This is a genomic window from Paenibacillus sp. FSL R5-0713, from assembly GCF_037973325.1.
GTDB lineage: Bacteria > Bacillota > Bacilli > Paenibacillales > Paenibacillaceae > Paenibacillus.
On record NZ_CP150229.1, the window covers coordinates 6,515,218 to 6,630,560 of the forward strand.

The 115,343-nt window shown below is 47.2% G+C and carries 93 protein-coding genes (2 of these 93 only partly in view); 26 read left to right on the forward strand and 67 right to left on the reverse strand.

The window, feature by feature from the left end:
* Nucleotides 1–227 carry the 3' portion of a GNAT family N-acetyltransferase gene (locus tag MKZ12_RS28980; protein ID WP_339257929.1) on the forward strand. Its footprint begins 214 nt before the window's first position, so only the last 227 of its 441 coding nucleotides appear in the window; its start codon lies off the left edge, out of view; it ends in the stop codon at nucleotides 225–227.
* A 163-nt stretch (nucleotides 228–390) separates the two neighbouring features.
* Here MKZ12_RS28980 and rlmN read toward each other — a convergent pair whose 3' ends face one another.
* The 3 genes from rlmN to greA form a co-directional block, all read right to left on the reverse strand.
* On the reverse strand, nucleotides 391–1,485 hold the full coding sequence (rlmN, locus tag MKZ12_RS28985) for a 23S rRNA (adenine(2503)-C(2))-methyltransferase RlmN (RefSeq protein ID WP_339257930.1): 1,095 nt from the start codon (nucleotides 1,483–1,485) through the stop codon (nucleotides 391–393).
* A gap of 179 nt (nucleotides 1,486–1,664) precedes the next feature.
* The gene (locus tag MKZ12_RS28990) at nucleotides 1,665–3,020 is read right to left on the reverse strand and encodes a sodium-dependent transporter (protein WP_339238705.1); all 1,356 of its coding nucleotides are present in this window, start codon (nucleotides 3,018–3,020) and stop codon (nucleotides 1,665–1,667) included.
* A 284-nt stretch (nucleotides 3,021–3,304) separates the two neighbouring features.
* A complete protein-coding gene (greA, locus tag MKZ12_RS28995) occupies nucleotides 3,305–3,781 on the reverse strand; it encodes a transcription elongation factor GreA (protein ID WP_339238706.1) in 477 nt (158 codons plus the stop codon).
* Between the two features lie 287 nt (nucleotides 3,782–4,068).
* Between greA and MKZ12_RS29000 the strand changes: the two genes are divergently transcribed.
* Nucleotides 4,069–4,941 carry an arylamine N-acetyltransferase gene (locus MKZ12_RS29000; protein ID WP_339257931.1) on the forward strand — a complete coding sequence of 291 codons (873 nt, stop codon included), beginning with the start codon at nucleotides 4,069–4,071 and terminating at the stop codon, nucleotides 4,939–4,941.
* Between the two features lie 161 nt (nucleotides 4,942–5,102).
* Entirely contained in the window at nucleotides 5,103–5,789 is a 687-nt protein-coding gene (locus MKZ12_RS29005) for a 4'-phosphopantetheinyl transferase superfamily protein (protein ID WP_339257932.1), read from the forward strand.
* Nucleotides 5,790–6,288: 499 nt separating this feature from the next.
* Here the strand turns inward: MKZ12_RS29005 and MKZ12_RS29010 are convergent, their stop codons facing one another.
* The 12 genes from MKZ12_RS29010 to MKZ12_RS29065 all read right to left on the reverse strand — a co-directional run bounded on the left by MKZ12_RS29010 (nucleotide 6,289) and on the right by MKZ12_RS29065 (nucleotide 25,452).
* Nucleotides 6,289–7,770, reverse strand: coding sequence for an MDR family MFS transporter (locus MKZ12_RS29010; protein ID WP_339257933.1), 1,482 nt, complete (start codon nucleotides 7,768–7,770; stop codon nucleotides 6,289–6,291).
* On the reverse strand, nucleotides 7,767–8,003 hold the full coding sequence (locus tag MKZ12_RS29015; RefSeq protein ID WP_124116798.1) for an MbtH family protein: 237 nt from the start codon (nucleotides 8,001–8,003) through the stop codon (nucleotides 7,767–7,769). The genes MKZ12_RS29010 and MKZ12_RS29015 overlap by 4 nt, the downstream gene beginning before the upstream one ends.
* 12 nt (nucleotides 8,004–8,015) lie before the next feature.
* A complete protein-coding gene (locus tag MKZ12_RS29020) occupies nucleotides 8,016–15,242 on the reverse strand; it encodes an amino acid adenylation domain-containing protein (protein WP_339257934.1) in 7,227 nt (2,408 codons plus the stop codon).
* Nucleotides 15,243–15,256: 14 nt separating this feature from the next.
* Nucleotides 15,257–16,255, reverse strand: a complete 999-nt coding sequence (locus MKZ12_RS29025) for an isochorismatase family protein (RefSeq protein ID WP_339257935.1) — start codon at nucleotides 16,253–16,255, stop codon at nucleotides 15,257–15,259.
* Between the two features lie 295 nt (nucleotides 16,256–16,550).
* Entirely contained in the window at nucleotides 16,551–18,167 is a 1,617-nt protein-coding gene (locus MKZ12_RS29030) for a (2,3-dihydroxybenzoyl)adenylate synthase (RefSeq protein ID WP_339257936.1), read from the reverse strand.
* Between the two features lie 3 nt (nucleotides 18,168–18,170).
* Entirely contained in the window at nucleotides 18,171–19,514 is a 1,344-nt protein-coding gene (dhbC, locus tag MKZ12_RS29035) for an isochorismate synthase DhbC (protein WP_339238714.1), read from the reverse strand.
* A 26-nt stretch (nucleotides 19,515–19,540) separates the two neighbouring features.
* Complete coding sequence (locus MKZ12_RS29040) at nucleotides 19,541–20,326, reverse strand: 2,3-dihydro-2,3-dihydroxybenzoate dehydrogenase (protein ID WP_339257937.1); 786 nt, start codon at nucleotides 20,324–20,326, stop codon at nucleotides 19,541–19,543.
* A gap of 64 nt (nucleotides 20,327–20,390) precedes the next feature.
* A complete protein-coding gene (locus MKZ12_RS29045; protein WP_339257938.1) occupies nucleotides 20,391–21,251 on the reverse strand; it encodes an alpha/beta hydrolase-fold protein in 861 nt (286 codons plus the stop codon).
* Between the two features lie 270 nt (nucleotides 21,252–21,521).
* Entirely contained in the window at nucleotides 21,522–22,571 is a 1,050-nt protein-coding gene (locus MKZ12_RS29050; protein WP_339257939.1) for an ABC transporter substrate-binding protein, read from the reverse strand.
* 51 nt (nucleotides 22,572–22,622) lie between these two features.
* Nucleotides 22,623–23,837, reverse strand: coding sequence for an AraC family transcriptional regulator (locus tag MKZ12_RS29055; RefSeq protein WP_339257940.1), 1,215 nt, complete (start codon nucleotides 23,835–23,837; stop codon nucleotides 22,623–22,625).
* A 304-nt stretch (nucleotides 23,838–24,141) separates the two neighbouring features.
* The gene (locus tag MKZ12_RS29060; RefSeq protein WP_339257941.1) at nucleotides 24,142–24,888 is read right to left on the reverse strand and encodes a Bax inhibitor-1/YccA family protein; all 747 of its coding nucleotides are present in this window, start codon (nucleotides 24,886–24,888) and stop codon (nucleotides 24,142–24,144) included.
* Between the two features lie 207 nt (nucleotides 24,889–25,095).
* Nucleotides 25,096–25,452 (reverse strand): nucleotide excision repair endonuclease, encoded by a 357-nt coding sequence (locus MKZ12_RS29065; protein WP_278297627.1) that lies wholly within the window; start codon nucleotides 25,450–25,452, stop codon nucleotides 25,096–25,098.
* A 670-nt stretch (nucleotides 25,453–26,122) separates the two neighbouring features.
* Between MKZ12_RS29065 and MKZ12_RS29070 the strand changes: the two genes are divergently transcribed.
* Genes MKZ12_RS29070 through MKZ12_RS29080 form a run of 3 tightly spaced genes read left to right on the forward strand, consistent with a single transcriptional unit; the run spans nucleotide 26,123 to nucleotide 28,962 of the window.
* Complete coding sequence (locus MKZ12_RS29070; protein WP_339257942.1) at nucleotides 26,123–27,574, forward strand: PLP-dependent aminotransferase family protein; 1,452 nt, start codon at nucleotides 26,123–26,125, stop codon at nucleotides 27,572–27,574.
* Nucleotides 27,575–27,586: 12 nt separating this feature from the next.
* On the forward strand, nucleotides 27,587–28,507 hold the full coding sequence (locus tag MKZ12_RS29075; RefSeq protein ID WP_339257943.1) for a D-alanine--D-alanine ligase: 921 nt from the start codon (nucleotides 27,587–27,589) through the stop codon (nucleotides 28,505–28,507).
* The gene (locus MKZ12_RS29080) at nucleotides 28,504–28,962 is read left to right on the forward strand and encodes a GNAT family N-acetyltransferase (RefSeq protein WP_339238723.1); all 459 of its coding nucleotides are present in this window, start codon (nucleotides 28,504–28,506) and stop codon (nucleotides 28,960–28,962) included. The genes MKZ12_RS29075 and MKZ12_RS29080 overlap by 4 nt, the downstream gene beginning before the upstream one ends.
* A 177-nt stretch (nucleotides 28,963–29,139) precedes the next feature.
* Here the strand turns inward: MKZ12_RS29080 and MKZ12_RS29085 are convergent, their stop codons facing one another.
* From MKZ12_RS29085 to MKZ12_RS29105, 5 genes are all read right to left on the reverse strand, one after another.
* Complete coding sequence (locus MKZ12_RS29085) at nucleotides 29,140–29,928, reverse strand: glucose 1-dehydrogenase (RefSeq protein WP_339257944.1); 789 nt, start codon at nucleotides 29,926–29,928, stop codon at nucleotides 29,140–29,142.
* Between the two features lie 135 nt (nucleotides 29,929–30,063).
* Nucleotides 30,064–31,002 carry a GNAT family N-acetyltransferase gene (locus tag MKZ12_RS29090; protein ID WP_339257945.1) on the reverse strand — a complete coding sequence of 313 codons (939 nt, stop codon included), beginning with the start codon at nucleotides 31,000–31,002 and terminating at the stop codon, nucleotides 30,064–30,066.
* Nucleotides 31,003–31,245: 243 nt separating this feature from the next.
* Nucleotides 31,246–32,754: a copper amine oxidase N-terminal domain-containing protein gene (locus tag MKZ12_RS29095; RefSeq protein WP_339257946.1), complete on the reverse strand. Its 1,509-nt coding sequence runs from the start codon at nucleotides 32,752–32,754 to the stop codon at nucleotides 31,246–31,248.
* Between the two features lie 207 nt (nucleotides 32,755–32,961).
* Entirely contained in the window at nucleotides 32,962–33,090 is a 129-nt protein-coding gene (locus tag MKZ12_RS29100) for a hypothetical protein (protein WP_339238727.1), read from the reverse strand.
* A gap of 133 nt (nucleotides 33,091–33,223) precedes the next feature.
* Entirely contained in the window at nucleotides 33,224–33,691 is a 468-nt protein-coding gene (locus MKZ12_RS29105) for a YfbM family protein (RefSeq protein WP_339238728.1), read from the reverse strand.
* A gap of 96 nt (nucleotides 33,692–33,787) precedes the next feature.
* Between MKZ12_RS29105 and MKZ12_RS29110 the strand changes: the two genes are divergently transcribed.
* Nucleotides 33,788–34,252, forward strand: a complete 465-nt coding sequence (locus MKZ12_RS29110; protein ID WP_047840920.1) for a DUF4385 domain-containing protein — start codon at nucleotides 33,788–33,790, stop codon at nucleotides 34,250–34,252.
* Nucleotides 34,253–34,391: 139 nt separating this feature from the next.
* A complete protein-coding gene (locus MKZ12_RS29115; RefSeq protein WP_339257947.1) occupies nucleotides 34,392–35,693 on the forward strand; it encodes a VWA domain-containing protein in 1,302 nt (433 codons plus the stop codon).
* Between the two features lie 133 nt (nucleotides 35,694–35,826).
* On the opposite strand, the gene MKZ12_RS29120 is transcribed toward MKZ12_RS29115, so the two are convergent.
* Nucleotides 35,827–36,642 carry an SDR family oxidoreductase gene (locus MKZ12_RS29120; RefSeq protein ID WP_339257948.1) on the reverse strand — a complete coding sequence of 272 codons (816 nt, stop codon included), beginning with the start codon at nucleotides 36,640–36,642 and terminating at the stop codon, nucleotides 35,827–35,829.
* 297 nt (nucleotides 36,643–36,939) lie between these two features.
* Between MKZ12_RS29120 and MKZ12_RS29125 the strand changes: the two genes are divergently transcribed.
* Nucleotides 36,940–37,599, forward strand: a complete 660-nt coding sequence (locus MKZ12_RS29125; RefSeq protein WP_339257949.1) for a TetR/AcrR family transcriptional regulator — start codon at nucleotides 36,940–36,942, stop codon at nucleotides 37,597–37,599.
* Nucleotides 37,600–37,738: 139 nt separating this feature from the next.
* Here the strand turns inward: MKZ12_RS29125 and MKZ12_RS29130 are convergent, their stop codons facing one another.
* The 5 genes from MKZ12_RS29130 to MKZ12_RS29150 all read right to left on the reverse strand — a co-directional run bounded on the left by MKZ12_RS29130 (nucleotide 37,739) and on the right by MKZ12_RS29150 (nucleotide 40,994).
* On the reverse strand, nucleotides 37,739–38,791 hold the full coding sequence (locus MKZ12_RS29130) for an LLM class flavin-dependent oxidoreductase (protein ID WP_339257950.1): 1,053 nt from the start codon (nucleotides 38,789–38,791) through the stop codon (nucleotides 37,739–37,741).
* 154 nt (nucleotides 38,792–38,945) lie between these two features.
* Nucleotides 38,946–39,332, reverse strand: coding sequence for a retropepsin-like aspartic protease (locus MKZ12_RS29135; RefSeq protein WP_339257951.1), 387 nt, complete (start codon nucleotides 39,330–39,332; stop codon nucleotides 38,946–38,948).
* Nucleotides 39,329–39,586: a hypothetical protein gene (locus MKZ12_RS29140; protein ID WP_253441981.1), complete on the reverse strand. Its 258-nt coding sequence runs from the start codon at nucleotides 39,584–39,586 to the stop codon at nucleotides 39,329–39,331. The genes MKZ12_RS29135 and MKZ12_RS29140 overlap by 4 nt, the downstream gene beginning before the upstream one ends.
* 109 nt (nucleotides 39,587–39,695) lie before the next feature.
* Nucleotides 39,696–40,508: a class I SAM-dependent methyltransferase gene (locus tag MKZ12_RS29145; protein ID WP_339257952.1), complete on the reverse strand. Its 813-nt coding sequence runs from the start codon at nucleotides 40,506–40,508 to the stop codon at nucleotides 39,696–39,698.
* Between the two features lie 144 nt (nucleotides 40,509–40,652).
* Entirely contained in the window at nucleotides 40,653–40,994 is a 342-nt protein-coding gene (locus MKZ12_RS29150) for a zinc ribbon domain-containing protein YjdM (protein ID WP_076332101.1), read from the reverse strand.
* A gap of 243 nt (nucleotides 40,995–41,237) precedes the next feature.
* Between MKZ12_RS29150 and MKZ12_RS29155 the strand changes: the two genes are divergently transcribed.
* Nucleotides 41,238–42,389, forward strand: coding sequence for a VanZ family protein (locus MKZ12_RS29155; protein ID WP_339238740.1), 1,152 nt, complete (start codon nucleotides 41,238–41,240; stop codon nucleotides 42,387–42,389).
* A 120-nt stretch (nucleotides 42,390–42,509) separates the two neighbouring features.
* Here MKZ12_RS29155 and MKZ12_RS29160 read toward each other — a convergent pair whose 3' ends face one another.
* The 7 genes from MKZ12_RS29160 to MKZ12_RS29190 all read right to left on the reverse strand — a co-directional run bounded on the left by MKZ12_RS29160 (nucleotide 42,510) and on the right by MKZ12_RS29190 (nucleotide 49,942).
* The gene (locus tag MKZ12_RS29160; RefSeq protein WP_339257953.1) at nucleotides 42,510–43,967 is read right to left on the reverse strand and encodes a carboxylesterase/lipase family protein; all 1,458 of its coding nucleotides are present in this window, start codon (nucleotides 43,965–43,967) and stop codon (nucleotides 42,510–42,512) included.
* 182 nt (nucleotides 43,968–44,149) lie between these two features.
* Complete coding sequence (locus MKZ12_RS29165; protein WP_339257954.1) at nucleotides 44,150–45,244, reverse strand: metallophosphoesterase family protein; 1,095 nt, start codon at nucleotides 45,242–45,244, stop codon at nucleotides 44,150–44,152.
* Nucleotides 45,244–45,582 (reverse strand): multidrug efflux SMR transporter, encoded by a 339-nt coding sequence (locus MKZ12_RS29170; RefSeq protein WP_339257955.1) that lies wholly within the window; start codon nucleotides 45,580–45,582, stop codon nucleotides 45,244–45,246. Before MKZ12_RS29170 ends, MKZ12_RS29165 begins: the two co-directional genes overlap by 1 nt.
* Complete coding sequence (locus tag MKZ12_RS29175) at nucleotides 45,579–46,355, reverse strand: HAD family hydrolase (protein ID WP_339257956.1); 777 nt, start codon at nucleotides 46,353–46,355, stop codon at nucleotides 45,579–45,581. Before MKZ12_RS29175 ends, MKZ12_RS29170 begins: the two co-directional genes overlap by 4 nt.
* Before the next feature lie 152 nt (nucleotides 46,356–46,507).
* On the reverse strand, nucleotides 46,508–47,881 hold the full coding sequence (locus MKZ12_RS29180; protein ID WP_339257957.1) for an ABC transporter substrate-binding protein: 1,374 nt from the start codon (nucleotides 47,879–47,881) through the stop codon (nucleotides 46,508–46,510).
* 280 nt (nucleotides 47,882–48,161) lie between these two features.
* On the reverse strand, nucleotides 48,162–48,977 hold the full coding sequence (locus MKZ12_RS29185; RefSeq protein ID WP_339261561.1) for a carbohydrate ABC transporter permease: 816 nt from the start codon (nucleotides 48,975–48,977) through the stop codon (nucleotides 48,162–48,164).
* An 89-nt stretch (nucleotides 48,978–49,066) separates the two neighbouring features.
* Nucleotides 49,067–49,942: a sugar ABC transporter permease gene (locus MKZ12_RS29190; RefSeq protein WP_339238747.1), complete on the reverse strand. Its 876-nt coding sequence runs from the start codon at nucleotides 49,940–49,942 to the stop codon at nucleotides 49,067–49,069.
* Nucleotides 49,943–50,140: 198 nt separating this feature from the next.
* Here MKZ12_RS29190 and MKZ12_RS29195 point away from each other — a divergent pair, with 198 nt between their 5' ends.
* Together MKZ12_RS29195 and MKZ12_RS29200 are read left to right on the forward strand one after the other, a co-directional pair.
* Complete coding sequence (locus tag MKZ12_RS29195) at nucleotides 50,141–50,683, forward strand: transcriptional regulator (protein ID WP_339257958.1); 543 nt, start codon at nucleotides 50,141–50,143, stop codon at nucleotides 50,681–50,683.
* Nucleotides 50,684–50,940: 257 nt separating this feature from the next.
* The gene (locus tag MKZ12_RS29200) at nucleotides 50,941–51,660 is read left to right on the forward strand and encodes a hypothetical protein (protein WP_339238749.1); all 720 of its coding nucleotides are present in this window, start codon (nucleotides 50,941–50,943) and stop codon (nucleotides 51,658–51,660) included.
* Between the two features lie 140 nt (nucleotides 51,661–51,800).
* Here the strand turns inward: MKZ12_RS29200 and MKZ12_RS29205 are convergent, their stop codons facing one another.
* Nucleotides 51,801–55,832 carry an S-layer homology domain-containing protein gene (locus tag MKZ12_RS29205; RefSeq protein ID WP_339257959.1) on the reverse strand — a complete coding sequence of 1,344 codons (4,032 nt, stop codon included), beginning with the start codon at nucleotides 55,830–55,832 and terminating at the stop codon, nucleotides 51,801–51,803.
* A gap of 455 nt (nucleotides 55,833–56,287) precedes the next feature.
* Here MKZ12_RS29205 and MKZ12_RS29210 point away from each other — a divergent pair, with 455 nt between their 5' ends.
* Nucleotides 56,288–57,334, forward strand: coding sequence for a sugar diacid recognition domain-containing protein (locus tag MKZ12_RS29210; RefSeq protein ID WP_339257960.1), 1,047 nt, complete (start codon nucleotides 56,288–56,290; stop codon nucleotides 57,332–57,334).
* 133 nt (nucleotides 57,335–57,467) lie between these two features.
* Here MKZ12_RS29210 and MKZ12_RS29215 read toward each other — a convergent pair whose 3' ends face one another.
* From MKZ12_RS29215 to MKZ12_RS29225, 3 genes are all read right to left on the reverse strand, one after another.
* A complete protein-coding gene (locus MKZ12_RS29215) occupies nucleotides 57,468–58,634 on the reverse strand; it encodes a glycerate kinase (RefSeq protein WP_339257961.1) in 1,167 nt (388 codons plus the stop codon).
* Nucleotides 58,635–58,664: 30 nt separating this feature from the next.
* Nucleotides 58,665–59,960, reverse strand: a complete 1,296-nt coding sequence (locus MKZ12_RS29220) for an SLC13 family permease (protein WP_339257962.1) — start codon at nucleotides 59,958–59,960, stop codon at nucleotides 58,665–58,667.
* Between the two features lie 521 nt (nucleotides 59,961–60,481).
* Nucleotides 60,482–61,036: a hypothetical protein gene (locus MKZ12_RS29225; protein WP_339238756.1), complete on the reverse strand. Its 555-nt coding sequence runs from the start codon at nucleotides 61,034–61,036 to the stop codon at nucleotides 60,482–60,484.
* Between the two features lie 96 nt (nucleotides 61,037–61,132).
* Here MKZ12_RS29225 and MKZ12_RS29230 point away from each other — a divergent pair, with 96 nt between their 5' ends.
* The gene (locus MKZ12_RS29230) at nucleotides 61,133–62,050 is read left to right on the forward strand and encodes a phosphatidate cytidylyltransferase (protein ID WP_124116831.1); all 918 of its coding nucleotides are present in this window, start codon (nucleotides 61,133–61,135) and stop codon (nucleotides 62,048–62,050) included.
* Nucleotides 62,051–62,402: 352 nt separating this feature from the next.
* Here the strand turns inward: MKZ12_RS29230 and MKZ12_RS29235 are convergent, their stop codons facing one another.
* Together MKZ12_RS29235 and MKZ12_RS29240 are read right to left on the reverse strand one after the other, a co-directional pair.
* The gene (locus tag MKZ12_RS29235) at nucleotides 62,403–62,972 is read right to left on the reverse strand and encodes a hypothetical protein (protein ID WP_339257963.1); all 570 of its coding nucleotides are present in this window, start codon (nucleotides 62,970–62,972) and stop codon (nucleotides 62,403–62,405) included.
* A gap of 453 nt (nucleotides 62,973–63,425) precedes the next feature.
* The gene (locus MKZ12_RS29240) at nucleotides 63,426–63,803 is read right to left on the reverse strand and encodes a LysM peptidoglycan-binding domain-containing protein (RefSeq protein WP_339257964.1); all 378 of its coding nucleotides are present in this window, start codon (nucleotides 63,801–63,803) and stop codon (nucleotides 63,426–63,428) included.
* Nucleotides 63,804–64,109: 306 nt separating this feature from the next.
* Between MKZ12_RS29240 and MKZ12_RS29245 the strand changes: the two genes are divergently transcribed.
* The 3 genes from MKZ12_RS29245 to MKZ12_RS29255 all read left to right on the forward strand — a co-directional run bounded on the left by MKZ12_RS29245 (nucleotide 64,110) and on the right by MKZ12_RS29255 (nucleotide 66,599).
* A complete protein-coding gene (locus tag MKZ12_RS29245; protein WP_339257965.1) occupies nucleotides 64,110–65,180 on the forward strand; it encodes a trifunctional transcriptional activator/DNA repair protein Ada/methylated-DNA--[protein]-cysteine S-methyltransferase in 1,071 nt (356 codons plus the stop codon).
* Between the two features lie 65 nt (nucleotides 65,181–65,245).
* Entirely contained in the window at nucleotides 65,246–66,031 is a 786-nt protein-coding gene (locus MKZ12_RS29250; protein WP_339257966.1) for an isocitrate lyase/phosphoenolpyruvate mutase family protein, read from the forward strand.
* A gap of 52 nt (nucleotides 66,032–66,083) precedes the next feature.
* Nucleotides 66,084–66,599 carry a hypothetical protein gene (locus MKZ12_RS29255; protein ID WP_339257967.1) on the forward strand — a complete coding sequence of 172 codons (516 nt, stop codon included), beginning with the start codon at nucleotides 66,084–66,086 and terminating at the stop codon, nucleotides 66,597–66,599.
* A 169-nt stretch (nucleotides 66,600–66,768) separates the two neighbouring features.
* Here the strand turns inward: MKZ12_RS29255 and MKZ12_RS29260 are convergent, their stop codons facing one another.
* The 7 genes from MKZ12_RS29260 to MKZ12_RS29290 all read right to left on the reverse strand — a co-directional run bounded on the left by MKZ12_RS29260 (nucleotide 66,769) and on the right by MKZ12_RS29290 (nucleotide 72,843).
* Complete coding sequence (locus MKZ12_RS29260; RefSeq protein ID WP_339257968.1) at nucleotides 66,769–67,467, reverse strand: hypothetical protein; 699 nt, start codon at nucleotides 67,465–67,467, stop codon at nucleotides 66,769–66,771.
* A complete protein-coding gene (locus MKZ12_RS29265) occupies nucleotides 67,464–68,339 on the reverse strand; it encodes an ABC transporter ATP-binding protein (protein ID WP_339257969.1) in 876 nt (291 codons plus the stop codon). Before MKZ12_RS29265 ends, MKZ12_RS29260 begins: the two co-directional genes overlap by 4 nt.
* A complete protein-coding gene (locus MKZ12_RS29270) occupies nucleotides 68,336–68,716 on the reverse strand; it encodes a GntR family transcriptional regulator (RefSeq protein ID WP_339238765.1) in 381 nt (126 codons plus the stop codon). Before MKZ12_RS29270 ends, MKZ12_RS29265 begins: the two co-directional genes overlap by 4 nt.
* Before the next feature lie 99 nt (nucleotides 68,717–68,815).
* Nucleotides 68,816–68,986 carry an aspartyl-phosphate phosphatase Spo0E family protein gene (locus tag MKZ12_RS29275; protein ID WP_339257971.1) on the reverse strand — a complete coding sequence of 57 codons (171 nt, stop codon included), beginning with the start codon at nucleotides 68,984–68,986 and terminating at the stop codon, nucleotides 68,816–68,818.
* 245 nt (nucleotides 68,987–69,231) lie between these two features.
* Entirely contained in the window at nucleotides 69,232–70,614 is a 1,383-nt protein-coding gene (locus MKZ12_RS29280) for a transcriptional regulator (RefSeq protein ID WP_339238767.1), read from the reverse strand.
* Between the two features lie 273 nt (nucleotides 70,615–70,887).
* Entirely contained in the window at nucleotides 70,888–71,805 is a 918-nt protein-coding gene (locus tag MKZ12_RS29285) for an aldo/keto reductase family oxidoreductase (RefSeq protein WP_253442051.1), read from the reverse strand.
* Between the two features lie 147 nt (nucleotides 71,806–71,952).
* Entirely contained in the window at nucleotides 71,953–72,843 is an 891-nt protein-coding gene (locus MKZ12_RS29290) for a diacylglycerol kinase family protein (protein ID WP_339261563.1), read from the reverse strand.
* A 372-nt stretch (nucleotides 72,844–73,215) separates the two neighbouring features.
* On the opposite strand from MKZ12_RS29290, the gene MKZ12_RS29295 reads away from it, so the two are divergent.
* Together MKZ12_RS29295 and MKZ12_RS29300 are read left to right on the forward strand one after the other, a co-directional pair.
* Nucleotides 73,216–74,733, forward strand: a complete 1,518-nt coding sequence (locus MKZ12_RS29295) for a leucine-rich repeat domain-containing protein (protein WP_339257973.1) — start codon at nucleotides 73,216–73,218, stop codon at nucleotides 74,731–74,733.
* 311 nt (nucleotides 74,734–75,044) lie between these two features.
* Complete coding sequence (locus MKZ12_RS29300; protein WP_339257975.1) at nucleotides 75,045–76,382, forward strand: glycoside hydrolase family 30 protein; 1,338 nt, start codon at nucleotides 75,045–75,047, stop codon at nucleotides 76,380–76,382.
* 135 nt (nucleotides 76,383–76,517) lie between these two features.
* Here MKZ12_RS29300 and MKZ12_RS29305 read toward each other — a convergent pair whose 3' ends face one another.
* Nucleotides 76,518–77,480, reverse strand: a complete 963-nt coding sequence (locus MKZ12_RS29305; protein ID WP_339238770.1) for an endo-1,4-beta-xylanase — start codon at nucleotides 77,478–77,480, stop codon at nucleotides 76,518–76,520.
* A 252-nt stretch (nucleotides 77,481–77,732) separates the two neighbouring features.
* Between MKZ12_RS29305 and MKZ12_RS29310 the strand changes: the two genes are divergently transcribed.
* Nucleotides 77,733–80,030 (forward strand): 5'-nucleotidase C-terminal domain-containing protein, encoded by a 2,298-nt coding sequence (locus tag MKZ12_RS29310; RefSeq protein ID WP_339257977.1) that lies wholly within the window; start codon nucleotides 77,733–77,735, stop codon nucleotides 80,028–80,030.
* Between the two features lie 438 nt (nucleotides 80,031–80,468).
* Here the strand turns inward: MKZ12_RS29310 and MKZ12_RS29315 are convergent, their stop codons facing one another.
* Both MKZ12_RS29315 and MKZ12_RS29320 read right to left on the reverse strand, forming a co-directional pair.
* Nucleotides 80,469–80,861: a hypothetical protein gene (locus MKZ12_RS29315; RefSeq protein WP_339257979.1), complete on the reverse strand. Its 393-nt coding sequence runs from the start codon at nucleotides 80,859–80,861 to the stop codon at nucleotides 80,469–80,471.
* Nucleotides 80,862–80,904: 43 nt separating this feature from the next.
* Nucleotides 80,905–81,843 carry a macrolide 2'-phosphotransferase gene (locus MKZ12_RS29320; RefSeq protein WP_339257981.1) on the reverse strand — a complete coding sequence of 313 codons (939 nt, stop codon included), beginning with the start codon at nucleotides 81,841–81,843 and terminating at the stop codon, nucleotides 80,905–80,907.
* Nucleotides 81,844–82,273: 430 nt separating this feature from the next.
* Between MKZ12_RS29320 and MKZ12_RS29325 the strand changes: the two genes are divergently transcribed.
* Entirely contained in the window at nucleotides 82,274–82,630 is a 357-nt protein-coding gene (locus MKZ12_RS29325) for a hypothetical protein (RefSeq protein ID WP_339257982.1), read from the forward strand.
* 221 nt (nucleotides 82,631–82,851) lie between these two features.
* On the forward strand, nucleotides 82,852–84,297 hold the full coding sequence (locus tag MKZ12_RS29330) for a DEAD/DEAH box helicase (RefSeq protein ID WP_339257983.1): 1,446 nt from the start codon (nucleotides 82,852–82,854) through the stop codon (nucleotides 84,295–84,297).
* Nucleotides 84,298–84,566: 269 nt separating this feature from the next.
* Here the strand turns inward: MKZ12_RS29330 and MKZ12_RS29335 are convergent, their stop codons facing one another.
* On the reverse strand, nucleotides 84,567–85,343 hold the full coding sequence (locus MKZ12_RS29335; RefSeq protein WP_339257984.1) for a glucose 1-dehydrogenase: 777 nt from the start codon (nucleotides 85,341–85,343) through the stop codon (nucleotides 84,567–84,569).
* 361 nt (nucleotides 85,344–85,704) lie between these two features.
* Between MKZ12_RS29335 and MKZ12_RS29340 the strand changes: the two genes are divergently transcribed.
* Nucleotides 85,705–87,573 carry an AbfB domain-containing protein gene (locus MKZ12_RS29340; RefSeq protein ID WP_339257985.1) on the forward strand — a complete coding sequence of 623 codons (1,869 nt, stop codon included), beginning with the start codon at nucleotides 85,705–85,707 and terminating at the stop codon, nucleotides 87,571–87,573.
* Between the two features lie 179 nt (nucleotides 87,574–87,752).
* On the opposite strand, the gene MKZ12_RS29345 is transcribed toward MKZ12_RS29340, so the two are convergent.
* The 5 genes from MKZ12_RS29345 to MKZ12_RS29365 form a co-directional block, all read right to left on the reverse strand.
* Nucleotides 87,753–94,841, reverse strand: a complete 7,089-nt coding sequence (locus MKZ12_RS29345; RefSeq protein ID WP_339257986.1) for an InlB B-repeat-containing protein — start codon at nucleotides 94,839–94,841, stop codon at nucleotides 87,753–87,755.
* A gap of 591 nt (nucleotides 94,842–95,432) precedes the next feature.
* The gene (gene minD, locus MKZ12_RS29350) at nucleotides 95,433–96,236 is read right to left on the reverse strand and encodes a septum site-determining protein MinD (protein ID WP_339257988.1); all 804 of its coding nucleotides are present in this window, start codon (nucleotides 96,234–96,236) and stop codon (nucleotides 95,433–95,435) included.
* 476 nt (nucleotides 96,237–96,712) lie between these two features.
* Complete coding sequence (locus MKZ12_RS29355; protein ID WP_339238782.1) at nucleotides 96,713–97,411, reverse strand: response regulator transcription factor; 699 nt, start codon at nucleotides 97,409–97,411, stop codon at nucleotides 96,713–96,715.
* Between the two features lie 4 nt (nucleotides 97,412–97,415).
* Nucleotides 97,416–99,566 carry an ATP-binding protein gene (locus MKZ12_RS29360; protein ID WP_339238783.1) on the reverse strand — a complete coding sequence of 717 codons (2,151 nt, stop codon included), beginning with the start codon at nucleotides 99,564–99,566 and terminating at the stop codon, nucleotides 97,416–97,418.
* Nucleotides 99,567–99,766: 200 nt separating this feature from the next.
* On the reverse strand, nucleotides 99,767–100,360 hold the full coding sequence (locus tag MKZ12_RS29365) for a hypothetical protein (protein ID WP_339238784.1): 594 nt from the start codon (nucleotides 100,358–100,360) through the stop codon (nucleotides 99,767–99,769).
* A 251-nt stretch (nucleotides 100,361–100,611) separates the two neighbouring features.
* On the opposite strand from MKZ12_RS29365, the gene MKZ12_RS29370 reads away from it, so the two are divergent.
* Nucleotides 100,612–101,472, forward strand: a complete 861-nt coding sequence (locus MKZ12_RS29370) for a GNAT family N-acetyltransferase (protein ID WP_339257990.1) — start codon at nucleotides 100,612–100,614, stop codon at nucleotides 101,470–101,472.
* Nucleotides 101,473–101,560: 88 nt separating this feature from the next.
* On the opposite strand, the gene MKZ12_RS29375 is transcribed toward MKZ12_RS29370, so the two are convergent.
* From MKZ12_RS29375 to MKZ12_RS29390, 4 genes are all read right to left on the reverse strand, one after another.
* Nucleotides 101,561–102,109, reverse strand: a complete 549-nt coding sequence (locus tag MKZ12_RS29375) for a hypothetical protein (protein ID WP_339257992.1) — start codon at nucleotides 102,107–102,109, stop codon at nucleotides 101,561–101,563.
* Nucleotides 102,110–102,297: 188 nt separating this feature from the next.
* The gene (locus MKZ12_RS29380; protein WP_339238787.1) at nucleotides 102,298–102,567 is read right to left on the reverse strand and encodes a CD3324 family protein; all 270 of its coding nucleotides are present in this window, start codon (nucleotides 102,565–102,567) and stop codon (nucleotides 102,298–102,300) included.
* Nucleotides 102,568–102,827: 260 nt separating this feature from the next.
* Complete coding sequence (locus tag MKZ12_RS29385; protein ID WP_339257994.1) at nucleotides 102,828–103,754, reverse strand: oxidoreductase; 927 nt, start codon at nucleotides 103,752–103,754, stop codon at nucleotides 102,828–102,830.
* A gap of 60 nt (nucleotides 103,755–103,814) precedes the next feature.
* Entirely contained in the window at nucleotides 103,815–104,723 is a 909-nt protein-coding gene (locus MKZ12_RS29390; RefSeq protein ID WP_339257996.1) for a YafY family protein, read from the reverse strand.
* 75 nt (nucleotides 104,724–104,798) lie between these two features.
* Between MKZ12_RS29390 and MKZ12_RS29395 the strand changes: the two genes are divergently transcribed.
* A complete protein-coding gene (locus MKZ12_RS29395) occupies nucleotides 104,799–105,359 on the forward strand; it encodes a dihydrofolate reductase family protein (RefSeq protein WP_339238790.1) in 561 nt (186 codons plus the stop codon).
* Nucleotides 105,360–105,475: 116 nt separating this feature from the next.
* Here the strand turns inward: MKZ12_RS29395 and MKZ12_RS29400 are convergent, their stop codons facing one another.
* Together MKZ12_RS29400 and MKZ12_RS29405 are read right to left on the reverse strand one after the other, a co-directional pair.
* Complete coding sequence (locus MKZ12_RS29400; RefSeq protein WP_339261565.1) at nucleotides 105,476–106,600, reverse strand: SGNH/GDSL hydrolase family protein; 1,125 nt, start codon at nucleotides 106,598–106,600, stop codon at nucleotides 105,476–105,478.
* 23 nt (nucleotides 106,601–106,623) lie between these two features.
* Nucleotides 106,624–106,710 carry a DUF4180 domain-containing protein gene (locus tag MKZ12_RS29405; RefSeq protein ID WP_339261566.1) on the reverse strand — a complete coding sequence of 29 codons (87 nt, stop codon included), beginning with the start codon at nucleotides 106,708–106,710 and terminating at the stop codon, nucleotides 106,624–106,626.
* 111 nt (nucleotides 106,711–106,821) lie between these two features.
* On the opposite strand from MKZ12_RS29405, the gene MKZ12_RS29410 reads away from it, so the two are divergent.
* Nucleotides 106,822–107,439 carry an NUDIX hydrolase gene (locus tag MKZ12_RS29410; RefSeq protein WP_339257998.1) on the forward strand — a complete coding sequence of 206 codons (618 nt, stop codon included), beginning with the start codon at nucleotides 106,822–106,824 and terminating at the stop codon, nucleotides 107,437–107,439.
* A 98-nt stretch (nucleotides 107,440–107,537) separates the two neighbouring features.
* Here MKZ12_RS29410 and MKZ12_RS29415 read toward each other — a convergent pair whose 3' ends face one another.
* From MKZ12_RS29415 to MKZ12_RS29440, 6 genes are all read right to left on the reverse strand, one after another.
* Nucleotides 107,538–108,260, reverse strand: a complete 723-nt coding sequence (locus MKZ12_RS29415; RefSeq protein ID WP_339258000.1) for an amino acid ABC transporter ATP-binding protein — start codon at nucleotides 108,258–108,260, stop codon at nucleotides 107,538–107,540.
* Nucleotides 108,257–108,913: an amino acid ABC transporter permease gene (locus tag MKZ12_RS29420; RefSeq protein ID WP_074092820.1), complete on the reverse strand. Its 657-nt coding sequence runs from the start codon at nucleotides 108,911–108,913 to the stop codon at nucleotides 108,257–108,259. Before MKZ12_RS29420 ends, MKZ12_RS29415 begins: the two co-directional genes overlap by 4 nt.
* A gap of 17 nt (nucleotides 108,914–108,930) precedes the next feature.
* Nucleotides 108,931–109,728 carry a transporter substrate-binding domain-containing protein gene (locus MKZ12_RS29425; RefSeq protein WP_339258002.1) on the reverse strand — a complete coding sequence of 266 codons (798 nt, stop codon included), beginning with the start codon at nucleotides 109,726–109,728 and terminating at the stop codon, nucleotides 108,931–108,933.
* A 307-nt stretch (nucleotides 109,729–110,035) separates the two neighbouring features.
* Nucleotides 110,036–110,929, reverse strand: a complete 894-nt coding sequence (locus MKZ12_RS29430) for a response regulator (RefSeq protein WP_339258003.1) — start codon at nucleotides 110,927–110,929, stop codon at nucleotides 110,036–110,038.
* Nucleotides 110,901–112,220, reverse strand: coding sequence for an ATP-binding protein (locus tag MKZ12_RS29435; protein WP_339258005.1), 1,320 nt, complete (start codon nucleotides 112,218–112,220; stop codon nucleotides 110,901–110,903). The genes MKZ12_RS29430 and MKZ12_RS29435 overlap by 29 nt, the downstream gene beginning before the upstream one ends.
* Nucleotides 112,221–112,388: 168 nt before the next feature.
* Nucleotides 112,389–115,343, reverse strand: the 3' portion of a protein-coding gene (locus tag MKZ12_RS29440) for an ATP-binding protein (protein ID WP_339258006.1). Its footprint extends 240 nt past the window's final position; only the last 2,955 of its 3,195 coding nucleotides appear in the window; its start codon lies beyond the right edge, outside the window — the gene reads right to left on this strand; its stop codon occupies nucleotides 112,389–112,391.

Consider the following 115,343-nt stretch of genomic DNA (forward strand, 5'->3'; position numbering starts at 1 on the left):
AATTGGAACGGATCTGTGTCATGCTCGATTACCGCAAACACGGTCTGGGCCGTGTGCTGATCGACAAGCTGGAGCAGATGGCCATTGCCGACGGACTGGAGAAAGCCAAATTGCACGCCCAGGTACAAGCCTCCGGGTTCTATGAACGTCTCGGATATGCACCTGCATCGGACGTATTTATGGAAGATGGCATTCCCCATCTGTTGATGACCAAAAAACTGAAATAATGTATTCCAAAAACGCCTCCGTTATCACTTCTCAGTGATGTACAGAGGCGTTTTGTATTCAGGCAACACATTCATTCGCAACCCAACAACGGTATATGGTAAGTACAGACTCTGAATATAACAACTAGGTATCCTAACTTACTTGCCAGCTACGCGTTGTGTCTTAGCCCAGTGCCAGACGGTCTGGCTCTGATTCGGCAGTGTTGTTCTTCATTTGTTTACTGCGCAACTGTCCGCAAGCAGCATCGATATCCGTACCATGTTCCATACGGACAGTGGAGTTAATGTTGTTCTTTTTGAGCGTATCATAGAAGCCCAGAATCGACTCCTCTGTACTCCGTTGATACTGACTGTGCTCATCCACCGGGTTGTATGGGATCAGATTCACACTGACCATACTTCTGCGACTGGACAACAGTTCAGCAAGCTCCGCGGCATGCTCACGTTGATCGTTAACATCACGCAAGAGGATATATTCAAACATAATGCGTTTGTTCGTCGTAGCCAGATAATAATCCACTGCATCCATCAATTGCTCAATCGGGAAAGCCCGATTAATCTTCATGATGTGCGTACGCAGTTCATTATTAGGCGCATGCAGGGAGATCGCCAGATTGACCTGGAGACTGCTGTCTGCAAATTCCTTGATTTTGTCCGGGAGGCCACTCGTGGACACCGTTATGCGTTTGGCGGCAAGTGCCAGTCCTTTGCGATCCTTGATGACTTCGATGAAATCACTCATGTGCTGGAAGTTGTCGAATGGTTCACCAATACCCATCACAACCACGTTGGTTACCCGTTCGTCTTGTCCCGCTGCATCCAGATGTCGCTGCACATGCATAATCTGTTCGACAATCTCTCCAGCAGTCAAGTCACGGCTCTTCTTGATCAGACCGCTCGCACAGAAGCTACAGCCAATATTACAGCCGACTTGTGTGGTCACACAGACAGTCAGTCCGTATTTTTGCCGCATCAATACCGTCTCAATCAGGTTGCCGTCCTGCATTCGAAGCAGAAATTTCACGGTACCATCTGCCGATTCCTGTTTCACATGTTCGCTCAGCGAGTTCATGGTGAAATGCTCGGAGAGAACGTCCAGACATTCCTGACGAACATCGGACATCGCCGAGAAATCATGCACACGCTCTTGGTATAACCATTCCCAGATCCGGGATGCACGGGATTTCTTCTGTCCATGCTCCGGCAGCCAGGAACGTAATTGCTCTAATGTTAATCCATATATGGATGATTTGTTCATTGTATAATCCTCTTTTCGCAAAAAAGCATATGGCTTATCGGTCCTACCCAAAAAACCTCTACTCCGTATTGTCCCAAAATTGACGAGGGAAAACAAGGGCTTTTGCATTTCTTCCAAGAGGTTTTATCCATGGTAAATCTGCACAACAGACCATATTTAACCCTATCGGGCCTTCACATTTAGAAGTGAATGATACCGGATGTGTGCAGTAGAACCAGCAGAACCAGGATCGGAGCCACGTAACGCAGCATGAACAGCCACACCCGGAACCATCCGGAACGCAGACCGGAAGCTTCAGCAGCCGTTTTCCAGAAGTATCCGGCAAAGATCGTCACAAGCAGTCCACCTACAGGCAGCAGGATGTTGGATGCGACAAAATCCATCCAGTCGAACACACTCTTCGATCCAATCGTCCATTCAGGCAGCAAACCGAGCGATAGTACCGAAGGAAGTCCCACGATAAAGACCCCTAGCGAGATAATCCATACCGCACGACTACGGCTCCATGACAGACGTTCCATGAAATACTTCACAGGGACTTCCAGCAAGGACACGGCTGACGTCAAAGCCGCAATAGCGAGCAGGATGAAGAACAATCCGCCAAACAGGAATCCAAGCGGCATAGCTGAGAAGGCTGCCGGAAGAGCCACAAAGATGAGTGACGGGCCTTGGTCCGGTGCAATACCGAACGAGAATGTCGTTGGGAAGATGATCAGACCAGCAATGAATGCATAGATGAGGTCACCCGCACCCACAGCGACGGTCGCTGCACCGAGAGATTGATTTTTATCCACATACGAACCGTAAGTCACCAGTATACCCATCCCGAGTGACAGGGAGAAGAAGGCATGTCCAAGCGCCACCAGTGCAGATTCCGTTGTCAGCTGCGAGAAATCCGGATTCAGGAAGAATGAAACCCCGGCCCCTGCACCTGGCAACGTAACAGCACGAATCATCAGGATAATAAGCAAAACCAACATTGCCGGAATCAGTACCTTGTTGAACTTCTCGATTCCGTTCGAAACGCCTTTGGCAACAATCCAGCCTGTAATCAGAACTGCAACCAGCTGCCAAACGATCGGCAAATACCCGCTTACAAAGGAGCCGAATTGTCCAGCATAATCCGGATTATTAAACAATGTTCCACTGAAGGAAGTCACTGCATATTGCAATGTCCAGCCCGCGATAATGACATAAAAGGACAGGATGATAAATGGCGTTAATACTTGCAGCAATCCGGCTGCGAGCCAACCCTTATGTCCACCTGCTTTGATAAAAGCAGTAGCAGCGCTACCTCGTCCACTGCGACCAATCGCAAGTTCAGCCAGGAGCACTGGCAGACCGATGAGCAGCAAACAGACGATGAAGAGCAGGAAAAACGCAGCTCCTCCGTTCTCACCCGTAATGTACGGGAATTTCCACATGTTGCCCAGACCAACCGAACTACCAATGGCTGCCAGGATAAATCCAGCTTGGGAGAAACGTTCTCCTTTGCCAGCGTTGTCTTGATTTCGATTAGGCTTACTAAAATTCATTGTATCTACTCCATCACTTTAAAGTTTTCCCGTAATTATATACTACTGGCCTTGTCAGGTCATTCGAAATTCGAAATTTGTCGAAATGTTATTTTTTTACATATAAAAGCACTCGATCATCTTCATTCTCATAAGTTCCCTAAACACAGTATGTGATAAATTCTGTCAGGCCAACCGTATGGAGTTATAACATAACCATATCTCCAACCTTTCAAAACCCATTAGAGCGAAAAAGAGGTGTCCCTCAGCCACTTTGATGACTGGGGAACACCTCTCTTTTAAAATTAAACTCTTATTTCAAGCAACTCATATTTGATAACACCCATCGGAGCATTAACATGAATGACGCTGCCCACTTCTTTGCCCATCAGTTCTTTGCCAAGTGGACTCTCATAGGAAATTTTATTATCTGCTACATCAGCCTCAGCAGGACCAACCAATTTATATTCAATCTTCTCAGCGAATTCGATATCATTGAGCAATACGGTGGAACCTACACCCACTTTGGTAGCATCCATATTCTCGGATGTGATGACTTTGGCGTTTTTCAGCATCTTCTCCACGATCAGAATCCGGGTCTCCATAAAGGCCTGATCATCTTTGGCTGAATGATACTCACTATTTTCCTTCAGGTCACCGTAACTGATCGCGAGTTTCAGACGCTCAGCCAGTTCCTTACGCTTCACTGTCTTCAATTCCCTCAGTTCGTCCTCCAGCTTTTCCAAGCCTTCCTGTGTCAAAATCACTTCTTCATTAGCCATTTTTCCATCTCCTAATCCTGCTATCTATCTATATTCTAACCTATATCCACTCCAAAGGGTTAGCATACCCCAGAAAAAGAAATAGCTCATCCATATATTGTATTTCACTACCATCAAAACCATGATTACCTCTTGAAATGATTTTCAGAGCTGTCCTACTAATTGTACCGTTACAATTAGCTTAATTAACGATGTTGCTTTCACCCGTTGACTCTTACAATGAACTCAAGGCAGCAGAAGTTTATAACCATTGCTTGCAGCCCAATATATATCCTGAGGTGATCTGAATGAACGTTTTATTAAATCCATCTGAAATACAGGCCTATCTGAAACGGATTGGCATGAATGATATAAAGAAACCTACGCTGGAATACTTAATTGAACTCCAACGCGCACATGTGCAATATCTTTCGTGGCAAACGGTCGATATTTTTGCAGGCCGTCCTGTAGGAATCAGTCTTCAAGAGTCAATTCAGCTCATATTACAGGGACGCAGCGGCTATTGCTTTCATCTAAACGGTGCATTTAGTGTTCTTCTCCGCTCGCTGGGTTATACGGTTGATTGGCATCGTGGCGGAGTACAGCCTCATGGGGAACAACCCCGTGTGAATTCATTCCATCTCGGTCTGTCTGTCCTTCTTCCGGATGCTGACCCAACAGTTGAACGCTGGATTGTGGATGTAGGTCTTGGTGGAATGCCCTTTGAACCTCTGCCACTTCGTTATGGAACCCATGGTTCAGCTCCATTCACATACCAACTGATGCCATCATCTGTTGCTGCTGGGGGATGGCGGCTTGAGTACGAACCGAATGGGCCAAGTGAAGGCGTCGACTATGCTCCTGAAGCAGTTCACGATCTGGGGGAGTTCATACCGAAACATGAATTCTACAGTCGGGCGGCCGAATCCCCTTGGCATAATGTATTTTTGCTTCGTCAGCGGAATGAGATTAGCAGTCATGAACTACGAGGATGTATGCTCCGAACCCATGATATCGAAGGAATTCGGAAAACGGAAATTCAGAGTTATACCGAATGGCGTAACGTATTAACTGAAATATTCCATGAACCCTTGGTGAATTACAGCGAGCTGGAATGCCAGGACATGTGGGAACGAGTGCAGGCTGCGCATACGGAATGGAAACAAGCGCAAGAAGCATAAAGAGGAAGATGCAGAACCTGAGGCCTTAACACGATAAGGAAAACAGGATAATTATCTTGATTAAGCATCCGTATAGAGGCACTTAAATAGAAATCACATAAGGGATTGTTCCATATAAAGGAAAGCTACTGATCCACGCCGAATACGTCCTTAGGTGATAAATGATGATAACGATTCGTGTACTCCAAGTTCCAGAAGTAATGCCTGAGGCATACTGGAATCATTTTCTGTCCCAAGTCTCGGCAGAGCGTCGCACCCAGGCTTCACGTTTTGTTCGTCAGGCTGATGCGTATCGCTCCGTGTTGGGAGAAATATTGACTCGTGTGAATTTGAGCAGGTTAACTGGCCTAAGGCCAGCTGAGCTTTCTTTTACCCGTAATCCCTACGGCAAACCTTCCCTCAGCCACCATTCGGATGTACAATTCAACGTCTCCCATTCTGGTGACTGGATTGCTCTGATCTCCGGCGGTACCGATGAACTGGGTGTGGACGTCGAGAAATTAGCCCCCATTGACATGCAGATTGCAGAACGTTTCTTCTCTCCAACGGAGAGCCAGTTCTTGTCCGCCACGCCTGACGATCGTCGGCTGAATACCTTCTACCGTCTATGGACGCTGAAGGAAAGTTATATCAAGGCAGTGGGTATGGGGTTGTCCATACCGCTGGACTCCTTCGCCATCCTGCCGGATGAGGGCGGAGTTTGGTATTGCGAGCAAGCCGGGGCATATCGCTTTCTCAGTCAGCGACTGGACGATGGGCATATGCTTGCGGCATGTTCGGCTGGGGGAGAGCTGCCAAGCCAGCCCAAGATTGTAACCTTGGAGGGTCTATATACGGAGTTGATGTAGTGTTCGGCTAGTTGCGGCTTATTAGGGGATCGTGAAGTATAGTTTGGATTTGGTTTTCAGGCTTGGGGTTTAGGGCCGGGTTTTGGGGGTCGGGGTTAAGATTGGGTTCATGCCCTAACGAACCTGACACGCCTTATGGGCTTCAATTACACAGGTCTGGCATTCTAAGGAACCCTACGCACCCTATATGCTCTAATATGTCCTTTTTCACGTTGATATTGCCGAATTCTGCAACAATAAGGTATCTGAGGTTGGTTAGTTTTCCCAAAACACTAAAAATCCTCTATTAAGAGGTGATAGATTCGTTAGAATCTCTCACCTCTTCCTGCAAATCCTGCAAATAAATAAGTGACTAACCAATTAACTAACCAACCCAAAAAAAAGCGAGTCAATCCGGCGACAAATGAACCAAGTCCCGTATGACTCGCTTTTTTTTATCAAAACCCTATCAGGTAGAACCGTCTACTTGTCTTTCGTTGCTTCATTCGCAAACTCAATCCTATCCTTCTTGCTGTACCACCGATTCAGAACTCACAGCCGATGAACGATTCAACTTGCCAAACAATCCTCCAGCTGGCGTCTTTCGTATCGTGGCTGCCGCGTCAGCATCCCGGATCTTCAGGGCAAACCACAGCCCGATGAGCAGAAATGCTGCTGCCCCCAGCAAAGCCAAACGGTACGCCAACATATTCGACTCCATCGCGCCTGTAGCAGTCACCGTTGTTGTACCTACACCTGCCAGAACAGCAGAGAGTAAAGCCATGCCGATGGCTGATCCCAGACGATTTTGTACCGTGAACCAAGTAGAAGCTCTCCCCATGGATGCAGGAGGAATCTGGGCGAATGCAGCGATCTGTACCGCCCCTACCGTCTGTCCCAGGAAAATTCCCACACCGAACAATAATGAACGAATGAACCACGGGTTCGTATCCACTGTGATCTGACTAAGCGTGATGAAAATGACTGCCGTACAGATCAAACCCATCGAGATCAGCTTTCGCGGGCCCAGCCGCGGATAAGTCCAAGGGACAAGCTGAGAAGCAATCATCAGTCCCAGCGCTTCTGGGAATGTGGTAAGTCCTGTTTCCAACGCAGAGGCCTGTAGTACATTTTGATACATTAATGGAAACACATACAGCATGCCCAGCAATCCGGCTGCCCCACATACGGATACCAAGCCTGTATAACGGAACAGTCGGTGCTTCAGCAAACGCAGATCAAGCAACGGCTGCTTGGCGCGCAGCTCGACCACGACGAGCAACGTCAGCAGCAGAATACCTGCAAAGCCCGCTCCCATAATAAGCGGTGACGTCCAGCCTCGCAGCGGCCCCTGACTGAGCGCATACATCATCAGTGCGAGTCCCGGTGCAGATAATAACCACCCCGGCAGATCCAAAGGACCTGCTTCCTGTTCTCGGTGCTCCTTCAGATACAGCATGCCGAAGATCACGGCTGGAATACCAACAGGCAGATTCACATAGAAAATCCAGCGCCATGACAGTTGATCCACGATCAATCCGCTCACAATCGGCCCTAAGGCTGGAGCAAGGGCAATGGGCAGCACCAACATGCGAGATACCTTGGCCCGTTCCTGCGGTGGAAAGGTCCGAAACAGCATCGCCATCCCCACAGGTGTAAGCAGACCGCCCCCTGCTCCCTGCAAAATGCGGAAAAATGTCAACGTGCCTAGTTGATCAGCTGTGGCACACAGCGCAGAGGACACCGTAAACAGTGTCAGCGCCGACAGGAAAACCCGTTTCGTGCCCCATCGGTCACCAAGCCAGCCGGCGACAGGCAAAAATACTGCCAAACTCACCAAATAACCTACATTTAAGGTACCGGCAGCAGCCGGCGGAATACCCAGTTCGTTACTGATGGTTCGCAGCGCCACGTTTAAGACCGTTGCATCCATGGCAACCATAAACATCGCCAGAACATAGACAATGCTCACAATTGCCTTTGGATTCAGACGAAACCTCATCTGCCAGCCTCATGAATCATGCCAGGCATCCCCGTTTCATCACAGAGACTCAGAGGCTTCAGGTCTGTCCACTGCTCCGCAATGTAATCCAGACATACACGTCGTTTGGCTTTCCCCAGCACCAGGGTCCAACCTGCCGGTACCGGAATGGATGCAGGCCACAGCGAATACTGTCCTTCATCATTCATTAACACCAGATAATTGCTGTCTTCATGTTCAAAAGGGTTGCTCATCAGCTTATCCTCCTATTTGTGTTGAATGTTACGATTCTTGTTCAGCATCTCCAGCCGGATGGACAGGGTACGGCAAATTTCCTCCAATGGCCCCGGCTGACAAAGATCTTTGTGACGACAGGCAATATCATGACGTTCCAATTGGCCTCCAATGAATGCATTCCACATCTCGGGTTCAATCGGATCGAACCAGTCGGGGATAATGGTAGAACGGAAGAAGATCAGGTCACCTTCGAATCGGGATGGCGTGTAAGCCCCCAAGATCCGGACGGAATTTTCATAGGTTTTCCGGAGCTTCATGATCGTCTCTTCATCCAAACTAGCAAGTGCACTGCCTTCGCTACGAAGAATACGCATCGCTGTTGCCATATCCAGCGGCCCATCCCCAATACTGTCCGGATCATATCCGCCAAGTGCAAGCAATGCCGTTAAAGCTTCTTCCTCATCTGGTTCCCCGCGAATAGGCAGATAGTGACTCGGATACGCATCCAGCATGGCCAGAAACTCTACTTCCTCTCCTTCAGACTGAAGCTGCACGGCCATAGCCTGTGCCACGTTGCCGCCCAGTGACCAGCCAAGCAAACGATAAGGGCCTTCGGGCTGCACAGACCTGATGTGACGGATGTAATCCGCTGTCATATCCTCCAGTGTTGACGGGAGCACCTCGTACTCGGCAATCCCTCTTGCCTGCAATCCGTACAGCGGATACTCCATACCCAAGTGTTTCATCAACCCGGCATAACACCAACTGAGTCCTCCCGCCGGATGCACACAGAATACAGGCGGATGCTGCCCATGAGTCCTCAGCGGTAACAACACTTGAAGCGAGCTTTTCCCGGAATCGGCACCCATCTCCAATCGCTCGGCCAGACCAGCCACCGTGGCGGTCTCGAACAGAATGCCGATGCCCGGCTCCTTGCCCATCGCTTCACGAATTCGACTCATCAGGCGCACCGCAAGCAGCGAATGACCACCCAGTTCGAAGAAGCTGTCATCAATACTCACACTCCGCAATCCCAATACTTCGGCAAACAGATCACAGAGAATCTGCTCCTGCGGATTGCGCGGTGCTCGGCCATCAACCGAACATTGCATCTCTGGTGCAGGCAACGCTTTACGATCCAGCTTGCCATTTGGCGTAAGTGGCAGGATGTCCATCCAAACAACCGCAGACGGAACCATATAATCCGGAAGGCTCGCTGCCGCATGTCGGCGTAACGCAGGCGTTTCCAGTTCCGCTTCATTGTCCGATGCAGGAACAATATAAGCGGCAAGACGCTTATCTCCCGGCTGGTCTTCACGAACGATAACAGCAGCCTGAGCCACGCTCGGATGTTTTGCCAGTACAGCCTCAATCTCGCCAAGCTCAATGCGGAACCCGCGGATTTTCACCTGTTGATCTGCTCGTCCCAGATAATCAAGCGACCCGTCATGCAGACGTTTGGCCAAGTCGCCCGTACGATACATTCGCGTGCCTGGTGGCCCATAAGGATCAGCGACGAATCGCTCTGCCGTGAGATCTGGCCGTCCCCAATATCCACGTGCCAGACCGGCTCCGGCCACATACATCTCTCCAGTTACACCTGTCGGTACAGGCTTCAGATTATCATCCAACACATAAACGCGCAGGTCTGGAATAGCGCAGCCAATCCAGCTGCTTACGCCTTCTGCAGCGCTGCCCGCGTGCAGTTCCTTGTAGCTGACATGAACCGTTGTTTCCGTAATACCATACATATTGATGAGTCTTGGAGTGTCATCCGCATGGCGTTCATACCAGTCATCCAAACGTCCCAGCTCCAGTGCCTCGCCTCCAAAGATCACATAGCGGAGCGCAAGCTGCTGTCCCCAGACCGGATTTTCCCTGTCAGCCTGCATCAGTTGGTAGAATGCAGATGGCGTCTGGTTCAGTACGGTTACCTTCTTTTCGGCGAGCAGTCGCAGGAACGCTCCAGGTGAGCGGCTAATCTCATGGGGAACAACAACCAAGCTGCCTCCATACAACAGAGGACCCCAGATTTCCCACACGGAGAAGTCAAACGCATAGGAATGGAACAACGTCCACACATCGCTCTCGTCAAAAAGGAACCAGTGCTGCGTAGCATCCAATAACCGGATGACATTCGCATGTGGAATCACGACACCTTTGGGTTTCCCTGTTGAACCTGAGGTATAGATCATGTAAGCCGGGCTCAGCGGAGTTACCCGTCCGTTCCGTTCATGGTCTGCCGGGTTTCGCTCATCCATGGATTCCAATTGCCCCTGGGTATGCAGATCGTCCATGTTGATACATTCAATATTCGCCATCTGCGGCAGCAGGGCGTATACATCTGTACTTGTAATCAACACTTTCGGCGCTGCGTCCGTCAGCATATGCGTTAAACGGTCTGCCGGATAATGCGGGTCCAAGGGCAGATAGGCAGCGCCCGTTTTGAGTACAGCAAGAATGGCTACGACCATCTCTACCGATCGAGGTAAGGCTAAAGCCACCATCTGTTCCGGCCCAGCACCTTCTGCGATCAACAGTCTGGCCAATCGATTAGCCCGTGCATTCAGCTCCCTGTAAGTCATACGGATATCCTCACAATGGAGGGCAACCGAACTGGGGTGAGCGGCTGCCTGCACTTCAAAACGCTCGGCTATGGTCAGCTGTGGACCTTCATCCGGTGAAGATATCCATTCCTTCTCAAGCTGGGCATGCTCTGAAGGTGTAACCAGGTCAAATCTGCTGATGCGTTCATCCGTCTGCTGTACGGCATCCTCAAGCACCTGCATTAACCGAACCACCAGCTCTCCAGCAGTCGATTCACGGTAGAGATCTGTACTATACTCCAGTACACCTTCAATTCCGGCTGGAAGTCCGTTCTGCTCCCGTTTCTCCGTCAGTTCAAGTGTGAGATCGAATTTGGATGAACCCAAACCGTGGATGCGAGTCTCCGCTTCAACACCTGGCAGGTCAAGACGAACATCTGGCGTGTTTTGAAGCACCAGCATCACCTGAAAGAGTGGATGTTTGGAACGAGATCGGGGCGGATTCAGCACTTCGACCAGCCGTTCAAACGGTAAATCCTGATGTTCATAAGCCGCAAGATCTGCATCCCGCACGCGGGCCAATAGCTCTCGGAAAGTAGGATCGCCCGAGGTGTCTGTACGCAGAACAAGCGTATTGATGAACATCCCCACGACATCATCCAGCGCATCGTCACTCCGTCCGGCAATCGGTGTACCTATCGCAATATCCGTCCCTGCACCCATTCGAGTAAGCAGCACAGATAACGCGGAGTGCAGAAGCATAAACAGACTGACTTTATGCTCACGGGCAACTATCGCAAGTTGCTCATGCAGACGTTGACTGATCGTAAACGGCACCGATCCGCCTCGGTAACTGGACACAACTGGACGGGCATAGTCTGCCGGGAACGTGATTTGTTCTGGCAATCCTGCTAGCCGATCAGTCCAGAACGCTAACTGCCTCGCGATCAGACTGTCCTGCCGCTTCTCATCCCCAAGCAGGCTCTCCTGCCACACCGCATAATCTGCATACTGAATGCGTAGCGGCTCCCAAGCCGGAGCGGACCCACGCAGACGAGCAGTATAGGCCTCCGACAAGTCCAGGATGAGCCTTGATAAGGACCATCCGTCCCCTGCAATGTGATGAATCAGCAACAGCAATGCATGTTCATCCGCATCCGTATGGAACAATTCCGCGCGTATACCCGGCTCGGTACTAAGCTCGAAGCTGTAACGTGACGCTTCTGCCAGCAGCTCGGGCAGTTTCTCAGACAAAGCCCGGGTGAGCTTCATATTCACCGTCACCTCTGATGCAGGGAGGATATGCTGGCTCGCCGAACCCAGATCTGGCGGATACAATGTGCGCAGCGTCTCGTGACGGGCAACAATATCTTGCAGAGCGTTTCGGAGAGCGTCCACATCCAGCTTCCCGGTCAACCGTGCAACCAACGGAATATTGTAGGTGGGATTAGCCCCCTCAAGGCAATAAAGGAACCATAACCGTCGCTGGGCAAAGGAAAGCGGAATCTCACCCGCACGCGGAACAGGTTGAATAACGGGTCTGACGGACTTCGCCTGATCCAGCTTTCGGGCAAGCCCTGCCGCTGTCGGAGATTCAAACACACTGCCGATGTTCAATTCAGCTCCGAATACATCACGCACTCGGGCTATAATTCGCCCGGCCAGCAGGGAATGTCCACCCAGTTCGAAGAAATCATCATCAATCCCTATGCGAGCTACACCCAGAATCTCTGCAAATAGGCTGCACAGGATCTCCTCCTGCGGTGTACGTGCCTCCCTTCCGTTTGCACTAGTTGTCAATGCAGGCACAGGAAGGCGTTTGCGATCGATTTTTTTGTTCGGTGTCAGCGGCATCTCTGGAAGCAGCATGAAGGCAGAAGGCACCATATAATCCGGTAACGCATCACCTACGTGTGCTCTGATATCAGCCAAATCCATGTCAGCTTGACGATCTTCAGCATCAGCCACAATATATGCCGCTAACCGCTGGTTCCCAGGTTGGTCTTCACGTGCCATGACCGTGACCTGTGCTACACCCGGATATCTGGAGATGACGGATTCAATCTCCCCCAGTTCAATGCGAAAGCCCCTGATTTTGATCTGATGATCTGCTCGTCCCAAATAATCGATGGAACCGTCCGGCAACCATTTAGCCAAGTCTCCTGTCCGGTACATTCTACTGCCCGGCTGTCCGAAGGGACTCGCGACAAAACGTTCTGCGGTCAGATCAGGTCTGCCCAAATATCCCCGTGCAAGTCCCTCTCCTGCGATATACAATTCCCCTGCTACACCCGGAGGGACAGGTTGCATACTCTGATCCAGCACATAGAGCTGTGTGTTACGAACGGGACCACCAATAGACGGTTTGCCTGAATGTCCTTTCCTAAGCGATGCAGCTGTAGAATAGATGGTTGTCTCCGTTGGCCCGTACTGATTATTGACCTGACACCCCAACGCCTCCAGCGAAAGCTTCAGTTCCTCGGATAAGGCCTCTCCTCCGGTAATCACCGTTACTCCGTCGAACCTTCCCGGGCAGCTCGCAACCAGAGACTGCCATAACGTTGGCGTAGCCTGCATAATCGTCGTCTCTTGCTCTCTCATCTTCCTGGCCAGTGCTACCGGATCAAGAATGGTTTCCTTTTGTGCGATATCCAGTCTGGCCCCAGTCGTCAGAGGCAGGAAGATTTCCAGTACCGAGATGTCAAAAGCAATCGTGGTCACCGACAGCCAGCGATCCTGCGGACCGACCTGTAGTCTCGTCTTCATATCTTCAAGCAGATTCGCTAATCCAAGATGGGTCACAGCCACACCCTTTGGTTTACCGGTAGAACCCGAGGTATAGATCAGATACGCAGGGTTGAGCAGAGAAGCCGTGCCTGACAGATCGTCATCTTCGGGATTGCTTCCCGACCGACCGCTCACTGCCTGTATACTGTCCGGTTCATCCATGACCAGAATCGGTACACTGGAAGCCTGCGGAATATGAGAGAAGTTGTTCATCACCGTCACTACACAAGCAGGCTTGGCATCCTCCAACATGTAGATGAGACGCTCTTGAGGATAATCTGGATCAAGCGGCAGATAGGCTGCTCCTGTTTTGTGAACAGCTACAATCGCGATAACCACTTCCAGTGAACGAGGCATGGCAATGCCAACTACCTGCTCAGGCCCTACTCCGTAAGTCTGTATCAGTTCATGTGCCAGTTGATTCGCACGCTCGTTCAGCTCTGCGTAGGTTAGCAATGACCCTTCGAATGTTATTGCATCTGCAAGAGGTGTACGCCGAACCTGCTGCTCGAATAACGCTGCTGAATTGCACTCAGCAACGGCATGTTGCGTCTGATTCCATCCTTCCAGCACTTGTTCGCGTTCGGCAGGGAGCAGAATGTTGATCTGTCCAACCGATATGTCTTCTGCCCCTTCTGACATCATGGATTGCAGGATTTGCACATAACGAAGCTGATGATTACGCAGTTCCGAATCCACATAGATCGAAGGGTTCGCATCAAAAGAAATACCCAGTCCATGACCATGTCCCTGGTCTACAATATGAATCGACAGGTCATCCACTGGACCGGTGGACAGATTATGGATCATGCCGCGTGCGCCTGCAAAATTCAACTCATGATGGAAGGGCATTACATTGATCATCGGTCCAAACAGACGCCGATTCTCTCCCAGAAGCTTGAGGTCCCGCCGCAGGTCCTGATGTCGGTATCGCTGGTGTTTGCGTACCGACCGAATCTCCTTCACAATCTGTCCCATCAATTCAGACAAGTTCATCTGCGAATTCAGGTACAGGCGGAGCGGAAGCACATTCATGACCATGCCCGGAACACGTAGAGATGCAGAACCCAATCGGCACATCACGGGCAAGGCCAGAACAACATCGTTGGACCCTGTCATTCGCTGCACATAGACCGCTGTTGCCGCTACACACAGATCCGGCCAAGTCGCACCGAACCTTCCCGCTGCTGCTTGCAATTGCTCCCGTTGTGACGGCGTGAAGACCGCACTCTGTCGTAAGAACTCGGTGGATGTACGCGAAACACTTTCACCCAGACTGACCACATCCGGTGCATCCGCGAATCGTTCGATCCAAAACTGCTGATCCTGCTCTCGACTGGTGGAGGTTGAGTACGCTTCATCTTCTTCCAGAACAGAAGTCAGTGATCCAAACGCTGCCGTTCCCTGTATCTGTCCCGCACCCTCTCCCTGAAAGCTTGCAGAGTACAAGCTGGCAACCCTGCGTGTGATCAGGGATACGCCGTACCCATCAATCGCAATATGGTGAATGCGCTGGTACCAGTAATACCGATCTTCGCTCACCCGGAACAGGGCTTCTGTGAAGAGTGGACCAACTGCCAGATCAACAGGCCGTGCCAGATCCTGCTTCATCCAGTTGAGCGCAGCCATATGAGGATCAGCCTGATTACGAACATCCATGACATGGAATGTCCAATCATTCCTATTGGTGCGCAGACATTGCCACGGGCCTTGCTCATTTTCCCCATATACCATATTCAGCGATTCGGCCTCCATCACGGTCTGGCGTACACTCTCCTCTAATAGTCCTATATGGATCTGACCTTCAATAACCACATACTCGGCCGTGTTGTACATCGGGTTGTCCGGATTCAACTGTTGGGCATACCAGATGCCCGACTGTGCAGAAGATAAAGGCCAAGCTGTGTTCCGACGATGCGACATCTGCACCGCCCCGCTCAAAAGTAGTCTCCGTTCGGCAGTACTTTCGGTTGGACATGATCAAGGAGTCTTGCCCAAGCGGCCAGTGTAGGCTGCTCCGCCAGATCAACAAAGGTAACCTCTGCTCCTTCCGCGCGAAAACGTTCAGCCAGACTCATCATGCGAATGGAATCCATTCCCCAGTTCTGAATCAGATCGTCATGCTCCCCAATGGAATCGGACTGCTCCTGTAACAGATCGCCAATCTGAGCTCGTAATGCTACCAACCTTGCATGATCAACGGCTTCTCGTCCTTGCTCGACAGACCCAATCTCCGCGGTGGATGCTGATTGCTGCTGCACCTCGGACGTAACTTCCTCTCCAATTCTGGTTGAGGCTGATGCATTCAGCAACGCAATCGAACGTTCGGTCGTTAGTGTTACCGCACATCGCTCTGCCGCGTACGTCAGCGCCATACGATGTTTTTCCGCTGAAAAATCAGCAACCGCATCGGCAATCAGAAACGCCTGAATGTCTCGCATGAATGCCTCACTTGACGTCATCAGACATCCGATATGCGCATATATGCCGCAAACCATCAATTGATCCCGGCCCTGCCGCTCCATCAATTCAAGCAGTTCTGTCTTCTGGAAGGCGCTGTAGCGCCATTTGGTCATAAAGATGTCCTGTGGAGCGGGTGCAAGCGATTCAACAATTTCTTTTTGCACAGGTCCGCCATCGATCCCTGCACCCCAGAAGTCCAGCTGTAGTCCGCGCTGCTCCGGTGTCTGCCCACCCGGTTGTGCCGAGTAGACCACGGGAATCCCTAGTTCATGACACGTTGAACGAAGTTGTGCAATATGATCAATCAGCTCTACCGCCGGGGATGCTCCCGCCGTAAATGCATTCATGAAATAGTTCTGCATGTCGTGGATCAAAAGTACTGCACGCTTCGCATCCGGGGTCCAGGATACCTTGTTGACCGGAAGCTCCGACGCTACAGGCATTGCATATGGTTGAATCACTGGAAGTGCCATGAATATCCCTCTTTTCAGCTTTATTGATCAGATCACGTTCAGCCATATCAGTTGAATTAAAGAATGTTTACACTTGCCACTCCGATGACAGAATAATCTTCCGATCGCTGTTACCCCCAGATTTTTTGATTCAATTTTACAAAGGTGGAAATCCGGTGATAGCGTATGCTTCCGATGTAGCTTTCTTGCAGAAAGCTTTTGGGCGAACGCTTCGCTTCTTCAGGTTATTTCTGCCCTCTACGTTCTTGTGTAAATGGTTAGTTCAACCGATACAGTGCAACGTGATTGAGAATTCTTATTTAGAAACAGGTTGCCCGATGATCAACATCTCACGTAATGCTTTTTTGCTGACCTTGCCTACTTGTGTCTTCGGAAAAGCGTCTACCCACTCAATCCGGTCCGGAATTTTATAACTGGCCAGTCCCCGATTGCGTAGAAAAGACTTGATCTCGGCCACCCCCGGAGCTTCACCGCTTGGCACAATAAATGCGCAAGAGCGTTCGCCCAGATACTCATCGGGCATGGATACCAATGCTGCATCATGCACGCCAGGATGGGCCAGCAGGTGATTTTCCACTTCCTCGGCAGCCACTTTATCCCCGCCACGGTTAATCTGATCCTTCGCCCGCCCTTCGACAACGAGATATCCGTCAGCCGTCAGGCTCGCAATATCGCCTGTGCGATAGAAACCGTCCGTAGTAAACGATCTGGCGTTATGTTCCTCGGCTTTGTAATAACCACGAATGGTATAGGGCCCGCGTGTCAGTAGGTGTCCGGCTTGTCCCTGCTCCACCTCAACGTCTTCGTCATCCACAATCCGCACCTCGTCATAGGGTGACATTGGTTTCCCTTGTGTATGGTTAATGACATGCTCGGAATCGTCGAGACGTGTGTAGTTCACCAGCCCTTCGGCCATCCCAAACACCTGTTGTAATGTACAGCCAAGAACCGGTTTGACGCGTGCCGCCACCTCTGCACTGAATTTGGCTCCCCCCACTTGAAGCACCTGGAGCGACGGAAGCTTGGTTCCTCGGGCAGCCGCTGCGTTGAGCCAGACGAGAGCCAGCGGCGGCACCAACGCCGTGATCGTTACCTGATGGCGCATAATCAACGGAAAGGCTTCATCCGGGCTTGATCCCCGTGACAGCACAATCGTGCCACCTGCGTACAACGTGCCCAGAATGCCAGGTGAGCTCATTGGATAGTTATGTGCTACAGGTAGTGCAGCCAGATAGACGCTTTCGGGACTGAGACCACACACCTCAACGCTTCTTCGTAAACTGTAAATGTAGTCATCATGAGTACGTGGGATCATCTTGGATAATCCGGTACTTCCACCCGACAACTGTAGAAAAGCAACATCCGAAGACATCGGTTCATCCGGCAGTGTGACAGGTTCTGCATAGACATCTTCCAATGCTGTAAACGGCCCGGCCTCTCCCGCCACGAAAATATGCCGAAGTCCCGGAACCTCTGCCTGTACCTCCTCTGCCAACGTGCGATAATCAAATCCGCCATCCTGATCCGGAATCAGATATGCTACGGCCTCGGAGAACCGAGCGAAATATGTGATTTCGCTCTTTCGATGCAAGGGAAGAGCGAATACAGGCAGCGCACCGATGCGGAATAAAGCAAAACATGCTTCAGCAAACGCTATAATATTGGGCAGCTGAAGAATAACCCGGTCATGCTGCCGTATGCCTTTGGCATATAAACCAGAAGCCAATCGATCCACCCGGTCATCCAGTTCTGCATAAGTGAGCTGTTGTTCACCGCTAATAACGGCTACCCGATTGCCATATAGATCAGCTCGCTGGCGAAGCATTTTCCCAAACGTAATCCCTTCCCAGCAACCCTCCTGCCGATAACGCTCTGCAACTTCCTCAGGCCAAGCCTGATATCCTGACAGCATTGCTCATTCCTCCTTCTGACTGGACACAGTCGAATCCAAACCCATCGCGAGCAGCATCGTTCTGAACTTGGCAGCAGTCTCTGCCAGCTCAGCTTCTGCCGTAGAACCTGCTACAATGCCCGCTCCAGCGAACAATTTCACAGCTGTGCCTTCCACTTCAGCACATCGGATTGTTACGGCCCACTCGCCGTCGCCCTCACTGTCGCACCAGCCCACCATTCCCGTAAATAATCCCCGGTCGAACGGCTCCTGTTGCTTAATAGCTGTCCGTGCAGCCTGTACAGGTGTTCCACAGATGGCGGGTGTGGGATGAAGAGCCAAAGCGAGCTCCAGTGACGTTGTGGCCGCGTCTGCCAGCTCCCCGTGTATTTCGGTAGATAAATGCCACATCGTGCGCGTCTGAATCAGCGAAGGTTCTGCTGGAACGGATAGTTGTCGGCATAATGGACGTAGCGCCTCCGCAACTGCTTCAATGACTACGGCATGCTCATGACGATCTTTGGCTGAGGCCAGCAGTGCCTCTGCACGGCGGCGATCTTCCGCTGGATCTTCACTCCGGGGTGCAGAGCCTGCCAGTGGATTGGCGCGTACATTTATTCCTTTGCGGGTAACCAACAGTTCCGGGCTTGCCCCGATGAAGGTGCGACTTGTTTTATTTTCAATTTTTCCATCTAGTTTAAATCGTTGTTTATTCGTTGTTATAGTACTTACAGACTGAGTTTGGCCCCTCATGGGTACTGCAAATGTATATCCATGTGTGTTGTCCCTGAACAGATTACGCAGCAATTGATAGGTGTCCACGAGGGTCTGCGAAGTCACCTCAAGTGTACGGGATAACACGACCTTGTGGAGATCACGCTGGTTCAGGTCAACCAATACGTTGTCTACACTTTGCTCATACACCTCCCCCACAGGAACCTCAACAACTTCACAGCCTACGGCTGCTGGCAGCTTTTGAATTAATGCACGTGATTCCGGGGGTAACGATTCAGCCCACTGCACCGTCTCAGGTACATATAACTCAGCAGCAGCATCCAGCGGATCAAATGGAATGGCGCCCACCACCATCGGGTTCGATTGACCAGCTTGTTTGGCCTTGTCCATAAGCTGTTGAATACCGTCTATGAAAAGATGTATCTCTTCCTTATATTTATGTTCCATAACTACAGCAGAATTGCTGAGATCTGATTGAATTGCGTGCTCCGTATGCAGCGGAGACCAACGAACCCGTTCTCCTTGCGCGAGCAAGGTATGTTGCGGTGAAGACCAGAAAAAGGACGTCCCTTCTCGATATTGCTCCAGAAGGTGTATGGCGGAAGTTACAGTGACCGTACCCGCTTTTGACATGATTCATCATCTCCTTATCTCTTGATTCAGGCACCAAGTGTGGCGCCTCCATCCACACACAGATCATGCATCGTTATATGTCTGGCTTGATCCGATACCAGATAGACCACCGCATCCGCGATATCCTCGGGCAATGCCATCCTGTTCAGCGGTATGCCCAGACGGAAGGTTTGCGGTGAGCCTGCAATAACCGCCTCAGCGCCATGTTCATCTTGCCACATGGCTCGCTGCATTGGCGTATCCGTTGAACCTGGAGAGACAATATTGCAGCGAATATGCTGATCCGCGTATTCCAGAGCCAGACATTTGGTGAAGATGGTCGAAGCGGCTTTGGAAGCAGCGTAGGCAGACATATACATTCGCGGAACACCAGCAGCATTCGAACCCACGGTAACCACCGCACCCGTCCTGCGTTCAGCCATATTTCTTACTACTGCACGCGACATGTAAAATACACCGTGTGTATTTACGTCAAACGTCCTCGTCCATTCCTCATCTGTCAACTCACTAACTGCCCCTGTGTGCAGCACACCCGCAGCATTCACCAGAATGCCAATGGGGCCAACCGTCTCTTCGATCTGTTGAACAGTATCCTCAACGGCTTGACGATCCGATATATCAGCAACATGGGCTGTTGTCTGATGGCCATGACTGCGCAGATCGGTGACAAGCTGATTAAGCGAATTATCCTGTCGATCCACCAGTGCAACGATCGCGCCATTCTGTGCAAGCAACCTCGCCACTGCTTCACCAATCCCTTGCGCAGCACCAGTGATCACGGCCACTATTCCATCGATTCCTGTGTAGCTCACTCGTATACCTCCCATACTGCCTATAGCTGTGTTCTCCCCTAGAAAACTTCCTCATCCCAACCTTCTATATCTCCGGACTACAGGCCAAACGCATCGTACGACTAATCAGAAAAGGCAGTACCGAGACATGGTTCTCTTCTTCGAACTCGGTGTAGGCGATATCCAGCCCCGGCTGCTTTAATGCCGATAAACGTTCCGTTAGTGTCGATGCCTTGTCATTGTTACGAGCCGGGTGGGTCTTCTCCTGTTCTCCCATACCAATCCACACCCTGACGTTCACCGGATGCTGTTCCAGCCTTGCGACAAATTCCTGTTCCTCAGCCTGCATAACCTTCTGATTCCAGTGCAGCGAGGGACTGCCTGCAATGTAATATCGAAAAGCCTCTGGCTTCGTGAACAACGTATGGATCACGAATAACCCACCGAGCGAATGACCAAATATAGCCTGTCTATCTCGATCAATCCGAAACTGCTGCTCCATATCCGGTTTCAGTTCTTCTTCAATAAAACGCAAGAATTCATCGGCACCTCCTTGTTCCGGAAGAGGTGTACCATCAGACTTTGTGGAATATTCCGTCGTAGCCTTTGGAGTAAAGTCATAGTATCGGTGAGGGGAAAAGGGGCCCGTGATCGGGTACCCGATGCCCACAACAATTGCTGGGACTGCTCCTGTCTTCTCCGGTCTGCGTCCCTGCACACGAACGGCTTCCACCATGGTGCCGAATACTGAATTGGCATCCAGCAGATAAATCACCGGGTAACCGGACGGAGGCGGAGGTTCGGCAGGCTTGAATACCATAATCTGATAGTCATGATGGCCTGAACGTGATTTCATGGTCCATTGTTCGGCGTTCGGGATCTGAACGGTACTGCGTGCGATGTGCTCCAGGGTGCCAGGAACAGTTAGGTTGGGCTGAAACGTCATTACGGATGGGTCCTCCTCGTTGTTCTGCTTATATAAGTTGAATACTGAACTACATCTTTATATGAGATTGATTCTCATTACCAATTATAAAAGAGTGAATGCGGCTGTCCCATGGACGATATCCAGAAATCATTTTGATTATCTCCATATTTCCATATTTATGTCATATCAAGTTCACGTTTCAATCGAAAAAAACTCCCTCATGGTGTATCCGAAACACTGGACTAACATCCGGCTTCCGACACTCCAAAGGGAGTTGTACTTCTCCAATTATTGCGTTAACGCTTTGAGCGTATCATCGATGACATGACCGTATGCGATCAATCCACCGCCCAGCCACGGAGCTGGCTCGACAGCGTACACATGCCCTGCTTTTACCGCAGGCATACTGTTCCATACGTTGGTTTCGGTCATTTCCTTCATACTACCCGGGCCCTGTTCCACGGTGAAAATAAAATCGGCATCAATCTCTGGTAATATCTCAGTGGATACAATAGCACTGTTCTCCGACTCGACCAATGCAGGCTTACCAAGTCCCAGTTGTTCATATACGACGTAACCGCTGAAGTAGTTGCCACCCATCATGCTGATGCCACGCGGGGCAAAACGGATAATGGCTGCTTTTTTGCCTTCGGCTACTTTCGCCAGCTCAGCTTTGGCTGACTCAACCTTGGCATGGTAGGTTTCAATGGCTTTTTCGGCTTCAGCCGTTTTGCCCAGCAGATCACCAATGACCTGCAAAGACTTCTCTACATCACCCGAAGCATTCGTAAATACGTAGGTCGGTGCGATCTTGGAATAACTTTCGTATACCCCGTTCTCGGCATATTGGGCCGTATGTAAAATAATAAAGTCAGGTTTATACGACATCAACGCTTCAGGTGAAGGTAACCCACTGGAGAAATCAAGTGTAGGCACATCACTGAGCTGATCCTGGAGATAGACGTGTCCTTTTGTACCACTTGCCCATTGGGCTACCGGCTTAACACCAAGGGTTAACAGGGAATCTTCCAGATATGGCGCAAATACGCGTTCAGTCTTCGCTGGAACAATCACATCATGTCCCAGATCGTCTTTTACGGTGCGTTCACCAGCTGTTTCTTTCCCATGTTCTTCCTCTGCAACTGTCTCGGTTGAAGCCGGGTTTGAAGTTTCCGTTGTGGGCTGCTCCGCTTGGGCCGATCCTGTATTCTCGGATGCTGCGCCACAGGCGGACAACAGTCCTGTCATTAACATGAGTAGAATCAGGGCTGAGAGCCGGGCACTGCGGAATTGGTTACCAACGGAACGTTGTCCGATGTTTTTGATATAGTGAAACATGTGTGATATCCCCCTTGATAAACATTCTCATTTAGATACAAGGATTATATGTCACGTCGCCCGGGATTCACCATGGACGTTATCCAGATATATGTTTGGACAATATCCCGTGAAGATCAATAGCGCTTCATCCAGCATGCGCAACACGCCTACAGCCGAATAATCAAACCAGGGGTCGCCTGTGATCAGATGAACTTGATACTGACGAATGGCCTTAAGCTGGCGCCATGTAACCGAATGCTGCAAGCTGAGCCAGTATGCCCGTGAAGCTGCTTCGGGACACACCATAACGAGAATTCGATCGGGGTTCATGGCGGCGAGCTGCTCCAACGTTAACGGATCATTGGCACTAAGATCAGAGAATGTATCCAGTTGCAGCGCTCCATACAATACTTCTTCAATACCGGGATTGCTATAGAGGTACAGACTTTGCCCGTATACCCGCACAACGATCACTTTCTCCCTGCCCACTTCCCGCTGTACCGATTCACGCGCCTTTTCTGCTCGCTGGTTGTACATGTGTATCCATTGCTCCGCCTGTTCCTTCCGCTCCAGAAATAATCCAATCATGCGCAGCTGTGTCCGCCAATCCGAATGATGTTTGGGGACAAAACAGCAAGGCGCAATCTCGGCCAATTGGGACTGATCCTGTTCACTAATCTCGTCTGTACCTACAATGACATCAGGACGAATATGAACCAACCGTTCCACATTGGCCTCAAACCGCCAGCTCGTGTACGGGTCCGTCAATTTCAGGTGGGACTGAATCTCTGTACGATGTGCATTATAATAATACGCCGTCCACTTGGGGTCGATGGGTGCAGCGACGGGAATGACATTGAGTGCCAGAAGTTGCCCAATCACACTGGAAGAACAGGTAGCAATCCGTTTTCTGGCGTTTTTCGCATAATCCGAAGGAGATACGCCGACTTCCTTTTTAAATTTGCGGCTAAAATAGTATTCATCACTATATCCCACCCTCAGCGCAATATCGCGAAGCTTGTATCGGGATTCCTTCAGATATCGCTTGGCGCGATTAATGCGCAGATCAGTAAGATACTCCATTGCACTTTGTCCATACGTTTTCTTGAACAGATCCACGAAATATTTCGGACTGATTCCCGCTTTCGAGGCAAGATCTGCAATTGATAGGTGCTGGTCGTAATGCTTGTCCATGTATGTTTTAACGTTGGCAAGATTCGTCTTGGGACTGCGGCCGGTAACAGGCTGGTGCGCAGCAATCTGCGAATCATTTTCCAGTAACATGAGGCCACTCCTTTCGATCTGCTTGATTTTTAGCTAGAGAATGATAACATCAGGCAACTTAATAACCTCTAAACGAAAATGATAATCATTATCAATAAAATAACATAACTATTTCCAGACCGTCAATCCAAATATGGTAACATGTACACATCTGACTCTACATAATTGTCCTCCTTCTACTTTCCATGTTGCTTTCAGACTACCTCCATATAAAACAAAAAAAGCCAACGACGTGAGTAACACGCGTTAGCTTTTGGCTTTAAATTCAAACTCCGTTTACTTCTCGAACATGATTGAAGCAGGACTAGTCCCGGCTACGCAATTTGCCAAGCAGACGGATGATCTCAATGTACAGCCATACCAGCGTTACCATCAATCCAAATGCACCGTACCATTCCATATACTTGGGCGCACCACGCTCAGCGCCACCTTCGATGAAGTCAAAATCAAGGACCAGATTGAGAGCAGCCACAATAACAATAACGACCGAAATACCGATGCCGATCAAGCTGTTGCCATGCAGATAAGGAATCGAAATGCCGAAGAAACCAAGTACAAAGCTCAGCAGATACATGATCATGATACCGCCGGTTGCAGCGACGACCCCAAGCTTAAAATTCTCTGTAGCTTTGATCAAACGGGTTTTGTATGCCATCAGCAGCGCGATGAATACAGCCATCGTCAACAGAGCAGCCTGCAAGGTAATTCCGTTATACAGGGATTCATAGGTTGCGGAGAGCGCCCCCAGGAACAGGCCTTCTGCCACGGCATAGACGGGTACGAGATATGGTGCTGTTATCGGTTTGAACGAAATCACAAGTGCCAGAATGAAACCAACGATCAATCCGCCATACGCGAGCGGCATTACTTCTTGTCCGTTAAAGAACATCATCCAGGTTGCAAACGCACTAGCCAACAGGATCACCAGCGTAATAAACGCTTTGTTCACCGTGCCGTTAATTGTCATATAATTCTGATACCGATCTTCTCCATATCCTCTGTTCTCAAACGTGCTGTCTTTAAGGGTAGGGTTACCGCTACGACCGATCAACACAATCACCTCTTCATATGTATTTGGTATATCTGTGATACTGGGTTTGGGCGTTCTACGTTTCAAATTCTACAAGCTATTCCCTTGAAAGAGCGGGATGGCACCACAAAGGATTGGATGCAACCCTTCGATTACATCCTTACCTCGCGGTGCAACACCTAGGACATATATCCTAGGTGTTGCATGTTAATTCAGATTTTATGCGTCTTATTTGTACAATACTTTATCTACATTGTATTTCGCACGCATGGTATTAATGATATACGTCTCGTAAATTTCACGATCTACCGGATCTTCAATCACGCACACTTCAATCTTTGTTACTTCCTCACGGTGGTTCTTGATTGGAGATACAGTATCTTCAAAATGCTTTTTGATACGTGGTCTTAATTTTCGTGCTTTCCCGACAAATAACAGCTCTCCAGCGGCATTATAAAACATGAAAATCCCGCCTAGTTCCCGAGTTATCAGGTGAAAATCCGTAAATCCATAAATGTGGCTAAGCTGTGGATCAACCTGCTTCGTAATGGTTACATCCGGTGTTGGCACAGTAATATTAATCAATAGGCTCACTTCCTCATTATCTATAGGTTTACATCCTATCACATATTATAAAGGGACACCATTTCAATCTATATGAAGTACAATTCACGCAATTTTCGCTATTACGACAAATATTTCAAAAAAAAGGTTAACTTCCCTGATTCAAAGTGTTACTATAGGGGTATGAGGAAGAAATTGGGCACTGAGACACATGTCTTTATATCTACCTCCGTCTATTGTACCCTATGATTGAAACTCTTTTTCATGCTGAATTCTGTTACGTGATCACGACAAGAGTACAGTTAGCAAGAACCTTAGCTTATAGATTGTAGATTCATCATCTAATCGACCCTTGCAGCAAGCAAACGTAGAAAGACCTATATTCTTGATTCACTGTAGATTTTAAGTATCACCTAGAAAGCCTGCAATTATAGTCGTACTGAGTTAATAGACACACGTAGAAGGTCAGATAGCTATCGATCCTAGAGAGACTAGTCATGCAATGCAACTGTAGAATTATAGCAGCAGTACTATAGAAAACGGATCAAGTCTCACCACAGGCCCCGGCATATTGCTTGGGCTTTTTTGCGTTTACGCGAATAACCGACCACCTCCCCAGGGAAACAGAGGTATCGTGGTTCTTTCTGTCGGGTTTATAATATGGCAAGATACCAGTAGAGGGAGTGATGGGATGTATTCCGATCTGCAACTGACGGAGGACCGCCCTGTATATATACAAGTCAAAGATTATATGAAGCGATTGATGCTCAAAGGTGGCCTGCAAGCCAAACAAAAACTGCCCTCCACCCGTGAACTTAGTACACTCATGAAGGTTAGTCGTAGCACGGTTCTGCTTGCTTATGCCGAGCTTGAAGATGAAGGTCTGATCTACGCGGTCAAAGGCAAAGGCAATTACGTTAGTGCTTCCATTGAGGCTCCTGAGGCCACAGCGAGCTGGCAACTGGACTGGAAGACAGAGGTAAGTAAGTATGCCATCCAGGCAGAGCAGTACGATCTGATGAAGCATGGCTCCGGGGCAGAGCGCGGCGAGATCTCGTTTACCAGCATAGCACCGGATGAAAAGCTATTTGATCTGCAGAACGTGAAACGGGCTTTTCTGGATCGCATGTCACTTGAAGGCGAAGTACTGCTGAATTACGGATATGCGCAAGGATACAGACCGCTGATGAACTATTTACTACGATATATGGAGAACAAAGGTGTTGACCTCCGTGGCAAGGACATCCTGATCACCAACGGATTCACGGAAGGTTTCGATCTGGTGCTTGGAGCGTTGCGCAAAAAAAGCGGAAAAGCGCTCTGCGAGAATCCGACGCACCACACGGCAATCAAAAACCTGAAGCTGCACCAGTTCCACCTAACCGGTGTCAATATGGAGCCGGATGGCCTGGACTTGAAGCAGCTGGAACATGAACTTGAGGAAAGTCCATATGATCTGGCGTATCTCGTGCCCTCCTACCATAATCCAACCGGGATTGTGACGTCTCCTGCGAAACGGGTAGAGATCATCCGGTTGATGAACAAGTATCAGGTTCCCATCATTGAGGATGGATTCAACGAAGAATTGCGCTATTCCGGTTCCCACGTATCTCCCTTGATTGCCAGCATGGGCAAGGGCAATGGACTGGTTTATCTGGGCAGCTTCTCCAAAGTCCTGTTCCCAGGTCTGCGGGTGGGTTGGGTTATTGCGGATGCGGCGCTGATTGATTATCTGGAGAGTATGAAACGGGCACGCAGCATCCATACCTCCACACTGGACCAATCGTTATTGTATCAATATCTGAGCAACGGCAATTTCGAGAAATATTTGAAGCGAGCCCGCACGGAGTATAAGCGAAAATATGAATTGGTTGTGCGTTGCCTGAAGCAACATCTGCCAATGTGCCGGATTTCCGGTGCGGGTGGTCTACATCTGTTCGTGCAGTTCCCGTCCGAATACAGAACCCGTGAACTGCTAGAGGCTTGTAAAGTGAAAGGTGTAACGTTCACACCAGGGGATACCTTTTATCTGGAGCCCGGTCAGGGTGTGAACACGATGCGTCTGGGTTTCTCCAGAGTGAGCGATGAGCATATACTTAAAGGCATTCGCATCATTGGCGAGACAGCAGCTCAAATGAGATAAGGAGGATTTCACATGAAAGTTGGCGTAATTATGGGCGGTACATCTTCAGAGCGGGATATTTCACTGCTCACCGGACAGGAGATGATTGCCAATCTGAATAGAGACAAATACGAGGTTGTGCCCATTGAACTGAATTCCAAGCGCGATCTGATCGACAAGTCAGCGGGAATCGATGTGGCACTGCTTGCCCTGCATGGCAAATACGGCGAAGACGGTACGGTTCAAGGCACACTGGAATCCCTAGGTATTCCCTACACAGGCTGTGGTGTGCTTGCAAGCAGTGTATGCATGGATAAAGACATGTCCAAACAGCTCATGCAGCATGCAGGTGTGCTTACCGGAGAATGGTTGCGAGTGAGTCATATGGAGGAGCTGGCCTCTATTGCTGTTCAACAATTAACGTACCCCGTGGTGGTCAAACCGAATTCAGGCGGCTCAAGTATCGGTACCCAAGTGGTAAAGGAAGCGTCCTCCCTGCCCGCCGCTGTAGAGGCTGCCCTCGCCTGGGATGATACGGTGATGATTGAACAGTATATCGAGGGTGAGGAAATCACCTGTGCCATTCTGGATGGTAAGATGCTGCCGGTGATCTCCATTCGTTCGAACGCTGCGTTTTTCGACTATGCTTCCAAATACGATGACAATGGGGCCGATGAGCAGGTTGTGCAATTGCCTGTGGACCTTCACCATCGCGTCGAAGCCGCGGCCCTGGCCTGTTATCAGGTGCTAAAATGCAGCGTCTACGCTCGCGTGGATATGATGATTCGGGAAGGCATGCCTTATGTGCTTGAAGTGAACACGCTGCCGGGACTTACTCGTAACAGTCTGCTGCCCAAAAGCGCAGCTGCTGCAGGCATTTCTTTTGCAGAACTACTGGATACCATTATTGAACTTTCATTGAAGGAAAGACCCAAGGAGGATACAACATTATGAGCCTGGATGTGACGATTAGACACAGCTCCCCTACCGATCTGCAAGATATGGTCATTCTGATGGACCAACTCGGTTACCCCACCACTTACGCCGAGATGGAAGAGCGTTATACCCATATCTCTGCGGACGCAAACTTTACGACACTGGTAGCTGAGGTACGCGGACGCGTAGTTGGACTGATCGGATTACAGACGTCTTATCTGTATGAAAAGAACGGAAGACACTGCCGTATCTTGGCCTTGGTTGTACATGACCAGTTCAGAGGTTCTGGCATCGGCCGTCAGCTCATTCTTGAAGCTGAGCAATGGGCAGCCACGCATAACGTGGACTCCCTGTCTCTGAACAGTGCCAATCGTCCGGAACGTGAAGCTGCACATCAATTCTATCGTCAGATGGGCTTTACCGCAGGAAGCACCGGGTTTAGCAAGAAGCCTCAGATCTTACAACACACTTAACCTGCGGATATACGCTATCTGGATGACACGAAAAAGAACGCCCCATTCAGCACATTGGCCAGTTAAGGGCGTTCTTTCGTATCCGAGGTACATGGTGGAAGGAATGATTCTCCAGGTAATCTATTGGTTATTCTATGTTGAATTTTCAGGTCGAATCAGTACCGTACATATCTGGGATCAATATTTGGCTGACTGTGCACCATCGATTGGTATAATGGCTCCGTTAATAAACGGTGCTTCGCCGGACAGCAGGAAGGCAACGAGGCGTCCCACTTCTTTCGGTTCACCCAAGCGCTTCGCCGGATTGTCCTTCACGAACTCTCTGGATGCAGACTGCCAGTCATTCGGATTGATCTGTTTGAACGAACCGATGACCATATCTGTCAGAATGGCTCCAGGTGCTACCGCATTGATACTGATTCCGTGCTCAGCGTATTCAATCGCCGCATCTTTGGTCATGCCAGCAACGGCATGTTTACTCGCCCCGTAGGCGATCTGGTTTGGTACAGCACGAATGCCACCGACAGAGGACGTGTTCACAATGTAGCCTTCACCCTGTTTTTTCATTACAGGCAAGACGTGCTTTAACCCGTAAAATACACCTTTCAGGTTGATGTCGATGACTTTATTGAACATCTCTGTCTCGTAGTTCTCGATCAGGTTTTGCTTGCCTTCAATGCCTGCATTGTTGAAAAATGCATCGATACGTCCAAACGCATTTACCGTAACACTAACATACTTCTTCACTGCTTCTTCGTCGGCTACGTCACCTTCAATAAGCAGGAACTCGGCATGCTTTACCTCTTCTGATATCACACGCTTGGTCTCTTCCAGCGCCTTCATGTTCACATCCACCAGGGCAAGTTTTGCCCCTTCACGCGCGACTTCCACCGCAGCTGATCGGCCAAGACCCGAACCACCACCTGTAATCAGGACTACTTTACCTGCAAATCGTTCAGACATCATCCATAGACCTCCCTTTGCTGTTTTTGACATCTTCAACACATAATTACCCATTTCATCATTTGCTCTAATCAAACGGGGATCTCTTACAACCAAAAATTCAACCGGATTAGTATGCTTCTATACCCATCCAGTCATTCATTTTAAGGACTTCATAGCCTCATAGGCTGCAAGTAGTTCCTCTACTTCTACTCCGTTGATCTTCATCCCAGCTACTTGACACTGTTCCAACTGAACCCCAGATAGATCGCAATCAATAAAACAACTCCCCCCAAGATCACAATGCGCCCACTGCATGGGCACCCGGTCAGATCCAAGATGTGTGTCCTGGAATTGAACGCCATCCAGAGCACAGAACTCAATCTTGCTATCGGTTAGGCGTAAATCAGCTAGCAAGATATTGGTCATATTTAAATTGGTAAGTTTGCTTCCACTCAGGTTGCAATCAGTGATCCGACTATTGGCCAGATTACTGGTACTGTAACGAACCCCATCTAGATTAGTCTGAACAAATTCAACCACTGATTCACCCGAATCCGTGGCTAATGTCTCATCACATGTTGGATCATAAGAAGCCGCTGATACGTCCTTCTCATATCCAAACTCATCCTCAGATGCATAGATTCGAACATATCCCATTTTTTCGTAAAAATGACGATTATCCAGCTGCCGACCGGAGGTCTCCAGCTTCCAGATATCAATCTGTGGGAATTCAGCCTCAATAAGCCTCATGACTTGAGAGCCCACGCCACGTCCCTGGCATACAGGATCAATATAGATCTTATCGATCCTGGCATGTTTTCGTCCGAGCACGTTTACACTCACTCCGCCTATAGCACATCCATCTGATTCTACAACATAATAATCCCATTCACGGATTACGTAACGGTGCATTCGAACTGACGAATAATCAGGTGGACATAGATTCCTATCGATATCCTTCTCACACTCTGACCAGACCTTAATGGCTTGATCAAAAGCACGAGTGCACATCTCTGTAAGTACAACAGCATCTTCTTGCTGCGCTCGTCGCAAGCGAATTTCAGAATGTACCTGTTTCAATTGACTTTTTTTCATATACAACACCTCTGGGGATTTATTTAAGATGACACGACAAAGAGGAGCACCTCCAACAGAGGCACTCCCCGGTCCGTTTCATCATTTCAGAAACGCCGAAGCTCCTCGTAATGGGTCAAAAGGACACACGTATCCCGTTCATGGTCTAACGGAATTTTTTCGGTGTTCTTTTCACGATCATTACGAGAAATCTGGCATACTCTGAAATCCCCTCTCATGCTAAGGACTAATTCAACGTCTCAGTTAAGGACGGTCAATGTAAATCCAGCCTGTTTCTTGTTCCTTATCTACAGTAGCTCCAAGGGATTCAGCCATAAAGCGCAGCGGCACATATGTCTTGCCATCCTTGCCTACATATGCGGATTCCACCATGGTTACTTCTTTACCAGCAACGGTTGCCTTCTTGGAACCTACAGTCAGAACAATCTCATCACCCGTGATGTCGTCAATGACAACAATTCGGTTCGAACCTTTGGTCCATTTCACTTCAGCATCCAATTCTTCAGACACGTAGCGAAGGGGAACAAATGTTGTATTCTTAACGGTGATCGCCCCGGCGTATTCATCATCCGGGAAGAGTACTACACTTTTATTCGTGATCCCAGCTTCATCTTTGAGCAATTGATATGCAAGTGAATGGGAATCAAAATTGCGCAGCATCTGTCCAGGTGTAATATCATCCTTCATCAGATCCATAACGCCGCCCGATACATCCACTTCATCCACTGCAACCGTTCCACCGATATTCCACTGTTCACTGTTTCCACTCACGGTTACAGCGTTCACTGGCAGATCTTCGGAGGCCGGCAGCGCTACCTTCAGTTCAAAGTTTTGCTTGCGGATATCCAGCTTGCTGTCGAGATAGAAGTCCAATTTCAGTTTGGTTTCTGTACCAAATACCGTTTTGAATTCTGGAGTCTCATTCAACAGGTTGTTCAGCTCCTGATCATAATTGACCAGCATGCTGTCCAGTCCTACTTTGATCATGGCATATAGTGAAGCAACGGCTTCATCTTTCGATTCAGGAACGATCGAATTCAGCGTTTCATCTCCCCCGCCTTCAACCTCGTTCACAGCTTCCAGTACAGGATAGAACACATCGTACAGATCTCCAATCAGGTCTTTCAGCCCTTGCTCATCCTTCGAGACACTCGTCAGGAACGGTTTAACCATGGCAAGCATCTCTTCACCACTGATCTCCAGGTGCAGCTTGGAGAGGCTAAGTGTTTCGCCATTCACGGATTCCTGTACCGGTGTTACAGAGATATTCTTCGGATTGGACAGATGTTTCAGGACAAAAGAGAACAGTTTCGGTGAGATTTCCTCGAGTTGTTTCTCCAGAGCCTTCGTATCCACCATTGGAAGAGCTTGTGCATCCTGGAACGTATCCAGAGATATGTACAGCGGTTTCTGGGCTCCATCCAGATCAATCACCACTTGGGACTCATTCATGGACAGGTGGAAAGGTAACTTCGTTCCCTCCATGCTCAGTGTACCTTTGATCGATGCTGTCTTCGCATCTTTCATTTTGGCTTGATCAATATCCAGAGATATGGAATTAATACGTTCGATCATTTCAAGGTCGTTCTCTGTCGCAAATTCCTTAGCCGGTTCTATGTTTATATTCATGGATTGTCTGGATTCACCGGACTTGATACTCGCACCATTGGCCATTGCTTTGCCAACGTCTACTCCACCCACAGCCTGACATCCTGTAAGAACAACCATTAATAATACCAGTGGCACTGCCATCCATTGGACTAACTTCCGATTCGTAATAAGATCCCCTCCTTAGAAAAATATGATTCATTTCCATTATGAAGGTATAGGTAATTGTTGTAAACGGATACGCAAAAAATAAACCAAAAGGCCGGAACATGTCCGACCTCTGGTCTATCTATATTTCAACATATCGTATGTTTCGATAAAAGATCCTGCTTCATTATGCAATACTGGAAGTTATTCTTGATCCTGATCTTCTGCGAGTTTCTCATCCGTTTCTTCATCTTTCACAGTTGCGGGAGTCTCGAATTGATCGGGCTCGTCCTCTTGAATCGCTTTATTCTCTTCGTTCTGATCCTGTGTCATATCGCATTCCCTCTCTTCTACCAGATTGTCATGTCAGCAAGGCATGAGCCTTGTGTCTATCAATAACCCGAATAGGCACAGTTCAAACCTGTCTCCGCGACGGACAACCATTTCCCATCATTTCAGTGCCCGTTTAGAAAACATAAAACACGATTCCGTTTCCACTTGCAGCCGTTGCCTGAAACAAGGCCTGGATATCATCCACCGTCTGGACAATCTCCTGAAATGTCTCTTCCGCATCCCAATCTTCCATGACTGGATAGACGCCCTCAGTGATCATCTGTTCCAGACTATACCGCTGCTTTAATTCATCCGGTGTGAGCTGCTCCAACGCCATGTAAGCCTCCAGCACCTGCTCATTACTGAGTAAGAACAGATCCATATCCGAATAGTTTCCCAAGTATTGCTCACCTGCGAGAGGCACTACATAGCCCAGGGGTGGCTTCCCATCTACCAGATTGCCGTTCAGCGTGAATTGGATCATCTGCCAGGTTTTATCGATATCCAGATCAACTGCACAATCATGGACACTGATCTCCCCTGACTTGATGGATTCAACTAGCTCTTTCGTTACCACAAGATATCTTCCGGACATTCCCATACCGTTATCCCTCCTGTGTAATTGATTCTAATGTTCCCCATTAACCGTGCTTGTTGGTTCAGAATCGGGGTAATTCCTATCAAGGAGGTCGTATACATGAAAAAATTTGACTACAGTCTCAATTATGATGAGTTGGATCTGCGCAAACATCCTGAGCTATACACCGTAGGCCGGGGAGAGCAGGGTGTTCTCATGGTTGAGCCATACAAGGGCGAGATTCTTCCACACTGGCGATTCAAAACACCCGAGATTGCGACAGAGTCATCGGAGAAAATCTATGAGCTATTTTTGGAGTATAAGAAAAAAGGGGATTTCGTGGGTATGGATATGGCTCGCAAATTTCTCCAGATGGGCTATACACGGGCCAGACGGTATACGAATCACAAAGGCGGACGCAAATATTCGAAGGAGGATGGCTCAATCTTGCCCTATCAGAATGATAAGGTGAAGGCAGAAGCCGCAGCCATATTCAAAGCCCAATGGGAGATTGCGAAAACGGACCCAGACTATGTGAAGATGAAGAAGGAGCATCGGGAAAAGTATGAGTCTGATGAGGCGTAGAAAAACGGGGGAACCGTAATATAGTCTCACTGATTGGATCTGTCATCTGCTCGTTGACTTATGGAAACATATGTATCAAAATCTAACTTGTTACTATGTAGTACCATTAATGAGTTTGAAGAAAAGAGGCAATCGGAATATGACAGATCCCATCATTCATTTAAGCACCGGCCAAAATACCACGATTCATGAGTCAGGCCAGATTCACGTAACGATTCAAAGTGCTTCAGCACCTTCTGCTCTCGATGCAAGCTGTTTTATGGTCAACGACAGGGGACAAGTTCCCTCGGACGATTATTTTGTATTTTATAATCAGAATGTTGATCCCCACCGCAGCGTTGTTCTCCAACATGCCGAGGATCTCAAGTCATCCTTTGTGCTAGATACCCGTAAATTACGACAGGCTCCTGTAGAAAAATGCGTCTTCACCGCTACGATTGACTCCGTAGGTACGTTTGCAGATGTTCAGAAATGCCAAGCCATTGTAAGAGCAGGTTCACAACAAATTACATACGAGATTACGCAAGCTACGTCAGAAACAGCACTTATTTTCATTGAAATTTATAAGCATCAGGACGGGTTCAAAGTTCGCGCCATCGGACGCGGTTTCTTTGGAGGTTTGCAGCCTCTTGCCGAGTCGTTTGGTGTTGAAATTGAAAGTCCGAGCGAAGCCAAGTCTGAAGTTGCCGCTTCCCAAGAGTCACAGGTACCAATGGCCGAGCCGGTGAAACCTCCTAGTCCTGCAAAAAAGAAAAAAACTAAACCACTGAAATTGACCAAAATAGATCTGCTTGAACGTAAAGTCACCTTATCTCTGGAAAAGAAAAAAGTTGATCCTTTACAGGCACGTGTAGCCGTTGTTTTCGATGCATCCGGTTCCATGTTCAATCTATACCGCAGTGGCATTGTGCAAGAAGCCTTTGAACGTATACTCGCCGTTGCGGCAGCGTTTGACGACAATGGCGAGTTGGATGTCTGGTTCTTTGCGGATGATTTTATGCGTGCGCCAAGTGTAACAGCCAAAGATTACAAGGATTACATTGTTCGCACGTATGTTCTCGGACGTAGGGGCTTCGGAAACAATGAACCCAAGGTAATGGAAGATGTTATTCGTAAGTATACGGTGGAAGAGCCTAATGCACATATCCCAACCTACATTATCTTTTTCAGCGATGGAGGTGTGGATAAAGAAAGCAAAATCACACAGCTTATTACCGAAAGCTCGCACAAAAACCTGTTCTGGCAGTTTGTTGGCCTGGGACGGTCCTATTATGGAGTATTGGAAAAATTGGATGACATGCCTGGACGCTTCATAGATAACGCCGACTTTTTTGCCTTGGACGATTTCTCCAAGATCAGTGATGAAGAGCTATATGATCGGCTTCTGAATGAATTTCCAGGCTGGATCAAAGAAGCTCGGGCCAAAGGGATTCTGACATAAACTTCCGATCACATCATCCACGATATTAAGATGAACGAACTCCAATTCATGAAAAACGTTGCCAGTGAATACCTCGCTGACAGCGTTTTTCTTTTTACTTTACCACTTTCGAACTACTCACCACTTATCATTCTCAGGCTTTCGCTTTTTCTGGTTTACCACCCTTGGAACGCGGACGAAGCATACCTCCCACAATTCGCAACATCAACTTGCGTGGCACGAGACGAGTGAACTGCGCTGTCCAATAATTACCGGACCCCGGCACAGCGTAGGGTTTGCCTGATTCCAGTGCCCTCATGGCCACGGCTACGACATGCTCAGGTGTATCACGCTTGCCCACAGAAGCTTCTTCCGCACCCACGATATCAAAGAATGAAGTCTCGGTTGAGCCAGGACATAGCGCTAAGAACTGAACGCCACGCTTCCTGTTTTCTTCGTATAACGCCTCGGTAAAAGAAAGTACAAATGCCTTTGTCGCTCCATACACAGCCATATACGGATCAGGTTGAAAGGCAGCCGTCGACGAGACATTAATGACAGCACCCTCTCGCTTCTGCAACATGCCTGGCAGGAAAAGATGTGTCATATTGGTCACGGCCAACACGTTTAACATAATCTCGTCCTGTTGCCTTGAACCATCCACCTGTTCAAAACATCCATGGGTAGCGAATCCAGCATTGTTAATCAATATATCGATGTGTATGCCCCGATTCTGACATTCCTCATATACGCTCTGAGGTGCATCAACTTGCGACAAATCCGATACGATCACCTCCGCCTTTACTTGATATATACGCTCTATTCGTTGTGCCAATTGAATCAGTTTGGTCTCTGTTCTGGCCACAAGCACAATATTTCTACCCTTGGAAGCCATTTCAAGTGCAAAAACTTCCCCAATACCTGATGATGCGCCTGTAATAAGTGCCCATTGTTGTTGATCCTTTAACATCTCTCATCCACCCTCTACACATGATTGAAACATTTGTTTTCATATGGAAACAACGTTTCCTAATGGAATCATCGTAATCGAAATTCATGACACTGTCAAATACATTTGTTAAAATTGGATCTTGAGCGGTGCGCCTCCTTACTGGATTCGGATTAAATTGACGTTATCCGACGTAAAACAGTAGAATGACCATAAGAAAAAAATATATCGACGTACTTTCATAGAAGACACACCGCATTTAAGCTGAAGTTTTTCTATACAAAAACAACAACAATACGGTTATGAGGATGAAAATCAATGAAGGATCTTAATTCGGGTTCCACGGAATCTGCACATACGGTAACAACTTTTCAGGAAGCCAGACTCCAGCACTCGGATAATCTGCGGCAAAATATTGTGCATGCTGCTGCTGCTTTACTGCAAGAGCATGGACCGGAAGCCGTCACGGTACGCCGTGTAGCTGAACGCATGGAGTGCTCCACCAAAATCATATATAACCTTTTTGGCAAAAAAGAAGGGTTAGCCAAGCATTTATATTTAGAGGGTTGCTCTCTCATGGCCCAGCGGTTTGAAGCTATGCCCCGGCATGAATCGTTCGAACAATATTTCCGGGATCTGGCCCACGTCTACTGGGACTTCGGCATTTCACAATCCAGCTTCTATCAGCTGATGTTTGGAGGGTCTTTTTCCGAATTCAAACCCGATGGAGAGAATTTGCAGGGAACAGCGACTGCACTGAAGCAAGTATCTGCCTTGGTAGAGGTAGCCATTGAACAGGGAATGCTTCAGGTGCAAGATCCCATGCTTGCGGTACGAATGATCTGGGCTCCCTTACACGGTGTTATTCATCTGTACCTGGGAGGCCATATTGAGAGCGAGGAAGCTGCCAAAACGCTCTATGATCATACGGTGTCCATGGTAATCCACTCCCTTGTCAGTACATCTGCGAGTGAATAAGCATGTAATCTGTACTTTATAGCGTTTCGGCAAACAAATGAAAAAGGAGCAGGTCCAATGGCTTAATCCGCCGAGGACGTGCTCCTTTATTTGGTTCACTCAGTCTATAACTGTATCAACTTTCAGTCGATGAACGTGTTTACTGGTTCTCCGCTTCCCAACGTGCAATTTCCTTGCGCACAATTGGAGCGACTTCTTTACCGAGCAATTCGATCGCTCTCATCACCTCGTTATGCGGCATGGTGCCGAGAGGGGTGTGCAACATGAAGCGGGTAATTCCGACTTCTTTACGTAGATAGATAATCTTCTGAGCTACCGTATCCACATCACCTACATACAATGCACCTTCAAGGCTGCGCGCCGCATCAAATGTCGCACGGCTGTAATGTCCCCAGCCACGTTCACGGCCCAACATGTTCATGACCGCTTGAGCTGGCGGGAAGAATTTCTCCACCGCTTCGTCTGTTGTATCGGCAATGAAGCCGTGAGAGTGAGAAGCGACTGTCAGCTTGGAAGCATCATGTCCCGCGTGAGCAGCTGCTTTTTTGTACAGCTCCACCAGTGGTGCGAATTGCACCGGACGGCCACCAATAATGGCAAGCACCAGTGGCAAACCAAGCAGTCCTGCACGAACAACCGATTCCTGATTACCACCACTGCCGATCCATACCGGAAGTTTTTCCTGTACCGGGCGCGGGTAGATGCCCAGATTGTTAAAGGAAGGACGGTGTTTGCCTTCCCAGGTTACTTTTTCCGAATCACGCAGCTTGAGCAGCAAATCCAGTTTCTCGTCGAATAGTTCATCATAATCATTCAAATCATAGCCGAACAGTGGGAACGATTCGATAAATGATCCCCGCCCTGCCATAATCTCTGCACGACCGTTCGAAATGCCATCCAGTGTCGCAAAATCCTGATATACCCGTACCGGATCATGCGATGACAGCACCGTTACGGCACTCGTCAGGCGAATATTCTTGGTCTGTGAAGCTGCCGCCGCCAGAATGACAGCTGGTGATGAAGCCGCATAGTCAACACGATGATGTTCTCCCACGCCGTATACATCCAGACCCACCTCATCTGCCAAAACAATCTCCTCAACGACATCGCGAATACGCTGCGCATGACTGATTAGCTCTCCTGTTTTTACATCCGGATTCGTCTCCACAAATGTACTAATTCCGATTTCCATTGTCTGTTCCTCCTTGGTATGAAGCGATCCGTCGTTCATCTAACCTATTGTAAGTAGATCACCTTTTGTTATGTATCTTAATATTGAACTATTTTGATAAAAAACACAAGTACCCCTTGTTTCCAGGGGGTACTTTTATGCTTATTTTCTATAATTATGGCTTGTCTATACTAAGTTCCATGAAATTGGCATTAATTACAACACCGGCCTGTCGCATGAAATTGAATCCCAAAATTCCGTCAATCTCCAAGCCATAATCCATATTTCCTATTTCAATCTGAAAGTTATTGAGCGTTGTTCCATCCACAGTTATAGAATCCAGAGACTTGGTATAAACATACTCTATACCTCCTACGCCTCTAATAATATCAACGAGATCATCCTCTTCAGGAACCATCCCTACTTCCCGAACTGTATCTGCATTTAACAACGTACTTGCTGACCCGGTATCCAAAAGAACCCTTTCTAAATGAAGTACTTCTCCTCTAAACTCAAGTTCTATGTTTATAAAGGGTAGACCGTAAATCTCTGAAATTTTCATCGAAGGCCTCTTATGCCAATATATCGTTCTCTTGCAATAACCTTTGGACGTGAAGTGTGAAAAAAGCAGTATTCCCGTCTGGGATCTTCCTGATGTAATTCACCATAACGTTTTAATGCCTCTGTAGAATCATCAAATGAATCAATCACCGCCATCTCTTCGATGTAACGCTGGCCTTCTCTAGAGTACGCCTTGGTTGCCTCAAAAACGACCCATTCATTAGGGAATCGCTCCTGAACTTCCTTCCATTGCATAGTGACACCTCCAGAACATTAGATACAAATATTATATCATGTGCAAACAGCATTCCACGGGATGACATTCTAAATTAGATACTTTTTTAGATCATTTCTGGTAAATCCATTATTTCTTCCTTCCAATGTACAACAGATGCGACGAGATCCCCAATATGGAAGGGTCTTTGGCGGCTTCAATCATATATTGAATAAGTTCATCATACTCGCCACGTTCTTTCCAGTGTTGTTGCTGCTCGTCCGTAAGCATGGCTCTAAGGCTGGATGAACCAATGAAATCAACAGTTTCAAATCCTTGTTGCTCCATGAAGGGCATAACGTCCTGAATATTAAAATAATATCCCCCCGTAAATCGTCCTTGATCCTGATGATCGAATATACCCTTTTCCACAAAAGAACGAATTGCTGCCATGTTATCATTCGGTTTCCAATGCTGCGGGGATTGCAGCGAATTGATACTCATGCGCATACGGCTTTGCATCGCTACAAATACCACGCCTCCTCGCTTGGTTACCCGATACAACTCCCGTACAGCGGCCGTTCGCTCCTCCTCTGTCTGCAGATGATATAACGGCCCCAGCATAAGGGAAGCATCATACGTCTCGTCAGCCATACCGGAGAGCGAAGTGGCATCAAGAACATGGAATCCATCGAATTGCTGTGTCAAACCGAACTCCTGAGCCTTTTGCCGTGCAGTATCCACGGAGGACGGTGTCAGATCCGATAAAGTGACCTGGTACCCCAGTCTCGCCAGTTCCATGGCATATTTTCCCGGTCCAGCGCCATTATCCAGAATATGACCGGTAGCGGGGAGACACTCCTTGATGTAATGCATGTTAATGATGAACTCAATCGGTTCCCGCTCCAGTCTCCCCCACTCATCAAACCTCGAATAATATTCAATAATGTGATCTCTCTTCATCGCTCTGACACCTGCCTTTTTATATGTAGAGCACTCAACCATATTCAAAAATTAAATTCCAACCAGTATATATCTGCTAAATATTTCCTGTCAACTAAAAAACGTTCAATTCCCAATGTATGCAGAACTGAACGTTTCTCAATCTTATATTTTTTTCACAAATTCAGACTTCAACTTCATCGCGCCCAAGCTGTCGATCTTGCAATCAATATCATGGTCCCCATCAATCAGGCGGATATTCTTCACCTTCGTGCCCTGCTTGACTACAAGCGAGCTACCTTTAACCTTCAGATCTTTAATGACCGTAACAGTATCACCATCATTCAGCACATTTCCGTTGGCATCACGGATTACTTTCGCATCTTCTGCGTTCTCATTGTCTGCTTCCAAAGACCATTCATGTGCACACTCCGGGCATACCAGCAGGTTACCATCCTCGTAAGTGTACTCCGAATTACATTTCGGGCAGTTAGGCAAATTAGACATATGTATTACTCTCCATTCTACGATTGGCTATCCAGCAAGTATACGGGATTTCGACGGTATGTTCCATATGGTTGATCACTGCATGAATGAATTTAAACCAAATTTAAGGTTCATACATCCCTCACTTTAAGGGTAACAACTTATGATGTAACTATCAGATATTCGCTACACATACTTAAATCCTGCCTATTTCTCTATGAGAGTTACTATATTTGATACCACATACCAAAGGAGTGCCTACTCATGTCTCCCTATGTTTTTCCGGTGCAAACGGCTTTTTTTATCTTTGTTGTTGCGGCCATGTTCTTGCTGGTGCCGTGGCTGATCTATGGTTATCGCAAAGACGGCTTCTTCAGCTGGTCGCGGTTTGGCATCAGCTTTTCCTTTATCTTTTATATCCTGGCCGCCTATTGCCTCGTTATTCTCCCGTTCCCCACTACGCGAGATACCTGTGCGCAGCAAGCCGCTGACACGATCTACTACAATTTGGTTCCATTCACTTTTGTCAAAGACATCATGAAAGAAACACCCATTGTATGGTCTCAGCCATCCAGCTATATGGGTATGATTCAGGGCAGAGCCTTTTTGCAAGTTCTATTTAACGTCCTGCTCCTTATGCCGCTGGGTGTATATATCCGTTATTTTTTTCAAAAGAGATCGTTCTGGACATATGCCCTGCTTGGTGGCTTCGGGCTTTCCTTATTTTTCGAGATCACCCAGATCACCGGATTCTACGGGTATTATAATTGCCCTTACCGTCTCTTCGATGTAGATGATCTGTTATTGAATACTTCAGGAACGGTCATTGGATTCTTCACAGCGCCCATCCTGCTTGCTTTATTCCCATCCCGTGCAAGCATTCAGGCGAAGAGCGAACAAATTGTGGAGCAAAATCGCGTGTATCCCGTACCACAACTGCTTGCATTGCTTATCGATGGTGCGGTAGTCGTGCTGATTAGCAATGTGTTGTCCATCTTCACCCCGTCCGATGTAATTCAAGGAGCATTGAATACATCCATTGCAATGGTCATTGTGCTGTTCTTCATTCCATGGGTACGAAACGGAATAACACCAGGCTCAGCTATTCTGCGCTTCCGTTATGTGAATCGCCAGAGTGGTTCACCGACCATGGAATCATTATTTAAAAGACTACTCGCACTTTACACGCCTTGGTTCGTGATTACAATCATCCGCTGGGTCAATGATTATGCCTTCACCAGTAATGAGGATGTCATGCTCCGGCCTTATCAAATATGGCTTTCCCTCGGAACAGTCGGTGTCTATATGTTGGTCTACGCGGTGCTCTTTGTTCATGTCTTGATCGTGCTCTTCTCCCGTGGGAAACGTTCCTTCTACTTCGATGAGGTGTCCAACACGCAGGCCTCTCGTAAATAATGTTTGGAATATAACCATGCATGATTTTCCTTGAATCTCTTCTCACGTTCTGCTTCTTCAGCCGAATTAATTAATAAAAGAGGACGTTCATTCTGAGAATGAACTCCTCTTTGGTCTGAATTATAAACCCAACAGCTCTCGCTTGGCTGCATCCGGATCATGCACAACTTCAATCTCATGGTTAAAGATTAGTGTCGCACGATCCTGCTCGTATTCAGGCCAGCTTACACCAGCAACTTCAGGTTTGCCGTTCTTGGCAAAGGAAATCCAGGCATCCTGTACCTTGAGGGCAAGTGCCGCCGCAGCTTCATCCGGCTCCGCATTCATGAATTTGAGGACATGCAGTGTATTAAACACAAAGAACATTTCTATGCTGTGAATCGCTCTTTTTAACAAGGGATGTTCCGGCATGACCCAATCAAATCGATACATCCACACCGGGGCATACTTCTGCTGTGCACCAGCATACTGTAGCGCTGAACGCCAGAAGAACATATCGGTCATGACCTGAGCTTGTCCATCAGCTGTTTTGGGATAACTGTCCGCGATGGCTGCCCGGTTCTCCAGATCTGGCGTCATAAAGTCTACGCCCTGCACCATATCGATCTCTTTTGAATACGGCACATGCGGCTGGATGAACAGTGCACCCTCGTGCAATGTCGTACCAATCAGCACAGGAATGTCCTGTGCCGAGCCTTCGCTCACCGCCTGTAGTGGCGCTTGCGGAAGAGTCTCCCCGTCCAAGACAGGTTGGAACAATAAGGCCAGACCTGCCCCGCTCTGCTGTTTGACCTTTTCACCGGCTGCAATAATCTGCTCTACAGGGATTGTACTTAACTTCTGCAGATGATCCGGGTCCACCCCAAGAATCTTCAGCATGCCTTCCCGCAACGCTGAGGCTTGCTCTGCCGGCATGAACTGGGAAGCACCACTCTCCATAATTGCACGTTGGAAAAGTCCTTTGGCCGATGGCATCGCCATCAGTGCCGCAATACTCATGCTGCCTGCCGATTCGCCGAACACAGTTACTTGATCCGGGTTACCACCAAAAGCAGAGATATTATCCTTCACCCACTGTAATGCCGCCACCTGATCCAGCAGACCTGCATTGGATACATATGAATCACCGAATGGAGCCATATGGAGGAAACCCAAAGGTCCCAGTCGGTAATTGATCGTGACAACGATGACGTCGCCCCGTACCGCTAACTGTGTACCATCATACATGGGTTGACTGCCCGAACCGGATACGAAGGAACCGCCGTGAATCCAGACCATGACCGGCAATGGTAGTTCTGCCTTTTCCCCAGGAGCCCATATATTCAGATATAAACTATCTTCTGACTCATTCGGTAGTTCTGTCAGGCCTTCAGGTTGATGATGCCGAGGTTGTATATTCTCAGGCCCAAATTGCGTAGCCTGTCTGATTCCATCCCATGACTCGGGTTGTACCGGAGCCTTGAACCGCAACTCACCTACCGGGGGTTTCGCATAAGGGATGCCCTTCCATACACTTGCACCGTGCAAAAGTTCGCCTTGAACTGTACCATATTTCGTTTGAACCTGAAGTTCTCTCATGCCGCTTCTACTTCCTCTCCGTGAATAGGTTGGACTATTGCTGATTACGTTATGTGTACTTATTTGAGTATAGTTTGTACACCCACCCATTTACAACTTTACCCAACTCTATACATTCCTACTACGTTTCACGTGGAACTTTAGGGGATTGACCCTCCCCTTTGATCCCCCAACCCAATTAACTACCCTTCTCGTGGATAAAGAACCGTAAACTCAGCACCCTCGATCCATTCACCCGCGACAAAATCCCGTCCCTTCACAACAACTCGATCCTTATAAATCTCCACATGAAGTCCTTCACTGCCCTCCAGATGCTCATCCTCATCCGTCCAGAGATAACCTACAGACGAAGCGTTAAACATGGTTGGCATGCGGCCCGCACCATCGTACATCGTATGCTGCGCCTCCAACTGCCAATGGGTATGTCCTGAGAAGAGAATTGCTTGCGGGTATTTAGCCAGAACCGCTTTAAGTTCCGCATCCTGATTCACACCATACCAGCCTTGCTCTTTCATTGATCCTGCTACCGTATCCATCAGCGGCTGATGCAAAAACAGGAAGATGGGATGATCTGGTGTTGCATGTTCAGACAATTTTGCATCCAGCCACTCCAACTGTTCAACTGACATATCGCAATCCTTCGGGTGAGGTTGCTCAGTGCCCAGGAATATATAATGATATCCATCAATCCAGTGATCGTGGTAAGAGCCCTTCATGCCGGTTGTCCCTCCAAAATCACTCCATCGACGCTGCCATAACCCTGCAACCGTAATGAGATCACCTTCTGAAGAGATTGGCGCCCCACCCTGACCCTCCTGCTCCGAAAGTGCAGCAGACAACGTATAAGTCCCGCCGGATAGTTGCTCAATCAGTGCAGCTGATTCAGCAGCAGTTTGTGTTGTGACCCGTTCCATATCTGCTTCTTGCTCCAACAAATCGGCTACTTCGTCCTCTTTCATCTCAAGCAAAACGATCGGCGGATCTTGCCATATCACAGCTCCAATATCATGATTCCCTACCGTGTACCGGATGTCCGGCAAGCTCTCCGCATGTTGCTTCCATATACGCTGCAACTCACGATATTCGCTGGGCAGCCCCCGATCCGTCACATCACCCACATGCATAATTCCGCTGCTCCCCTGACTGAATGTAGCTATGTCGGTGAATGCTTGGTCCAGATGCCGGTTATGAATATGGTCTGCCTCATCTCGCACATGTGTGTCCGTAATGACCTGGAAGCTGGCCATAGGTTGCTCCGGTGTATGTTCATTTTTCATCAAGAATCACTCCATTTCAGTCCAATAATGCCAATCAGAATAAAACCGATCCATACTATCGAATTGAGCCGCAGACGTTCACCAAAAAAATAATGCCCAACAACGCCAATAAGCGTAATGCCCACGCCAGACCAGATCGCATAGGCCACAGCCAGCGGCATATACTTCACTGCATAATTAAGAAACGTAAAACTTGCGCCATAACAGACAAACATCAACACCGAAGGCCAGAACCGTGAGAACCCATCCGATACTTTTAGCAAAATGGTAGCGCTCAGCTCCAGACCAATGGCCAGCGCCAACAGTACCCAGCCCAAGTAGGCGTGACTGTTCGTCATCGATTCAGCCCGCCATTCAGCAATTCATGGAATGATTGAATCGTTCTGTCCGCCAAGCGGATTCTTCCCGTTTCTCCAATCCCAATCCCAATCCTGTATCCTGCACCAGCACTTCGTGCCATCTCCATATCTCCGTCCGTATCTCCAATGACCACCGTATGCTGTACCGATACACCCAACCGTTCACAAGCAAGTAGAAGCATATCGGGAAAAGGTTTCCCCCGCCCCACCAGATCGGTTCCAATCACTACGTCAAAAAAGGATTCCAGCCCCATCCACTGCAAGTGCTTGACTGCACTAGGTGTATCATCCGCCGTCACGACACCCATAACCACGCCTTCGCTACGGCACTGTTCAAGGAATTCTCGAACTCCTGGTAATGGACGTGCCGGGCGATGCTTCTCCATCTCTTCCTCTGCTTGCGCCAAACACTCCCGAACCATCATCTTGGCTTCCGCCCAGCTTAGACCTGCACGATATCCATGCCATGTTAACACGGCGTACACTTCATCCATAGTTCCCATTGCAAGCGGCCCGCGCACGTCATATCCATTCATTCGGCCTTGGTCATCGTGGAATGTACCCCATATCCGTGGAAGTTCCTCTGTATTGATACGCAGTCCCAGGATAGCTAACTGATCTCTGAAGCGATCCAACACACAATCGGTCCAGAACCCCCACATGCGCGTAAAATCAAGTAATGTTCCGTCCTTGTCGAACAATACGGCTTCAATCGGAATTGTTAATCCTTCCACATACTTTTCATCTTGCATCGGTTAAACTCCTTGTCTGCGATCTTGTATGAATGGAAAGGACGGTACAGCATGTACCGCCCTTTTCGCATGAGTTACTTATAGCAATACGTTTTGCTTGTTAGTCGAGCAGCTTCACGACCGAAGCACGTGGAAACCATTCATCGATACCATTATTTCGTTACACGATCCAGTTCTTTCTGTGCTTTTTCCTTCGCTTCCTTCAGCGCTTGTTCGGCTGGCATATTATTGATCTGCACCTGATCAGCTGCATCTTTTAATGCATCATTGATTTTGCCACCTGTTGGATCCTGGAATGGAGCCGAGGCGTGAGCTGCCTGTTGCAATGGTACAGTGATCTGTGGATTCTCCTCACTGAACTTCATGAATTCTGGATCTTGTTGTGCCGATTGACGCACTGCAATATATCCGGTGTTCATGGACCATGAAGCTGTGTTCGAAGTTTCGGAGAAATACGTAAGCCATTTGTAGGCTGCCTGTTGTTGCTCTGGACTTGCCGCTGACGGAATACCTGCTGATATGGCACTTGCTACCGGTTTTCCTTCACCCATACCTTCCCAGCCTGGTTGTTGCATTGCAGCGACTACGCTGAAGTCCAAGTCACCTTGGTCCCCACTGGATCCGGTGTAACCTGCTGCTTTATTTTTCATCACATCATCAATCGTTTTGTACCAATACTCCCAGCCCTGGCCACCATAATGAATGCCCATAATCCTGTCTTCGTTGATCCATTTACGGAACAGGTCCCATGTCTCGATCCATTCCGGGGAGTCAATCATGACGGTTTTGCCATCGTCGCTAATAATCTGTCCGCCCTTACCCAGCACGGCATCAATCATATTGTCGCTACCCCACATCGGTTCCCAGCCGTAGAAGGTGGTCTTGCCATTCTCTTGCTTGCTCATCTTCGCAGCTGCTTCAGCCAGCTTCTCCCATGTCGTCAAACTTGCTGGGTCGATCCCATTCTCCTTGAACGTATCCATGCGGTAATACATGATCTGGGTTGTACCGTACATTGGTAAAAAGTATTGCTTACCATCCACCTGTCCCTGGCTCAGGAATGTCTGAATGAAATCATCTTTCTTAAAATTCGGATCAGCAGCAATCATCTCATCCATGGGCGCATAATATCCTTTGCGTGCCCAGTCTATATTGGAGCTAAGTACCGCGGCGGGAACATTCTTGGAAGCAATCGCTGCTTGCAGCTTCTGCTCCGTCTCCGTGTAATCTGCTTGTACAATTCCCTTCACAACGACTTCGTTCTGTGAGGCGTTGAACGCGTCAATCGTCTTTTTCATGTTATCGCCCAGATTACCACCCAGACCATACCAGAACTCGATCTCCACCGGATCTTTCGCCTGAACTTCGGTTCCACTGGCAGCAGCCGTCGTGCCTGATTCTGCGGGTGCTTGTGTTCCACAAGCGGTCAGTAGAGCAAAGCTGGTCGCGAGTACCAGCGACATGCCACCCTTCCAGTTCAACCTCAATCTCTTTTTCCATGTCATGCTTGCTTGACTCCAGTTCATTGTCGTTCCTCCCGTTTTAGGTGAAATGGTAGTTTGCATAAATTGAACTAAAGAATATTTACACTAGCCACTCCAATGACAGAACAACCCTCCGATCGCTGTTATCCCCAGATTTTTTTGATTCCTTTTTATAAAGGTAAAATCCGGGGATAAGCGTATGCTTCCGATGTAGCTTTCTTGCAGAAAGCTTTTAGGCGAGCGCTTCGCTTCTTCAGATTATTTCTGTCCTCTCCGTTTTGTGTAAATGTTTATTTCAATTTATATAGTAAGGTAGTTAATATCAGTTCTTGTTCACACCTGCCGTGATATTCACGCTCTGCATGATGGTCTTCTGGGTGAACAGGAAGAGAATAATTAGGGGTGCAATCGTGAAGGCACTCGCAGCCATAATCTGTGGCCAAGCAAGTCCGTATGCCCCGCCTTCTACAAAGAAACTGCGCAGACCCGCCGATACCAGCTGCAAGTCAGGGTCTTTGGTGATGAGCATAGGCCAGAAATAGTTGTTGTACTGTTCAATAAACGTAATCAGTACCATCACGGCGAAGCTTGAGCGAACAAGCGGCGTGATAATTGTCCAGAGAATCCGGAAGTGGGACGCACCGTCGAGCTGTCCAGCTTCCACCAATTCGTGAGATACCTGCATGAACGCCTGCCGGATCAGGAAGATCGAGAACACGCTGACACAGTTGGATACAATCAAGCCCGTGTAGGAATCTAGCAGATTAAGTTCGCTAAGCACCAGGTAACTGGGCAGATACACGGCTGTACTTGGTATCATATAACCCACCAGAATCAGGGATGTCAGTACACCTTTGAGACGGAATTTCATATGTGTCAGGGCGTACGCCATCATACTGGAGTTGACGATCTGAAATAGACAGATGGCTAAGGCTACCCCGGTACTGTTCAGGATGTAACGGGCAAAGGGTGCCGCATTCCAGGCGTCCACATAATTGCTCCATAGGAACGTTTCCGGCCAGAAGGTCGGCGGGAACTGCCAGATCTCATCATTGGTTTTGAATCCGCTAATGACCATCCAATAGAAGGGAAAGGCTGTACCCAGCGCGATAACGGCCAACAGCAGATAGCGGATCATTTTACTTATTTTAAAATTCGGTTGTGACACGTTCTGCAACTCCTTGCGCTTCATCCGTTTAGACTTTTTGTTAGGCAATGTCATTGTCATTAGTAGTGCACCAGACGTCTGCCAAGCAGGAAGGATACACCCGACAGCAACACGCAGATCAGAATAATCACAACGGCGATGGACGAAGCTTCACCCACATTAAAAGATTCGAATGCTGACTGGTAATACATGTACAGCAACGTTCTCGTTGATCCTGCCGGTCCACCTTGCGTCATGACATTAATCTGGTCATAGGCTTGCAGGGACTGGATGGTAAGAATAATAGAGAGAAAGAAAGTTGTTGGTGAGATCAGCGGCAACGTGATACTTCTGAACTTATCCCAACCGTTGGCCCCATCGATTGAAGCTGCTTCGAGCAGATCAGAGGGTAGATTGCGTAGTGCAACCAGATAAAATACCATCGCCCACCCAATCGACTTCCAGAGCGTAACGATCAGGACGGCAACCAGTGCCCAGTCCGCGTCACGCAACCAGCCGATCGGAGATACACCGGCCCAGCCCAGCATGAGATTGGCCAGTCCCACTTCGGGCTCGAAGATCCAGGACCACGCAATGGACACCGCAACTGTCGGGGTAACCCATGGTGAGAAGAGTAAGGTTCGGAAGATGCCGGATGATTTGATCTTGCTATTCATGAGCATCGCAAGCGCCAATCCACCCACAATGGTTGGAATTACACTTCCCAGTCCGAATAACAGGGTGACTTTCAGGGATCGATAGAATTCGGAGTTCGTCAGCAGATAACTGTAATTGTCCAACCCAATAAACAACTTGTCCGGGCTCATGAAGTCCCAATCGGTGAAACTGAGATACACGATATATCCCAGAGGTCCCAGCCAGAAGATCAGCAACGGGATTAGAGCTGGCAGCGTGAATAGAACCGCCTCAGACTCCCTCCATAGTTTTAAACGCAAATCCCCCACTCCTTACTGTCCAATTTTTCTTTAATGATTGGGAATTTTTGAGTATAATCAACTTTATATTTCTTCTGTACAAAATTGATTGTACACTCGTATTGAAAATTCTAATTCCGGCTTATGTTAAAATTGGAGCAAGTCATGTAAAATATGAGGCAGCTAGTGGGAACGTTATCATAAACCAGAGGTGACATTGTGGGAAAAGAAACTGACGGGAAACCGAATCATTCTTCGTTACCTGATCGGCATGCGCTGAGGGAGAGAGTCATTGAGGCCATTGCCAATACGATGGATCTGTATGGGGTGAATCATACGTTTGGCAAATTATACGGCATTATGTATTTCGAAGATCGACCGATGACACTTGAAGAGATGAAGACCTCGATGAATATGAGTAAGAGCAACATGAGCTATGCGGTTCGGTCACTTACGGAGTCACAGATGATCTATAAACTGGAGGAGAAGAAAGAACGTCAGGATCAGTATGTGGCTGAGACCGACTTTTATCGTACATTTCAGAATTTCTTCGGATCCAAGCTCCAACGGGAAGTGGATGTGATGTTAGAAGGCATTCGTGAGGTCATTCCGGACCTGTCGGCAATGATTCTTTCGGAGCACACCTCTTCCGAAGATCGAGATGATGCCCTGCGTGATCTGCACAAACTCCAACACGCAGAGCAATATTACGTCTGGTTACAAGGATTCGTGGATCAGCTGCGGGACGGTAAGTTTTACTAGAGTTCTCCTCGGAAAAACGACTAGTATGCAGTAATCGCATTAAATGAGAGACGATTAAAGACAAGATAGGAATAAGAAGTCATTCCAAAACGGTATGGGCCGAGCCCTATGCCGTTTTTTTGATACAAGCAATGTAAAAACAACGGACTAACGACTACATCACCAACTATATTGGGGCAATCGGTAACACAAAATGGGCTAATGCATAGACTGGGACTAAATAAAAACCAGATTCTTATGTATTGGAGATGTGAACATTGAGTAATCCAAAAAATAAGGTTAAGACCCAGCAAATTCCCATGAAAAAACTTTCTCCCGTAAGCATTATATCTGAACTCCCACCCGTCCGCGGTAACGCAAGGACTTCCTCCTCGAATCCCAACCCCACCCATAATGAAAAGGACACATCCTCGGCTATTAATGAATGCGTAGATCGCGCTTTTCGTATTCCGATTTTCTTGAGTACAACCAACACGGTAAATGACCTGCAAGGACAATTTCTGAACCGTCTTATTGCAGAAATTGAAGATGCATTACTCTTCCCACGCACATTGCCCGTAAGTGAACAATATCCGGAAAATATCCTGACAAATATCCGACGCTTGGTTTTTTCAAGCTATGGCTTGCTCGCAATCAACTTCCAACGATTTTTTGTTCAAATTCTTCAATCCAATGTGGGTGGTCCACCAACGAGCACGCCATTCTGGGAAGGTTCTACTTTTTCTCAAATCGAACCTGCCATGGCTTTTCAATTCGGAATTCCCATCTTATTAGTTAGAGAGACGGGAACGGACGTCAGTAATGGAATCTGGGCTGGGGGCATCACACCACTCAACATATTTGTTGATTGGGACTCCGAGAATCAATCCGTTGAGGAATTCTTTAACAGTGTTCAATGGAGAGAGGTCTTTGCATATTGGGCTGCTGAAGTTAGGGGTAACTATTTGCTCCGAACAGAACCCATGTTCAATAATTAACATCACTCAATAAGTATGGGAGGGGCTGCTGAAGGTTTGCTCTCTCTCTTAACCTCATAGATACCAAAAAAAGAGCAGGTTATCTTATCGATAACCTGCTCTTCCCCTTCATTCTGGGCTCTATGCTTGTGTAACAGAAATTACTTTTGAGCGGCAGTTTCAATATCTGCATATGCCCAGTGTGTTGCTGGTACATCGCTGAACGTTGATGTAACTACACCAGTGAGTGGTGTACGGTTGAACAATACATTCAGCACTTTCACGGCTTCTGCACGCGTCAGCTTACTTTCTGGTTTGAATGTACCATCGTTGTAGCCAACCATCAGGCCAGCCGATTGCACGTATGCAATCGCATCTGCTGCCCACAGGTCTGCGGGTACATCTGTGAAGGAGACTACTGTACCTGTCGTCGTTGCTGTGTTTCCTTGCTGTTGCTGCATCCAACGATACGCAATGGTCGCCATCTGTGCACGGGTAATCGAACCTTCCGGTGCGAATTGAGTGTGGCTCATGCCGTTCATGATGCCAACAGATTGAGCCTTTTGAATCTCACTTGTTGCCCAGTGCGTAGCAGATACATCCGTGTAGCTTACACTAGTAGTGGAACCTGTTGCTGCTTCTTTAGTTGGAAGATTGCGAGCCAGCATGGCTGCCATCTGTGCACGGGTTACGAATGCATCCGGACGGAAATCTGCACCAAAACCTTGGATATACGGTTGATGTGTACTTTGTGAAGCTTTTAGCCCATCCACCACAACGAGGGTAAATGTACTGAATTTTGTCACGGTAAACTCAATGCCTTCGCTGTTATCCGCGAGTTGCACCAGTTTCCCTTGCATCAGTTCTTTGGTGCCGTCACTGTGTTCAATGTAGATCGCCAGGTTGTCCAATGCTTGCTGACGAGCAGCCGGATCAGTCGGCAGACTATCACGCAGTGGCAACGTAAGTGTTACTTCGCGGCTCTGCATATTGGTTTCAATTTCAACTGGACGAGCCAGTACGCGTACATTCGCATTCGGAGCGACCTGTTGAATCAGCTGCTCTTTCTTCGCACGCTCTTCAACTTCTTTGCGCTCCGATTCTTTCTTCAGCGGAACCACACGGAAGTACAGGTCCTGATCGAATCCGGCGATGGAACTCGTCGGAACGGAGATCACTACGTTCTCTGTAGAAATTTCAAGTTTCAGCGAACCATCATTCAGTTCTTTCACGGCTGCCTTAGGCAGTTCAATCCGTGTCTCGGACACGGCATCTTTGGTGTCTGGAATGACAATGCGTGCGGTGTTCATGTTCAATTGCTTCGCTTTTTCCACGGATTCCTTCGCAATCGCTTCGGTCATTTTCACCAAATCTTTAATGGTGCCGTTGGTTTCCGTTGTACGGGTAATCGGTGTTTTGGTCAAGTTGGTACCGTTCGTCCCATTGACGTCAACCACGATCTGTTCCTGTTTCGTTGTTGGTGCAGGTGTAGATGTTACAGGTGCAGACGTAGAACCGCCCCCACTACTTCCACCTGGGTTAGGTGTTGAGCCATTATCAGTGTTGCTATCTCCGTTCTGTGTAAAGACAAACTTCACGGCGCGGCCTGGCAGTTCATCGCTGATTGCTTTGTAACGAACCCATACCGTTTTGTTACCGCTAAGATCAAGTTTCTGAATATTAGCCAGATCCAACCAGTGCAACTTGTTGTCAAAGGAAATCTCCATCGTGTCGTCCAAGCCCGTTAGGGTGTTATTGATGTCATTCCCTTTCACATTAGGAGCTGTAAAGAACCGATCAAATACATACTGTAGATTCTCAACAGTCTCGTAGCTTTCTTGTTCAGTGAGTAACCATTCTGCCAATTCCTTTTGGTCTTCAGGACTCAGCTCTGCTCTTTTGGATAAATCAAGGGCACCTGTACGATCAAACTTGTATTTGTTGAAGAATGCTTCACCTGTAATGTAATCATTCATAGCTGAATCAAGCCATTGATCCATTCGATCAACCTTGGTAGCCTTGTCGATAGACTGGTATGGCGTAGTCAAAAGCCCTAACACAACCATAGGTTCCACTATAACCCCTTGGTAATTCCCTTCTAACCTCTCGTAGGCTATTGAATACAAATATCTGTAAGCAAACACACTTTTGTCTACTTCGTTCGTACGTTTCAAGTATTCTTGACCAATACTACGATATTCTTCGCTTTGTTGATCATTAAAGGATGCCGGCAAATTGGCCAACTTCTGCGCAAGTGCATCCAGCTTGTTTTTAAGAGTAACAAATTCCTTTTGCTCCCAAACCGATTGTGCGAGGACACCCAGTTCAATCATGTATTGAACCTGTTCTTTATTTTTGAACTCTTTACTTACATATTGAATCAGGAATCCTGCAATGAAATTTCTAACCTGCGGGGTTAAAGCGCCGTAGCCATCCGGCAGAGTAATACCCAGATCCGGGTTTTCCATCGCAACACGCATAGCATCTCTATCAAAGTTGCTTTTTGCAATATTTAAGGCAGTCAGTGGATCAGTTCCGTTGTCATCAGGGAAAAATTTATTAAATGCAGTCTGAATTTCTTCAAAACTTGCATATCCACCAAGTGGTCTCTCGCTAAGCATATAGTCTGCCAGTTGTTCTTGCTCTTCAGAAGTGAGACTATCCAATTTGCTAACATCCAGCGGGAATTTTCCAAGTGGAGTCTCCACGTCTTCATCGGAATTATATCTCTCAATATCTCCCTGAATTTCTAACATATTTATTAACTTTTTCAACATTTCTTCTGATGTTTCTACTTTGTTAATAAAAGGGGTTTCATCCAGTGCTGATTGCGTATAATTCAGTATCTCCGCGATATCGAGATTTTTTGTGAGTTTACGCTCATATCTAAAAGCTGCCATACGTCTTTCAACTTCGGAGGAATCGAGATAATAGTGAATAAGTTCATAGTATTCATGATCTGCTTCTATATCATTGAATTGTTGCTGTATTCGTTCGGCTTGTTTATTAAAAAATGCATCAAGGACTTCTCTGGAGTCAGTTCCTCCAATTTTGTGAGGAAGCTCCAAGGCTTGCAAGGCTAACTGCACTACATATTGGACTTGTTCCTTACTCTTATACCTACTAGATGCTGGCGGACTTGATTCCTCCAACATATACTTTGCAATTTCAGATTGTTCTTCTTCAGATAATGATTCAAAATCCGGAGTAGCAATGAAATTTTTGTTACTAAGCAGCTCTATTACTTCTGGGATGAAATCGGTAATAGGATCCTGAGCTTTTTTCTCTTTAATATCGTTAAATTGCTCCAACAAGGCTGAACTATTGGGTTCGAAAAAAGCATCAAACGCAGTTTGAACTTCAGATACCGTTTCATAACCGTTTTGCGGCTTATGATCAATCATCCACTGAGCCAGTTCGGATTTTTCTGTGTCATCTATATTAGACATTTTATCCATATTTATTGGAAAGGGCTGAACGCTAATACTGGAATTCCACTCAATGAACATACTAGTCATGAAGTAGTGTTCATACATGCCAGTTAATGTTTCCTTCATGACCGAACCTTCATTGGGAGCGTTAATTGGAAGGTATTCGGACAGCGTTTTTATTAATGCATCAAGCTGACCCTGGTAATGGATCTTATCTGGGTTGAGCCCTATAACAGGTTCAAACATGATAATATTCGTAAAAATTTGCTTATCGGCGCCTTTCAACGAGCTGTATTTAGCACTCGCTTCAACCATTGGTTCGGCTTGATCAAAAGGAAGAAAATTAGTGGCTTCTCGATACGAAGTGTTGTATAGATGATCCAATATTTGTTGGACATGATCCGGATTTTTTTCTCTGGGCAGGACTACTAATTCGTGTAGTAGAAGGAAAACGTCCAGAATCTGATCAGAACTACTGTAATCCATCCCGCTCGGTAGCAAGAGTATCATGCCTCGTGCGATTTCACTCTTTTGAATACTATCCAACTGGTTATAGATACTGTCTACACCAATTATGCCGTCATCTTCCAATACACTCTGAAGATATAAAACAACCTCTTCAATATCCTTATTTAAATTTTTTATATCATTCATTTGCTCTACTGGAGTGAGAGTCTCTGCACTTGCAACCCCACCCACGCTAACCACCTGTAATAACAAAACCGCAATTAAAAGGCAGCTTATCAGCTTTCTGTAATTCATGTACTTGATCCTCCCTGTCTCATGTTTTTTCATATAAACTCAATCCCTCTGATACGTAAGGCCTATTGTAGTGCACTGCAATAAACAGAATCTAAACAAAAAATGATAATAAAAGGAAAAAGATCCACCCTGTAGTGCAAAACCAGGGTAGAACTCAACTTTTTTCGCCATATTTCATCATTTTATTTTTAAAATCATATTCTTTTGGACCTATATAACTCAGACTCTTAAATCAAAGTGTACCCGCCATCCACATACAATGTGCTGTCGGTCATGATGTTTTGATCTTTAACTATGTAACGGTATGAGTAATTTCTCCATTGTAGCCACTTCGCTTGTGTAAGCCTTACCATTCCTCTATAATTTCGTTCAGATGCACAATATGGTTATCGGGCGGAATCATCAGCAGAGAAGATGTACATTTTGCACGATGAGATGGAAGAGGAGGAATTCTGTTGTTACAGCTTTCGGAGAGACAGACACAGGATATCGTAGATAAAATGATGCAGGACATTCCATACAACATCAACATCATGAATGAGCACGGCATTATTATTGGAAGTGGTCAGAAGGAACGTGTGGGCACCGTTCATCAGGGCGCTGTCCGCGCGTTGACGACAGGAAGCATGGTTGAGGTCTGGGAAGATGGCATACTTGAGAAAATGGGGACCAATGAACCGATTCTCATCAATCAGCAGCATGTCGGAGTCATTGGCATATCCGGTCATCCGGATGAAGTTCGGCCTTTCTGCAACATCGTGCGTACCACCGTATCTCTCCTGATCGAACAGCGTAATCAATTGGAAAGCATGGCCCATGAAGCTTCACGTAAAAAAGCCTTTATCGAACGACTGCTGAACCAATCCGGTTCCTACTCACAAAAGGTCAAAAAGGAAGCCCTGCAATACCGCATTGACCTACAATTGCCGACCGTTCTTCTATATATCCGTTTCCCCAGTAAATCCATGGCTGCGGACACTGAGATCAACCGAATATTGCTCCAAGTTCCTTCATTCGCTATTGAAGGGGATGACCATACACAGCTCATCCTGATCCAGAATGAAGCAGATGTTGATCCTACAATCCAGACTTTGAGTCAGATTTCACCCGAAGCATTCATCGCCGTTAGTCAAAAAGAAGCGAACATCGCCACCGGTTATGAACAGGCCCGGTCAGTGATGAACATCCTGTTGGCACTTCAACCAGACACACCGATCATTCGGTATGAGGATGTGCCCTTTCTGGTACGATTCAGCGCAGCTGATCTAACCCCTCATGCCAATATCATCAGCAAACTTGAGGATACTACCGATCTGCTGGACACGCTCCGCAGTTTTATCCACCATAACGGCAGTATGAGCACAACAGCGGACCATCTCAATATTCACCGCAATACGCTTCAATATCGGCTCAAACGCATACAGACCCTGACGGGCAAAGACCCACGTAATCTGCTGGAACTCATTGAACTGACCCACGGACTACTCGCGTTCTACCAATAACGTCCTAACAACTTACAGAACAGCAAAAGACGAGACACAGACCGCCTGATTTCAGGCATATCCGTATCCCGTCTTTTTAAATCGCATTCCATACGATTGCGTAACTCCCCGTACAATCCCGATCGTCACTGTTCTAAGAGAGTAGACCCAGTTTCAGCACCCTGGCAATATTCTCGGTTGTACGCTCTACATTCTCCGGGCCTTCTCGCAATAGTCGCTCCAGATCTGCTGCCCCGGGCACAATACCAAATATGGCATCAATGCCTTCCGCGTACAGGGTGTAAATCCCTTCACCCACGAAGCCTGCAAGAGCAATCACAGGTTTACCCACTTCCTTGGCTGCCCGAGCAACACCATAGGGCGTTTTACCAAATTTCGTTTGGAAGTCAATACCGCCCTCGCCCGTAAATACCACATCCGCAGCAACCAATTTTTCACGCAACTCCGTATATTCAATGACAATTTCAATCCCTTTACGTAGCACTGCCTGTGTAAAAATCAAAAGTCCCGCACCCAATCCGCCAGCCGCTCCGGCACCTGGTATATCACGGATATCTTTGTACAGTTGCTGTTTCACCATATCTGCATAATGGGACAGGTTCGCATCCAGCTGCTCAACCATCTCTGGGGTAGCCCCCTTTTGTGGCCCAAACACCCTTGATGCACCATGCTCCCCACAGAGTGGATTGGTCACATCACAGGCGACAATGAATTCCACTTCCTTCAAACGCTCATCCAGACCGGATACATCAATCTGAGCAAGTTGATCCAAAGCCCCACCACCCCGCGCAAGCGGTTGACCCTGTGCATCCAGAAACTTGGCACCCAGCGCTTCAGCCATACCAGCACCACCATCATTCGTCGCACTGCCACCAATGCCAATAATCATTTTACGGATACCCAGATCCAGACATGCCCGAATTAACTCTCCTGTTCCATACGTTGTCGTCCGTAGCGGGTCTCGGGCTTCCTTGGTAACCAAATGTATGCCACTGGCCGATGCCATCTCTATGGCCGCCGTTGTTCCGTCACCCAGAATGCCATACTGGGCAGTCACGGTCTGACCTAAGGGTCCACTCACCTCTTGCTGGTGAAGGACACCACCAGAGGCATCTACAAGGGACTGCACCGTGCCTTCTCCACCATCCGCCATGGGGACATGAATATATCCTGCGGTCGGATATATTTTACGCAATCCTTTTTCCATCGCGATACATACTTCTTTCGCAGTCATGCTTTCTTTAAACGAATCTGGTGCCAGAACAAACGTCATGCCTCTATTTTCTACCGTATCTCTCATCTCTCTCACTCCATCCGTTAAATTCAAGAATTAAAGGATAAATCCGTACAATATCGTTGCGACGATCGCCATCGTGCCACCTACAATTGCTTCATATGGAATAACGCCCATCCGCTGACGAATTGTCATCTTCATGCTGTCAGCGGACACGTGGAAGTAATTGCCCTGTGGCAGGGAATCGATAACGGTAGCCCCGGTGTGCACCATAACAGCGGCCGCGAGCGGTGCTGTGCCCATGTTCAGGATGGCATCACCGAAGGAACCTGTTGCCAAGATAACCCCCGTCGACGTCGAAGCCGTTGCTGCCGCCATCAGAATGCCCGCGATTGGTGCGAGGAAGGTGCCGGATATTCTGGATGCTTCGATCAGACCAACGACCTGACCCGACAGATCTGAAGCAGAGATAAGTCCTGCGATTCCGCCTGCACCTACTAGAATGAGCACAGTTGCTGTCATCTTGTTTAATCCTGAGGTTGTATATTTCACGATGTTTCTGCCTTGCCCCATCGCCAGCATACCGATGATGCCTGCAATCGGCAGGATGTACATCGCATCCACTTTGAAAGTAGACAATACATCAATGCCCGTAATAGAGCCGATGGGATTGATCATCAACAAAATGATCGCTACCAACGGAGCAACAATGGCTTTGCTCAGTGGAGGATACTTCGATGTATCTATATCGCCCTGTTCGGCTTCCTGGTCAGAAACCATAACCCCCTTGTTCTTGAGCATTGAAGCTACAATTACAGTTACAATCAAGCCGCAGATGGCGGGAATTACGCCTGCCAGCATAACGTTGCTCAGATCAAGATCGAATCCTCGTGCTGCTGCAATGGTATTGGGGTTCGGAGAGATAATGTTGCCCACCTTACCTCCACCCGATAAAGCCAGCAGTAGGGCCAATTTGGATATGCCCATTTTATTACCTACAGACAATGCAATTGGTGCCACGATCAGCATGGCTACGGGGATAAATACCCCAACCGCGGTAATGATCATCGTAGCCAGTGCCAAGGCGAGAATCGCTTTGCTTCCGCCAAATTTACGTACGATCGCCTGCGCTATCGTCTCCGCCGCTCCCGATTCCATCATGACACCTGCAAGTACCCCGGCGGCTAATACACGGAGTACCGTTCCCATAACACTTTGCGTGCCATTTACCAGTATATTTACGGTCTCATCCAGGTTCGCTCCGCCAATTAAAGCGCCTACAATTGCACCTAGAAATAAGGAATAGACCGGATTCAGTTTCCTCAAAATCAAAATAATGGCTATAGCCAGTCCTGCCAGCGCGCCAATCCAGCTAATTGTTAAAGGTTCCATTAGTAATTGCCCCCCATGCACTTGTTGAACACGCTTTCATTATAGTTGCTGGAGGCGAGAATAAATATTGATGAAAGGACGAAATTCATTGTGCATATGCATAATGAATTTCGTCCCTTCAAATGATATACTGCACTTGGACGGCCGCGAATCGAATCCTTCCTCTCACCCACGGGGTTGGGGCAAAAGCTGAGCTGAACCGGATCGCTAAAGAATCTGAGGCGTCTTATTGAGCGGTTTGAAGCGCCCACAGAAATCTAATGAACCTGAGACACGCTATACCTGAATAAATAACCGTTTGCAGCGTATTTATCAAGGGATTGCGGGAAATAACGTGTCTCGTGTTCCTTACATTTTCAAAAGAGGGCCGAGAGGCCAAATAAGACGTCCTGTGTTCCTTAGAAATCGGCTCTCACCATTATCTATATGAAATACACAAACAGCCTGTTGCCTCGTCATCTCGTGGCAGCAGGCTGGTTTATGGTTGAACTCCTTGGCAAGCATCGGCACACGCACCTACCCTATTCCTGCTCTGCATTCCCCAACGTATACTCACTCAATTTCCCTTCATAGACCATTTGCAATCGTTCACTCTGGCGAAAATCATCCGGTGTCACGAGCGCCGGCAACTTGTTCCATAACTTGATGCCTGAACGCTGTAGAATCTCGGCTACAAATTGGGAACAGAAGTAGGAGTTGCTGAACTCCACCGGCTCCTTGAGCGTAATGCCAATCACACCGAGCAGATTGTACATATATTTCTGGCGACTGCGGATGAAGATGTGCAGCACACGTTTCATCTTTTCCACTTCACGATCCGTGACCTGAAGCTCATATATGACACATGTGGTATTGGGATACTTGCTGTATGTACCTGTCTGAATATCTTCCTTCACAAACCCGCCGTTCAGCGGATTACTCGGATGCTTGCGACCGAAGCTGTACAGTTCGGATAATTCCTTGTCAAATGCGATTGATGCGTGATTATATGGCGCTCGGGTATAGCTCTGAATAACCTTGGTAAACAGCGTTCCTGTATTCGTAAGCAAAATATAGATGGAGCGTTCATCTGTCATAGCAAAATTTCCCCTTATCAAGTTGGCACTATTCCTTCATAATAACATAGGTGCCCTATAATGGAATCTTACTTTGAATAAGCAGGTGATCGGTACGTGAGCAGCTCACTCTTTACTCTAACGTTAATCTTCACAGCTTTACTTGTGATACATATCGTCTACAAAGTGATTGCGAAGCTTCAACCAAGCAAAGACTATTCAGGCATCGGCCAAAAAATCAAAACCTGGTGGGGCATGTTCGTGATCTTCTGCCTCGCTACCCTTTTCAACCCCATCGTGTCCCTGATCTCCCTCATGGTATTGGCATTCTTCTCACTCAAAGAATACTTCTCCATGATTCGCAGTACACGCAAAGCCGACCGCAGGCTGTTCCTATGGGCGTATCTGGCGATTCCAGTCCAGTTCTATTGGATCTACATTGGATGGTATGGCATGTTTATCGTGTTTATTCCACTATATGTGTTCCTGGTGCTTCCCTTGCCGCGCCTGATCAACAAAGGTACGGTCGGATTCCTGCGCAGTGTCAGCTCCACACAATGGGGATTGATGCTGATGGTCTTCGGGCTGAGCCACCTGGCCTATTTCCCGTTCGCCACACCGGAGTATGGGTCCAAGCTGGTACTGTTCCTGGTCGTGTTAACACAGCTTAACGATGTGGTGCATTATCTGGTCTCTCTCTATCTGGGCAAACGAAAAGTGGTACCCACCGCCAATCCGTTTGTCACCTGGGAGGGGTTCGCATGTGCGTTCATTGTAACGACAGCTACGTCTTATTTCATCCATCCCTACCTGACACCATTCGATTGGAAATTCTCGCTGTTCATCGGGGTGCTGATCAGTTTGGCCGGATTCTTCGGCAGTCTCACCGTGTCTGTACTGAAGCGCGATCTGTTAATCGGGGATGACAACAAGTTTGATTCGCTCAAAAAAAGCTACCTGAGCCGGGTCGACAGCCTGACCTACACCTCTCCGGTAATGTTCCACGTGGTCCGTTATTTCTTTGACTTTATGTAGCAACTATATAAAATGAACTAAAAAGTAATTTTTACACTTGCCACTCCGATGACAGAACAACCTTCAGATCGCTGTTATCCCCCGATTTTTTAATTCTTTTTATAAAGGTGAAAATCAGGGGATAAAGGCGAAGTTTATGCTTCCGAAGCAGCTTTCCTTTAGAAAGCTTTTAGCTCCGCTTCTTCTGGATATTTCTGTCCTCTACGTTCTTGTGTAAATCTTTAGTTCATTCTTTACAGATATAGCAACAGAAAGGTCTGTGACCTTGTATTCATACACTTCGAAAAAAGCAGCCGAATGGGCTGCTTTTCCTGTTCAACAAGCTCCAGACTGAGCCTGCATGATGTATGTGCTATTTCAACGTAATTTCCTTCTCGGCCATGATTTCGTTCCCCTCATCATTGGTGAAGACAAATGTGGCTTTGCCACGCTCGCCCTTCATCTCATCCGAGTAGATAAATCCGGAGAATTGTCCATTGCCGCTAAAGTAAAACCCCTCTTCGCCATTTCCACCATGTTCGATGGCTTCCTGTAGCGAATTCACAATGGTCACCGTGTTAGACGTCCATCGCATCTCCGTTAGTGTATAGCCCTTCGGAACTTGTTTAATACCAAAATCAAAGCTGTTGCCCTCGGTCGGTTTCTCCGACTGGTCAATGACGATATCAATCTGCTCAGACGGTTCAGTGGATTCCGATTGAGCCGCAGGCTTGCCCTCATCACCACTCGCACTTCCTTGATCACTGTTATTCTTCGCATCCGCATTTGGCACAGAGCTCTCTCCAGCTTCCTCTATGGGTTGCTTCGATTGTGGATAGGCGTGTTCCTGGACGGATTCGTTATTATTTTTGGCACCACAGGCACTAACGACTAGCGAAATACAGAGCACAGACATGCAAAGTACAGATTTCTTTATATTCATGGTCATCATCTCATTCTCCCTTCATTCATCTACAGCACATACATCTATATCAGTTGAATTAATCATTTACACGATAACGGAGAGGACAGAAACAACCTGAAAAAGCGAAGCTACAAGCTTTCTGCAAGAAAGCTACTTCGAAAGCATACACTTCGCCTACAAGCTTTCTGAAAGAAAGCTGCATCGGAAGCATACGCTATCCCCGGATTTTCCCCTTTGGAAAAGGGAATCGAAAAAATCTGGGGATAACAGCGATTGGAAGGTTATTCTGTCATCGTAGTGTCAGTGTAAATATTCTTTAGTTCAACTTATATAGCACACCACTTATTAATCACTACACCATATCGTCCCTCATGAAGCTCCATTATATGTAAATGATTCATAAATTCAGTATGTGACAGCATTTAAATGAATAAAAAAGAGCTTTGTTCATGACATCATGCACAGATGATTCTATCGATCAAACCCCGGCAAAACTAACACTTCTCCAATCCGGATGGCGTTATGCTCAAGTTTGTTCACTTTCTTAATGGCTTCTACATACACACGCGTGTCCATCTGCTGAGGTTTATGTGCCACAGAGATGCCCCACAGCGTATCTCCCGGAGATACAACGATTCGGTCCCCCGATAACACTTGCTCATCTCCGGCAAACACGGTGAATACAGCACTGCACCCTATGATTATAATTAGAGTTATGGTGGCGATCTTCAATAGCCGGGATGGTGTCTTCACACGCTGCAAGAATTGCTCTTTAATATGCAAGGTGCGAGAATCAGACGTTTTGGTATAAACGGATTCATATATGCTTTTGTACGTAGAATATTTCATTCTAGTCGACCTCCAAAATTTCATTCCGTTAATCTTTAATTTCATGTTTACCTATGTGTTTTTCCTATAACAATGAACAAGATACAATTATGTTTTTCGACACCTAGGTATCTTTGCCTAAGTCGATTCACGATGATAGGTCTATACTACCAGTTCACTCTAAACAAATTCTGAACAACCAAATTTCATCGGGATATTCAATGCAATCTTTTCAATATTCATGCCTGATTTTCGGCGATGCATGCTGTAACGTTTTTCTATAATAGGTTATAGATAAAGATTCTAATGAGGTAAGGACGTGCCCCCATGATTTCTGCTGATCTGAAGGAACAATATTACGAGGCGCTTGTGGCCAAGGATTCGGAATACGAGGGTTTATTCTATGTAGGGGTCCGAACCACAGGTGTGTTCTGTCGTCCCACATGCCCTGCACGAAAACCAAAATTCGAAAACTGCGAATTCTATGAGACGGCTCAGCAGGCACTTCTGGCCTCTTATCGCCCTTGCCAGCGCTGCCGCCCGCTCTCTCATCCCAACCAAGTCTCCGATGTGGTTCGCCTATTAGTCGAAGCTGTGGAGAGAAATCCGGAGAAACGCTGGAAAGGACAGGACTTCAAGGCACTCTCCATCGATGAGTCTACGGCTCGCCGACAGTTCAAGAAGCGGTTTGGCATGACCTTTGTCGAATATGCCCGCGCCCGACGCATGGGGCTTGCCCTGAAGAATATTCGTTCTGGACGCACCGTGATTGATAGTCAATTATCTACCGGATACGAGTCAAGCAGCGGCTTCCGCGATGCCTTTTCACGGATCATGGGTGCTGCTCCCACTCAAGTGCATGAAGGGCAAGTTCTAAAAGCGTCCTGGATTGACACCCGCCTTGGTCCGATGATGGCTATTGCAGATGATGAGGCCCTATATTTACTGGAATTTGTGGATCGTAGAGGCCTGGAACGCGAAGTTGAGCGCCTGCGCAAACGGACCAAATCAGCTATCGTACCTGGTACTACGGCTCCCATACAGTCCATTGAGCGTGAACTAAACGAGTACTTTCAAGGAAAAAGAACAGCATTCGACACAACGTTGTTCTGTTTAGGAACACTATTTCAAAAACAGGTGTGGGAACAGCTAATGGCCATTCCGGCAGGTGAAACGAGGTCATATCAGGAAATTGCCAATGCACTCGGTAAACCGACTGCTTGCCGAGCCGTAGCACAGGCGAATGGGGCTAATCAGCTTGCCATTGTGATCCCATGTCACCGTGTAATCAACGCCAGTGGTGAACTAGGCGGATACGGCGGGGGATTAACTCGCAAGAACTGGCTTTTGACGCATGAGAAACAACAGAAACAGGGTAGCCGCAAAGAACGAAAATGAAGCAATAAAGTACGCATCAAATACTCAAAGGAATACATGATATAACAAAGGAGAGTCATCCTAATATGAGGATCTTAGAAGAGAAAGCAGCGTTGTTCCAACAATACCATGTGAAAGGCAAACCACTAGTTCTGGTCAATGTGTGGGATGCCGGAAGTGCACAAGCCATTCAATCCGCCGGAGCAACGGCCATTGCGACCGGAAGCTGGTCCGTTGCTGCGGCCCATGGTGAGCAAGATGGCGAAGCCATGCCATTCCATCTGGTACTTGCCAATCTAGCACGGATTACAGCGAGCGTGGATCTGCCTGTAACAATCGATATAGAGGGAGGGTATGGGAGGTTGGTGTCAGAAGTGAAGCAAAATGTCCTGCAAGTCATCGATCATGGTGCTGTAGGAATTAACATTGAGGATCAACTTCCCACCGGCTTGGGATTGTACACTGTGGAGGAGCAATGCCCGAGACTGTCCGCCGCCCGGGAAGCTGCCGAGCAAGCAGGCATACCTTTGTTCATTAACGCCCGCACAGATATTTTTCTGCAACATGCACCGGAACACCATAACCATTCCCTGCTGGAGGAAACACTCATGCGTTCGAACCGTTATGCAGATGCAGGGGCCAGCGGTCTGTTCGTACCCGGCTTACAGGATCACCAGTTGATTCAAGAATTGTGTGAGCGTTCACCGCTGCCAATTAACATCATGGTTACGTCTCCTGAGCCTTCACCCAAACAACTTGCCACATTGGGTGTAGCACGCGTAAGCTATGGGCCTTATCCTTACCTGCAAGCTATGGAACATCTGAAAGAACTGGGGCGAAGTATTTTGCTGAGTAGTTCCGAATCGTCATAAGCGATCACCTATGGTATAATCACCCCTACCCAACATTAACTAGGAGGCAATTATGCTTAACGTGGAACAAAAGCTTGAAGTGTTACAATCGTATCCCCAACTGCAACGCAAAGACGTTTCTCTCGGTCGTGTGAATTTCCACTACGAGGAAAGTGCGTATGATAAAAAAATTGTTGCTCTCCACATTCACCCTAACGGTAACGGTTATATCTATGCAGGTCTACTGCCTGACTATGAGACCGATGCTAAAGGATTCGTCAATATTCGCGATTACTCCGAAGCAGATCTGCGCACCTTGTTAGATGAAACGATCCAAGCGATGTCTCACAATCCCAATGCAGTTGAATTCAAAGAGCCAGAACAAATAAAAGCTGCTCCTGCATTGGCTCCAACTTCTACGGGTGGCGGAACATGGGTCGATGAAGATGGACATACGCTGACTTTAAAATATGAAGATGACATGTGGTATGTGTATTCCGGCGATAATCTGGATATGGCCTTTGAAACACGTAGCGAAGCTGGCGAGTATCTCCAAGACGAAGGATTCAAACCACAAGCTCAGGCTTAACACATACACATTCCTTGAATTGAACAGCGATTGATGAATAGTATAATCAGTAGTCAGCAAGCTAAGATGATACCAAAAACACGAGGCGTGTTCGCACTCGTGTCTTTGGTATTCGAGGAATTTTCGCATACTTTCATTAGCCCCGGTTGCTTCATATAACAATATGCTGTCAGTCTCTTTTGGATTTCATGGTAAGCGGCGCATTCTTCATCATCGGGTACGTAGAGAGAAGTAGCGCACCACCTATGAACCCAAGAACAGTAAACAATGTCATGCGATCAATCCCAGCAATCCACAACATAAACTCACCAAGATCACCCAATGTAATAATCAGCGTAATGACCAAGCCTACCCCAAAGAACATAATGAAGAAGTTACGCAACCCCAATCGCATCCAACATACCGTTGGGAAGACAGAGAATCCCAATACGAGAAAGCCACACATCAGATCGATCCATAGGTAGGCTAAGAAATGATATTCGTTTGAATACAACATGCCTGGTTGATAGAGGGTAACGTCAACCATACCACTTTCCTGAAGCAGGTGTATGAGGAAATACACCACATGTAAAATGGCCATGGTACCTGCAACCATCCATACCGAGTTCATATAGAAGGATTTCATGAATTGAATTCGTGTACTGCCCATACCAATCGCAACCGGGAACAGAGTAATGATTCCCCCGATCGCGAACGTGCATATCCCTCCGTACATGGGGCCAAACAACTGCGTGGTATACGAGACATCAAATATGAAACCAATGGCCAGATATACAACAGTGAGCATTAGAGCGATGGATGTAAATATGATCAAATACAAACGCATATCATCCTGAATTAAACGATTGGTGCCTTTTACTGCATTCACGGTTTAACCCCCTCTTGTTTACGGGTCCTGTTAACCAAATAATCCTGTAATGTCGCTTTCTCAATGGAAAGCCCCTGTGCATGAGCGATATCCTTCCACATTTTCGAGTAGGGCTCATCAATCATCACTTTCACAGTCGATCCCATCTGGGAAGATTCGATAACTTTAACATCTGCTGTCACCCGACTAACATCTTCTATTCTCCCTGTTAGAAGAACTCCTTTTTCGCGCATTTCTTCCATAGGCTGATTTAATATCACCTCTCCGGCTTGCAAAACGATAAGGGACTCACATAAAGGCTGAATCTCCTCAATATGATGGCTGGATATCAGGATCAGACGCGGGTCATCTTCGTAACTTTCCAGTAGCGCATTATAGAAAAATTTACGCTTCTCCGCATCGAGCCCATTGGTCGGTTCATCCAGAATAGTTATCTTTGCATGACTGGCAAGACCTAATATAATCTGAGTGGCCGTCTTCATGCCTTTCGAAAATTTATTGATCTTCTTCTTCGCTGGTAATTCGAACACATCGATTAACCGCTCCGCCAATTCCTGATTCCACTGTGGATGAAAATATTGCCCCATTTGAACCATATCACTAACCGTCCAGTTTTTCCCCAAGGGATGATTCTCCTGGATGTAACATAGATGCTCTTGAGCAGCCAGATTATTATAGGGATCTTGGCCCATGATCTGAACGGTTCCACTGTCCGGGCGGTTATGCCCTGCGAGTATACTCATCAGGGTTGTTTTGCCCGCCCCATTTCTTCCCCAGATTGCACTAATGATTGGCTCACTCTCATGCAGCGTAACCTGGTTCAGAACGGGTGTCTTCTGATAACTGTAGTTGACTTGCTCCATATGAATCATAACTCACTCTCCTTATCTTGCTTGCCGCGAATCAGATCAATAATCATGTCTTCATTCATGTGAATACGTCTGGCTTCTTCAAGTAAAGGCTTAATGTATTCTTCATAAAAATCCTGCTTTCGTTCAATGAGCAAGGCTTCTCTTGCTCCCTTCGCAACAAACATCCCAACACCTCGCTGTTTGTATATTATCCCCTTGTCCACGAGTTCCTGGAGTCCTTTGCGGGCTGTAGCGGGATTGATGTTGTAGAAGCGTGACAGCTCATTGGTTGAGGGAACTTGTTCTTCCACCTTCAATCTGCCCTCCACAATATCGTCCATAATCATCGTGGCAATCTGATGAAAAATAGGCTGGGATTCATCCAAAGTCGATTTCATGTGCCTCCAACTTTCATACGTATTCATTAGTTAGTTAGTCGGTTAGTTACTCATGTAACCAACTATAGTATACAAAAACGCAAATGTAAATAGGCGAACTTAATTCATCGTCTTTTCTACCTTGGTTCTATTATATTGATTAATTAGACCGTCCAGGACTACGGATTGCTGGATCACTTCAGGGTGAAGCAGACTGTCGTACTCCATATGCATGCGATATAACAACTGTCTGGCATCTTCGATCCGTAACATCAAATCCAGGCGATCCATAATACCCCTCCCTTTTGTCATATTTTAGTGTATTATGCCAATCAAAAGCGCATATGAGATAAGACATACTTATTCTTCCACTTGAATACACACAAAAAGAACGCTTCTGAAATAAATCAGAAGCGTTTCTCTTAACATTTTATTAAGTTCCAAATCCATGATCAGCAGGTCTCATAATTTCGGGGTTCGGGATGTTAATGTCTGGGACAGGTTCCGTAGCAGGAGCTACGGTGAATACAACGATACTACAGGTAGCTATCAGCAAAGCCAACTTTCTCTTCATTGAGTTTCTGCACCTCACTAATTATCATTTTGTATTGCTGTTTCGCCGTCTCAGATGCAAATTCCCGGTATTGCTCAAACAGTCCGACACCTCTAAGCATACCTCGCCCACTGCTAATTTCAATAGAAAATCTCAAACTATCCAGAACAAATTCTATTCCTAAATGAAACTCGTCCTTCTTTAAATAGTATGCGCCCAAATCTGCTAAAAGTCGTAAATATCGATCATCCGTAACCTGTCTGCTCACTTTACCAATCCGGTTACTCTGTTCCTGATAAGTGAAGTAGGATTCATACTGTTTAAGTACATGATCAATATCCTTATCATAACGATTAGCCGCCGTTACAATATCACAAAGCGCTGGAAATATCTCATTTTCCTTTGTTGAAATATACGCCAGATAATCAGGTAATACCTCAAACTGACCCCCCATTAAATGATATATATAACGATTAGCTTCAGCCCATTCCTGAAACTGATTCATAACGACCATCTCATCTTGATCCGGGTTCCTCACCCAGCGGTTATCCGAATATAAAGAAACATAGTTAAGTGCCCCAGTGTAGTCCTTCAAATGATAACAGGCACTTCCTGCAGCTAGATAAGAGTAAAGAATATAGAAGACAATGGGTCTTTTCGTCTCTTCTTGTTTCCGTCGTCCATTCATCTCATAATGAATGGACGCTTTTACTTTCAATTTTTCAGATAACTCCTGAACCTTGTTCCATCTATGCAATGCTCCAAACGCATTAATGAGTTCGTTAAGTGCATCCAACTGATAACGTTCATCCAACCGATCCACATAGTATTCAAACCGAGCTGCAATAATCAGATTCCGCTGTTGATCATTGGTTAGCCCCAACCTGAACAGCCGATACTGACAGAGTGCAAGCCGCTCGGAATGCTGCATTTTCTCGCTTTCAGCGATGTTCTCATATAGAAGGATGGCCGGTTTGAATTTACCTGCTTGGTAGAATTCTTCAGCCACATCAAATAACAAAGGAATATAGGACAGATTATCCATCATCAGACGAATAACCTCTTCAATACAGTCCAGCTTGTCCAACTCGGCGCAGCGATGAAGGAACGGTCCCAACCTTCGCCAGTCCGGGGTTGCATGTACAAAACACTCATCTATGTATAACTCATAGAAGTAACCTTCTTCCAGTCTCATGGCGGAAGTAATGCGATCCAACTGCTGCATGGCAATAGGCCGATTTTTATTCAAAATATTGCTCAGCGTACCTGAATTAATCCCTGACGTTTCCGAAAAATGACTAATGGACATCTGTTCACGCTTCAAATAACTTTCTAAATGATCGCGTATCGTGGTTGTCGGCTCCAAACGAACACCACCCTCCAAAATAAAAAACATATACAGGATTATCGGTATGCAAAAGTAATTATATGTAATTAAAAAGTATCGGTCAATATAATAATTTCAACTAATTTGTATTAATTACATTTTAATCCTTTAATTAAAATACAGACCCCTATCCTTATTTTATATCGGAAACGTACTCGGCATCAAACCTGAAAATAGACAAAAAACACGAGCCATCTATCGGCTCGTGCTCTCAACTGACTCATTAGTCAGTATGCTCACTATAACTTGCATTTAAGGCAGTATATTACCTGCCGCACGATAAATTTCATACCACTCTGGACGAGTGAGATGAACATCTCCTGCTTTTACACAATCTTGCAGACGTTCAATATTCATCGTGCCTGTCACAGGCTGCATCTGCGCAGGGTGACGAAGCAACCAAGCGATTGCAATCGTTGTATTGCTCACGTCATACTTCGCAGCAATCTCGTCGATCTTAGCATTCAATTCCGGGAACTTGTCGCTACCCAGGAATACGCCTTCGAAGAATCCGTACTGGAACGGGGACCACGGCTGAATGGTGATATCATGGAGACGACAATAATCAAGAATGCTGCCATCACGGTTAACCGCAGCATCGTTCTCCATGTTCACGTTGATTCCACTGTCGATCATCGTTGTGTTGGTAATACTCATCTGCAACTGGTTGGCAACCAGTGGCTGTTTCACGTATTTTTTCAACAGTTCGATCTGGTTCGGATTCTGGTTGGACACCCCGAAGTGACGCACTTTACCTTCGCGCTCCAGTTGATCAAAGGCTTCAGCCACTTCTTCCGGCTCAACCAAAGCATCCGGACGGTGCAGCAGCAGAACGTCAAGGTATTCCGTTTTCAGACGCTGAAGAATACCATCCACCGAATTCAGAATATGCTCTTTGGAGAAATCAAACATTCCTTTGCGAATACCGCATTTGGATTGAAGAATCATATTTTCACGAACTTGGGGATTCATCTGTACTGCTTCGGCGAAGATCTCCTCACATGTTCCTGTACCATATATGTCAGCATGGTCAAAGAAATTCGCTCCAACTTCCATTGCAGAACGAACAAAATGTTCAGCTTCCTTACCGTCTAGTGAATTAATCCGCATGCAACCCACAGCGACTACAGGTACTTCAAGTGTGCTGCTGCCCAATTTAATGGTTCTCAAGATGTTTTCCCTCCATATTCGAATATTATCGTGTATCTTCTTTTGATTGTGACACACATCTGCAATCGGTTTCAATAGATTTATCCTACATTCATATGGAGAAATGATAGGTTCTTGATTCCTGCCTATACTTATGAAAAGAAGAAGTTATACTTCTTCCGGCACGATAACCTCAATATGCCTTGGTAGGACAGTGATATGAATAGGCAGGTCAGGACCTTCCTCACCGTCTACATTCGTGCGAATGGCTTCGTCTGAGCGAACATGAACTTCTTTGGCTGTAAAATAATCCACATCCTTATGCTCCTTCAGATTGCCAAAAAACAGGGAAGTACCTAGGGTCAGGCTGTTGAACACACTAATATTGCGAACAACAAAACAATGGATCAAACCATCGTCCACCTCAGCCTCCGGTGACAACTTCTGGAATCCTCCAACCGAATTGGTCAGCGCCGCCAGAAAAAGAGGAGATTCTCCCTCCCAGATCTGACCGTCATATTCAATGGTCAGTTGATTGGCTGGTGTATTCACCAAGTCTTTCAAACCTTCCTTGAGATACGCGAATGAACCTAGCTTCGACTTCTCTTCCGAGGATACAGAGAATAGAGCTTCGGCCAAAGAACCTGCTGCTACCACGTTGGCAAACAGACGATCATTAATTTTCCCGATATCCACGATATGGGTCTGATCCGAACGTAACTGCCGAATGGCCTCCTCCGGGTCAAGCGAGATATTCAGCGCACGTGCAAAATCATTCACCGTACCTAAAGGTACGATGCCCAATCGGGGACGATGGTTCTGATCCATCATGCCATTAATCGTCTCATGCAGTGTTCCATCGCCTCCGATGGAAATGACCAGATCACAGCCATCCTTGCAGGCGTTCAGGCAATAGCCCACCGCATCACCTTCCCCGGCCGTCTCGTTAATAACTACCTCATACTGCTGCGACTCCAGAATTTCTCTGACTTGAGACACATACTGATCGGCCTCTTCCTTACCTGACGACGGATTGCTAATGATCATGGCTTGGCGCATACTCACATCTTCCCCTCCAAATTGGCATCTTTACTCCATCTTTACCCGTTTCAAGGGTGGGTTGAATAGGGCCAGCAAGGGATGCTTTATTTTTTTTGATAAACATGTCTCTGAAGAGTGCAGAGCAGGACTTGTTTCATATAGAATAGAAGTAAGAGAATACCCCTTATGAAATTTCGTGTTCCTTTTTCCTGTTGACGGGTTAATAACTATAGATGTGTTTTTAGCCGAGTCTGCATACATTAAATTGTTCAATCTACACGCAACACTCCGTAGGCATAACAACCTTCTGTTATGGTGGAAATGCGATACTTATCTAACTCAATCGTTCGGATTATTTTATAATTCTAAAAATCGGAGGAAATACATGCAATGAGAAGAGTGACTCTATTATTTCTAGTATTCATCCTAAGTCTCGGGGCATCGGGGCAAGCCATGGCTTACACAACTACAGACTCGGGCGAGGGAATCATTGAGGATCCCTTACTTGAAGACGGATTGAAGCTAATCCTGAATAAACCTCTCGATGATCCACTGACTTCATCTGATCTGGAGCAGCTTGAAGTGGTGGACCTGAGCAATGCAGGTATTCAGAGCCTGTCCGGTCTGGAATATGCGACCAACCTGACTCACCTCCGATTATATGGGAATGAGATTGAGGATCTCACACCCCTGGAGCACCTAACTCAGCTTCGCGAGATCGATGTTCGCAACAATTACATTACATCCATAGACGCACTTGCTGAATTGAAAGACTTGGGACGGCTGTATATCAGCAACAATTCCATTTCATCCATAGAGGTTGTACGTGGGTTCAACCGATTACATACGTTCCACGCCAGCGGTAACCAGATTGCCAGTCTTGCAGCCCTCTCGGATGCGGATGCACTGAAATGGCTTGAGATTTCAAACAATTCCATTAGTGATCTGACACCGCTCATGGGTAAGAAACGGCTCCAACAACTCAATGTTGCAAACAATCAGATTCAGACACTGGAACTACTGGCTGAATTGCCAAATACCCTGCGGAATCTGAATGTAGCAGGCAATCACATTACGGACCTGACACCACTGGAGCACCTGACACGGCTTCGGACACTTGATATCTCTGATAACCAAGTACAACACCTCAAGGGGCTTGAGGGACTGACTGGTCTGAAGGAACTGAATGCAGAATCCAATCAGATCTATGATCTGGAACCTCTTCGGCAACTATCAAGTTTGGACGTATTAAAATTATCCAACAACCGGGTGTGGGATCTGACACCGATTGCAGGTTTTACGTTTACCCGTGATCAGTCTGCGACGAACGCCATTCAGGATATCTCAGCGTCCACCTTATTATCCTCAGGTATTCAGACATCTGTCTCAGAGGTTGAGCCTGCGGGGCTTACCGTGCAGAACAATTATCTGGATGTCACAAGTGGCAGTCAGACGATGCAGATTCTGAACCGGATGAATGTGCGGGAGCAGAAACGGACGCCGCAAGGCGGCTTCCAGCGGCTGATGGAAGGGTCTACCACTGCCTATGTAGGAGATCGTGCTTATGCACTGGATGCTGCACCTTTTATCGATGAAGGGCGGACCTATGTGCCTCTGCGCTTTGTCTCGGAGCAATTAAACGCCAGTGTGAACTGGAACAGCGGTACGCACGAAGCCGTGATCACACAGAATGACAAAACGATACGCTGGAGCGTGGGCAACAAGCAGGTTATCGTGGACGATACACTTGCGATCAATGATGCTCCTCTAATGATGAGAAATGGCAAAGCTTTTGTTCCGGTTCGCTTCATTTCAGAGCAATTCAATGCCTCTGTTGGTTACATCGGTAGCAGTAAAACGATTCTGATTTTTGAAAATAAACAGCTCGGTGATCGTGTACAGCCTTAAGTCGTATCTCACGTTCAATTTCAGCCATAAGAGAATATGAGAAACATAGCAAAGTCCCCGTCTTGAACGATCAGCGGGGATTTTTCATGTGTTATGACAATAGTGCTACGACATTGGATAGTGGTATATGGATAGAATCAATCATAAGTAAATGCACCGTACCAACTGTTTATACGAGCATGAACTTGTAACATTCTATCTCGGATTAGGGCAAATTTTACACGGTTTAGCATATCTTCTTTTGCCGCGAGAGTTGTTATACTGAACGTAATATAGATGACAGCTGGAGTCCACGCGAGGAGGAAAATCATATGACATTTACGTTCACTGGTTATTCAACAACCCAAGATAGTCCATGGAAAGAGTTATCTTTTTCGTCAACAAATGAAAGCGCTAACTTAAAACTCACGGGTGAGCAGCATCAGCTTGTGGAAGGATTCGGCGGATGTTTCAACGAGCTTGGTTATATGGCTCTGTCTCACTTGAGCGAGGAGCAGCGCCATGAGGTATTTCATTCCCTCTTCCATCCGGAGGGTGAGCACAAGTTTAACATCTGCCGCTTGCCCATCGGCGCAAGTGATTATGCGGAGCAGTGGTACAGCCACAACGAGGTGGACGGCGACGTGGCCATGGAACATTTTTCGATCGAACGTGATTTCAAATATCTGATTCCCTACATCAAGGAAGCTCTGCGTTATAACCCGAACCTGCAATTCTTCGCCTCCCCTTGGAGCCCGCCAACATGGATGAAGTCACCCAAAGCCTATAACTACGGCACACTTCGTTGGGAGAAAGATATTCTGGATGCTTACGCCCTGTATTTCGTAAAATTCGTACAGGCTTACCGTGAAGCAGGCATTACGATTCATCAGGTGCATGTGCAGAACGAAGTCATTGCAGATCAGAAATTCCCTTCTTGCATGTGGACAGGCGAGCAGCTTCGTGAGTTTATCGCCGATTATCTGGGGCCGGCTTTTGACAAACACGGTCTGGATACGGAGATCTGGCTGGGCACGATCAACGCCCCTGATCCATGGGAAGAATTGATCAAGAAAAAAACAAACGACTTCGACGAGTACGCCGGACTTGTCCTGAGTGATCCAAAAGCCTATTCCTATATCAAAGGTGTTGGGTATCAATGGGCTGGCAAAAATGCCATTCAACGTACCTCGGCAAGTTATCCGGAGCTACGTTATATGCAGACCGAGAACGAATGCGGCGATGGCAACAACTCTTGGAACTACGCCAAATACGTATATAACCTCTACCAGCATTACTTCAGCAACGGCGTGAACGCGTACATCTACTGGAACATGGTTCTGGAACCGAAAGGCCGCAGCACATGGGGCTGGGAGCAGAACTCCATGATGACCGTAGATCCGGACAATAAGGAGGTTACTCGAAACCCGGAGTATTATGTGATGAAACACTTCGCTCATCATGTGGTCCCTGGTGCTCGAAGAGTCGGCCTGTCTGGGGCCTGGAGCGGTAAATCTGTGGCTTTCCGCAACCCGGATAACAGTCTCGTCATTGTCATCAACAATCCATTCCAGGATCGTCGCGACTTGTATCTGGCATATGAAGGACACACCCTTCGTCTGGAGTTGGAAGCTGATTCCTTCAACAGCATGGTTATTCAACCGAAGTAACAAACCTCAGTTGAAACAAAGCATACTCACACCAATAGCGCCATATTCCCATGCTTAACATGTGGAACAGGCGCTATTTGGTGTTATATAATAACGAATTTCACAAGGGAAACTCAGACTCGTCAAAATGCACGCTTAAGGGTTGTTCGCCAGATAATTTCTCAACCATTGCAGCGCTGGACGTTCTGTACCGTTGCTATTAACCAGATGCGAACCGTTTACCCATGTTTGGTTCTGGTTGTAGCCCCACAGTGTTACGCCTTTAACAGCAGCATGCTTCCACAGTACAGGGAATTTCTGCTGATAGCGCTGCAACTGCGTATTATCATCGCCCGTCATATCCAGTTCGGATACATAGACCGGCAGACCTGTCGCAGCCAGCTTATTCAGTACTGTGTTCATCGTACTCACAGAGACGTTGTCCATATTAAAGTAATGTGCTTGGATACCAATACCATCAACCAAACCTCTGTTTTTCAAAAGGTTGATAATCTGGATATATTGGTCCGCTTTAGCCGGATCACCGATAATTCCGTATTCATTGATCAACAATTTGGCGTTCGGGAAGGCTTGTCTCGCCTGCTGGAATGACCAGATAACCCAATCCCAGCCAGTGGCTCCATCTCCACCAATCGCGTTGCGATAAGAAGGCTTGGCATGAAGCGGCTCATTGACGACATCCACATATGCTGCCTTCGGATACCGCTGGCCTGCGGCGTTAATCCATTGTGTCACTTCAGCCTTCTGATCTGCGGCAGAGAGACTGTTAATCCAGTTTGGCTGCTGATTCCCCCATACGAGCGTATGGAATTTGAACGGAAAATTGTTGTTGACCGCATAGTTGTAAGCCATATCTGCCTGACCCCAGTTCATCACGTTGCGTGTACCTTCCACAGCATCCCACTTGGTGGAGTTCTCTGGAGTTACCTGGTTCCAATAAGGGCTAAAATTCGAAGGAACCTGGCTAGCGATAATATTGCCTAAAAATTTGCTACCTTTTGCCAAACCAGCGCTCACACTACCAACTGCAACCGAAGCAGCGAGAACGCCTACCAATGCTAGTGAACCAACCGTCTTGAACCACTTGGACTTGAACAATGAAATTCCTCCTTAATCATTATTTAGAATTATTAAGCGCTTACAAAAACCATTTTACTGGATAATTTTGGTCTTTAACACCTGCAAATTATACTATTTTCAAAAATCGTAAATTAATAGTTAGCTATATTTATAGATTTCTCTCTTAAATCCAACATAACGCTTACATTGGAGTTTACATTTACCACATGTTTATCTAGTATAAAATGACACATATCTTTACATACACTAGATAACAAGGGAGATTACAACATGCGCAAAATTTCAACAAAACGTTTCGCCGGATGGCCTTTATCGTTCCTTTTATGTGCCTCCATTTTGTTCGCCCCTTTTGCTTCTACTCCAGCTCAGGCTGCTGAGGCAGACAAGGAAACCAAGATCACGTTGCTGGGTACATCGGATATTCATGGCCGATTTATGCCGTGGGACTATGCTCTGGACGGTCCAAACCCAACCGGCAGCATGACGCAGCTCTATACCATTGTGAAAAAAGTGCGTGCCGAGAATCCCAATACGATTCTGCTGGATGCAGGGGACATGATTCAGGATAACTCCGCTGAGTTATTCAATGATCAACCTCAATCTCCCATGATGGTTGCGATGAATGAAATGAAATATGACGCATGGGTTATGGGTAACCATGAGTTTAACTTTGGACTGGACGTACTGGAGAAGATCTCTTCCCAATTCAATGGACAGCCTCTCGTAGGTAACATTTTCAAAGAAAACGGCGACCGCTACATGCCTGCCTATACGATTATTGAGAAAGACGGCATCAAAGTGGGTGTCATTGGAATGAACACACCGATGATTACCGAGTTCGAGAAAGGTACGGATCACCTGGACGGTATCATCGTCAAAGATCCTGTAGAAGAGACCAAGAAGGCCATTGCCGAGCTGAAAGGCAAAGTCGATGTCATGGTTGGACTTATGCATATGGGATTGGATAACGAGAACGGAAATCCGGGAACCGGAGTGACGGATATCGCCAACGCCAACCCAGAGCTGGCTGCTATTTTTGCCGGACACATGCATACCCTGATTGAATCCCAAACGGTTAACGGTGTATTGATCTCCGAACCGAATAAATATGGCTCACATATTTCGCGAATTGACCTGACATTTGCCAAAGACGGCGACAAAGTTGTGCTGAAAAGCAAAGAGGCTCAAGCACTCGCTGTAAAAGCAGCCGACGGAACATATGAAGTCTCCGATCCTGCGCTGGAAGAGACCTTGCACCCGTTCCACGAGTTCGCTCGTGCCGATGCCAACATTGAAGTCGCTGAACTGAAAGGCACGAACCTGGTGCCTGCCGATGAGATTAAGGGGATCCCTGCTGTGCAGATTCAGGAAACAGCTTTGTCTGACTTTTTCACCGAAGTGATGTTGCATTACAGTGATGCCGATGTGGTCGCGCACCAGATTGATAACGACAAGGCCAAGCTGGATGTAGGCCCGATCAAGAAAAAGGATATTGCGTTCAACTACCAATATACCTTTGGTGAAGTAACCGTGTATGAAGTAACCGGACGGGATCTGATGGATTATATGGAGTGGTCTGCGGGATACTTCAACTCCACACGCCCGGGTGATGTGACTGTCAGCTTTGATCCGAAACGGCGTGCTTCCAAATACAGCACCGATGATTTCTTCGGCGGCGTAACGTATGAGATTGACCTGACCAAGCCATACGGCAGTCGGATTACGAATCTTAAGTACAGCAACGGTGTAGCCGTCAAAGAAGACGATACGTTGAAGCTGGGCATGAATGCCTACCGAATGGAAGCCCTGATTGCCAAAGGCGGCGCCATGGAAGGACGTAAGTTCAAGCAGCTCTGGTCCTCCAAGGATGCTTCTGCATTTGGTGAGATCCAAGGTACGATTCGCAACCTGTCCATCGCCTATCTGAAAGATGTGATGAAAGGTGTCTACGAACCGAAGATTCAACACAATTGGAAAATCACCGGCGTAGACCTGACTGCACCAGAACGTGCAGATGTGGTGGAGTTAATTAACGATGGCATCATGTCTGTTCCAACAACGGAAGATGGCAAGTACACCAACATTGCCTCCATTAACATTTTGGATGCGGTGACGCAAGAAGAGATTGATGCACTATCCGCCAAAGCCGATGTGAGTGCAGCGCAATTCGCAGGTGTGAAAACCAAGGGAGCGTTCTATCAACAGCTGAACAAAGCTCGCAAAACGGCAACAGGTGGCGATAGTGGTACGACAACACCTACACCTGAGAAACCGACAACACCAACCGTACCTAAACCAACACCGACTCCAGGCACGTCGAAACCTGGTAAACCTTCAACACCAAACACGGGTAAACCGGGTAGCATCACCAAAGGTAAACAAGCCAAGGTTACAGCGGCTTACCTGAACGTACGCGCTGGCGCTTCATCCAAAGCCAAAGTTATTGCTGCCGTACCGCAAGGCACCCTGCTTGAGGTAATTAGTACAGACAAATATGGCTGGGTCAAAGTGAAAATCGATGGACGTGTAGCATTCGTATACGGGAAATATGTGAGCATTTTGAAATAGCAATCGTTACGCACCACGCTTAACGAAAAAAGGGCGATTCTCCCATGGAACTCATGGTCAGGATCGCCCTTTGCTATGTCAACCAATGTTTATGCGTATTGCCTCTCCTCTACTGCTCTGTGGGAATGAAGACATTTAGCCTGATGGCAAGTTCTTAATTTTATCCATGAAAGAGTCCAGCTGTATGCCATTTGTTTTTTCCGTAAAATCACGTAATTCCTCCGCCTCCCCCTCGTAGGCGGCAAGTACGTAGTCACCATCGACAATATAATACGTGCCGTAGCGGTGAACGAATATCCATCCACCTGTTTCCCGGTCGTCCCCTTTTTGACTACAGCGATAATCTCCATACCTGGTTTAAGTTCAGGCTCCACACCTGCGAAGTCAGCGTTGTAAAATAAAAAAGTATCCTTCGGTACATCAGCTCTTGTTACTACTTCATGTACCTTCATGTACCTTCACTTCATAGGAAATGAATTTAGGTTGGTATGGTGTCATTCCATTAGCTTTATCCTTATCAGCCATCATTCTTTCAGGTGTGCCCGGTTCAGTACTCAGCTCCACACTAAAGCTCGGCAAAATTTTCATTACCTCTGCCACAACAACGCTATCCCCATATGTCATTACCTCTCTGAAGCTTACTTCTCTCATGGATATCGTCGCGGGGGTGTTCGTAGATAGTGGATATTCCTCACGTAGTTCCTTCATTCGCTCTTGGGAGAGCACGTTCTCCGCACGATCACTAGAATTGACAAACAGAGTTGTACATCCCATTAGACTAACCAGCAATGCAATACTTGTTAGCCAACATATCATTCGGAATCGTGCCATACATCCACCCCTTACCTGATATGGTTGATATATACCTTCAAGCTCAGCCCCTCTTCACATCCCAATTTGCGAGCATGCCTCTCGCCATCTCCATGTCCGACTCCTTGCCTGTAATTAGTGCAAACTTGGCAACAATCGCAGGATAGGCTGCCCATTGCTCTCGAATATGCTCCAGCATCCGGGGCCATGTTCTTCCTCCTGCCTTCTCATAACGTCTCAACAGGTCACGCAGTCCTTCCTCCTGAAAGAGTGCATAGTAAATGACGAAATCCTTACCCGGATCAGCAATCTCCGCTTCCGTCCAGTCAATGAGTCCAGTTACGCGTTGTTCCTTATCGACAATAATATGCGGCGGATGCAGATCACCATGGATGAACGCCGAGTGCTGCGGCCAATAGCTACTTACAGACAGCCATATCGTCCAACGTTCAACCAGTTCGGTTGGCACCGTAAAATTCTGCTTAACCTCTTCTATATTGGCTGCAAATTCCTTGCGAGCTTCCATAGGTGTTTTGATCCGTACTCCACCTTTCTTCGCCTCGTGTGGATCGATGTTATGCAGCGCGACGAGGTTCACAGCCAAGGAATCGAGAAACGTATCAGATAAACTTTCCTGGGGGAATTGCCAGACATAACCTCCCCCTGCAGGATCGACAACTGCAATCGGATCACCATCCAGTAAAGGATAAGCGATCAACTCTGGCGTACAGATCCGCCAATCGGGTACTTGTGCGGGTATACTGCCTCGGACTACATCCAGCACCCTGCGCTCATTCTCGGCTCGCTCCCATACGTCTTCACGTCGCGGCTGGCGCAAAACCCATCTGTGGTCTTCTTCGTCCGTGGCGAATGCTACACGAAAATCCATACCCGACTCGTTAATCTCCAAGGACTCCTTATCCATAATTAGTCCGTTCTGTCCGGCTAAAGATAATAGTTCATTTTGAATTGCCAAATGTTCATTTGAGTTCGATTTTGTCATATCAGGCACTCCCCTTTTCCTGGATAAACTAAAAAACACAGACATGTCCGCCTGTGCAGTTCATTTTGGATATTGGCATACCCGAATGCTCACAAAAAAATAGTAGTACATCAAAGAACCCCTTCACAGAGTGATTCTTTCATGACTAGCGGCATACGTGTACAATGGCAAACCAATCCCGATGAGCTGCACACAGGCAGAAAACAGCAAGCGAAACAAACATCTCGCCAAACTATCTCAATCGGGAAAAATTTAGCACACGTATCCCTCCGTTCAATAAGTTACCCATATGCTAACATATTCCATATCCCAGTTCCAGACCGAATGGAATATTTTTGGTTCTTTTTATTGATATACAGGAACTTGTGCGTCTCAGGTAACGTCCATAGTTTATAGGTCTAATCAGAAAGGATGAGAGGTGAACAACTCGATGTCCATTGTACGAAAGTTGTCCTTATTGCCAGTTATCTTACTTCTGCTAACGCTCGGATGCGCAGAGAAATCCGAGGAACAGGGGGAAGAGAAGCCACATGTGCGAGGAATGATTACGGATTTTGAGGAAGAAAGAGGTCAGGTACTCATCGAGAATAAAGAAGATGGAGGTGTTGAATCAGGACCGATTTGGATCTCGCTCAATACGGATGCTGAACTCATCATCGAAGGAGAGACTGTCACCGTCTCTTTGGATGAGACACTCGTTGGTCGAAGTGCAGACGTATGGATTGGTGGAATAATCGCTCAATCTTACCCTCCCCAAACCCAGGCTGTGAAAATGGTCATTCATTAACAAACAGCAAAATCCACCGATACATTTCGTTTCACGTGGAACGTTATGATACACCTGCGAACAGCAACCCCCTTACTCCTCATATCGGAATGGATGAAAACAATTTAATCACTTGATGCATTTACTCCGTTAGCCTGCCTGCATATAGAGTATAATGAAAAGGTATACGATAAATGTACGGTGCAATAATTGTACAAAAACTAACGCAAAAGAGGTAAACGATGAGCGAGCAACAATTTAAAGATTATGGACTTGGTGAAGAGATCGTAAAAGCACTGGACAGTCTGGGCTATGAGACACCAACCGAGGTGCAAACTAAAGTTATTCCGGTAGCACTGGAGAATCAGGATCTTGTGGTGAAATCACAGACGGGTAGCGGTAAAACAGCTGCCTACGGCATTCCGCTCTGCGAGCTGGTAGATTGGAATGAAAATAAGCCACAGGCTTTGATTCTTACACCAACCCGGGAACTGGCTTTGCAGGTTAACGAAGATATTACAAATATCGGCCGCTTTAAGCGTATTAAAGCAACCGCACTATACGGACAGTCCCCTTTTCATATCCAAAAAGCCGAGTTAAAACAAAGAACACATGTCGCTGTAGGTACGCCAGGTCGGGTACTGGATCATATCGAACGCGGCACGCTGCCACTCGATCGGATCGCCTATCTCGTCATTGACGAGGCCGATGAGATGTTAAATATGGGCTTCATTGAGACGGTACAAGCGATTATTCAGAAACTGCCGCAGGAGCGAGTGACGATGTTGTTCTCCGCTACGTTCCCTGAAGATGTAGCCAAGCTGTCACGAAAATACATGAACAAGCCAGTGGAAATCGAGATCAAAGCAAGTGGACTGACAACAGCCACGATTGAACATGCTGTGATTAACGTGCCAGAGGTGAACAAAACCGCGTTGCTTCAGGACTTGTTCATTGTGGAAAATCCGGATAGCTGCATCGTGTTCTGCCGTACGCAGGAGAATGTAGATAAACTGTTCCGGGTCATGGCTGACCTGGACTATCCAGCAGACCGTATCCATGGTGGCATGGAGCAGGATGAACGGATCGAAGTCATGAACGCCTTCAGACGGGGACAATTCCGTTATCTGATCGCGACGGACGTGGCCGCACGTGGTATTGATATCACGAATATTACTCATGTCATCAACTACGATATTCCTTTGGAAAAAGAGGGATATGTTCACCGCACAGGCCGTACGGGTCGCGCAGGCAAAACAGGTAAAGCCATTACGTTGATTACACCGAAAGATGGCCGACGTCTGGCCGAGATTGAATCCTATATCGGTTTCGAAATTCCTGTTGTGAAAGCTCCTTCCGAGGAAGCTGTGGATCGCCGCAGAGAAGATTTTGAGAAGCGATTGAAGATCGTGCCTGAACGTAAAAAGGACAAGCGCGAACAGTTGAACCAACAGATCATGAAGCTGAACTTCAACGGAGGCAAGAAAAAGAAACTTCGTGCCGTAGACTTTGTCGGTACCATCGCCAAGCTTGAAGGCGTTGCTGCAGACGATATCGGGATCATTACCATTCAAGACAATGTAACAGATGTGGAGATTCTGAATGGCAAAGGACCACTCGTACTGGAGCTTATGCAGAATACAACGATCAAAAAGATGCAGCTCAAGGTTCGTAAAGGTCATAAATAGCAGAATGACATCGGAAATTCGATTCAAGGGTAGCGGACCGTGCAGCTACCATACAAAGAGAACTACGCAAATGCAACAAAAAGATAGAAAATCATACCAAGCAACAGATCCACCTCATCCGGTTACAAAACAAGGGATAACAGGCCTTTAGCAGGTCGTTATCCCTTGTTTGCTCTTTTGTTGAGAATCATTGCCTCCTTATCCTGTCAGTTCATGTGATACATGATATGGATCAGCATTACGCGGAGTCCATCACACTGCAAGCAATGTTAGAGATGTGATCCCCCACTGGCATCGAGACATTGTCCGGTAACCCAGCGGCTGTCTGCTGACGCAAGAAATGCAGCTACATCTGCGACATCTTCAGGCTCTCCCCAGCGATTAAGAACAGACAAACCTGCTGCATATGCCTGTCCTTGCGGGTTCGTGAGTGTGGCTGCATTCATCTCGGTATTAATAATGCCTGGCTGGATCGCGTTGACCGTAATCTGGCGACTTCCCAGCTCTTTGGCCAGTAGCTTGGTGAGGGTATCCACCGCCCCCTTCGTCATGCTATAGGCGAACACGCCCGGGGAAGCCACTCGTGTAACAAAAGAAGAAATATTAATGATTCGCCCGCCATCCCGCAGACGCGGAACGGCCTGCTGGCTGACAAACAGGGGGGCTTTGACATTTATGTTCATCACTTCGTCGAAGGAAGCTTCTGTCGTCTCCTCCAGACCAAGAATCTGCCCGATGCCTGCATTATTTACCAGAATATCCAGACTGCCATCTCGTCCATGCTTCCGAACAGCATCATCGACCTGCGCAAATAATGCATGAATTCCATCCAGCGTGCGCAAATCCGCTCCAATGGCTTGCGCCTGTCCACCATGTTCTGTAATATGCCGCACAACCTGCTCCGCTTCGTCTTGTCGTGTCCCGAAGTGCACAAGCACATGTGCACCCTCCTGTGCCAGACGCATTGCAATACTGCGACCGATGCCTCTGCTTGCTCCTGTTACCAAGGCCATCTGCCCTTCAAGTCTTCTGCATATCTCGTTCATAACGTCATCCCCCTACTGAATAAGTAGCACCCGTCACGGGCACAAGACAGTTATATCACGAGACGACATACAAAATGTTGCTCTCCTATTCGGTAAGGACACTCCGTTCAGCGATAGCCATCATATCCGTATATCCTCCGAGCGTAGCCGAAGCTCCAGCAGGTTCGCTGGCTAGCCCTCCTTATGACACCAGGCAGTTTCATTTTCATTCTTCATTCGTGCCCTCGCTCTTGCTGCTCTTGCCCTCTGCCTGCTGCTGAGTTCATCTCTCATTGAAATGTTCACTTGCCAAAGATTGTAAATCAACTACAATATAAATGAAAACGCTTTTATATTTCTATTATCTGTGGAGGTGTATGTAATGGGTAACAGGAAAGCGGTCTGGTTACTGGTCTTTGCACTCACGTTCACCCTGTTTGGACTTCATCCTGAGCGAACAAGCGCAGCAAGTGTCACGATCACCAACGGTACCGATTGGCTCGACACCGCAGGCAATCCCATCCATGCGAACAGCGGCAACATTCTACAGGTAGGTTCGATGTATTATCTGTACGGTGAACATGCGGTGGGCGGCAGGTTCGACAGTGTGAACGTCTACACCTCCACCGATCTGAAGAATTGGACTTTCAGCAACGCCATCCTGACGAAAGATTCCGCAACCGAGCTAGCCTCCAGCAAGATCGAACGCCCCAAAGTCATCTATAATGCCTCCACCAACCAGTATGTGCTCTGGGCACACTATGAGAATGGCACAGACTACAACCTCGGGCGTGTAGCGGTGGCAACGAGCAATACCCCAAATGGCAAATTCACCTATGAGGGCAGCTTCCGCCCACTCAATTATGAATCCCGTGACATGACCGTCTTTGTTGATACAGATGGCACAGGTTATCTGGTTACTGCTTCACGCAAAAATGGCGGTGCCAATGATTCGATGGCTATTTTCAAAATGAATGCAAGTTACACCGGAATACAATCCTTCGAAGGCTGGCTGTTCGAGAATGCCTACCGCGAAGCGCCTGCCGTTGTGAAAAAAGGAAACCGTTACTACCTCTTCACCTCCCAAGCCGCTGGCTGGTATCCGAATCAGGGGGCATATGCTACAGCAACTTCCATGGCGGGCCCGTGGACTGCACTTACACCATATGGCAATCCATCTGCCTTCGGTTCGCAGATTCATGATATTGCCACGATTACAGGCAGCAGCACCACATCCTACATCTACATGGCAGACCGCTGGAACCCCATGAGTATTGGAGAGCACAAACATATCTGGCTACCGCTAACCTTGAATGATTCGAATGGAACAGCATCACTGGAGTGGTATACAACGTGGAATATCGACGCAGCGACAGGCATCGTAACCCCGCCTGCTCTCGTCAACCATGCACAAGGCAAAACAGCTACCGCCATCTCCACAGCCTCCGGCTCATCCGCATCCAACGTCAATGACGGGAACTACCAGACGTCTTGGGTAGCTTCCTCCAATAGCTGGCCTGCATGGTGGCAGGTGGACTTCGGCGCACCGAAGACGATCACGGAGATCGATACGTCCTGGTTTATGTATAAAGGTTCCGAAGGGTACTACAAATATAAAATCGAAATTAGCAACGATGGTATCAATTACTCCACATTGGATCGCACCAACAATCTGACCTATGGTTTCACCACGGACGCTGTGCATTTCACCGCACGTTATGTCCGAATTAATATGGTGAACGCCGTCTTGTGGAATAATCCAGGGAACTGGTACACCCCAACCCTGCACGAGGTCAAAATGTTGGGTCCAGCCACACCGGAAGCCACAGGGTACAGCCGCTTCAGTTCACACAACGTTCCGGATCGATACATCCGTCATGCCAACTACATCGCACGGATTGACGCTAATGTCTCTCCTGCGCTGGACTCCCAGTTCCGTGTCGTACCGGGTCTAGCGAGTTCCACGGGAATTTCACTGGAATCCATCAACTTCCCCGGCTACTTTCTGAAGCGCAACGCCAGCAACAAAATTGTACTTGAAGCCTACGCCGACACCGCTGCCTACAAGGGAGATGCCACGTTCTTGAGCAGCCCTGGTTGGGCTGACAGCACCAAAGTTTCCCTTCAATCATACAGTCAGCCAGGATATTACATCCGGCATTATGATTATGTACTGCAGTTGGATGCTGTCAATGCAACTAGCAGCGCAACAGTGAAGGGTGATGCCACGTTTGGGCGGACTAATTTCTAAGAAAATGAATTGGAGATGAAAATTTAGGCTTAGCCAGGTATGGTGGGTTGCGCGAAGCAATGGGAGGCATAACGTGCCGGAGACACAAACGCTGCATGAATTACAATAAATTATAGAATATATGCAGAAGAGCCTACTCCGATGGGAGTAGGCTCTTCTGCCAGTCTGATCTATCAAGGTTATTTGAAATTAGGATCAAACTTCATCATGTTCATTTTACCTTGTTCCTTATAACTCACATAGATGTTATCGGTGCTGTCTATGGTGATGTCTAGCTGAAGAGCATCACCAGTGGAGAACCCGGCAGATCCTACGGGTCTCCAGTCCATATTCTCATATTTCAACACAGTCACCCTGTTGCCGTTTGCTGCATCTCGATAAGCAACGTAAGGTGTTCCTTCGCTGTCAAAGGCCATATCCATGCTTACTTCTTGAGATGAACCCACCGAGAATCCGGGAGTGCTCACCTTTTCCCATGCTGTATCTTCTGATGGAGTGGAGTGCGGATATTTCCACATTTCAACACCATTGGAACTGCTCAGATAGATCATATAAGGTACGCCAGATGGATCAAGCGCGGATGCAGCATCCATATTCGGAGTTATTTGATATGGATATAATTTAGGATCTAATTGTTTCCATGACCCATCTGCCAGACTATATCCTATTGCCACAGGGGTACTAGATGACCTGAATGGAGCAAATAAATACATGCCGTTGTTTGGTAATGGTGCGAGGAAGGCTCTTAGACCTGCGAATGCCTGTATTCTCGCTTCTTGTATCCGTCCCCTATCACTATAATACCTCCATGACATGAGCATTGACGGTTCCGCAGCATTACCGACCAAAGCACCTCTAAACATCAGAAAAGGATTATCATCCTTATCAAAGGTAATGAAGAAGCTATCTTGAACTGTATCTACTTTTCTGCTCGTCTTACCATCATTCCAACTGAAGTCTGAGACAGTAGATACTGCTCTCCACCACTTATGTTCATCATTATAATTCTTAAAGCTTACTTTACCTGAGCTATTCCTATAAGCAACATAAAGCTTGTCCTTACTGTCTATTCCAAGCGATATAGCTGAGCTCCCTAATCCTCCCGCTTTTTCAAGATCGCTTTGATTACCCAAGGGCTGCCACGTGCCTCCCTTATATTGCATTACAAATACTTCGTAATTGTCCTTTATATAAGCCACGTAAGGAGTCCCTTGACTGTCGAAGATGACATTGGACTTACTATTCAATTCCAACAAGTCACCTACTTGCAGCCATGATGTCATGGTCCACTTCGCGTACAAGGTGATGTTTGACGTCACCGGCGTCCCGAAGTCGTAGACGATCTCCAGATCGGGGTCGCTGTACCATCCTTCAAATCGATACCCTGCCCACTTCAGCGCAGCAGGTGCCACAGCTTTGTCGCCAGTAACCACCGTCTGACTACCTACTGCTGCCCCACCGTTACTGTCAAAGTCCACCGTGCGGCTGTTGAATGTCCACTTCGCGTACAGCGCGAGGTTACCCGTCACCGATGTCGTGAAACTGTAGGCTTCATTCAGTCCAGCGTCGCTGTACCAACCGTTGAACGTGTAACCATCCCTTGTCGGTACGGCAGGCTCCGTAGCATTACCGCCGATTTGCATATTCTGGTCAGCCACCAGTGATCCGCCGTTACTGTTGAAGGTGACCGTGTAAATAGCCGTCCATTTCGCGTACAATGTGAGGTTGTTCATCACAGGTGTCGTGAAGCTGTAAGATTCATTCAGACCAGCATCGCTATACCAGCCTTCAAATACATGCCCTGGACGTGTCGGCGCTTCAGGAATCGTTGCCGTTTCACCCTCACTTACAGACTGATTACTCACTGACGTTCCACTGTTACTGTTGAAGCTCACTGTGTAGCTATTCTTCGTCCACTTCGCGTACAGCATTACATTCGCCGTTACACCTTCCGTGAAACCATAAGACCTCGTCATTTCGCTGTCGCTGTACCAGCCGCTAAATACATAGCCTTCCAGTGTCGGAGCACCAGGAGCAGTAGCCACGGCACCTTCGTTCACAGTCTGTTCTGTGACTACCGATCCGCCATTACTCTCGAAAGTTACAGTATAAGTATTCGGTACATAAACCGTCCACTTCGCGTACAACGTGAGGTCTCCCGTTACCACCATAGTCGTAAAATCATAGGCGTTCGTTAGCTCGCTATCGCTGTACCAGCCGCTAAATACATAGCCTTCCAGCGTCGGAGCAGTAGGGACCACCACCTTGGCGCCTTCGTTCACTGTCTGGGCTGCGACTTCCGACCCTTCATTGCTCTCAAAGCTTATCGTGTAAGGGATCAGCCACTTCGCATACAGTGTGAGATCCGCCGTCACTGCTGCAGCGAAGTCGTAAGCATTCGTCAACGTGTTATCACTGTACCAACCGCCGAATACATAACCATCTTTCGTCGGTTCAGTCGGCGTACTAATCGTAGCGCCAAACCCTACAGTCTGAGCCGGCACTTCTTCGGACCCACCATTACTGTCGAAATTTACGGTGTAGTCGTTCATTGCCCACTGAGCGGTAAAATGGACATCTTCGGCAGGCATCGTGGTCGGCGGCGTTGGCGACCAACCCGTAAAGCTATATCCCTGCCATGTCGGAGTGCCCAGACGCAACAGCATCGTTGCTCCGAAAGGAACATTATCCGTTTTATTTGCTGCTCCAGAACCGTTATAATCCACCGTCATTTGGTATACATCACGCTTATAATATACCTTTAGCGTCGTTTTGCCGTTGCTCGTGATTAGATCCGTCAGTACCGAAATGCTGTCGTCCCGCACGAAGCCATCATAGGATCTCGGCTTGACGTCCGTCATATTCGCCTCGGTACCCGTAACTCCACGATACGATTCCGTATCTGCAACCGTATAGGTGTCACTTCCGATATTTTGCAGCAAGTATACGACCTGATAAGGCGTACCCTCTCTCCCCGTCCACTTCGCTGTATACGTAGTATCCTCAATCGGCATCGCACTTGGAACTTCTGGCGACCAACCGGCAAACGTATATCCCTGCCTTGTCGGCACAGGTATACGAGTAGCGATGTTCTTGCCAACGGCTTCTGTTACCGAGATTTGGGGCGCACCGGCATAACCTCCAGCGAAAGTCATTTTACGATTCGCCGGAGAGTAATTCACTCTGACGACCGTTGTGCCGTCACCCTTGATCAATACGCCGCTTACCGTACCTGTCGAATATCCTTGCTCCTTAAACCTGTCGGAGCTGATGCGAATCTCCGTGTCCGTTGTTCCGGTCAAATTCTCCGTATCCACAGGCGGAGCCAATGTTCTGCTGTTCGGGTCTAGCACATAATGCTCAACGGTATACGGCGTATTCTTGTTCGCAATCCAGTGCGCATACAGTTTCCGATCCTCCGCAGCCATTCGGCTCGGAATCGTGATCTTCGTGCCGCCGGAAGCGGCCGTATACCAGCCGTCAAATGTGTATCCTGGATATACTGGGGTGACTACGTTAATAGGCGCGTTATACGGAGCCGCCACAACCTGGGTCACTCCGCCGTTCTGAGGATCCAGCTGAAGGATGTAGTCACCTACTCTGGCAAGCCAGCTTAACTGAATCGTACGCTTGAGCGGATCGGACGTGAACGACCCCGGCGATCCCTTCCAGGTGATAACCAGATTGCCATCACTCACCTGAATGTTCTTGTCCACCACTTCAATCATCCCGTTTGCTGCGTCATACTTGAAGTTTGGATTGTCCACCTGAATATCGAAATTCGAGCGATCATACGCTTTTTCATCCGTATCGCCTGTCTTCAAATCAAAGGTATTCATCGTGACCCACAACTCCGGTACAGCGATGGATGACGCAGAACCCGCCATGTTCACCTTGAGCGACTTATCCTGAGGATAGGCGAAGTCGTAGACGTTCTGTTCTTCTCCAATTGTATACAGTGGCCACTCTTCATCGACCAGCTCCACGCCGCCAGAGAGTGCGCCATCTCCTAATTGAGCACCGAGTTCAACCTCCAAATAGATGCCAATCTCAACGAAGAGGGCGCCTATAGACTTCGTACTCTCCACCCCGCTAATATTTTTCAATTGATAATAGAAGTAGCCCCACAGATTCACATACACACCAGGTTCTACAGCAAGCCCGATACTATTCAACTTGACGCTTCCAATCCCCGCTTTGACCTCCATATGAATACCAGCTCGTAAACCGATCGTCCCCATCACATAGAAGGTAAATTGGTAATCTCCGTCTCCCGGCAAGCTGACCGTATTGCTCGAACCACTGAAACTCAATACGCGCAAGCTAACCGAGTAACGCTTGGCCATCTTATAGTAGAAATCTGCCCCCACCGTCAGGTTCACCTGGGCGCTGACCACAAACTCCGCTTCAAATTTGACTTCCACAATACCTAAAGCCACGCGTACGCTCTTTTCAAAGAGCTCCTTCTTGATTAACGGAACCCATTCCGTGTCTTGCTCCAACATCTCTTGATACTTTTCCTTCAACGATTCCGCATCTACGGCAGTATCCTGCACACCCGCCATTACCGCTTTAATCTGTGTCGCAATGTCCTGGACCTTTCCCAACCTGCCAGCGTTCTTCTCGCCCACCCAGTCATTCAGTGCATCATTTAACTTATCGCGTTCAACGAGAGCTATCTCTGCCGTGATATTCATTCCGGTATAGCTATAAGCATCCAGATTCGCCGTAATTACATAATCATCAATGCTGTACCAGTAAGGAATTCCCCACTTTTTCAGCCAATGCCCTTGCATATCCCCATTAATACCGAGATCCAGGCTCATCTCCTGGACGAAAGTACCCGTCATATGGATGACAAGTTCGCTGTCTTCATTGATATTGACAACAATATCGGCGCCCACTTGTAATGTAGCGCTTACGCCTGAGGTTCTGCCGTCAATATTTTTCAGCCTCGTGCCGAGTGAAGCAACAACGGTCAGGTTCTCCACACTTACCCGGCTCCCTTTACCGGCCGCTAGGGAGGACTGAGCCTTGATCTCCTGAATTTCCTTCGTCTCCATGGCGATATCAGACAGATAATCCGCGGCCTCATTGACGAATCCGCTGTCTCTCGCTTGCTGCTCAATTTGCTCTTCAAGCTCCGCGATCTGCTCTACCGATAACAGATCATCGCCGTCAATCGCTTGCTGCTGATAGATGTTGAAGACATTCTCAATATCCCCAATCGTGGCATCAGTATATTCGATGACGTCCATCTCAGCTTCAGGCGTAATCGAAGTGATACGTCCATAACCGACAATTCGAGAACCATCTTCAGCAAAGTTGCCTTCATAAAAGCCGATAAAGTCACCCACATCCACCGTGGTTAACTCATCCAAGCCGAAAGGCTCATACAGGCTGTCGCTGTAGTTCATCTGGGTATGCTCAACTGTGATGGAATTGTTGTTCCGATCTCCATCTGTGTCCGCTTCCACACTCACCGGCAGAACATCCGGCTTGAGCAATACTTGTTTGATATCCGCATGATCGTAGGTATAAGTGCTTCCGTCTACCGCTGTAATCTGGACATAGGCCACATCGCCGTCGTCAGCGCCGGTGGTTTCTAACGTGCGTCGATCGGGACGAACCCCTTGATATATGGCGACAGTATTGCCGACTTGAATCACGGTGCTGCCGGAATACACGAACGTTCCACTGCTCGCATTCGCCTCGGCAAGCGCATTTTCGCTACCGCCCACCGTCGTGGCAACTACCGAAATCTCAGGTGAACCCACAGCTTCGCCATTCAATATCATATCCGTGACATCCGTAAATGGAAGGTAGATCATATTAGGGTTCAGCGGAATGTCCAGAACCTCTTGCTTAGCAACACTAAAAACGTAAATACTCATCGTCGCATCCTGACCTTGGAAGGACAGGTTATCGCTATTCAACTTCAGTTGATACGTATTGCCTTCAACGAATCTTCCGTCTTCAGCTGCGGACGCTACCGTGAAAGCCCCGTTCCCGCCAGTGACGGTAATTCCAGCAAAGTCGGGATTCGCCGTGTCTGAGAAGGTCATATTCGCTTGAACCTCGGATACTGTCAGGTTGCCTGATGCATCGTTTACTGCAATCGTGAAGTCCGGTGCCACATCCAATACCGAATAGCTTGGTGTGCTCTGTACGGCATTATCTATGCTATCTGTATACTTCGCATACAACTTCATATCCTCAGTTAGCGTACTACCCTCTGCAAAGATGAGCGAGAAATCACTATCTGTAAACCACCCTTGGAATATATATCCCTCTTTTGTTGGAGCCGGCAGGTTATTTAGCACCTGGCCTTTTCGCACCTTCTGCGCAGCAATCGCCGTGCCTCCGTTGCTCTCAAACGTGAGCGTATACGCAGTGGAACCCGTACCTGGGTTACCTCCGTTATCTCCAGGCGTTCCGCCACCGTTATTACCGCCCGGTGACGGCGTTGGCGTTGATGTCACTGGTGATGTCGGTGTTGATGTCACCGTCGGCGTTGGTTCAGGTGTTGGCGTCACTGGCGTTGAATTCTGCTGTTTCCACGCCTCTACAACTGCATTGTTGCGCATGAAAAGAACCGCAGCTTCCGAGCGAGTTGCTTGCGCACGCGGATGGAAGTTGCCCTTGGCGTCTCCGGTGAACACACCGGCTTGCCACAGCTTGACGACCGCGTCAGCCGCCCAAGGCGATACATTCGCGAGATCACCCGGCTCTGTCGTGACCAGATTCTCGGTCTGATATGGAATCTGTTCGCTTTCAAAATACCGCAACGTCATCGTTGCCATCTGCTCACGGGATACGGTGGCATTCGGCGAGTATTTATCTCCACCCGTACCGTCAGTAATCCCTTGCTTAACTGCCCATTCAACATACGGCGCATACCAACTGCCCACCTGTATATCAGCAAAGCTTGAAGTAGAATACGTCCCTGTATCTATCCCAGCCATCCGTCCGAGTGCCGTCACATACATGGCACGCGTCATTGTCCCTTTAGGTGAGAAGGTACTTGCAGCGGTCCCGCTAAGTATGCCCTTCTCCTGCACATGGACGACTGCATCGTAGAACCAATCCGTCGGACTCACATCCTGGAACCCGCTGGATGTGGTAACTTTGGTCTGTTGCATCGGCAGTTCAGCCGCTGCTGCCGATTGCGCTTGTAATATGGGCACGGCAGACACGATTAAGCTGATCACCATCATCCACATCAGGACCTGACGGCTCACCTTCCATCCCTGTCTTACTTTTTTCACGTTCATTCATCCCTTCTATGTATAGATCAAACTAAAAAAATACCGTCCAAAATCTGTTGCTAACCAAGCTAATCAATAAAGCCAGACTAATAGCGGAAACCATTGACCCAGATGGGGATCATTGGTTTCCTCCGAGTCAGTTCGCCCGGCACGTGGAGATCAAGCGGGGAAATAAACTTTACATACAGACATGGCATTGTCCTAGCTGCGGCGTTCAGCACGTTCGGAACATCAACGTCAGCTAAACATCCGACTGGAGAGATCTGACTGCTTCTGGCTACGATGCTACCAACTTCACAGAATGAAGTCGTTCACCGATCTTTCTTATCAGTCGCAGTCGAATTATGACCGACACAGGCAAAACATGTCGTTTTTTCTTCCGTATTTTATCATGCGAGATAGGGACACTTGTGAATTATAAAGAAAACTTTAAGTAAGCAACTAATCGCAAACGAGAACATTATAGACATCAAAAATAGCGGCTAGGGAAGGTAACTCCCACACCACTAATTTTCATAAATTCTTTTAGCTAGTCTGTAGACCATCCAGATGATCCGTATCTAAACGATCCATATACCAGAATCAAATATATCAACTGCTCTTCCCCCAGAGCAGTCTTTGAGAAAGCAAAAAAATACTTCTATGCTTCTTGGAATTTAATGAAATAAAATTCTTCTGCTGATTCTTCGCCACGTTGTGGGCGATGTGCCGGAAGCGCTGCCCACTTTCAAACTCGGGATCAAGTGCAATCGGGATGCCTTTATGTACGGAACGTATAACTTCTACATCGCTATGAATCACGCCTATCACACCGATATTGAGAATATCGATGATATCCTCCATCTTTACCGTTGCCGAACGAGCTTCCTGCCTGTCGGCCATATTAATGATGAGCTGCGGAGGAGCCTGAAATATATTTTCTAACAATCCGATTACGCGATCAGCGTCCTGAAGCGACGTACGATGAGGGGTAGTGACGACAATAGCCTCATCTGCAGCTAAAGCTGTATTCCAGAATCCATTTTCAATGCCTGCCGCCGAATCAATCAGCACATAATCATAATCTTGGGCTATTTGCTGCACAACCTCGCGAAAAACTTGCGGATCATCGTGATGCATCACGTCGTTACTACAGGAGATGAAGAACAAGGTGCTAATTCGCTTGTCTTTGACAATCACTTGATGTAAAGCACATCGACCGGTCAGAAAATCGGAAATATGATAGTTTACCCTATTGCTCAAACCAAGCGGAATATCCAGATTTCTCAATCCAAAATCAGCGTCGATCAGGCAAACCCTGTTCCCCGATAAGGCAAGGGCAGTCCCCAGATTAGCCGTCACCGTTGTCTTGCCAACTCCACCTTTCCCTGATGTGATACATATAACTCGTGCCATTGGAGCCACTTCCTTCTTCAAGTACTAATGCGAGACAGCAAGACAACCATTTCTTCACGTGTTATCGTTTGATCCGGCTTGAATGTACCGCCCTCGTAGCATTAATCAGTTGCCATTTGATGAAATATGTCGTTATATCGACCACAGTGATTTTATCATGATGGATTAACCTACTTGAGAAACCTAAAGAAAACTTTAAATCCGTTCGTATTGGATCGTTAAATTCTTCGGAGAGATGGCACATCATTTTGACGAAGATGGAAAAGCGCGGAACTTCTGTTGAGGGATTTGATACCTTGAGTCAATTACGAAGCTAGAGAAATGAATAAAAAATGGGAAAATAGCGTCAAGTACTGCCCCAACGCGATTTTCCCATTTAGAAAAAACTATCCCAAACTCGGTTCGGGCAAATTACCCCTAATATTTTACGAATATCTCGCCCTATTTATGGTAGGCTACCATCCTTACCGCTGTATTCATGCTTGTGACACACTGGTAGCAACCAGCATATATCCACTCCCTCGAATCGTGATGATTCGTTCGGGATCAGCGGGGTCAGTCTCAATTTTTTTACGTAAATTACTGATATGTACAGCAACTGTCCTCGTATCTTCCAGACTTTCCATCCCCCAGATGAGTTGAAACAATGTGTCGACACTGACGACACGATCCACGTTTTGCGCCATATAGGACAACAGACTGAACTCTTTTTTGGATAAAAAGATAGGTTTACTCCCCATGTTGACGGACTGCGTGTAGAAATCCAGTGTCAAACCCGGTAACTCCAGCAGTTGTTCCCTTCTACCCGTTGATACTCTGCGAAGATGAGCCTTGATCTTGGCCATGAGAACTCCCGGACTAAACGGCTTGGTCACATAATCGTCGCCACCATAGGATAATGCGCTAATTTTCACTTCATCTTCTTCCTGGCTGCTCAGAAACATGATCGGCGCGCTGGTCAAGTTACGTGCATTTCTACACCAATCAATACCGTTTTCATTAGCCAGCAATACATCCAATACAATCAAATCGGGCTTGAACGTTGTAAGCAGCTCCATCGCTTCTGTCCCGCTATGACTGTATGTGGAGTTAAACCCTTCTCTGTCGCAATACACCTGAACAATCTCGCATATATGGGGATCATCATCGACGATCATAATTCTGTGATTTTGCATTCCATCATCCCTTTCCTTCGCTCCCGATACAAGGAAGCATCACATAGAATGTCGCCCCCATCTTACCGTCACTCTCCGCTCGAACCGTTCCTCCATGCGCAAGTACAATTTCCCTACAGATCGCTAGTCCTAGCCCACTGCCGTCTATTCCATTCCCCAAGCCCGGACGATCGTATCTGTAATTACGTTCAAAAATCTGCTCAAGCTGATCCGGAGGAATACCCATTCCAGAATCCTGTATGCTAATGTTCGCATGGCGAGTATGATTCACCTCGACCACAGCTAACGCAATACGTATCAGCCCTCCCCTAGAGGTGAACTTCATGGCATTCGACAAGAGATTAAATAAAGCCTGCTCTACTCTTTTGGCATCCATCTCGACAACTGGCAAGTCAGATCGTGGATCCTCTGCTTTTTCAATATCCAAAATGAAATCTAACCCTGCATCACGTACAACAAGCTCATATTGTTCAAATAAATCATGCAAGAAGGGAATAATCTGAACCGGCTCCATTCGGTACGAGACTTGTCCGGTCTCCAAATGCGACAAAAAGGACAACTCCTCGATCATGCGGTTAATCCTTATCGTGTTATCTCGGATATACTTCAAATATTGTTCATTACGTTCCGGCTTGACTCTGTCCTGTATGGCTTCTACATACCCAAGCATGCTGGACAACGGCATACGCAGATCATGCGTAATATAGGCAAGAAGCTTCTTCCTTCCTTGCTCAGAGTGAAGCAACCGGTCATACGAAGTGCGGAGATCATCATGGGCTGTAGATAAGGCCTGAGTTCGCTCCTGCACGGTCCGTTCCAGATTCATATTCATTTCGATCAGCTTGTCGTTAGCATACTGCAACTCACGTGAGATTCTCTCCTCATTGGATGCCGTCCTCGTAAATCTCGAAGAAAGCAGAATCATCTGTGCGATCGTAAATATCAATAAACCAAGCGGTGATGTATTTCCGATCAGCGACCATCCGTTGTAATATAAGAAATCGTTGACAACAGTGATCAAAGTAACCACCGACACCAACAGGAAGATCAACGCTCCCTCCATACGTCGCACAGCCATTCGAACCAGCCCGACCATCAGATACATCATATGTAGAACTACCATTACACCAATTACCAGCAAAAACGGAGTATAGATCAGCGCAGGGGTTACCACAACAAAGATACAAAATGCCCCCGTTGCGATCCGGGTGACAAAATGAAACCAGCGTGATACATAATTCGGAAAAATGCAATCAAAATACATCGTGATGATAAATCCACTGATACAAAGTGTTAGATACTCGATCTTGAACTGCAATTCCCAAGGGAATTGTGGCAGCCATTGTGTAAGGACAAGCTCACCGTTGAGTAAGGATCGGACACCGAGCAGTACAGCGAATAGGCCAAAATATAATGGCGCTCTGTCCTTGCGTCGCAGAATGAACAACAGCAGATTATACAAGCCAATCACCAGCAGACTTGACGTGATGAACATGTCGGCGGCAAGATTCAAATTGGTGTTGGTCGTTAGTACATCACTGCCGCCCAGCTCGATGTACTTGGTAATACCACCCCGATTATGTTGGAAGTTAGATACTTGCATCACCAACTCTAACGTATCGTTTTCAGGCTGAACAAATAACAGCTTCGTTGCCAGATGCGGGATCATACTGTTCTTGTCCTGACCAACCCTACCAACTTGTGCCAGGAGCTCGCCATTCACCCATAATTTATAAGCGTGAAAAATGCTGGGTAGCCGCAGAGCAAGACGCTCTTTTTGATCCTGCTCGCTTAGTTGAATAATCAGTCGATAGGTTGCATAGCCTGTCCCACCCAGCTTCTCTCCCTCTAACCGGTAGCCTGACCAAGAGCTAGGGATATTGATCCAGTGGGTCTGGTGTCCCTCCCTTGGTGAACGAACCCGTATATCCTCAGGCGACAACAGCTCTTGCCAGTAGAAAGCCCACTCCCCTGTTAACTTTTGGGGATTCGTACGGAGCTGAACCTGTGTTAGATCCAGAACACCTTCTTCACTTTGGAAGTTAGATGAATCCGGTGTAGAGAGAACGACATAGCCGGCAACCAAGCCAACAACAATGGCAGCAACGATATAAAACCAGATTTTACTATAACCGACTCGAAGAATCCCCCTCATGATGAACCCAACCCCATTCTACAAAAGCGCAATAAGTAAGCTGATTACCCAAATAATATCATCAATGCGGAAGAATGTACTCTGCAAATTTCTAGGAATAGCTTAGAGCAAACCTCAAGATCACGCCCCTTTGACAACCCTCGCTTAGCTGGCACGACACCACAAAAAAAGTATGCACTTTGTAGTGCATACTTCATGAACTATAGAGAACTATTAATGATGTCTGCGAATGCATCCCTATTGTACGTATCATCCTGTATGCGCCATTCTCCCTTATCCTGCAAAAAGGTGATATCGCCCGATAGCGGAATAGAATTGATCTCCTTTCCGTTCTCGTCTGTGAATTTCAGATCGAGCGTGTACTCCACCAGAATCCAGTCGCTCTTGCTGTCTTTGATCTTGGTTTCAATATTTTCAGGATGCAAGTTCGCTTGTTCGATGTATGCAACCTGAAGAGGTAAGACAATATATCGATTAGCCATGTAAGCCTCATAATTTCTGGAGGTTAGGAATGGCTTCATAGTCTCTCCTTTGGCCAATAACCCTTCCATCTCTAACGTATCCTCATAGTCCTTGCCATCCACGGTGAGTTCTGTTGTCTTATACTCCAGCGACATTTCGAGCGCTTGTTGCTGCTCCACCGCCGTCGCCTTCTGATCACTCATATCACTCGGTTGTTCCGTTGTTGGTGGAGTGACAGGTTCAGTGGTTTCTGCTGGTTCAGATGGTGTACACCCCATTAACATGGCGGCGGAAAGAAATAATGTACCCATCACATAAACGAACTTACGCATGGTTATCCCCCTCCCTTTCTCGTCTGTATTACTCTCAATTATCCCTTTAATAGGATATAATGTCCAGTTATTGGACACATCCAAACAAACACATGCCCCTTTCGTAATAGATTATGTTATAGTCATCGAGAAGTGATTTGGAGGCGATAATGATGATGATGATTAAAATTACAAATGGACCAACTCTCGAAGGATAGCGCCTGCGGGTCCAATAACTGCGTGTTTCCTTCAACAATGAAGGTGTGAAAGCTATGTCAATTTATCAAGTCGTACCCATGGTCTATGACTCCAAGGAACAGATTGATGCTATTATTTTGCTCGAACAACAATGTAAACAGCTCGATTCCGTGCATCTCAAGGCAGACCTTGATCATATTAGCAAAAAAGACGGAGACCACGCACTCCTCTGTTATCGTGACGGTGATTTGGCAGGACTCCTCAGTTGGTATAATTCTGACGGCGTAACCGGGAATATTAATGCCATCGTACATCCGCATTATCGTCGCCAAGGTGTGTTCACCAGCCTACTGAAACAAGCCATCCTGGACATGAAACCACAGGGGATTAATCAACTCAGTTATCGCGTTCCTCAGGGCTTATCCTCGGGTGTTCTTACTGCCCAATCCCTTGGAGCCATTTATGATCGTGCGGAGTATTCGATGCAACTTGTGAATCAAGTCGTTGGGGTTGTGGAATCGCCTGAACTAACATTGTCCGTGGCAGAAGCCAAGGATATGGAGTTTATGGTCACTTGCACATCCCAGACTTTTGGAGATTCGGAGGACTGGACACGCAATTACTTTATGCAAACGAATGAACCCACCCGAGTTACCTATATTGCATGGCAGGATCAACAGCCTGTTGGACTGGTACGGGTCAACTCCATTAATGCAACAACCGCATTTATTCATAACTTCTGTATCTTGCCTGCTTATCAGGGACGGAAAATAGGACGCACCGTGCTTCATATTCTGGTGAATCTCCTAAGGAAACAACACTATACAGATATTCGCTTATCCGTTGTTACCGAGAACGAACGCGCTTTGAATCTGTACCGTAGTGTAGGTTTTGAGGTGAATTCAGAGTATCACTATTTCAGCGGTAATTTATAGGGGGAAGTATAGAGAGAGACATTTTCCGCAAAGGGAAACGTTCTCTCTCTCTCTCTCTTTTACGTGGTACAGATCCGTACATTTACTTTCAGAGATGATTGGAGAATTGGAAAATCAATTTATAGCCATCAAACGTATGTCCGTACATTTCCCGATAGTGACCTTCGGTATAATTAGCCACCGTTTTCCGCCAGAAAGACTGGCCGATCTTATTGTTCTCCGATGGATTGGTGAACAACTCCCATCTTCCTCTAAACATTCCGAAGATTGTCGACGCTGCGTGTTCAGCCACGCCTACCCCTCGAAACGGCTGCATCAGAAAGAAATCATGTACGAAGAAGTCTATTCCTTGTGAGCAATGAGGCGGCGTGGCTACGAATGCAAACCCTGCTGGAATGCCATCCACAATCATCAGAAACGGATAAAGACACTCCGGTTGTTCCCACCAGATGTTCTGTACATCATACTGATCCTGTAACGTTTTATACTCAGGACTTGGTTCGAAAATGCCGTGTTCATTCGGGGTATGCTCTCCACCTAGACCGTAATGACCGGATAGATCATGAAGATATAGCGGGTACATATTTTTAATCACATACGCCTCGTCCTTATTCGTTAATTTCACTTCTATATTCATATTCACCAACCCTGTCAGATAATTTGAAAACGTATTTCAAGAACTCCCTCTCGCATCCTTGCACCGTCATATGAATTGTACGCAATATCACCAGCCCCGAATATATAAAGAATCCTTCATAACCATTCTTTATTCTTCTTTACAGGAAAAAAGCCACATTCGATGGCTCGAACGTAGCTTCTATAGTTTCATGCCTTTTTGCAATATACAATTTTCTTGATGCTATCCACGGATAAACAGAATTGCTCTGCAAGCTGATCAATGGTCGCTCCCGCAGCAAAAAGCTGGCAGATTTCAACGTTCCGTTCCCGAATAACCCTTCGGCCACCCGAGTTCTCGCCCCACTTCTTGTGGGCATCCTTGGGCCTCGGAATATAGATCAGGCCTCCGGGGATATGACGCTGTATTTCTCGGAGCAATTCTTCCGGGAAGATGGTATCCGCATTAATATATTTCATGTTGCTCCACTCCTTAAAAGTTAAAATCTTTAAGGCAGCAGAGTCTTACGATGAACACATTGAATATGCACTACAACGGTATGGCGGAAATGAATTTCAGGCTCTATGCAAACAACCGCCGTTGTTCATCACATGGACTCTGCATAGAGCGGGTCGTGAAACTTCTTATGAATCGAATCATGGTAGCCCCCCATTCATATTCGTGCTGAAACTTCAACTATCTATACCATAATAAGGAATAATTATCTTAATGGCAAAATCTACACGTCAAATCGGTAATAAACCCCTGTTAATTCTTCCGAAACGCTCCATAGCTTGTTTGAAATGTCGGCATTATATAATTTTTCGATAACCTTGGCGGTCTTGGGATAGCCCTTAGTACCACCCATACCGCCAGGAGCAATATACTCTCCTCCCGTAATCGTTGGATCTGTTGCAGCGTACAAGGTAGGTAATGCCCCCATGTGAGCAGGTTGACTAATGATTTTCAGAAGACTCCGCATGAATATATTCGCCGGTTTCCCCGAACCGAAGGAGAACAGATTGGTATTCGAAATTCCTGGATGAGCCGCGATACTCATAGAATCCATATGGGCGGAATTAAACTTATTCTGCAGTTCTCTTGCAAACATCAGATTGGCCAGCTTGCTTTGACTGTAGAACTTCATGGGAGCATATCCTTTGGAGCCATCCAAATTATTAAAATCAATTGCACCATTACCCGCTGCCAAACTGCTTAGAGTAACCACTCTCGATTTTGGAGTAGAAATCAATCGGGGCAATAGCAGGCCCGTAAGCGCAAAATGCCCTAGATGATTGCTACCAAACTGCAACTCAAAGCCATCCTTCGTCAACTGGAATGGAGGATTCATAATGCCTGCATTATTAACGAGAATGGACAAGGAATCGTATTGCTCAAGAAACGCGGCTGCGAACTTACGGATACTGGCTAAATCACTAAGGTCAAGGTGCATAACGATGACCTCTCCAGCTACACGTACAGACGACTTTATCTGGTTAGCTGCCTTTTCACCTTTTTCCACATTACGAACAGCAAGGATAACTTTCGCACCTTTTTCAGCTAACGCTAATGCCGTTTCATACCCCAACCCACCGTTCGAACCTGTCACAATCACCACTTTATTGGATACAGTCGGGATGATGTCTTTAGTCCACATTGTGCTCATATCTCTACACACCTCTCTTATCTTTTTCTTACTACCCAAATATCGAGCGTATATAGCTTTTTATCCCCTGCCATACTGACTTATGCTCCGTTCGAGTAACTCTCTAACCTGTTGTTTCAATTCAGGGGGCGAGATCACTTTCACTTCCGGGCCATAGGAGAGTAACTTTCGTGCTGTAAAAGAAAACTCCTCGGGCGGAACCATTCCACGCCACTCGTTGCCTTCAACCGACTTGAACAACACATCTGAAGCGGCCATCCTTGCTCCAAATTCCGTGAATTGCAGCACCGCTTCTACGCTTGCTCTGTCTTCTTTGGCATCTAGCCACGCCTTCAGGCTTGGAACAGATTCATCAACCGATTCCATTACAACCAACTGCTGCATGCGATCCACCCGATACAACAACACGCGATCCTTATTTCGTGCTGGCATGTACCAATACCCCTGCCCATAGTAGATGCCATAGGGAAAGACCCGGACTTTTTTATGACCATTGCGGGCATGATACATAAACTGGATTTCTCTCTTTTCCACCGCTGCACCCAATATCTCGGTTGTTAAAGGTTCGGCATGCTCACCGGGATGCTGGACAAAAGTGATATGCTCTCTCATCCGCATAATGAGGTCCTGTACATCCTGAGGCAAAGTGGAGAAATACTGTTCAGCCAGATGTTCACGCATGGAACCGTACGGAAAATCCGGGACTTGCTGTAGATACTCCAGCATCATAAATAGTCCTAATGCCTCCTGCTGTGTCAGTTGAAGAGGTGGCAAGATCCGATTGGGCAACACCCGATATCCCCCGTTAACACCAACTTCGGTGTACAAAGGAAAACCCAGTGCCTGCAATGCATCCAGATCTCGCTGGATCGTACGTACAGATACGTCAAATCGCTCTGCCAGTTCCCGGGCTGTAAACTTCTGTCTGGAATCCATCAGTCGCATGATGGCCAGTTTCCGATTATTCATAGATTCACCCCCCTAACTACGTCAACTTTTGTCATAGTTAAAGTGTAACATACATTGTAGAAGGGAGCGATTACTATGAACAATAACAAAACCATTTTGTACATTGCTATGAGTTTGGATGGATATATCGCAAGACCGGACGGTTCGGTAGATTGGTTATTTGATGTGGAGGGTGATGGTGGAGACAACGGGTATGCGGCGTTTTATCAAACGATCGGTAGCGTTGTTATGGGACGTTATACGTATGAAGAGGTGCTTACACTTTCTGAAGATTTTCTCTATGCGGATCGCCCAACGTATGTGCTTTCCCGCTCGGAACAACCTCCCGCTCCGCATGTACAGTTTACAACCGAGACGGTAGATACGCTCATTCCCCGATTAAAGCAGGATTCTGACGGAGACGTATGGATTGTGGGTGGCGGAATACTGGTTGAAGCTGTGTTAGCCCAAAAATTACTGGATGAGATTGAAGTCGCCATTATTCCCAAAGTTCTTGGTGATGGCATCCCTTTATTCCCGACAGGCACTGTGCCAAGTCAATTCAAAATGATCCGAACTCAGACGCTCGGACAGATCATCTCGATTCGTTATGAGGTACAGAACAGCGATGCAGTGGACACGCCCTCAAATGTCTAGATAAGAAGAAAAGAAAAAGACCATTCTTATGATGAAGGAACCCCATGAAGCGAGACACATCTAACCCTTGGGGTACAATTCATGAAAGAGTGGTCTTTTCATTCCCATGTTTCAAGCTATCCTAACATGCCTCGCACATATTCTGCTAATACCTCTGCCGTCCTACGATGAGATAACTCGCCTGGATGGGTGCGCGCGCCTACCGTCTCTTCGGTTGTATCGGGAAGCTGGATAATCGTAACCTTGCGATCTCCTGTCTTTTTCGTATACGCATTAACCGCACGGTAGATGGCAGGCATCATCGGGAAACCAAGCATGCCATAAGCCCATACGAGATGTGCCGCCGGATTGTTTTTCCGAAGCTTGAACAAGAACTGTTCTACCGCTTTCTCAAAAGCAGCCAGATCTTCTTCATGATACGTACCGTCTTCGTTTAGCCGCTGCTTGTACACCTTGCCGGTGTCAGGGTCTTTCCACTCAGGTGACTGAAACGCACCTCCATCATTGCTACCCAGGTTCACAACCACCACATCCGGCTGCCACGATCCAAAATCATGCGGATCTCCTGCGCCCAACGCTTCGTTACGTTCACCAGCAAGCAGGCCACAGACCTGATCGTAAACATCGGGGATGTTCCCCTTCGGATTGTTATCCCAACTTGTCAGCACACCCCAGCCACTTTGCGAGATGACCCGATATTCTGCATTCAATGCCTCTGCTGTCATATACGTATAGTTATGTATGGCACTAAACCACATCGGAATCCAATCTTCCTCCGCTTTAGCCCCAATCGCACCTTCGCCAGATGTAATGCTGTCACCGATAAATTCGATCTTGTATGGTTTTTCCTGCACAGGCAGGAACGCTCCATCGGATTTCACCGCATGAACCTGCAAGGAACACCCCGGATCACCACTCATCGCTTGAACATCCTTAACGATCCGAACATTCTTCACCACATTCACGTTCATGCCCCGGAATACACAGACCCAGTACCTTCCCGCCGTTAACATCTGTCTGCTCACCGGAACACCGTTGATTACAATGCTGATCCATGACTCATACATGTCATACTGCGACTCCACCTCAACCCATAGTTCGGAGCCCTGTACATTAAGTTCAACCGCACTTCCCGTCCAAAATAAAGTCAGCGGCGACAACTCACCAGTTGTTCTGCCATGTACCTTGAGATTTCCGATCTCAGGCAGAGCAGTTACCTTTACATTCTCATTAGATATCATCATGCAAACCTCCTACGTTTGACTTAGATTATAAGCAGGTTCTTGCTGTTATACCCTTCGAAATCTCCCACAATAGCAAGCTTAACATGATCGTTCACGTATTTCTGCACAATCTCGCAGTTCTATAATAAGCAAGAATTATAGACTGTAATTTCTATGATACAATGGGGTTATTTCCTAACCAAACTAACTCTCGTGACATGCGAAGAAAAGAGGAGTCCATGGACACAAAGTGGCTGGAATGGGCCAAACAGATTCAAGCTATCTCACAAACAGGTTTAACCTATGCCAAGGATGTTTATGATATTGAGCGTTATGAGGAATTGAAACGTATTAGTATTGATATCTTAAGCAACTATACCTCTGTTAGCAAAAAGAAAATTTCACTTACATTTGCTAGTGATTCAGGTTACGCAACCCCTAAAGTCGATATACGTGGTGTTGTTTTCAGGGAAGACAAAGTACTTTTGGTTCAAGAGAAAATAGATGGGGCCTGGGCATTACCCGGGGGATGGAGTGACATCGGCTTATCACCATCAGAAGTAGCTGTGAAAGAAATTAAGGAAGAAGCCGGTTTTGATGTTGTACCGATGCGGTTGTTAGCCGTATTGGACAAAAAATTCCATGGACACCCACCTGAGCCATATCACGTATATAAAATGTTTATCCGATGTGACATTATAGGAGGGCATGCGGAAACAGGGGTAGAAACCAGCGCAGTTGATTTTTTTGCTATCGACGCTTTACCTGAATTATCATTGGAACGAAATACGCTGGAACAAATTAAAATCATGTTTGAATTTCTTGAACAACCAGATAAAGAAGTAATTCTGGATTAAAATAATAACCCCTTCAGCTTCCCGACCTTAGTCCATCAATTCCTGATGTCTATAGTACATGGTCTGCCATAAGGGGTTATCACTTTGACTTTGATAGACTATAAAACCTTACCCAGAAACGCCTTGGTCCGCTCATGTTGGGTATTCTGAAAAAGCTCTACAGGCGTGCCTTCTTCTACAATATATCCGCCATCCATAAAGATCACTCGGTCCGCCACCTCACGGGCGAAGCCCATCTCATGCGTAACAACAATCATCGTAATCCCCTCGTGAGCGAGGTCTTTCATCACTTGCAGTACTTCTCCAACCATCTCCGGGTCCAGTGCAGACGTAGGTTCATCGAACAGCATCACACTTGGGTTCATGGCGAGTGCACGCGCGATGGCTACACGCTGTTGTTGTCCACCAGACAACTGCTCGGGGTAAGCATCCCTCTTCTGAGATAGTCCGACCTTGCTGAGCAGTTCCATTGATTTTTTCTCATTCTCGGCCTTATTCAGTTTCTTGATATGCTTCGGCGCGAGCATGATATTCTCCAGTACGGTCAGATGTGGGAAGAGGTTGAACTGTTGAAACACCATGCCCACATTGGTTCGCAACTGATCGATATCCGTCTTGGGTGAAGTGACCTCGACACCGGCGATTGTCACTTTGCCAGACGTCACACCCTCCAGCAGATTGAGACAGCGTAAGAACGTACTTTTACCAGACCCGGAAGGCCCGATGACACATACGACTTCTTTCTCCTGAATCGTTGTCGAGATATCCTTCAATACCTCATTGGCACCAAACTGCTTTTTCAGATTCTCTACGATGATCATCGGATCGCATACCTCCTCTCAATGAACCGGGAAGCCCGGGACAATAACACAATAATGATCAGATAGAATATGCCGACCACACCCCAAATTTCGAATGCCCGGAAGTTGGAGGAAATAATAATCTCCCCGCTCTGCGTTAATTCTGCGATACCGATCGCCGACAACAGCGATGTATCCTTAATCGTAATAATGAACTGGTTCACAAAGGTAGGAATCATGCGCCGGGTTGCTTGAGGCAACACGACCAGTCGCATCGTCTGAAAACGAGTTAAACCCAGGGATCGCGCTGCTTCATGCTGCCCATTGCTAATCGAATTGATCCCCGCTCGGAAAATCTCCGAGATGTACGCTCCGGCATTCAGACTAATCGCAATAATACCCGCGGTCATCGCCGGAATGCGCATATCCAGGAACACCGGCAGCCCGAAGTAGATGAAATATACTTGCACCAGAAGGGGTGTACCACGGATGATATCCACGTAAAGTGTAGCTACCAGCCGCAACAATCGATTCAAGGAAGTACTCATCAGACCTGAGATCAATCCAATTACCATCGCAATGATGAGCGAGATCACGACCAGTTTCAACGTAACAACTGTACCCTCTAACAGAAGAGGTAGAGCGTCTATGATGACTTGCAAGGAGGAGTCCATCCGTACCACATTCCCTTCTATTTAGCCGCTGTTCCCAGGTACTTGCCAACAATCTCGTCGTACTTTCCGTTTTCCTGCAATTTCTTCAATCCGTCATTAATCTTCTTCTGCAACTCTGTGTCACCTTTGGCAACAGCAATGCCGTAGAAGTCACCGTTCAATCGATCTCCAACGATTTTGAGCTTGGCGTTCGGGTCAATGGCAATCTTATAGGAAATGACCGGGAAATCCTCCAGTGTAGCATCTGCGTTTTTGTTCGCGACCTCCTGATACATCGATGGGCTGTCATCAAAATATTTCACGGTTGCCCCATAGGTTTTTGCATATTCATCTGCAAGATTGGCACCTGAGGTTCCTTTTTTAATTGCAATAATCTTTCCCTTTAAATCTTGAGGACTTTGGATGTCCGCGTTATCTTCATGTACGATTAAGGACAGACCAGCCTGATAATACGGGTCCGAGAAGTCCACCACTTTTTTACGTTCGTCGGTAATGCTAATGCCAGCAATGGCTCCGTCCAGTTGATTCGCCGTAATGGCTGGAATAATGCCTTTGAAGTCCATCGGTTTGATCTCAACCTCAAAGCCCTCTTCTTCCGCAATCGCGTTCATGAGGTCAATATCGATTCCTACATATTTGCCGTCCTTCTGGAACTCAAAAGGGGGATACGTTGCATCGGTTCCAAATGTGTATTTCTCAACAGCTGAACCACTTGCCGACTGGGCACTATTCTCTTCACCCGATTTCGCTGCACCGCAGGCACTAAGTGTTAGAGCAAGAACGGACGCCATTACAATGGATGCTACCTTTTTCATAGAAAAACCCCTTTTCCGAATTAGATTGGGATCGACCGAATCGACCATTTGTATTTATGTACGTATTGTAATTTGCTCCCTACGCGAACTTACATGATCCTACATAAAATAATTACAACTTATGAAATTTAAATTAACATAAAGTGTTTTTTTGATAGTTAAACGCAAAAAAGTGCTAATAAAAGATCTTATTTCAGCATTTAATGTAAGGTTATATAACAATAACGAGCGTTAAAAACACAAAAAACCGAACATCCGTGAAGTGTTACCTCCGGGATTTCGGCTTTTGGATATGAGATATCATATCTCAGTTATTCATCTTTTCAATCGTCTCCATATAGAACACATGCAGGAACTTTTTGATATTCACCTTGCCTTTGTCGGTTGCCTGATCTTCTTCCATGGCTCTCATCTTCACTCGAACATCCTGAAAGTCAAAGTAGAGGGGCGCATAATGCTCAAACTTGTGGTTGCTATAGTCGGTGAGTCCAATCGAGGCCATATTCGTCAGTGCGGCAATCACCGTTCTGCGAATACGTTGTTCCATCGCCTTACTCTCTTTCTCCACGTCTTTGGGCGTAGACTTGTACGTCTGGGCCACTGCTTCGTATGACTCCTTCAGCGGCGGCCACTCCCCGGCACGCTTCTGATCAATTGCATATTCCATAAGGGCCACTATATCCTTGCTGCCACTTTCTCCGATGATCCCGAGATCCATCAGAATGCTCCTAGCCGCATCTCGCACCGAACGACCTTGGGCAGGGGCTGGCACCTCCACCAGATTTAATCGGGCCATTGACTGCTTGATCTCCAGCACGTAGCGTTCATACTTCCACTGTTCATTCACTTTGCTGAGCACATGCTCCACTTCTACCCGATTAATCGGTTTATGAATGAAGAACTCAATTCCGTTCTGGTAGGCAGCACCTACCATCTCCTTGTTCTCCACCTGAGAGATCATAATGAATTTGCCGGTATACCCGCTGTGCTTCAGTTTCGCAACCGTCTCAATTCCGTCCTGATCCGGCATCAACAGATCAATCAGCACCACATCGGGACGCAGATCCATGATCATCCGCGCTCCTTCTATGCCGCCCTCTGCCATACCTGCAAGCTCGCCGATTCCACAGGATTCAATGATATCATGCAGCATGCTTCGGCTGACCACATCATCATCCACGATCATGATAGAAAGTGTCATCGACATCGCCCCCCTTGATTAGATTCATTTTGGGAATAGCTATAGCAAATGTAGTCCCTTTCCCTTCCGGAAGTCCCGATTCTACCTTAATATGTCCCTCCAAAGACTGAACGATATCACGTACATGAGACAGACCAATGCCGGTTGCAGCAATGCCGACTTCATTGAACTTCGTTGTATAGCCCGGTTCAAAGATCACATCCCGTTTGGATTCAGGTACGCCTTTTCCAGTATCCATCACGACCAAATGCACGTCATCTCCCTGCTCATACACACGGATTCGGATCGTCCCGTCATAATCAATCGCCTCTACCGCGTTAGCAATCAGGTTGTTCATTATCGTTAGAAGAGGAATGTAATACGGAGACTCACAATCATAATGTTGCTCGATGTCGATCTCCACCTGCTTATGCAGCATCTCACTATATTTTCGGTTTGCTTTGCTGGCAAAGTTCAGCACTTCGGACAAGCTCATGTTGACCGCTTTTTCGTTATCATACAATTTCAGCAGACCCGCAAGAATGCGTTGTGAGTCCTTCTTCACTTCATGAATCTGCTGAGCAATGCCCAGTGTGCGCTGACTGTATTGGTTCATCTCCTGCTCTCGAAGATCTCGATATAGATCATAGCTGTCTGCCGTAATGCCTTCGATCGTATTCATTGCTTTTTTCAAGTAAAACACCTCGCCATACAGACCTGAGTTTACACTCAGCATCTGCTCCATCCGTTTCTCCTGCTCTGCATGCAAAAGCCGCATCTGTCTCACCGCAAAGCTGTTGTAGAGCCCAATTATAAAATAACTTCGCAGACCGCCCACCACAAGCAGATACAACCATTCCTTCATATAAAAGATATTGGTCCCACTTAACATGCCGCGAAGCAGCAGCTCAACAAGGTTAGAGGAAAAGTCGATACAGGTAATCAGGCCGCCGAGCAGAAGAGGCTGCATTTCATGGAATCGATGCCTGAGCTTGCTAAGACCATAGGCAAAGACTACATAATACACGCCTGCCCCCAGATTGTCCCGCATGCTTTCCAGAATGGATACGGTCTGTACATGATTGATGAGATCTGCCGACTGAAACAGGAAACTTGCCATACCTGTCAGGATTCCTGTCTTCACATAAGACAGGTGCGGCATAATCATCAGCAGAAATAAAAGAATGCTAACCCCCAGCCCGATTCGGAAGTAGTCTTCCCGGAACGGATTTATCTTGAATTGCGCCCCTACCGCTGTGGCAAAGGCAATGGCCGTCATCTGCACATTCTCATTTTTGACCCAATTACGCATCGTTCTCTTCACCCACTATAACAACATTTAGCGCTCATTACCCGAACCTGCGCTTCTAATGTTAAATATACTAACATATGAAAGATGCATTAGAAATAATTAAAATTAGGGAATGAACACGCAAGCAATACAAAAAGGCCGGAAGTCTTCACTTCTGCGGCCTTTTCCTTATATCTCGTCCGGAATATCAAATGATACCATCGTGCCCTCTCCAGGCTCACTTACAATTGATAATCCCTGACCATACCGTTGCAACAATCTGCGGTTCGTATTCACAATGCCTATTCCGCCTTTTCCACCTGGCGTAGCATGTAGCAGCTCTGCAACCTTCTCCGGTTCCATGCCTTTGCCATTATCCTTCACCTCAATACGGGTATAACCCTCATGGCGAGTAATGGATAGGCATACTGTCCCACCCACATTTCGGCTTAATAACCCGTGTCTTACGGCATTTTCAATCAAGGGCTGAATCGACAGCGGCGGGAGAAGTAGAGGAAGATCCGGCTCTACGTTTAGTACCACGGACAATCGATCTTCAAATCGCGTTTTCTCAATAAAAAGATAAGCTTCTACGAGTTCCAGCTCGTATGATAATTTCACCAGTTCCCCTGTATTGAGATAGTTGAAGCTAATTCGTAAATAGGATGAAAAAGCCTCACCAAGCTTCCGCATATGCTCTGTATCAATATCACTTAGGACCATAAGTGAATTCAACGTATTAAACAGGAAATGCGGCTGGATCTGAGCCTGCAAATAAGCAGCCTCCATGCGTAAGCGCTCCTGGATGGACTGATTTAACATGGTCAATGCACGTATCCGATATTTTAGCTCCAGCGCATCTACAGGCTTCGTGACATAATCATTGGCTCCCGATGCAAAACCGGTATATATATCTGGTGGCTGGCTTCGTGCAGTTAACAATAACACCGGAAGTTCTGACATGGAGTATTGTTCACGCACCTTCTGGGTTAATTCATATCCGGACATATGGGGCATCATCACATCCGTTATGAGCAGATCCCACTGGCGTGTGCCCAGCAGTTCCATCGCTTCCTGGCCCGACCGGGCCGTAGTTATGGTGTAGGGTTCATTCGACAGAATGCTGACCAGCACATCCAGATTCACCGGATCATCATCTACAGCCAGAATGGTGGCTTTCCCCTCTTTTAACAACGGAGCCATTTCTTCTGTCGCCATGACTTCTTCGTCCCCCATACCTGAGCGGGGTAACAGGAATCCGCTAGGTGCATCTTGCATCATCTCCGCGGCCTGTTCCCATATCGGAGGAAGCTGTGACTGAGTCTGATGGGTGGTTTCATTCGCGAGCGACAGATCAAAGCTGAATATCGAGCCATTTCCGAGTTCCGAGTGAACCGTTAGTGCCCCGCCGTGCAATTCAACGAGCTCTTTACAAATGTTCAGTCCAAGCCCGATGCCTTGTCCATCGCTTATTCCATATGACCCTTGTTCATACGGAAGGAAAATGCGCATCCTCGTGTCCTCATCCATGCCAATGCCGGTATCCGTCACATGAATCAGAGCCTGTCCTTCACGAATTTCGGCACTCACCGATATCGTTCCTTCCTCGGTATGTTTAAGCGCGTTATGCAGCAGATTATACAAAATCTGAACGAGCCTTTCTTCATCAGCCATGACCGGCGGGAACGATTCCGGAATCTTCATATGAAGGTGGACCGGTTTGCGTTCTGCCATGAATTGAAGCATGGCGATAATACCTGGCACAACCGACTGTATGGAAAGAGGAGCCTGACGTAATACAATACGATGTTCCTTCAGCCGGACTACATCCAGTAGATCACCGAGGAGATGGGACATCCGCCGACCGATCGTAATCAGCAGTTCCATATCCTCCAGGCTCCGTCCATCCAACTTGTCCTTCTCTCGGGTGACTACATTGTGAGCGATGTTAATGATCCCGTGCAGCGGAGTCCTCAGTTCATGTGAGGTATTCGCCAAGAACTGATCTTTAATTTTGTCACCCTTCTGCAGTTCTGTATTCAGCTTGATGTTCTCCTTGGCATTTCTGAAGTATTTCTTGAACCAATAGGCGGAGAAGCCGGTAATGGCAAAGATGATGTCAATGGGATAATAGACTGTTGTCACATCTTTCGATGTCTCACTTGTACTCCACAACATATTGGATATGATGCCTCCGGCTGTCAGTAGTAGGAAAACCATATCTCGATCAGCCTGTTTCCTAAAGAGCATGACACCTACAATGTACAGGAACCAGAGAGAAGAGACGAGAAAGAATAAGTCGATGAAAGCGTAATGAACCATGGCATAGACAACGTGAATGGGCACAGCCAAAATAACAGCAATATAAGCCAATGTCGTGACAATGCCTAATTGAAGGATCTTTGTTGGGATATGTACCACGGTCAATCTCTGGAACAACAGCAGAATACAGGCATTTTGCAGCAGCAGACCAATCAGACGAAGCTTGATCCCCCACGTATAGTTAATAGGGAGCCATAACATCAGAATGTTATCATGACCAGCCATAACCACGATGCCCACAGCTAAGGTTAATATAGCTGCAACAAGTAAGGCCCGCTCCTGGGGGTTGAACACAAACAGAATACAGGCATACATGCCATGAAGGAGTAAAACGAGAAAAATGGCCAGTTGAAAACCGATGGAATACCAACGTGCGTAATCAACCGCCGCCTGGGAACCGAAGCGAACGGGTTTACCGATCCCTCCTATGTACGGGCTATCATAATTGGCTACACGAATGAGTAATTCGATCTCGGTGGTTCCATCATGTTCATAGGTCGCCGTATACGAGTTACTTCTCGGTACATATGTATCTGCATCCTCCGATATCCTCCCCATTCCACCTGTGATATCCCCATTGAGTTCAATCTCGGATGAACTTCGAATGTTTTTGAACCAGAAGGCCACAGGTGTTTGGAGGGGATCCGTCAAAATGCGTAATCGGTATGTGGCATAGCCAATTGCACTCTCCAGATCCCGATTCTTCTCGACATTTTCCCAATTGCCCGGAACTTGGACTACACCTGCCGCAGCTCCTCCCCTACCTGAAATATCCTTACTGGTCAGTAATTCATTCGAATATAGTTCCCATTCTCCATTCAG

Excerpts from the sequence above, each read along its gene's own strand:
- rlmN (WP_339257930.1), bottom strand. The coding sequence starts at position 1,485 with ATGAACAAATCATCCATATATGGATTAACATTAGAGCAATTACGTTCC.
- MKZ12_RS28990 (WP_339238705.1), bottom strand. The coding sequence starts at position 3,020 with ATGAATTTTAGTAAGCCTAATCGAAATCAAGACAACGCTGGCAAAGGA.
- greA (WP_339238706.1), bottom strand. The coding sequence starts at position 3,781 with ATGGCTAATGAAGAAGTGATTTTGACACAGGAAGGCTTGGAAAAGCTG.
- MKZ12_RS29000 (WP_339257931.1), top strand. The coding sequence starts at position 4,069 with ATGAACGTTTTATTAAATCCATCTGAAATACAGGCCTATCTGAAACGG.
- MKZ12_RS29005 (WP_339257932.1), top strand. The coding sequence starts at position 5,103 with ATGATGATAACGATTCGTGTACTCCAAGTTCCAGAAGTAATGCCTGAG.
- MKZ12_RS29010 (WP_339257933.1), bottom strand. The coding sequence starts at position 7,770 with ATGAGGTTTCGTCTGAATCCAAAGGCAATTGTGAGCATTGTCTATGTT.
- MKZ12_RS29015 (WP_124116798.1), bottom strand. The coding sequence starts at position 8,003 with ATGAGCAACCCTTTTGAACATGAAGACAGCAATTATCTGGTGTTAATG.
- MKZ12_RS29020 (WP_339257934.1), bottom strand. The coding sequence starts at position 15,242 with ATGTCGCATCGTCGGAACACAGCTTGGCCTTTATCTTCTGCACAGTCG.
- MKZ12_RS29025 (WP_339257935.1), bottom strand. The coding sequence starts at position 16,255 with ATGGCACTTCCAGTGATTCAACCATATGCAATGCCTGTAGCGTCGGAG.
- MKZ12_RS29030 (WP_339257936.1), bottom strand. The coding sequence starts at position 18,167 with ATGCTGTCAGGATATCAGGCTTGGCCTGAGGAAGTTGCAGAGCGTTAT.
- dhbC (WP_339238714.1), bottom strand. The coding sequence starts at position 19,514 with ATGTCAAAAGCGGGTACGGTCACTGTAACTTCCGCCATACACCTTCTG.
- MKZ12_RS29045 (WP_339257938.1), bottom strand. The coding sequence starts at position 21,251 with ATGACGTTTCAGCCCAACCTAACTGTTCCTGGCACCCTGGAGCACATC.
- MKZ12_RS29050 (WP_339257939.1), bottom strand. The coding sequence starts at position 22,571 with ATGTTTCACTATATCAAAAACATCGGACAACGTTCCGTTGGTAACCAA.
- MKZ12_RS29055 (WP_339257940.1), bottom strand. The coding sequence starts at position 23,837 with ATGTTACTGGAAAATGATTCGCAGATTGCTGCGCACCAGCCTGTTACC.
- MKZ12_RS29070 (WP_339257942.1), top strand. The coding sequence starts at position 26,123 with ATGTATTCCGATCTGCAACTGACGGAGGACCGCCCTGTATATATACAA.
- MKZ12_RS29075 (WP_339257943.1), top strand. The coding sequence starts at position 27,587 with ATGAAAGTTGGCGTAATTATGGGCGGTACATCTTCAGAGCGGGATATT.
- MKZ12_RS29080 (WP_339238723.1), top strand. The coding sequence starts at position 28,504 with ATGAGCCTGGATGTGACGATTAGACACAGCTCCCCTACCGATCTGCAA.
- MKZ12_RS29085 (WP_339257944.1), bottom strand. The coding sequence starts at position 29,928 with ATGATGTCTGAACGATTTGCAGGTAAAGTAGTCCTGATTACAGGTGGT.
- MKZ12_RS29090 (WP_339257945.1), bottom strand. The coding sequence starts at position 31,002 with ATGAAAAAAAGTCAATTGAAACAGGTACATTCTGAAATTCGCTTGCGA.
- MKZ12_RS29095 (WP_339257946.1), bottom strand. The coding sequence starts at position 32,754 with ATGGCAGTGCCACTGGTATTATTAATGGTTGTTCTTACAGGATGTCAG.
- MKZ12_RS29100 (WP_339238727.1), bottom strand. The coding sequence starts at position 33,090 with ATGACACAGGATCAGAACGAAGAGAATAAAGCGATTCAAGAGGACGAG.
- MKZ12_RS29105 (WP_339238728.1), bottom strand. The coding sequence starts at position 33,691 with ATGGGAATGTCCGGAAGATATCTTGTGGTAACGAAAGAGCTAGTTGAA.
- MKZ12_RS29110 (WP_047840920.1), top strand. The coding sequence starts at position 33,788 with ATGAAAAAATTTGACTACAGTCTCAATTATGATGAGTTGGATCTGCGC.
- MKZ12_RS29115 (WP_339257947.1), top strand. The coding sequence starts at position 34,392 with ATGACAGATCCCATCATTCATTTAAGCACCGGCCAAAATACCACGATT.
- MKZ12_RS29120 (WP_339257948.1), bottom strand. The coding sequence starts at position 36,642 with ATGTTAAAGGATCAACAACAATGGGCACTTATTACAGGCGCATCATCA.
- MKZ12_RS29125 (WP_339257949.1), top strand. The coding sequence starts at position 36,940 with ATGAAGGATCTTAATTCGGGTTCCACGGAATCTGCACATACGGTAACA.
- MKZ12_RS29130 (WP_339257950.1), bottom strand. The coding sequence starts at position 38,791 with ATGGAAATCGGAATTAGTACATTTGTGGAGACGAATCCGGATGTAAAA.
- MKZ12_RS29135 (WP_339257951.1), bottom strand. The coding sequence starts at position 39,332 with ATGAAAATTTCAGAGATTTACGGTCTACCCTTTATAAACATAGAACTT.
- MKZ12_RS29140 (WP_253441981.1), bottom strand. The coding sequence starts at position 39,586 with ATGCAATGGAAGGAAGTTCAGGAGCGATTCCCTAATGAATGGGTCGTT.
- MKZ12_RS29145 (WP_339257952.1), bottom strand. The coding sequence starts at position 40,508 with ATGAAGAGAGATCACATTATTGAATATTATTCGAGGTTTGATGAGTGG.
- MKZ12_RS29150 (WP_076332101.1), bottom strand. The coding sequence starts at position 40,994 with ATGTCTAATTTGCCTAACTGCCCGAAATGTAATTCGGAGTACACTTAC.
- MKZ12_RS29155 (WP_339238740.1), top strand. The coding sequence starts at position 41,238 with ATGTCTCCCTATGTTTTTCCGGTGCAAACGGCTTTTTTTATCTTTGTT.
- MKZ12_RS29160 (WP_339257953.1), bottom strand. The coding sequence starts at position 43,967 with ATGAGAGAACTTCAGGTTCAAACGAAATATGGTACAGTTCAAGGCGAA.
- MKZ12_RS29165 (WP_339257954.1), bottom strand. The coding sequence starts at position 45,244 with ATGAAAAATGAACATACACCGGAGCAACCTATGGCCAGCTTCCAGGTC.
- MKZ12_RS29170 (WP_339257955.1), bottom strand. The coding sequence starts at position 45,582 with ATGACGAACAGTCACGCCTACTTGGGCTGGGTACTGTTGGCGCTGGCC.
- MKZ12_RS29175 (WP_339257956.1), bottom strand. The coding sequence starts at position 46,355 with ATGCAAGATGAAAAGTATGTGGAAGGATTAACAATTCCGATTGAAGCC.
- MKZ12_RS29180 (WP_339257957.1), bottom strand. The coding sequence starts at position 47,881 with ATGAACTGGAGTCAAGCAAGCATGACATGGAAAAAGAGATTGAGGTTG.
- MKZ12_RS29185 (WP_339261561.1), bottom strand. The coding sequence starts at position 48,977 with ATGATCCGCTATCTGCTGTTGGCCGTTATCGCGCTGGGTACAGCCTTT.
- MKZ12_RS29205 (WP_339257959.1), bottom strand. The coding sequence starts at position 55,832 with ATGAATTACAGAAAGCTGATAAGCTGCCTTTTAATTGCGGTTTTGTTA.
- MKZ12_RS29215 (WP_339257961.1), bottom strand. The coding sequence starts at position 58,634 with ATGAGAGATACGGTAGAAAATAGAGGCATGACGTTTGTTCTGGCACCA.
- MKZ12_RS29220 (WP_339257962.1), bottom strand. The coding sequence starts at position 59,960 with ATGGAACCTTTAACAATTAGCTGGATTGGCGCGCTGGCAGGACTGGCT.
- MKZ12_RS29225 (WP_339238756.1), bottom strand. The coding sequence starts at position 61,036 with ATGACAGATGAACGCTCCATCTATATTTTGCTTACGAATACAGGAACG.
- MKZ12_RS29235 (WP_339257963.1), bottom strand. The coding sequence starts at position 62,972 with ATGAATATAAAGAAATCTGTACTTTGCATGTCTGTGCTCTGTATTTCG.
- MKZ12_RS29240 (WP_339257964.1), bottom strand. The coding sequence starts at position 63,803 with ATGAAATATTCTACGTACAAAAGCATATATGAATCCGTTTATACCAAA.
- MKZ12_RS29245 (WP_339257965.1), top strand. The coding sequence starts at position 64,110 with ATGATTTCTGCTGATCTGAAGGAACAATATTACGAGGCGCTTGTGGCC.
- MKZ12_RS29250 (WP_339257966.1), top strand. The coding sequence starts at position 65,246 with ATGAGGATCTTAGAAGAGAAAGCAGCGTTGTTCCAACAATACCATGTG.
- MKZ12_RS29255 (WP_339257967.1), top strand. The coding sequence starts at position 66,084 with ATGCTTAACGTGGAACAAAAGCTTGAAGTGTTACAATCGTATCCCCAA.
- MKZ12_RS29265 (WP_339257969.1), bottom strand. The coding sequence starts at position 68,339 with ATGATTCATATGGAGCAAGTCAACTACAGTTATCAGAAGACACCCGTT.
- MKZ12_RS29270 (WP_339238765.1), bottom strand. The coding sequence starts at position 68,716 with ATGAAATCGACTTTGGATGAATCCCAGCCTATTTTTCATCAGATTGCC.
- MKZ12_RS29275 (WP_339257971.1), bottom strand. The coding sequence starts at position 68,986 with ATGGATCGCCTGGATTTGATGTTACGGATCGAAGATGCCAGACAGTTG.
- MKZ12_RS29290 (WP_339261563.1), bottom strand. The coding sequence starts at position 72,843 with ATGCGCCAAGCCATGATCATTAGCAATCCGTCGTCAGGTAAGGAAGAG.
- MKZ12_RS29295 (WP_339257973.1), top strand. The coding sequence starts at position 73,216 with ATGAGAAGAGTGACTCTATTATTTCTAGTATTCATCCTAAGTCTCGGG.
- MKZ12_RS29300 (WP_339257975.1), top strand. The coding sequence starts at position 75,045 with ATGACATTTACGTTCACTGGTTATTCAACAACCCAAGATAGTCCATGG.
- MKZ12_RS29310 (WP_339257977.1), top strand. The coding sequence starts at position 77,733 with ATGCGCAAAATTTCAACAAAACGTTTCGCCGGATGGCCTTTATCGTTC.
- MKZ12_RS29315 (WP_339257979.1), bottom strand. The coding sequence starts at position 80,861 with ATGGCACGATTCCGAATGATATGTTGGCTAACAAGTATTGCATTGCTG.
- MKZ12_RS29320 (WP_339257981.1), bottom strand. The coding sequence starts at position 81,843 with ATGACAAAATCGAACTCAAATGAACATTTGGCAATTCAAAATGAACTA.
- MKZ12_RS29325 (WP_339257982.1), top strand. The coding sequence starts at position 82,274 with ATGTCCATTGTACGAAAGTTGTCCTTATTGCCAGTTATCTTACTTCTG.
- MKZ12_RS29330 (WP_339257983.1), top strand. The coding sequence starts at position 82,852 with ATGAGCGAGCAACAATTTAAAGATTATGGACTTGGTGAAGAGATCGTA.
- MKZ12_RS29335 (WP_339257984.1), bottom strand. The coding sequence starts at position 85,343 with ATGAACGAGATATGCAGAAGACTTGAAGGGCAGATGGCCTTGGTAACA.
- MKZ12_RS29340 (WP_339257985.1), top strand. The coding sequence starts at position 85,705 with ATGGGTAACAGGAAAGCGGTCTGGTTACTGGTCTTTGCACTCACGTTC.
- minD (WP_339257988.1), bottom strand. The coding sequence starts at position 96,236 with ATGGCACGAGTTATATGTATCACATCAGGGAAAGGTGGAGTTGGCAAG.
- MKZ12_RS29355 (WP_339238782.1), bottom strand. The coding sequence starts at position 97,411 with ATGCAAAATCACAGAATTATGATCGTCGATGATGATCCCCATATATGC.
- MKZ12_RS29360 (WP_339238783.1), bottom strand. The coding sequence starts at position 99,566 with ATGAGGGGGATTCTTCGAGTCGGTTATAGTAAAATCTGGTTTTATATC.
- MKZ12_RS29365 (WP_339238784.1), bottom strand. The coding sequence starts at position 100,360 with ATGCGTAAGTTCGTTTATGTGATGGGTACATTATTTCTTTCCGCCGCC.
- MKZ12_RS29370 (WP_339257990.1), top strand. The coding sequence starts at position 100,612 with ATGTCAATTTATCAAGTCGTACCCATGGTCTATGACTCCAAGGAACAG.
- MKZ12_RS29375 (WP_339257992.1), bottom strand. The coding sequence starts at position 102,109 with ATGAATATAGAAGTGAAATTAACGAATAAGGACGAGGCGTATGTGATT.
- MKZ12_RS29380 (WP_339238787.1), bottom strand. The coding sequence starts at position 102,567 with ATGAAATATATTAATGCGGATACCATCTTCCCGGAAGAATTGCTCCGA.
- MKZ12_RS29385 (WP_339257994.1), bottom strand. The coding sequence starts at position 103,754 with ATGAGCACAATGTGGACTAAAGACATCATCCCGACTGTATCCAATAAA.
- MKZ12_RS29390 (WP_339257996.1), bottom strand. The coding sequence starts at position 104,723 with ATGAATAATCGGAAACTGGCCATCATGCGACTGATGGATTCCAGACAG.
- MKZ12_RS29395 (WP_339238790.1), top strand. The coding sequence starts at position 104,799 with ATGAACAATAACAAAACCATTTTGTACATTGCTATGAGTTTGGATGGA.
- MKZ12_RS29400 (WP_339261565.1), bottom strand. The coding sequence starts at position 106,600 with ATGATATCTAATGAGAATGTAAAGGTAACTGCTCTGCCTGAGATCGGA.
- MKZ12_RS29410 (WP_339257998.1), top strand. The coding sequence starts at position 106,822 with ATGGACACAAAGTGGCTGGAATGGGCCAAACAGATTCAAGCTATCTCA.
- MKZ12_RS29415 (WP_339258000.1), bottom strand. The coding sequence starts at position 108,260 with ATGATCATCGTAGAGAATCTGAAAAAGCAGTTTGGTGCCAATGAGGTA.
- MKZ12_RS29420 (WP_074092820.1), bottom strand. The coding sequence starts at position 108,913 with ATGGACTCCTCCTTGCAAGTCATCATAGACGCTCTACCTCTTCTGTTA.
- MKZ12_RS29425 (WP_339258002.1), bottom strand. The coding sequence starts at position 109,728 with ATGAAAAAGGTAGCATCCATTGTAATGGCGTCCGTTCTTGCTCTAACA.
- MKZ12_RS29430 (WP_339258003.1), bottom strand. The coding sequence starts at position 110,929 with ATGACACTTTCTATCATGATCGTGGATGATGATGTGGTCAGCCGAAGC.
- MKZ12_RS29435 (WP_339258005.1), bottom strand. The coding sequence starts at position 112,220 with ATGCGTAATTGGGTCAAAAATGAGAATGTGCAGATGACGGCCATTGCC.